We start from the raw sequence: 114,033 nt of genomic DNA, 5'->3' as shown, positions 1-114,033 counted from the left end.
ATCTTCCCGGCGCGGGAGAAAGTCCTGGAGACCGACGCCGAGCTGTATCGCAAGATCAACATGCAGAACAACATCAGCCTGGAGCTGGTTGCACCTGCCGCCGAGACCGAGAGCTACGCTTGAGGCCGTGACGCCATAAAAAACGCCCCGCTCTCGTGATGAGAACGGGGCGTTTTTTTATGTCTCGGATAATCAGCCGCGAGCGTTTTCGATCAGTTCGATGTACTCGTCCGCGTGGCGCTGATCCTTGATCAGATCGACGAAGGTCTGGCCATGCTCATCCTTGCCGTCGAGGTCCAGGCCAGCTTCCTTGAAGAAGCCCAGGAACCGTTCGAAGTCGTCGATACGCAGGCCACGGTAGGCCTTGATCAGTTTGTGCAGGGACGGTGAAGTCGCGTCGACCGGCTCGAAGTCCAGGAACAACTTGATCTGATCGTCACCGATCTCGTCACCAATCACCTGTTTCTTATCTTTACGCATTACCGACTCCAGCCTGCAGACATTTACACGGGGTTTGAAGTCTACCTGTGCGACGCAGGCTTCGAAAGCGCTGGAGATTCAATGTGGGATGGGGCTTGCCCCCCTCCCACACTAGCTTTTCAGTGTTCTTGCTATTGGGTACGCACCGCACCGGTATGCAAATCTGCCCAGATATGCCCATTGGCATAACTGAGGAACTGCACATACACCGTGTCATTGCGCAGCAGGTCGACAATCACCCGGTATTGGGCCAAGGGGTAAGACAGCGTCAGGGTTTTGCTGGAGTCGTCATACACCGGTTTTTTCAGGCTTTTGCTTTCAGCATCAAAATTGAGCACCACTTGGCTGATTGTTGCGCCTTTGTTCAAGGACTTGCCCTTGAGGCGGATCATCAGCGGCGAGGTCACCGGGATCGGTTGCTGGTTGGATTGGCGCTGGTTGCCCACCACCACTGCGTACTCAGTGACTTGCAGCAGTTGCTGCTGGTCAGGGATTTGGGCACGCAGGGTGAGGTCGTCCGCCGGCAGGAATTGGCTGTGCATCGGCGCAGGCGCCGCTGCCAGGGGTAAGCTGAGGGTCAGCGCCAAGGCGGCGCAGGTGCGAATCAACAGGCTCATGGGCCGCTCCGTGCGAGGTAGCCCAGCACTGTAGCTCAACTGAACTGGGCAAGCATCCAGCGTTGATACTCGGCCACGCCGGCCTCGCCTTCCCGGGGCGCCCAGTCGGCCAGCTCACCCTCGCCCACCGGACGATAAGGCCCGGCCTTGCACTCGAACATCACCGTGTCGGGCGCCAGCACCACCAGGCCATGGAATACACCCGGCGGCAGATCAACGCCCGAGCATTCACCACCCGCCTGCATGACGCGCTTGGCGAGCACTTCGCCGGTGTCGCTGAAAACCAGCAAGCCCAAACGGCCCTGCAGCACCAACAAGGTTTCGGCCTTGTCCGCGCTCAGGTGCCGATGGGGCGGGACATAGGTGTCAGGTTGCAGGCCCACGGCCAGGCGATGACAGGGTTCTTCCATCTGGTGGAAGTTGTGGTGGTGCCGGCCACGAGGGCTGGCGCCCGCTTTCTCGGCCAGTTCGGCAAACAGCGTCTGATCAAGAAAACGGGCCATGGCTTACATCCCTTTGACGGCGTAAATGCCATTGGCGTTGCGCCAGTAGCCCTTGTAGTCCATGCCATAGCCGAAGATGTAACGGTCGATGCACGGCAGGCCGACGAAATCGGCTTTGAGCTCAGGGCGGGCCTTGCGGTCGTGGTCTTTGTCGATCAGCACGGCGGTGTGCACTTTGCGCGCACCGGCGTGTTTGAAGAAGTCGATGATCGCGCCCAGGGTGTGACCTTCGTCGAGAATGTCATCGATGATCAGCACGTCGCGATCAATGAAGGAGACTTCCGGCTTGGCTTTCCAGAACAGGTCGCCGCCGCTGGTTTCGTTGCGATAGCGGGTGGCGTGCAGGTAGGACGCTTCAAGCGGAAATTGCAGGTGGGTGAGCAATTTGCCGGCGAAGATCAGGCCACCGTTCATCACGCAGAAGACCACCGGGTTAGTGTCGGCCATCTCGCGGGTGATGTGCGCGCCAACCTTGGCGATCGCCTCTTCGACTTGCGCTTCGGTGTACAGGCAGTCAGCCTCGCGCATGATTTGACGGATATGCTCGAGATCAGCGGACATGGCGCTCTCCAAGGGGGTGCTGTGGCAAGAAAAGCGGGCGAAGGTACGCTTCTCATGCGCTCCGAGCAAGCCTTAATGGACTAACGTACTAGATGTCTATAGGACAACACCCTCGGATAGATTAATCTAGGCCGGTTTTTTTGCCCGCCGCCGGAGCCTTTCCCATGCCCACTCGCGAGATCCGCCACCCGCTGATCCGACACAAGCTCGGCCTTATGCGCCGCGCCGACATTAGCACGAAGAACTTCCGTGAGCTTGCTCAGGAAGTCGGAGCGTTGCTCACTTACGAAGCCACCAAAGATTTACCCCTGGAAACCTACGATATCGAAGGCTGGGCCGGTACCGTCCAAGTCGAGAAGATCGCCGGTAAGAAAATCACCGTGGTGCCGATCCTGCGCGCCGGTATCGGCATGCTCGAAGGCGTACTCAGCCTGATCCCGGGCGCCAAGGTCAGCGCCGTCGGCGTGGCCCGCAATGAAGAAACGCTGCAGGCCCATACCTACCTGGAAAAACTGGTCCCGGAAATCAACGAGCGCCTGGCGATGATCATCGACCCGATGCTCGCCACCGGCAGTTCCATGGTTGCCACTATCGACCTGCTGAAGAAAGCCGGTTGCAAGGACATCCGCGCCATGGTGCTGGTTGCCGCGCCCGAAGGCATCGCTGCCGTCGAGAAGGCCCACCCGGACGTGCAGATCTACACCGCGTCCATCGATGAGCGCCTCAACGAACACGGCTACATCATCCCAGGCCTGGGCGATGCCGGTGACAAGATCTTCGGCACCAAGCAGAAGGACGCGTGAGCATGCAGGATGAATTCAACGACCCGCTTTGGCGCCAGATCCTGTCTGGCGCACAGATGCTCTTCGTAGCATTTGGCGCGCTGGTGTTGATGCCGCTGATCACAGGCCTTGATCCAAACGTCGCACTGTTCACCGCGGGCCTGGGCACCTTGCTGTTCCAGGTGGTGACAGGGCGACAGGTGCCGGTCTTCCTGGCGTCGAGCTTTGCCTTCATCACCCCGATCATTCTCGCCAAGGACCAGTTCGGCCTCGCGGCGACGATGGGCGGGGTGATGGCGGCCGGTTTCGTTTATACCTTCCTGGGCCTGGCGGTGAAGATCAAGGGCACCGGGTTTATCGACCGGTTGCTGCCGCCAGTGGTCATCGGCCCGGTGATCATTTCGATCGGCCTGGCCATGGCGCCGATTGCCGCCAACATGGCGATGGGTAAATCCGGCGACGGTGCCGAGCTGATCCACTACCAGACGGCGATGCTGATCTCGATGCCGGCGCTGCTGACCACCCTGATCGTGGCGGTGTTCGGCAAGGGTATTTTCCGCCTGGTGCCGATCATCTCCGGCGTGCTGGTGGGTTTTGCCATGTCGTTCTACTTTGGCGTGGTCGACACCGCGAAGATCGCCGCCGCCCCCTGGTTCGCCTTGCCCCACTTCACCGCGCCGGAATTCAACTGGCAGGCGATCCTGTTTATCGTCCCGGTGGCCCTGGCCCCGGCGATCGAACATATCGGCGGTGTGATTGCGGTGGGCAGCGTGACCGGTCGCGACTACCTGAAGAAGCCCGGCCTGCACCGTACCTTGCTGGGTGACGGCATTGCCACCACGGCCGCCGGCCTGTTTGGCGGCCCGCCGAACACCACCTACGCCGAAGTGACCGGCGCGGTGATGCTGACCAAGAACTACAATCCGAAGATCATGACCTGGGCGGCGGTGTTTGCCATCAGCCTGGCGTTTATCGGTAAGTTCGGCGCGCTGCTGCAGAGCATCCCGGTGCCGGTGATGGGCGGGATTCTGTGCCTGCTGTTCGGCTCGATTGCTGCGGTGGGGATGAACACACTGATCCGCCACAAGATCGACCTGGGCGAGGCACGCAACCTGGTGATCGTGTCGGTGACGTTGGTGTTCGGGATTGGCGGTGTGCTGGTGGGTACCGGCACCGGCCCGGATGACTTCGGCCTCAAGGGCATCGCCCTGTGCGCGGTGGTGGCGATTGGTTTGAACCTGCTGCTGCCGGGCAATGATGGCTGGAAGAACAAAAAGCCTGACGAGCCACTGATCTAACCAGTACTGCAAAACTGAATGTGGGAGGGGGCTTGCCCCCGATAGCAGTGTGTCAGTCAATGCATTAGCTGACTGATACACCGCAATCGGGGGCAAGCCCCCTCCCACATTTTGCTCTTCAGTGTGGCTTAGAGCTCACCGAGCCCATCGATCAACGCCTGGTTCTGCTCAGGCGTGCCAATGCTGATCCGCAGGAACTGGGCAATCCGCGCCTGCTTGAAGTGCCGTAAGATCACCCCTTGCTCCCGCAACTTGGCCGCCAGGCTGGCAGCGTCGTGCTCAGGGTGGCGGGCAAAGATGAAGTTGGCTGCCGACGGCAACACCTCAAAACCCTTCTCCTCCAATTGAGCGACCAGCTTGTCACGGCTATCGATGACTAACCGGCACGTCCTCTCAAAATACTCACGGTCTTCGAACGCCGCCGCTGCACCGACAATCGCCAGGCGATCCAGTGGATAAGAGTTGAAGCTGTTCTTGACCCGCTCCAGCGCTTCGATCAGGTCCGGGTGGCCCACGGCCAGTCCCACGCGCAGACCGGCGAGTGAGCGCGATTTGGACAGGGTCTGGGTCACCAGCAGGTTCGGGTAGCGGTCTACCAGGCTGATCGCGGTTTCGCCGCCGAAGTCGATATAGGCTTCATCGACCACCACCACCGAATCCGGACTGCCCTTGAGGATCTGCTCCACCGCGTCCAGCGCCAGCACACAGCCAGTAGGCGCGTTCGGGTTGGGGAAGATGATCCCGCCGTTGGGCTTGGCGTAGTCCGCCACGCGGATCTGGAACTGCTCGTCCAGCGGCACCGGGTCGGACTTGATGCCATAAAGACCGCAGTAAACCGGGTAGAAGCTGTAGCTGATGTCCGGGAACAGCAGCGGCAAATCGTGCTGGAACAGACCGTGAAAGATGTGTGCAAGGACTTCATCGGAACCGTTGCCGAGGAAAACTTTACCAGCGTCGATCCCGTAATACTTGGCCACGGCCTGCTTGAGCAGGTCACTGTTGGGGTCCGGGTACAGGCGCAGGCTGTCGTTCAACTCGGCCTGCATCGCCGCCAACGCCTTGGGCGATGGGCCGTAGGGGTTTTCGTTGGTGTTGAGCTTGACCAGCTTGGTCAGCTTGGGTTGTTCGCCGGGTACGTAAGGCACCAAGTCCTTGACGAAAGGGCTCCAGAATTTACTCATGTTTCAGTTCCCCTTCTCTTCAAGGATGCGGTATTCGGCGCTGCGGGCGTGGGCACTCAGGGATTCACCTCGGGCCAGCACGGAAGCGGTCTTGCCCAGCTCCGAGGCGCCTTGCGGCGAGCAGAAGATGATCGACGAACGCTTCTGGAAGTCATACACGCCCAGCGGCGACGAGAAACGCGCGGTGCCGGAGGTCGGCAGCACGTGGTTCGGGCCCGCGCAGTAGTCGCCCAGGGCTTCGCTGGTGTGGCGGCCCATGAAGATCGCACCGGCGTGGCGAATCGACGGCAGCCAGGCTTGTGGGTCGGCTACGGACAACTCCAAGTGCTCCGGCGCGATGCGGTTGGCCACTTCGATGGCCTGCTCCATGTCGCGCACCAGGATCAATGCGCCACGGCCATTGATCGACTTCTCGATGATCTCGGCGCGCTCCATGGTCGGAAGCAGCTTATTGATGCTGGCCGCCACTTGGTCGAGGAACTCGGCGTCCGGGCTGACCAGGATCGCCTGGGCGTCTTCATCGTGCTCGGCCTGGGAGAACAGGTCCATGGCGATCCAGTCCGGATCGGTCTGGCCGTCGCATACCACGAGGATTTCCGAAGGGCCGGCGATCATGTCGATACCGACCTGGCCAAACACGTGGCGCTTGGCAGTGGCGACGTAGATGTTGCCGGGACCGACCACTTTATCGACTTTCGGTACGCTTTCGGTGCCATAGGCCAGGGCGGCGACGGCTTGGGCGCCACCGATGGTGAACACGCGGTCGACACCGGCGATGCAAGCGGCAGCCAGCACCAGCTCGTTGATTTCACCGCGCGGGGTCGGTACCACCATGACCACTTCGGTCACGCCCGCCACTTTGGCCGGGATTGCGTTCATCAACACCGATGACGGATACGACGCCTTACCGCCCGGCACGTACAAACCGGCACGGTCCAGCGGCGTGACCTTCTGGCCCAGCACCGTGCCGTCAGCCTCGGTGTAGCTCCAGGAGTCCTGTTTCTGCTTTTCGTGGTAGCTGCGCACGCGAGACGCCGCCACTTCCAGGGCCTCGCGCTGCGGCGCGGTGATGCGTGTCAGGGCTAGCTCAAGGCGTTCGCGGGGCAGGATCAGGTCAGACATGGACTTGACGTCCAGGCCGTCGAACTGGCGGGTGAAGTCCACCAGCGCCGCATCACCGCGCTCACGCACGGCCTTGATGATGTCGAGCACCCGCTGGTTGACCGAGTCGTCGGACACGCTTTCCCAGCTCAGCAGATGATCCAGATGATGGGCGAAATCCGGGTCGGCAGCGTTGAGTCGGGCAATTGCAGTGGACGTGGTCATAGCGAGGGCCTCAATAGAATTGGCAAAAACTCAGGCGCCCGAAGGTGCGCTGACGTTCAATAACGCGCTTCGTTATTGAACGTCAGCGCACCTTTCCAGCAGTCGTTTCCGCTTGGGCACCTGAGAATTCTGGTATGAGGCGGATAGACGGGCGTAGCTTTTCAGCTACGCAGGTAGGTCAACCGCGGTGTCGCGACTCCACTGCCTTGCGCAGGGTGTCGATCAACGCCTGGATACGGGCGTGCTGCATCTTCATCGATGCTTTGTTGACGATCAGGCGAGAGCTGATATCGGCAATGAAATCCTGCGGCTCCAAACCGTTGGCACGCAGGGTGTTGCCGGTGTCGACCACGTCGATGATCTTGTCGGCCAGGCCGATCAGCGGCGCCAGCTCCATCGAGCCGTACAGCTTGATAATGTCGACCTGACGACCTTGCTCGGCGTAGTAGCGCTTGGCGACGTTGACGAACTTGGTTGCCACGCGCAGGCGGCCCTTGGGCTCGACATCACCGACACGGCCGGCGGTCATCAGCTTGCACAGAGCGATACGCAGGTCCAATGGCTCGTACAAGCCCTGGCCGCCGTATTCCATCAGCACGTCTTTACCCGCGACACCGAGGTCGGCCGCGCCATGTTCAACGTAGGTCGGCACGTCGGTAGCCCGCACGATCAACAGGCGAACGTCGTCCTGGGTCGTGGGGATGATCAGCTTGCGGCTCTTGTCCGGATTCTCGGTCGGCACGATGCCCGCTTCAGCCAGAAGCGGCAACGTGTCGTCAAGGATGCGGCCCTTGGACAGTGCGATGGTCAACATGGGAAACGTCAGTCCTTCATCAGGCTATTGCTGTCCGGTCGCGAACGGCGCCAGACACAGATCGAGGCCATTACAGCCCCGATTTGAAACAAACCATTTAACAACAAACACCTTCCTGTGGCGAGGGAGCTTGCTCCCGCTGGGTCGCGAAGCGGCCCTCAAAAGCGGGACTGCTGCGCAGTCCAACGGGAGCAAGCTCCCTCGCCACGGTTAAGGTGTTTGCAGCGCCGGGGACTAGCCCGGTACGCGGCGGATTTTCGCGCCGAGCATCTGCAGTTTTTCTTCGATGCACTCGTAGCCACGGTCTATGTGGTAGATGCGGTCGATCAGGGTGTCGCCTTCGGCGATCAGCGCAGAGATCACCAGGCTGGCCGAAGCCCGGAGGTCGGTGGCCATGACTGGCGCGCCCTTGAGCTTCTCGGTGCCGGTGACGATGGCGGTGTTGCCTTCAACCTGGATCTTCGCGCCCATGCGGTGCAGTTCGTACACGTGCATGAAACGGTTTTCGAAGATGGTCTCGATCACGGCACCGGTGCCTTCGGCAATGGCGTTCAAGGAAATGAACTGCGCTTGCATGTCGGTCGGGAACGCCGGGTACGGAGCGGTACGCACGTTGACGGCTTTAGGACGCTTGCCGTGCATGTTCAGCTCGATCCAGTCTTCGCCGGTGGTGATTTCGGCACCCGCTTCGCGCAGCTTTTCCAGGACCGCTTCCAGGATCGTCGGATCGGTGTCCTTGACCTTGACGCGGCCACCGGTAACGGCGGCGGCAACCAAGTAGGTACCGGTCTCGATGCGGTCCGGCATCACCTTGTAGGTGGCCGGGTGCAGGCGTTTTACGCCGTCGATGGTGATGGTGTCGGTGCCGGCGCCGGTGATGTTGGCTCCCATGGCGATCAGGAAGTTGGCCAGGTCGACCACTTCCGGCTCGCGCGCGGCGTTTTGCAGGACGCTGCGGCCGTTGGCCAGGGCAGCGGCCATCATGATGTTCTCGGTACCGGTCACGCTGACGGTATCAAAGAAGAAGTTGGCGCCACGCAGGCCGCCCTCCGGCGCCTTGGCCTTGATGTAGCCGCCTTCGACGTCGATGGTCGCGCCCATGGCTTCGAGGCCACGGATGTGCAGGTCCACCGGACGCGAGCCGATGGCGCAACCACCAGGCAGGGCCACTTCGGCTTCACCGAAACGGGCAACCATCGGGCCCAACACCAGGATCGACGCACGCATGGTTTTCACCAGTTCGTACGGAGCGATCAGGGTCTTGATGGTGCGCGGGTCGATTTCAACCGACAATTTCTCGTCGATAACCGGCTCGATACCCATGCGACCGAACAACTCGATCATGGTGGTGATGTCGTGCAGGTGCGGCAAGTTGGCCACGGTGACCGGACCATCGCACAGCAGGGTCGCTGCCAGGATCGGCAAGGCGGAGTTTTTTGCACCGGAGATGCGAATCTCGCCATCAAGGCGGGCACCGCCGGTAATAATCAATTTATCCATAAGAATCTCGACGCCTTGGGGGCTCAGGTGCGCTCGGCCCAGGCCGCGCGGCTGAAAAATTTCATAGTGACCGCATGGATGCTGCCATCGGTGATCCACGGGTTCAAATGGGCATAGATCTGCTGCTGACGCTTGACCGGGCTGAGTGCCGCCAGTTCATCGCTAATCACGTTCAGCTGGAAGTTGCAGCCTTCGCCTTCAACTTCTACGGTCGTTTCCGGCAGCTTTCCTTCAAGAAAGCTCTTAACTTCTAGGGCCTGCATGCTCAACCTCTATCGGCGCCCAGTGCGCGCGGGTCGCACATCATACAAAAAAGCCCCGCGCCTGCGAACCCCGCATAGCAGGACTCTGACGGGGGGCCTCTTTAATAATGTGTATTAGGGGTGCGCCAGCAGCTCGGTCAGACCGGAAACTTCGGCAATTTCGCGCATGTCTTCGGGCAACGCCCGAACGCTGACCGCTTTTTTGGCCGCTTCGGCATCGCGCATGAAGCACAGCAACAGCGATAAGCCGACGCTGCTGGACTTGGTCACGGCCGAACAGTCCAGCACCAACGCAGGCGCAGTGCTGGTCTTGATCAGTGCCTGACCCTGCTTGCGCAGGTCAGGCCCGGTGCGGTAATCCAGCACGCCACTGATGAACAGCTCGCCGGCGTCGCCGAGACGAACAGCCGACTCGATCATTGCGCGGGCTTCCCAGCAGCTTTATCGGTCTCTTCCTTAGCCTTGGCGACTTCACCGGCCCAACCATTGATGGTTTTGTCCAGATCGTTGCCATTGCGCTGCATCGCATCCGCGAACTGGTCACGGAACAGCTTGCCAATGTTGATGCCGTTGATGATCACGTTACGCAGCTTCCACTCGCCGTTGACCTTCTCCAGCGTGTACTGCACAGGGTAGACCGCGCCATTGTTGCCCTTGACGCTCATGTTGACGCTGGTGCGATCACCCGACTCATCCCCGGCAGGAGCGACGGTAATGCCCTGGTTGTTGTATTCAAGAAGAGCGTTGCCGTAGAACTGGAACAGGCCTTTCTTGAAGTTTTCCTGGAAGGTCTGCATCTGCGCCGGCGTAGCCTTGCGCGAATACTTGACCGTCATGATGCTTTTGGAGATGCCTTCAGCATCCACCACCGGCCCCACAATGGTATTGAGCGCGTTGTAGAACTGACTCGGGTCTTGTTTGTACTTTTCTTTGTTGGCCGACAGGTCAGCCAACATCTTGTTGGTCGTGTCCTGCACCAGATCGTGGGCAGAACCCGCTGCGTTGGCCATCAACGGCAGCGCTGCAAGCAGTACCAGAAGGCCACGTCGCAAGGTAGAGATCATGTACAGATTCCTCATTTGGCGTCTTTATTGACCGTATTAAGCAGGAATTTACCGATCAGGTCTTCAAGCACCAGCGACGACTGTGTGTCGTGGATTGTCGAGCCATCCTTGAGCAGGGCTGATTCCCCGCCCACGCTGACACCGATGTACTTCTCGCCCAGCAGCCCCGCAGTGAGGATAGATGCAGTGGAGTCGGTCGGCAGATTATCAACCTTCTTATCCAGCTGCATTGTCACTCGACCGGTGAAGCTGTCGCGGTCCAGATCGATTGCAGTGACCTTGCCGATCGTCACACCGGCCATGGTCACTTTAGCTCTGACAGTCAAACCGGCGATATTGTCGAAGTACGCGTAAAGTTTATAAGTATCGGCGGTGGGGCTGGCCGAAAGACCGCTGACTCGCAGGGCCAACAACAGTAAAGCCAGGATGCCAGCCAGCAAGAAAAGGCCGACACCGATTTCCACAGTGCGGTTTTGCATCAGAAATCTCCAAACATCAAGGCGGTCAAAATGAAGTCAAGGCCCAGTACCGCCAGCGAGGCGTACACAACGGTCTTGGTGGTGGCACGACTGATCCCTTCTGAAGTGGGCTCACAGTCGTAGCCTTGGAATACGGCGATCCAGGTCACTACAAAGGCGAAGACGATGCTCTTTATGATGCCGTTGAGCACGTCGCCCGTGAACGTCACGCTGTTTTGCATGTTGGCCCAGTAAGAGCCGTCGTAGACGCCCAGCCAGTCCACCGCCACCCACGAACCGCCCCAGATACCCACCACGCTGAAGATGATCGTCAGCAGTGGCAGGGAAATGAAACCGGCCCACAGACGCGGGGCAACAATATACTTGAGCGGGTCCACGCCGATCATTTCCAGGCTGGACAGCTGCTCGGTGGACTTCATGTTGCCGATTTCGGCGGTCAGCGCGGAACCCGCACGCCCGGCGAACAGCAAAGCGGTCACCACCGGCCCCAGCTCTCGCAACAACGTCAGGGCGACCATCTGCCCCACCGCCTGCTCCGAACCATAGCTGGACAGAATATTGAAGCCCTGCAGCGCCAGCACCATGCCGATGAACACCCCGGAGACCACGATGATCACCAGGGACATCACACCTACAGCGTGCAACTGCTTGACCAGCAGGCCGAAGCCGCCACCTATGCCGCCGCGGCCGAGCAAGGCGTGAAACAGGAAAATCGTCGAACGGCCCAGCACTTCGACGATGTCGATGCCCGAGCGACCGAAAAGGCGAACCTTTTCGATAAGAGATGTCTTGCGCATCAGCGCTTCCCCAGAAGATCTGAGCGGTAATCCGCTGCCGGAAAGTGAAAAGGCACGGGGCCATCAGGATCGCCGGTCATGAATTGGCGAATGCGCGGGTTATCAGCGTTCATCAGTTCTTCGGGCGTGCCCTGCCCCAGCACCTGGCCATCGCCGACGACATAGAGGTAATCGGCAATGCTCGCGGTTTCTGCAAGGTCATGGGAGACCACGATGCTGGTGATGCCCAGTGCATCGTTGAGCAAGCGGATCAGGCGCACCAACACGCCCATGGCGATAGGGTCCTGACCGACGAAGGGCTCGTCATACATGAGGATCTGCGGGTCGAGGGCAATGGCGCGGGCCAGGGCCACACGACGCTTCATACCGCCCGACAGTTCGTCGGGCATCAGGTCGATGGCACCGCGCAGGCCTACGGCCTGCAGTTTCAGCAACACAATGTCACGAATCATTTCGTCAGACAGTTGGGTATGCACACGCAGCGGAAACGCCACGTTCTCGAACACATCAAGGTCGGTAAACAGCGCACCGCTCTGGAACAGCACACCCATGTGCTTACGCGCGTCGAACAGATCGCTGCGCGACAGCGTCGGCAGGTTCTGGCCGTTTACCCACACTTCGCCGGCACTGGGCCGCAATTGCATGCCCATCAAGCGCAACAGGGTCGTCTTGCCACTACCAGAAGGCCCCATGATGCCCGTGACCTTGCCGCGCGGAATGCGGATATCGACGTTATTGAAGATGCTGCGCGTCCCGCGCTTGAAGGTCAGTCCCTTCAGCTCGACCGCGTAGGCGTTATCGGCACTCATCTAAACTCCTTGGGATGCAGCCTCTCACTCAGACACCACGCTTGCGACAAACGTTTGCATCAGCCGCACAATAGTTGCGCAATCGATGGCCACATGGGCAGAGCGGACCGAACTGGCCGCGAACTATATCACTGCTGGTGCAGGGCGCCCAAGGCCGGAACAGTGCTTGTTCAGATCCGGGACAGGGAAAAAACGTTGCCAGCTATGTTACTAAGGAGGGAATCCCAAGCGCACCGCGAACAAACCCTGACGAACTTGCGTGAGGGAATTGATCATTACCGCTATAATCGCCGACTTTTCGTCAGGCTATACGATTTCAGACATGAGCCAATCCAGCGACCTTATTCAATCCGCACAACGCACCATCCGCCTCGAGCTTGAAGCCGTAGAAGGCTTGCTGGCGCATATCGACGCAGATTTCGTACGCGCCTGCGAGATGATTCTGGCCAGCAAGGGCCGCGTTGTCGTGGTCGGCATGGGCAAGTCAGGCCACGTTGGCAACAAGATCGCCGCCACCCTGGCCAGCACCGGGACCACCGCGTTTTTCGTGCACCCCGCAGAAGCCAGTCACGGCGACATGGGCATGATCACCAAGGATGACATCATCCTGGCGCTGTCCAACTCCGGCAGCACCAACGAAATCGTGACCCTGTTGCCGCTGATTAAGCGCCTGGGCATCCAGATGATCAGCATCACCGGCAACCCGGAATCGACGCTGGCCAAGGCCGCCGAAGTCAACCTCAACGTTCACGTGGACCACGAAGCCTGCCCGCTGAACCTGGCGCCGACTTCCTCCACCACTGCCGCCCTGGTGATGGGTGATGCCCTGGCGGTGGCACTGCTGGAGGCGCGTGGATTTACCGCCGAGGACTTTGCGTTTTCGCACCCCGGGGGCGCCCTGGGCCGCCGCCTGCTGCTGAAAGTGGAAAACGTCATGCACTCGGGTGATGAGTTGCCCCACGTCCAGCGCGGCACCCTGCTGAAGGACGCGCTGATGGAAATGACTCGCAAGGGTTTAGGCATGACGGTGATCCTGGAAACCGATGGCCGCCTGGCCGGGGTGTTCACCGACGGTGACTTGCGCCGCACCCTGGACCGCACCATCGACATCCACACCGCCAGCATCGACGCAGTGATGACACCTCACGGCAAGACCGCGCGCCCCGAAATGCTGGCAGCCGAGGCCTTGAAAATCATGGAAGACCACAAGATCGGCGCACTGGTGGTGGTCGATGGCGACGACCGCCCGATTGGCGCCCTGAACATGCACGACTTGCTGCGTGCGGGAGTGATGTAAATGACCAGCGACCTGTTGCAACGCGGTAAAAACATCAAGCTGGCGATTTTCGACGTTGACGGCGTGCTGACCGATGGCCGTTTGTACTTCCTCGAAGACGGCAGTGAATTCAAGACTTTTAACACCCTCGACGGCCAGGGCATCAAGATGCTGATGGCGTCGGGCGTGCAAACGGCGATTATCAGCGGCAGAAAAACCCCCGTTGTGGAACGTCGCGCACAAAACCTGGGGATTCCTCACCTGTATCAGGGCCGCGAGGATAAACTGGTGGTTCTGGACGAGCTTCTTGGCCAACTCAACCTAAGCTATGAGCAGGTCGCCTACTTGGGCGATGACTTGCCCGACTTGCCGGTGATCCGCCGAGTGGGCCTGGGCATGGCGGTCGCCAACGCGGCAGCCTTTGTTCGAGAGCACGCCCATGGCATCACTACCGCCCGTGGCGGTGAAGGTGCCGCACGCGAGTTCTGCGAGCTGATCCTGCGAGCCCAGGGTAGCCTTGAAGCGGCCCACGCCGCCTACTTATAGAGCGTTTTATGCTGAGCAAAAAGATTCGCAACTTCCTGTTATTCGGGGTCATCGCTGCGCTGTTCCTGGCGGTGGGCTACTGGAATATCAGCCCGGAGCGCTTTCTCGACCAGCCTGCCGCACAGGTTGACGAAGGCGCTATCGACTATTACGCCACCAATGCCAAGAGCGTGCAGTTCCTGCCCGACGGCAAAGTGCAGTACGAGATGACCTCGGACAAGGTCGAACACGTCAAGGCCAGCGAAGTCACCCTGCTGACCAACCCCGACATGAACATTTACCGCGGTACCGAGTTCCCATGGCACGTCACCAGCAAACGTGGCGAGGTCAACCCGGACGGTACCGAGGTGGAACTGATCGACTCGGTGCGCGTTGCGCGCACTGACGATAAAAAACGTGAGACCGTGATTACCAGCAGTCGCATGACCGTATTCCCGCAGAAGCAATATGCGCAGACCGAGCAAGACGTTAGAATCGACGGCGCTGGCGGTGTATCGACTGGCAAGGGAATGAAAGCGTATTTGAAAGAAAGCAGGATACACCTGCTATCGAACGTAAGAGGACAGTATGAGGCTCGTTAAAACTCTCCCTATTTTGCTCGGTCTGGGCGCAGCACTGGGAAGCGTGAGCGCCTGGGCTCTGCCGAACGATAGCCAGCAACCGATCCACATCTCGGCTGACGATGCGCAGTTGGATGATAAACAAGGCGTCGCCACCTATACCGGCGGCGTGATCATCACCCAAGGCTCGATGAAGATCACTGGTAATACCGTGACCCTGACTCGCACCCCGGCTGGCGACATTGATGTGGTGACCTCGGTCGGCAACCTGGCTTACTTCGAACAGAAGCAGTCCGCTGCCGATACCGGTCCGATGAAGGGCTACGGCAAGACCATCCAGTATCACGCCCAGCAGAACCGCATCGTACTGATCGACCAGGCGAAAGTACTCAGCCCGGACGGCAACTCCACGGAAGGTGAAAAGATCACCTATGACACCGTGAAACAGATCGCTAACGCCGGTCGCGCCAATGGCAACAAGGTCACTGCACCTCGTCCACGGATCGACATGGTCATCCAGCCGAAGAAGAAGGCCGAGTAATGGCAACCCTGAAAGCCCAGCATCTGGCCAAGGCCTATAAAAGCCGTCAGGTCGTGCGCGACGTCAGCCTGTCGATCGACAGCGGCCAGATCGTCGGCTTGCTCGGCCCTAACGGCGCCGGCAAGACCACCTGCTTCTACATGATCGTCGGCCTGGTCCAGGCGGATCAGGGCCGCGTGCTGATCGACGACCTGGACGTGAGTCACCAGCCGATGCACGGCCGCGCCCGCGCCGGTATCGGCTATCTCCCGCAGGAAGCGTCGATCTTCCGCAAACTGTCGGTCGCCGATAACATCATGGCCATCCTCGAGACCCGCAAGGAACTCGACCGTGACGGCCGTCGCAAGGAGCTGGAAAGCCTGCTGCAGGAGTTCCACATCAACCATATCCGCGACAACCTCGGCATGAGCCTGTCCGGCGGTGAGCGTCGCCGTGTGGAAATCGCCCGCGCCCTGGCCACTGCGCCCAAGTTCATCCTGCTGGACGAACCGTTTGCGGGCGTCGACCCGATCTCGGTGGGCGACATAAAACAGATCATCCATCACCTCAAGGCCAAGGGCATTGGCGTGCTGATCACCGACCACAACGTCCGTGAGACCCTCGATATCTGCGAAACAGCGTATATCGTCAACGATGGCCAGCTGATCGCCGAAGGTGATTCCGCCACCATCCTGGCCAACGAGCTGGTCAAGGAAGTGTACCTGGGTCACGAGTTCCGCCTGTAAACACCGTGGTGTCACGGCTGTTCGCCAAGGTGCGCGGGAGTCAATGAAAACCTCCGGATTTTTATTGTTACCGCGCTCTAGGCAAAGCCCCCGACATCAGGCATATAATTTGCTTATGTTTGGCGCTCACGCGCCCTGTCGTGGATGGCGCATTGCGCCGGCGAATAAGGTGTTAAGCCCCTGCCATGAAACCATCGCTAGTCCTGAGAATGGGCCAGCAGCTGACGATGACACCGCAGCTGCAACAGGCCATCCGCCTGCTCCAATTGTCGACCCTGGACCTGCAACAGGAAATCCAGGAGGCCCTGGAGTCCAATCCGATGCTCGAACGCCAGGAGGAAGGCGACGACTTCGATAATGCAGACCCGCTGGCCGATAATATCGAGCAAAAACCCAATCCCGACGTGCAGGAACCCTCCTACCAGGAAACCGCCCCTACGGTGGATAACCTTGAGGAAGGCGACTGGAACGAACGCATTCCCAACGAGCTTCCGGTCGACACGGCCTGGGAAGACGTCTACCAGACCAGCGCCAGCAGCCTGCCCAGCAATGACGATGACGAGTGGGACTTCACCACCCGCACCTCCGTTGGCGAGAGCCTGCAGAGCCACCTGCTGTGGCAACTGAACCTTGCGCCGATGTCGGACACCGATCGCTTGATCGCCGTGACCCTGATCGACTGCATCAATAACCAGGGTTACTTGGACGAGACGCTCGAAGAAATTCTTGAAGCCTTCGATCCGGAGCTGGATATCGAGCTGGACGAGATCGAAGCCGTCCTGCACCGCATCCAACAGTTCGAGCCCGCCGGCATCGGCGCACGCACCCTCAGCGAATGCCTGTTGCTGCAATTGCGCCAGTTACCGGCCAAGACCCCCTGGCTCGCCGAAGCCCAGCGCTTGGTGACCGATTACATCGACCTGCTGGGCAGCCGCGACTACAGCCAGTTGATGCGCCGCATGAAGCTCAAGGAAGACGACCTGCGCCAGGTCATCGAGCTGGTACAGAGCCTCAACCCGCGTCCTGGCTCACAAATCGAGTCGAGCGAAGCCGAATACGTGGTTCCCGATGTGATCGTGCGCAAGGACAACGAGCGCTGGCTGGTAGAGCTGAACCAGGAGTCGGTGCCGCGCCTGCGGGTGAACCCGCAATACGCCGGCTTCGTACGTCGCGCCGATACCAGTGCCGACAACACCTTCATGCGCAACCAGTTGCAGGAAGCGCGCTGGTTCATCAAGAGCCTGCAAAGCCGCAACGAAACCCTGATGAAAGTCGCCACCCAGATCGTCGAGCATCAGCGCGGCTTCCTGGAGTACGGCGACGAAGCGATGAAACCGCTGGTGCTGCATGACATCGCCGAAGCGGTCGGCATGCATGAATCGACGATTTCCCGGGTGACCACGCAAAAATTCATGCATACCCCTCGGGGTATTTATGAACTGAAATACTTTTTCTCCAGCCACGTCAGCACCTCCGAAGGCGGTGAATGCTCGTCCACGGCGATCCGCGCGATCATCAAAAAACTGGTTGCTGCTGAAAATCAGAAAAAGCCATTGAGTGACAGTAAGATCGCTGGTTTACTGGAGGCACAAGGCATTCAGGTCGCCCGTCGAACCGTCGCCAAGTACCGCGAATCCCTTGGGATCGCGCCTTCCAGCGAGCGTAAGCGTTTGATGTGACGGGCGGGCCACAGCGTTCCGGGATGCGTTTTAAAACTCGCAGAGCGGCGATCAGCCTGTTTTTAACGCAGCATGATCGACGCGCAGGCAGTTTTAAAATGCATACCAGTGGCGGGTATTCCTACCCGTCGCGTTATGCACTGGCAACGAAGGAGAAGCTGTATGCAAGTCAACATCAGTGGACACCAACTGGAAGTTACCAAGCCCCTGCGTGAGTACACCGAAAGCAAGTTGAACAAGCTTGCGGGGCATTTTGACAAGATCACCAACGTGCAGGTCATCATGGAGGTCGACAAGCTCAAGCAGAAAATCGAGGCCACCCTGCATGTACCGAATGCCAAGCTCGTCGCCAATGCGGAACATGAAGACATGTACGCGGCGATCGACTCGCTCTACGACAAGCTGGACCGCCAACTCATAAAGCATAAGGAAAAGAATCTGCACCTGATGCAAGGTACAGGTCGTTAACTCTCCCCCCATGATCCGACTTGAAACCATCCTGACCCCCGGCCGTTCCCTCGTGAACGTGCCGGGTGGCAGTAAAAAACGCGCCCTCGAACAAATTGCCAACCTGATCGGCCGTGAAGTGCCCGAACTGGATACGCAAGCTGTGTATGAGGCACTGATTGCCCGTGAAAAACTTGGCTCGACCGGTTTTGGCAACGGCATCGCCATTCCCCACTGCCGCCTCAAAGGCTGCGAGACACCTGTCAGCGCCCTGCTGCACCTGGACGCCCCTATCGATTTCGACGCCATCGACGGTGCCCCGGTCGACCTGCTGTTCGTTCTGCTGGTCCCGGAAGCTGCCACCGATGCGCACCTGGAACTGCTCCGGCAGATCGCCAGCATGCTCGACCGCAAGGACGTACGCGACAAACTGCGCAGCGCCAGCAGCAATGAGGCGCTGTACCAGGTTGTCCTGGATGAACAGAACGGGCAGTAACCATGCGCTTGATCATCGTCAGCGGCCGCTCCGGCTCGGGTAAAAGTACCGCCCTCAATGTTCTTGAGGACAACGGTTTCTATTGCATCGACAACCTGCCCGCCGGCCTGCTGCCGGAGTTGGCAGAACGCGCGTTGATCCACACCGAACTGGCTCAACCCCTGGTCGCCGTTTCGATTGATGCCCGCAACCTGCCCAGCCACCTGGAGCGATTCCCGCAATTGCTCGAGGAAGTGCGGGCCAAGCACATTCATTGCGATGTGCTGTACCTGGATGCCGACGAAGAGACACTGCTCAAGCGGTTCTCCGAAACCCGCCGGCGTCACCCCCTCAGCAGCCCTCATCGCTCGCTGGCAGAAGCCATCGAAGATGAAACCAAGCTGCTGGGACCGATCATTGACCTCGCCGACCTCAAGATCAACACGACCAGCCTTAACCTGTACCAGCTGCGCGATGCCATCAAGCTGCGCCTGCTGAACCAACCGGAGCCAGGCACGGCGTTTCTGGTGGAGTCGTTTGGTTTCAAGCGCGGCATGCCGGTCGACGCCGACTTGGTATTCGATGTGCGATGCCTGCCCAACCCTTATTGGAAGCCGGAACTGCGTGATCAGTCCGGACTGGATCAGCCCGTCGCCGATTACCTGGCTGCACAACCGGATGTGGAGGAGATGTTCCAGGACATTTCCAGCTACTTGCTCAAATGGTTACCCCGATTTGCTGCCAGCAATCGGGCCTATGTCACCATTGCCATCGGCTGCACCGGCGGTCACCACCGCTCCGTCTATCTGACCGAGCGCCTGGGCCAGGTGCTGCAAAAAACCCTCAAGAACGTCCAGGTCCGCCACCGTGACCTCAGCTGAAAGGAACACCTGCGCGATGCCCGCTCTGGAAATTGAAATCATCAACAAGCTGGGCTTGCACGCCCGGGCGTCAGCCAAGTTCGTCGGCGTTGCCGGACAGTTCCCTTGCCAGATCCGCGCCGGACGCACGCCAGAGTCCATGGTCGATGGCAAAAGCATCATGGCCATGATGATGTTGGCCGCCGGCAAAGGCACCAAGATTCACTTGAAGACAGAAGGTGAGCAAGAGCAGGAAGCGATGGACGCCCTGGTGGCGCTGATCAATAACTACTTTGATGAGGGTGAGTAAACTCACCCTTTGAGGCGGGATGAAGTCGCAACGACCTCACCCCAGCGCCGTGTCCATCACCATCATCAAACAAAAACCGATGCACAAACCCAGGCTGGCGAGCTTTTCGTGACCATTGCGGCGCGACTCGGGGATCACCTCGTGAGTGACGACCAGCAGCATCGCACCAGCGGCCAGGGCCAGGCCCAACGGTAATAGCACTTCTGCCAGGCTTACCAGCCAGGCACAGAGCACAGCAAACACGGGCTCCACCAGACCTGACGCCGCGCCGATCAGGAACGCCTTGATCCGCGACATGCCGGCCCCGGCCAAGACCAACGCAATCACCAGGCCTTCGGGCACGTCTTGCAGGGCAATCCCCATGGCAAGGCTGTCGGCATCCGGCATACCGCCGCCAGCGGATACACCGACCGCCATGCCTTCGGGAATGTTGTGGGCGATGATGGCAAACACAAACAGCCAGATACGCGGCGGGATCACCGGTTTATCCGGCGTGCCGACCAGCATTTCCGGACTGGCGCCGGAGACCTTGCGGTCAACCAGATACAGCCCGAACGCTCCCAGCATGATGCCGAAGCTGATCAAGCCGCTGGCGCTCCAGGGCGAAAGCCCCAAGCCTTCTGCCGCCGCAATGCCCGGCACGATCAGCGAAAACGCCGTCGCCGCCAACATGACCCCCGCACCAAAGCCCAGCAATGTATCGCTCAACGCGACCGGCATATGGCGAATCACCAGCACCGGGACCGCACCGAGCGCAGTGCCGAGCGCGCAAATGGAGCCGCCCTGCAGGGCGCGTAGAATCCGCGGTTCCAGGTCCAGCCAGGCCAGCCCGTGGGCCACCAGCAATGCAGTACCTGCCAGTAGCAGCAGCGAGCCAAACGCATAACGAAACATTCGCCCGCTGCTGATCGCCAGTGTTTCAGTGCCCATAGTCGGCCTTAGGTCTTGTTATGAAGGTGGATGTCAGGCCACGGCGGCCTGGTAGCGGTCTGCAACTTCTGGCCAGTTGATAACACTGTAGAAGGCGTTGATGTATTCGGGGCGGCGGTTCTGGTACAGCAGGTAATAGGCGTGTTCCCACACGTCCAGGCCTAGGATCGGCGTGTTGCCGTTCATCAGTGGGCTGTCCTGGTTGCCGCTGCTCTCCACCACCAGGGTCTTTTGCGGGGTGACACTCAGCCACGCCCAACCGCTGCCGAAACGCGTCAACGCCGCTTTGGTGAAAGCCTCCTTGAAGCTATCAAAACCGCCAAGCTGTTCATCAATGGCTTTGCCCAATGCACCTTCGGGTTTGCCGCCACCTTTGGGCGACATCACCGCCCAGAACAACGAGTGGTTGGCATGGCCGCCGCCCTGGTTGATCACGGCGGCACGCAGTTTTTCCGGCAGTTGCTGCACGCTGGACACCAGCTTCTCGACCGGCCAGCCGGCGAATTCAGTGCCCTCTACCGCAGCGTTGAGGTTGTTGATGTAAGTCTGGTGATGCTTGCTGTAGTGGATCTCCATGGTTTGCGCATCAATATGCGGCTCCAGGGCGTCGTACGCGTAAGGTAAGGCAGGCAAGGTGTAAGTCATATCAATGTGCTCCGTATTGAGGCGTGGTCGGCTGTGCCGCAGTGCCGCCCAACAAACGATGAGTACGCGGGTACTCGCCGTGATCGCTGATGAAATTCAACAGCTCGACGTAGGTTTTGCTGCTCTGGCGCAGGGCCGCTTCCCGCAATTGCGGGCTGAGTCGCGGGTCCTGCATGGTCTGCAGCAGGCGCTGGTGGATAGCGCAGAGGTATTCCGCGCTCTCCTCCGGTTGGTTCAGGCGCAGGTGCAGGTCCGCCAGGTTGTGATGGGAAATGACGCACGCCGCCACTGCTTCGTCGGCATCCGCCCAGCGTTCGAACAACACTTGGGCCAGGGCCAGGGCTTGCAAATAGGCCTCGCGAGCGTCGACCAGCTCGCCTGCCATAAAGCAGCGATTGGCCCGTTCGATCGTGCGTTTCCAGTGCTCCATGGTGAGCCTCCAAAGCAGGGTCGGTGATTACACGCCGCCGGCCGTGAGCTTTTCCGGATCCAGCAGGATCTCCAGTTGGCTACGCGGCAAGTCGGTGTGCTCGAGAGCGACGTCAATCACCGGACGGCCTTGCTGATAGGCCTTCTTGGCGATTTCAGCAGCTTTTTGATAACCGATGATCGGGTTGAGTGCGGTGACCAGGATCGGGTTGCGCGACAGCGCTTCTTTTAGCTTCGCTTCATTGACCTTGAAACTGGCGATGGCCTTGTCCGCCAGCAGATGGCTGGCGTTGGCCAGCAGCTCAAGGCTGCTCAACAGGTTCTGCGCGATGATCGGCAGCATCACGTTCAGCTCGAAATTGCCCGACTGACCGGCGACGGTGATCACCGTGTCATTCCCGATGACTTGCGCGGCGACCATGGCAGTCGCTTCAGGAATCACCGGATTGACCTTGCCAGGCATGATCGAAGAGCCAGGCTGCAGGCCTTCCAACTCAATTTCACCCAAGCCGGCGAGCGGACCGGAGTTCATCCAGCGCAGGTCGTTGGCGATTTTCATCAGCGACACGGCGGTGGCCTTCAATTGGCCGGACACGGCAACGGCAGTGTCCTGGGAGCCAATCAAGGCGAACAGGTTTTTGCCGGGGGTGAATTTCACGCCGGTCAGGCTGCTCAGTTGCTGGCTGAAACGCGCAGCAAATTCAGGGTGTGCGTTGATCCCGGTACCGACCGCCGTGCCGCCCTGGGCCAGCGCCTGAAGACTCGGCAGAAGGTCCTGCAGATGACCGATATTGGCCTTGAGCTGCTGCGCCCAGCCGTTGAGCACCTGGCTCATGCGCACCGGCATGGCGTCCATCAGGTGCGTGCGGCCGGTCTTGATGAACGGGTGAACCTCTTCAGCCTTCCGCTCGATCACCTGCACCAGGTGCAGCAGGGCCGGCAGCGTTTGTTCGTGCAAGACCAACGCGGCGCTGACGTGGATAGTGGTTGGAATGATGTCGTTGCTGCTTTGGCCGCAATTCACGTGGTCGTTCGGGTTGACCGACTCGCCCAGCACGCGGCTGGCGAGGGTCGCAATCACTTCGTTGGCGTTCATATTGGAGCTGGTGCCGGAGCCGGTCTGGAAGATATCCACCGGGAAGTGCTGCATGAAGTCGCCTTCCAGCAAGCCCTGGGCGGCATCGACAATGGCCTTGCCCTGCCCTTCGCTGATTTGCTTGAGATCGACGTTGACCTTGGCAGCAGCGGCTTTGGCCAGGATCAGGGCGCGGATAAATTGCGCCGGCATGCGTTGGTTGCTGATCGGAAAGTTGTTCACCGCGCGTTGGGTTTGCGCACCATACAGGGCCTCGGCAGGCACTTGCAGTTCGCCCATGCTGTCGCGTTCGATACGGGTGTTACTCATCGTTAGATCCTTGCACCAAGTCAGAAACAGAAATAGACGGCAGCAATTCGCAGGTCGCCAATTGCCAGGCAAAGGTCTGCCAGCGCTTGAGGCGGCAGGCACAGTGGGAGAGTTTTTCCAGGTCACGCAGGGGGCGCCAGGCCTGGTCCAGGCACACGGAGCGCCAGTGCCAGGGCAGTGCGATATCACTGGCGGTGTCGAGCAATAGGCGAAATGAGGTTTCAGCGATCGTCCACGGATGGGTCGCGGTGCAGCACGCCAGGTATCGACCCTCATTGAGGTAATGTTCGATCAGGCGCGGCTCGTTGGGATCGAGGCCGCAGCGAATCTGGCGACTCATCCAGCGCCAGCTTTCAAGGTAAGGATCCTCATGCAGGACAGAACTCATGATCCACACTCATCCGGTAATGATATTTATTATTAAATGATATTGAGAATCAAAACAAGGGCGGCACGTTAATCCCACTGACACGCGGCCACAAAAAAGGCGCGCCATCTTGAAGATGGCGCGCCTTTTTTGTTGAAGCGTGTTGGAAGGATCAGCTACCGGCGACGGTCATCCGCTCGATCAACACCGAACCCGTACGGATATTGCTGCGCAGTTCCAGGTCGTTTCCGACGGCAACGATCTGCTTGAACATATCGCGCATGTTGCCGGCGATTGTCACTTCCTGGACGGCAAACTGAATCTCGCCGTTTTCCACCCAGAAACCTGCCGCGCCACGGGAATAATCGCCCGTGACCATGTTCAGCCCGTGCCCCATCAACTCAGTCACCAGCAGGCCACGCCCCATCCGCCGCAACAGCGCCGCCTGGTCTTCGTCGCCATGGGTGACGAACAGGTTATGCACCCCGCCGGAGTTGGCGGTGCTTGGCAGGCCCAGTTTGCGCCCGGCATAAGTGCCCAGGACGTAGGAGACCAACTCGCCGCTTTCGACGAACGGCTTGGCATAAGTCGCCAAGCCATCGCCATCAAACGACGTGCTCCCCATAGCACGCATCAGGTGGGGACGTTCATCGATGGTCAGCCACTCGGGAAACAGTTTCTGGCCAATCGCCCCCTCCAGGAACGAGGACTTGCGGTACAGGTTGCCACCGGAGATCGCTCCCAGGAAACTGCCAAATAAGCCACCGGCCAGTTCCGCCGAAAACAGCACCGGCACTTCACAGGTCGGCACAGGGCGCGCGCCCAGGCGGCTGGCCGCACGCTGTGCAGCACGCTGGCCGATGCTGACCGGGTCTGCCAGCAAATCACCCTGGCGGTTCACGTCATACCAGTAATCGCGCTGCATCTGGCCGTTGGCCTCGGCGATCATCACGCAGCTCAGGCTATGACGCGTCGACGCATAACCGCCGATAAAACCATGGCTGTTGCCATACACGCGACAGCCCTGATGGGTGCTCAACGTGGTGCCATCAGCGTTCTTGATGCGGGCATCGGCATCGAACGCCGCCGCTTCACACGTCAGCGCCTGCTCGATGGCCTGCTCGGGCGTGATGTCCCAGGCGTGGAACAGATCAAAATCCTTCAAGTCCTTGGCCATCAGTGCCTTGTCGGCCAAACCCGAGCTTTCATCCTCAGAGGTGTGCTTGGCAATCGCCAACGCCGCCGCGACGGTCTCGCGAATCGCTTCCGGGCCACTGGCCGAGGTACTGGCAGAACCTTTGCGCTGTCCGACATACAAGGTGATGCCAAAGCCTTGGTCGCGGTTGAACTCAACCGTCTCCACTTCCCGCTGACGAACCGATGTCGACAACCCCTGCTCCAGCGATACCGCCACTTCACAGGCACTGGCCCCCTGGCGCTTGGCCTCGGCAAGGATCTGCTCGACTTGTTCCTGCAGTGCCGGTAACGCTTGTGGACCGACGCTTTGGGCTGCACTCATGGTTTTCTCCACTCAAATTCTGCTTTCGGTTAAGGCCATCGAGCGACCGGGCCGGACAAGCGGCCCCCGACTGGTTATCATGGCGGCGTTTCTTTGCGGACTGCCACCATGGTTGATTCTTACGACGACTCCCTCGATGGGGAGAAAAGCAAAACCCAGGTCAAACGTGAGCTGCATGCTCTGGTTGACCTGGGCGAGCGCCTTACAACGCTCAAGAAAGACTTGATTGCAAAACTGCCACTGACCGACGAAATGCGCCGGGCTCTTGCGGACGCACCCAAGCACACCGCGAATATCGCGCGTAAACGGCACATCATGTTTATCGGCAAACTCATGCGCGATCAGGACACTGACGCCATTCTGGCTTTGCTTGATCAAACCGATGCCTCCACTCGCCAGTACAACGAACGCTTCCATAACCTGGAGCGTTGGCGTGACCGCCTGATCGCGGGCGATGACGGGGTGCTGGAGAAATTCGTGTTGGACTACCCGGACGCGGACCGCCAGCAACTGCGTTCCCTGATCCGTCAAGCCCAGCACGAGCAGGCGCATAACAAGGCGCCGGCCACCAGCCGTAAAATCTTCAAATACATCCGTGAGCTGGACGAGACTCAACGCGGCCTGCGTTGATGCCCTTCCCCGGGTGGCGGTCTTCGCCACCCGAAGCTCCACCGCTTACGACCCCGTGCCACCCACGGTGATCGCATCAATCTTCAGCGTTGGCTGGCCGACACCCACCGGCACCGACTGCCCATCTTTCCCGCACGTACCCACGCCGCTGTCCAGCGACAGGTCGTTACCCACCATCGACACCTTGCTCATGGCTTCCGGACCATTACCGATCAACGTTGCGCCTTTGACCGGCGCGGTAATCTTGCCGTCTTCGATCAGATACGCCTCGCTGGTGGAAAACACGAACTTGCCGCTGGTGATGTCCACCTGGCCGCCACCGAGGTTGGCGCAGTAGATGCCGCGTTTCACCGAGGCGATGATTTCCGCCGGGTCGCTTTCGCCACCAAGCATGTAGGTGTTGGTCATGCGCGGCATCGGCAGGTGCGCGTAGGATTCACGGCGACCGTTACCGGTGCGTGCCACGCCCATCAGGCGGGCGTTGAGCTTGTCTTGCATGTAGCCCTTGAGCACACCGTTCTCGATCAAGGTGGTGCACTCGGTCGGCGTGCCTTCGTCATCGACGCTCAGCGAACCACGGCGCCCGGCCAGGGTGCCGTCATCCACGATCGTGCAGAGCTTGGACGCAACCATCTCGCCCATGCGCCCGCTGTAGGCCGAACTGCCCTTGCGGTTGAAGTCACCTTCCAGTCCATGGCCGACGGCCTCGTGCAGCAGCACGCCGGACCAGCCCGAACCCAGCACCACCGGCAAGGTACCGGCCGGCGCCGGAATGGCTTCCAGATTGACCAATGCTTGGCGCAACGCTTCACGGGCGTAGCCCATGGCACGGTCGTCGGTGAGGAAATAACGGTAGTCGGTTCGCCCGCCGCCGCCATGACCACCGCGTTCGCGGCGACCGTTCTGTTCGACGATCACACTGACATTGAAACGCACCAACGGACGCACATCGGCCGCCAGGCCACCATCGGTGGACGCCACCAGGATTCGTTCCCACACACCCGCCATGCTGACGGTGACTTGCTGGATACGCGGGTCAAGGGCACGGGTGGCGGCGTCGATACGCTTGAGCAACTCGACCTTTTCCGCGCGGCTGATCACTTCCAGGGGATTATCCGGCGCGTACAACTGTGCCACGTCCTGGGTGCTGAATGCCTGCACCGTGCCATTTTGCCCGGCACGGGAGATCGAACGCGCGGCACGCGCCGCCAGGCCCAAGGCTTCCAGGGTGATTGCGTTACTGTAGGCAAAACCGGTTTTCTCACCGGATTGCGCACGGACACCCACCCCTTGATCCAGGTTGAAGCTGCCTTCCTTGACGATCCCGTCTTCAAGGGCCCAGGACTCGGAGATCTGGCCCTGGAAATACAGGTCGGCCGCGTCGATGCCGGGCCCGGCGAGATCGCCCAGCACGGTTTGCAAACTTTCGATGGTCACGCCACCGGGTGCCAGGAGGTGTTCACTGACTGAGGACAACAACTCGCTCATAGGTAGGGCCTTAAATTCATCGTTCCGAAGCAGGTCGCTGTGCGCCCTGCGAGAAAAAGCGCCGATGGTTGACCACCGGCATGCGCGCCCTTATCGACGCCTGTTCACTGCTATCGCGTTCGGCCAGCAGCACCGCTTCGCCTTGATCCTGTTGTGCCAGCACGCGTCCCCAGGGGTCGACAATCGCTGCATGGCCATAGGTTTCCCGTGGCCCCGGATGCACGCCACCTTGGGCGGCCGCCAGCAGGTAGCACTGGGTCTCGATGGCACGAGCGCGAATTAGCACATCCCAGTGCGCCGCGCCGGTCACTGCCGTAAACGCCGACGGCGCAGTAATCAATTCGGCCCCCGCCGCGCGCAATTCGCTGTACAGCTCAGGGAAGCGCAAGTCGTAACACACCGTCAGGCCCAATCGACCGACGGGCGTATCCGCCACCACCACATTGCCCCCGAAAGCATAGTCGTCGGATTCGCGATAACGACCGCGAGCATCGGCGACATCCACATCGAACAGGTGCAGCTTGTCGTAACGGGCAACGATTTCGCCCTGATCGTCGACCAGCAGCGAGCAAGCGTTGGACTTGGCGTGCGGTTGATCCTTCGGCGGCAGCGGCAAAGTCCCCGCCACTATCCATAAGGTGAGGTCGCGGGCGGTCTGTTTCAACCATGGCAGGATCGGGCCTTCGCCCAGCGCCTCGGCGCGACCGATATCCGCCACGTCGCGGCGGCCCATGGCAGCGAAGTTTTCCGGCAGCACCGCCAGCTTTGCACCGCCTGCCGCAGCCTGCTCCAGCAAGCGACGGGCCTGGGCCAGGTTGGCCAGCACATCGCTCTGGCTGACCATTTGAATTACCGCAAAGGACATGGGCCGACTCTCCGTAAGGGGCGTACGGCCATGCTACTCCACAGGCTCTCAGTTTGGCTTTTCAAATGGCTTGTCGAAGGTGATTTTTGGGTCCTTCCATGGCCCTTCCACTTTGTATTGCACGCTGGCGAAGCGGGAAACCCGATCACCAATCAACTTGTCGATCAGGAACAACGCACCGCCAATCGCGGGCGCGCCAACGATCAACGCCGCGATCGGCAGGTTGTTGGTCACCGGCAGCGTTACCAGCAACTTGGCATCAACGCGGTCAGCCACCAGGTCCAGGGTGCCATTCAGTTCCAGATTAGTGGAAGGCCCGGTCATGGTGATCGGCTCACGGGTCACGAACACACCGTTACTGGCCGCCAACAAGCCTTTTACCCGGTCATAACTCAAGCCTTTGCCGAGCAAGTCCGAGAAGTCCAGGCGCAGCCGGCGCCCGATGGAGTTGAAGTTCAGCAGGCCGAATACCCGCAGGGCCTGGGCACCGCCTTCCACTTCCACAAACTGGCCATTGCGGAATGCCGCATCCAGGCTGCCGGAGAAACGCTTGGGCCCCACATAGGCCGGCGAACCGGGCCAACGTCCGTCCACATCCAGGTGGAAATCCTGGCTGGTGACGGTGGGCGCATAACCCCAGCCCTTGAGCACATCGCCAATGTTCTTGCCGTCCAAGCGGCCCTTGTACCAACTGCTGCTGTCACCCGCCGCACCTTCCCAACCACCGGCGCCCTTGAGCTGCATGCCCTTGAGGCCCAGGTCCAGGTTGTTGAAGGCCAGGCCCTTGGCCGTCGGGCGAATTTTCAGCGACCACGCACCTATCAGGTCCGGGCCTTGGAACAACTGGTCGATGGCGATATCCAGCGCGGGAATATCCTTGGGATCGATACTCGCCAAGGGGTCCGGCGCGTTTTCGTCCGCTTGCACCGTTGGGTCCACCGCCGGCAGCTTCACGTATTGCAGGTTGATCGCAATCGGCGCGCCTTTGGCGTCGGGCACGTTAACCGTGCCCTTGGCCTGCTGGCTGTCGAGTTGCAAACCCCACGCCGCAGGTTTGCGGTCCAGCTGCAAAGTGACCTGATCGAACTGGGTGCCAAGCCCAGTCAGCTTGCCTACCTTGAAGTCGGCACCGCTGAGCAATTGCTTGGCGCTGCCGCCCGGATCGTTGCCGGCATAGCGCTCCACCAGTTTCTTCCAGGGATCGATATCGAGCTCCGACAACACACCGCGAATGCGCAATCCCTTGGCACCCGGTAGCACGGCGTCGCCATCACCGAGGAACAGCTCACCGCGACCGTCATTGAATTTGTCCGGCGGCGCAGCAAAGGTAAAGTTGGCCAACTCGCCGTAATCGAACCAATAACGGCGCTCGGCCCCTTGTAACGTCATGCGGAACACACTGTCACGCCCTTGGCTGGCCGGCATGCCGAACGGCGCCGGCAAGTCCACTGCCACGCCCTTGAGGTTGGAGCTGACCATCAACTGGCTGTCGGCGCCGTCCAGAGTCAGTTGCAACTGGTACGGAATATCGCCGGACACCGGTAACGGCTGGGTAATTTTCAGCCAATCCGTCAGCCGCTTGACCGTCACCTGGCCCTTGGCAACCACGCGTGTGCTGATGTTGCCCGGTTTGCCGTCGGCAAAGATCTGCGCGGTGATTGGCCGGTCGAACGCCTGGGCTGTGATGTTCTGGCCACTGAGGCCCTTGGCGCTGTCGAAACGGAAGTCGCCCTTGAGCTGGGTCAGGTCCAGGGTGGGCTCAGCCAGTTGCAGGCGCGCCTTATCCGTTTTGAAGTCCACCACGATTTTCGGCTCAGTGCCCTTGGCCAGCGGAATGTCCAGGTCAAGGCTGCCTTGCAAGTCGCCCTCACCTTTCCAGCCGGCAAACGTCGATGCCGTGCCGATCGGCGCGTCCTGGAGGATTTTCAGACCATCGCCCAAGCCACCGGCAAACCCACCCGTGAGCAGCAGATGGCTGTCTTTGCCTTCAGGTGCGTGGGGAATATTGACGTAGATGTCCTTGACCTTGGTGTCGAGCAACTGGCCTTTGCTGGCGAGGATACGCACACCACTTTCCTCGACGAAGACCTCGCCCTTGACCTTGCTGACATGAGGCCAGCCCGGCTGGAAGGCCAGTTCGGCATCATGCACCTTGAAGAACAGGCTGATATTGCGCGAGGCCGGCAGCGCATCGTGGTTCAACGAACCTTGATACTGGAAGAAGCCTTCATCCACTGCGCCCTTGAGGATCGCGGTGCGTAGCCACTCATCCAGCGCAGGACTCAACACCGCCGGCAGGTATTTGGGCGTGAAGCGCCCATCGCCATCGACCATGCCGACCCGCAGGTCCATGTAGTCTTCCTGGTTGTGATCAAAATGCAGGCGAATCAGGAAATCGGCGGCGATCTTGCCCTCTTCCCCCAGCACCTTGATATACGGCGCAATCAGGGTGAACCCCTCTTTGTCCAGTTTCCACGTCAGGCGCGCATTCGCCTGCATGTACTGCCAGGGCTTGGCAAAGATCGGATCGAGGTGCAGGGAAAAGTCCTTGCTGTCCATGCGCAACTCGCCATGACCCAGGTCGCCGCTGATGCTGCCGGACACGTTACGCGCAGCCGGCGCGCCGAAGTAGGCATCAAAACCGATGCGCTCGAGGTTAGCGGCGAAGCTGACTTTTTGATCGGTAGTGTCTTGAGGCCGAAAATCCACCAGCACATTGCGTAGCAGGCCTGTGGCCTTGAGGTGCTGGATCGTCTTGGCAAAACCTTCCGGCAGCGGCGCCAGGGCGTTGAGCAATGGTGTGATCGGCGTCAGGTCCAGACGGTCAGCCTGGAGCTTCCAGACTTCCGGGTCCTTGTCGGTGGCCAGGCGCTGTTGCACTTGCAGGCGAGATTCCCAGCGGGTCTCCCCCAGGTTCATCGCCAGCGAGTCGAACAGCACCTTGAGGCCGGTGTCACTGCGTTGCAGGTAAGCGGTGAGCGCGAGATTTTCGATATGGACAGGCTTACGGTCGGCGTAGCTGCCCTTCACCTGCGGCGAGTTAAGGCGCACCACCGCGCTCTGCACAGTGCCCTTGGCCCAGTTCAGCCAGAATTCGCCGCCGGCCTTGAATTGGGTGAGTTTCCACTGTTGGGTCAGCTTGGCCGGAATCCACTTGGCCCAATCGCTTTGCGGCAGGCTCAGGTAGGCCTGGACTTCACCCTCCTTCCACTGGCTGGCGCGAATACGGGTGCGCAGGCTGACGGCAAGGGGCTGGCCGTCGGGCAGGGTCAGGCGCGCGTCCAGGCGCTGGCGGGTGGCGCCGGTGTGCAGGCTCAGGCCGACATAGGTAAGGGTCACCGGTGCATGGTCAAACGGTTGCAACGTCACCTGGCTGTCGAGCAGAGACACGCGCTTGACCACTTGCATGCGCTTGAGCAACTGCTCCGGGTCCAGCGGCTGGTCGTCCTGCACCGGCAGGCCTTGCAGTGCCCAATGCCCGTCCTTGTCTTCCTTGACGCTGAGTTGCAGGCCACTGACCTGCAGATGCGCAATGCGGACTTCGCGGGCCATCAGGCTGGCCCAGATATCCGGCACCACTTCGACCTGGTCCAGGCGCAAGGCACTGCTGCCCTCGCCCACCATCACATCATGGGCCAGCAATACCGGCGCGAAGCCGCTCCAGCGGCCTTCGAGGCTGCCGATGTGCAAAGGCATCTGCACCGCAGCCTGGGCCTTGACCTCGACTTCGGCACGGTACTCGGCCACCAGCGGGGTCAACTCACGACCGAGGCTCACGTACACCGCCGCCAATACCAGCAGCAACGCGCAGAGGCCCAGGCCCCAACGGGTCAAAGCGGCAAAAAAGCGTATCAGACGCTCCATGTCAGGCGACCCTCAAGGCGGTAGTCGGACGGCAGATCAAGGTCTGCCGGTCTCTTGAAAAGTAAACGAATGAGGATCAGAGCAGCACCACGTCGTATTGTTCCTGTGAATACATGGTTTCAACCTGGAAACGAATGGTGCGCCCGATAAACCCCTCCAGTTCGGCCACGTTACCGGACTCTTCGTCCAGCAACCGGTCGACCACCTTCTGGTTGGCGAGCACTCTATAACCTTCGGCCTGGTAGGCACGCGCCTCTCGTAAGATTTCCCGGAAAATCTCGTAGCAAACCGTTTCCGGGGTCTTCAACTTACCGCGCCCCTGGCAACTGCTGCACGGCTCGCACAGCACTTGCTCGAGACTTTCGCGGGTGCGCTTGCGGGTCATCTGCACCAGGCCCAGCTCGGTGATGCCGATGATATTGGTCTTGGCGTGGTCGCGTTCCAGCTGCTTTTCGAGGGTACGCAACACTTGGCGCTGGTGCTCTTCGTCTTCCATGTCAATGAAGTCGATGATGATGATGCCGCCCAGGTTACGCAGGCGCAGCTGGCGGGCAATCGCGGTGGCCGCTTCGAGGTTGGTCTTGAAGATGGTCTCTTCAAGGTTGCGATGGCCGACAAACGCACCGGTGTTGACGTCAATGGTGGTCATGGCTTCCGCCGGGTCGACCACCAGGTAGCCGCCGGATTTGAGCGGCACTTTGCGCTCGAGGGCCTTCTGGATTTCGTCTTCGACGCCATACAGGTCGAAAATCGGTCGCTCGCCAGGGTAATGTTCCAGGCGGTCGGCAATTTCCGGCATCAGCTCGGCAACAAACTGCGTGGTGCGCTGAAAAGTTTCCCGCGAGTCGATGCGAATTTTCTCAATCTTGGGGCTGACCAAATCGCGCAGCGTGCGCAGGGCCAGGCCCAGGTCTTCATAAATAACGCTTGGCGCACTGATGGTCTTGATCTGGGCATCGATCTGGTCCCACAGGCGTCGCAGGTAACGGATGTCCATCAGGATCTCATCGGCACCGGCACCTTCGGCGGCGGTACGCAGGATAAAACCGCCCGCCTCCTTGATGCCTTCGGCCGCCACGCAGTCGCTGACCACCTTCTTCAGGCGCTCGCGCTCGGCTTCGTCTTCGATCTTCAGGGAAATGCCGACATGGGCAGTGCGCGGCATATAAACCAGGTACCGCGACGGAATCGACAGCTGAGTGGTCAGGCGTGCGCCCTTTGAGCCGATGGGGTCCTTGGTGACTTGCACCACCAGGCTTTGCCCTTCATGCACCAGGGCGCTGATGCTTTCTACCGCAGGGCCTTCGCGCAGGGAAATTTCCGAAGCATGGATAAACGCCGCGCGGTCCAGGCCGATGTCGACAAATGCCGCCTGCATGCCCGGCAGTACGCGCACCACCTTGCCTTTGTAGATATTGCCGACAATTCCGCGCTTCTGGGTGCGCTCCACGTGCACTTCTTGCAGAACACCGTTCTCTACCACCGCCACGCGCGATTCCATCGGCGTGATATTGATCAGAATCTCTTCACTCATGGCTGGGTCTCGTTCAGGCGTTTTCACAATAGTGACCGATCGCTTAAGGCTGGGCGCTGGCGTACGGCGTTCAGCGCGCGGTGATGTTTTGCCAACAGGGTATGCCGAATTGATCGAGCAGTTGCGCGGTTTCACACACCGGCAGGCCTACCACAGCGGAATAACTGCCATTGAGCCCGGCGACAAACACCGAACCCAGGCCTTGGATAGCATAGCCGCCCGCTTTGTCATGGGGTTCGCCACTGTGCCAGTAGGTTGTGGCCTCCTCGACGGAAATCCCACGGAAAAGCACTCGACTGCTGACACATCGCGTTTCGCAGTGCTGGCCGTCAGTGAGCGCGATGGCGGTAAGGACTTCATGTTCGCGTCCCGCCAAGGCCGTCAACATGGCCAGGGCATCGGCCTGATCCACCGGTTTGCCGAGGATCTTGCCATCGACAATCACGGCGGTATCGGCGCCCAGCACGCAGGCGCCTGTTGTGTGCTCAAGCGCAGCAAAACCCGCCGTTGCCTTGCCGCGCGCAAGGCGCTCGACGTAGGAAACAGGGGTTTCGTTTGTAAGAGGCGTTTCATCAATGGCGGCGCTGACCACGGTGAAGGGCACACCGATCTGGGTCAGCAGTTCACGCCGCCTCGGAGAGCCCGAGGCCAAGTAAAGCGAATTCATTGCAGACTCTCCCTGTAGGGTTCGATAACCAGGCAGAGCCTCGCAATCCATTCAATTGATTTTATAACGACGACGCAGCCCGCGCAGACCGAAACTGATCCATGGCCACAGCAAGGCACTGACCAGGGCCGGCAGCACCAGCGCCAGGGTTGGCTGGCGATTGCCGGTCAAGGCGCTGAGCCACAGTTGAACAAGCTGCGCCAGGCCGAAGATCACTAGGATCACCAGGCACTGCTGCCACATCGGGAACATGCGCAGGCGCTGCTGCAACGACAGCACCAGGAAGGTGATCAGGGTCAGGATCAACGCGTTCTGGCCCAGCAAGGTGCCATAGAGCACATCCTCGGCCAAGCCCAGGAACATCGCCGTGACCATACCCACTTTGTGCGGCAGGTTCAGCGACCAGAAGGCCAGCAGCAAAGCCAGCCAGAGCGGGCGCAGGATTTCCATGAACTGCGGCAGCGGCGAAACGCTGAGCAGCAAGCCAATGGCGAAGGTCAGCCAGACGATCCAGCCATTGCGCGAATGAGTACCGGCCATTATTCCTCCCTCTGCCGCGTGGTGGTCGGCGCGCTTGCCGGAGGCTTGGCTGCAGGCGTGGTGGCCGGTGGCTTAGTCGTTGTCGGTTTAACCGGGCGTGCGCTGTGGGCTGCCGGTTTGACCGGGGTGGCCACCGGCGCTGCCGGAGCAGCGACAGGCGCGGGCGGCCCCACGAATGCCGGTTTCGGCACGGTTGTGGGAACGATCGGCGCTGTACCGTTTTGCTTGTCTTCCGCCTCCTGGGCCTGGGCGGCGTCGTTGGCGCGCTCTTCCGGGGTGCGGTTGTCGCTGAACACCAGCAGCAGGTAGCGGCTGCGGTTCAAGGCGGCGGTAGGCACGGCACGCACAATGGCGAACGGCTGGCCGGAATCGTGGATCACTTCCTTGACGGTCGCCACCGGGTAACCCGCTGGGAAACGCTGACCCAGGCCGGAACTGACCAACAAGTCGCCTTCCTTGATGTCGGCAGTATCGGCCACATGGCGCAACTCCAGCCGTTCAGGGTTACCGGTGCCGCTGGCGATCGCACGCAGGCCGTTGCGGTTCACCTGCACCGGAATGCTGTGGGTGGTGTCCGTCAGCAGCAACACCCGTGAGGTGTAGGGCATCAGCTCAACCACCTGGCCCATCAGGCCACGGGCATCGAGCACCGGCTGGCCAAGGACCACACCGTCGCGCTCACCCTTGTTGATGATGATGCGATGGGTGAAGGGGTTGGGGTCCATGCCGATCAACTCGGCCACTTCGACCTTTTCGTTGACCAGTGCGGAGGAATTGAGCAACTCGCGCAGCCGAACGTTCTGCTCGGTGAGGGCCGCGAGCTTTTGCATGCGCCCCTGCAACAGCAGGTTTTCGGTCTTGAGTTTTTCGTTCTCGGCGACCAGCTCGGTGCGGCTGCCGAATTGGCTGGCCACGCCCTGGTAGAGACGTTGTGGCAGGTCGGTGATCCAGTAAGTCTGCATCAACACCAGCGACATCTGGCTACGCACGGGCTTGAGCAGTGCAAAGCGGGCATCGACCACCATCAGCGCGACCGAAAGCACGACCAGCACCAACAGGCGCACGCCCAATGAGGGGCCTTTGGCGAAAAGCGGTTTAATAAGCCGCTCCTCCCAGGCAAATGTTCTCTTTATTCATACGGCATCTAACCGGCCTGGATGCAGATTGAAGAAGATAAACGCCAACAGGCAGCACTGCAAAGTGCTGCCTGCGGGCGAAACATGGGCTAATCAGCAAATGCTTATTCGCTGGAAAGCAGGTCCATGGTGTGTTTATCCATCATTTCCAGTGCACGGCCACCGCCACGGGCGACGCAGGTCAGCGGGTCTTCGGCGACAATCACCGGCAAGCCGGTTTCCTGGGCCAGCAGTTTGTCGAGGTCGCGCAGCAAGGCGCCACCACCGGTCAGCACCAGCCCACGCTCGGCGATATCGGAAGCCAGTTCCGGCGGCGATTGCTCCAGGGCGCTCTTCACGGCCTGAACGATAGTGGCCAGGGACTCTTGCAGAGCTTCCAGCACTTCATTGGAGTTCAGGGTGAAGGCACGTGGAACGCCTTCGGCCAGGTTGCGACCGCGAACATCGACTTCGCGCACTTCGCCGCCCGGATAAGCGGTACCGATTTCCTGCTTGATGCGCTCGGCGGTGGATTCGCCGATCAGGCTGCCGTAGTTACGACGCACATAGGTGATGATCGCTTCGTCGAAACGGTCGCCGCCGACGCGTACGGATTCGGCATACACCACACCGTTCAGGGAAATCAGGGCGATTTCAGTGGTACCACCACCGATATCCACCACCATCGAACCGCGGGCTTCTTCTACCGGCAGGCCGGCACCGATCGCAGCAGCCATCGGCTCTTCGATCAGGAACACTTCGCGAGCACCGGCACCAAGGGCCGATTCACGGATGGCACGACGCTCAACCTGGGTGGATTTGCATGGAACGCAGATCAGCACACGAGGGCTGGGCTGCAGGAAACTGTTTTCGTGAACCTTGTTGATGAAGTACTGCAGCATCTTCTCGCAGACACTGAAGTCGGCGATCACGCCGTCTTTCATCGGACGAATGGCAGCAATATTGCCTGGTGTACGGCCGAGCATGCGCTTGGCCTCGGTGCCGACGGCAACGACACTTTTCTGATTACCATGGGTCCGAATGGCCACAACCGATGGCTCATTCAGGACGATACCGCGCTCGCGCACGTAAATAAGGGTGTTGGCAGTGCCCAGGTCAATGGAAAGATCGCTGGAAAACATGCCACGCAGTTTCTTGAACATGGGAAAGGGACCCTAGGCAACGCGTGGGTAAAAAAGTGCGGCAAACTCTAACAACGACAGGGATTTTGGGCAAGGCGCCAATGTGCTAAATTGGCCGACTTTCTGTGCACCAACCCCCACAATCGCGGCCGTAAGACCGTAGAAATGCGGTAGTGTTCCGACAATCTAACACACGGACAGCCTCCGTTCTGTTTTCCACTGGAGATTCCCATGACGCTTGAACGCTCCGATGTGGAAAAAATCGCGCATTTGGCCTCGCTTGGCCTGAATGAAGACGATCTTCCACAGACCACCGCAGCCCTGAACAGTATTCTCGGGCTGGTCGACCAAATGCAGGCCGTGAATACCGACGGCATCGAGCCCCTGGCTCACCCGCTGGAAGCCAGCCAGCGCCTGCGCGCAGACGTCGTGACCGAAAGTAATAATCGCGAGGCCTACCAGTCCATCGCGCCATCGGTCGAAAACGGCCTGTACCTGGTTCCGAAAGTCATCGACTAAAGGGAAAGAGCCTGCAATGCATCACATGACTCTGGCCGAGATCGCCCGCGGTCTCGCCGACAAAAAGTTTTCTTCCGAAGAGCTGACCAAGACCCTGCTGGCGCGTATCGCCGAGCACGATCCGAAGGTCAACAGCTTCATCAGCCTCACCGAAGAGCTGGCCTTGAGCCAGGCCAAGGCTGCCGACGCACGTCGCGCCAACGGTGAACAGGGCGCACTGCTGGGCGCCCCTATCGCCCACAAGGACCTGTTCTGCACCCAGGGCATTCGCACCAGTTGCGGCTCGAAGATGCTCGACAACTTCAAGGCCCCCTACGACGCCACCGTGGTGTCCAAGCTGGCTGCCGCCGGGGCTGTGACCCTGGGCAAGACCAACATGGACGAGTTCGCCATGGGTTCGGCCAACGAGTCGAGCTACTACGGCGCGGTGAAAAACCCGTGGAACCTCGACCACGTGCCCGGTGGTTCGTCCGGTGGTTCGGCCGCCGCCGTTGCCGCGCGTTTCCTGCCGGCTGCCACGGCCACCGACACGGGCGGTTCGATCCGCCAGCCGGCGGCGTTCACCAACCTTACCGGGTTGAAGCCGACCTACGGTCGCGTTTCCCGCTGGGGCATGATCGCCTACGCCTCCAGCCTGGATCAGGGCGGCCCCCTGGCCCGTACTGCTGAAGACTGCGCAATTTTGTTACAAGGTATGGCCGGGTTCGATAAACAGGACTCCACCAGCATCGATGAGCCCGTGCCGGACTACAGCGCCAGCCTGAACACCTCGATCAAGGGCCTGCGCATCGGCGTGCCGAAGGAATACTTCAGCGCCGGTCTCGACCCGCGTATCGCCGAGCTGGTGCACAACAGCGTCAAGACGCTGGAAGGCCTCGGTGCGGTGATCAAGGAAATCAGCCTGCCGAACAACCAGCACGCGATTCCTGCCTACTATGTGATCGCGCCAGCGGAAGCCTCTTCCAACCTGTCGCGTTTCGACGGCGTGCGCTTTGGCTACCGCTGCGAAAACCCGAAAGACCTCACCGACCTGTACAAACGCTCCCGTGGCGAAGGCTTCGGCGCCGAAGTACAACGCCGGATCATGGTCGGGGCCTACGCCCTGTCGGCGGGCTACTACGACGCGTACTACCTCAAGGCGCAGAAAATCCGTCGCCTGATCAAGAACGACTTCATGGCGGCCTTTGAAGAAGTCGACGTGATCCTCGGCCCGACCACGCCGAACCCGGCCTGGAAGATCGGCGCCAAGACAGGCGACCCGATTGCCGAGTACCTGGAAGACCTCTACACCATCACCGCCAACCTCGCGGGCCTGCCGGGCTTGTCCATTCCCGCCGGTTTCGTCGATGGCCTGCCGGTCGGCGTGCAATTGCTCGCCCCATATTTCCAGGAAGGCCGCCTGCTCAATGTGGCGCACCAGTACCAGTTGAACACCGACTGGCACACTCGCACCCCTACCGGCTTCTGAGGAGAACACTATGCAATGGGAAGTTGTGATCGGGCTGGAGATTCATACCCAGCTCGCCACCCAATCGAAGATTTTCTCCGGTAGCGCCACCACGTTCGGCTCCGAGCCCAACACCCAGGCGAGCCTGGTAGACCTGGGCATGCCCGGCGTGCTGCCGGTGCTGAACCAGGAAGCGGTGCGCATGGCGGTGATGTTCGGCCTGGCGATTGACGCCGAGATCGGCCAGCACAACGTGTTCGCGCGCAAGAACTACTTCTACCCGGACCTGCCCAAGGGCTACCAGATCAGCCAGATGGAGTTGCCAATCGTCGGCAAGGGCTACCTGGACATCCCACTGGAAGACGGCACCATCAAGCGCGTCGGCGTAACCCGCGCACATTTGGAAGAAGACGCCGGCAAAAGCCTGCATGAAGAATTCAACGGCGCCACCGGCATCGACCTGAACCGCGCCGGCACACCGCTGCTCGAGATCGTTTCCGAACCGGACATGCGCAGCGCCAAGGAAGCCGTGGCCTACGTCAAGACCATCCACGCGCTGGTGCGTTACCTGGGCATCTGCGACGGCAACATGGCCGAAGGCTCGCTGCGGTGCGACTGCAACGTGTCGGTACGCCCCAAAGGCCAGGCCGAGTACGGCACTCGCTGCGAGATCAAGAACGTCAACTCGTTCCGCTTCATCGAGAAGGCGATCAACACCGAAGTACGTCGCCAGATCGAACTGATCGAGGACGGCGGCAAAGTGATCCAGCAAACCCGCCTGTACGACCCGAACAAAGACGAAACCCGCGCCATGCGCAGCAAAGAGGAAGCCAACGACTACCGTTACTTCCCCGACCCGGACCTGTTGCCGGTGGTGATCGAGGATTCGTTCCTCAATGACATCCGCGCTACCCTGCCGGAACTGCCGCCGCAAAAACGCGAACGCTTCCAGGCGCAGTTCGGCCTGTCGGTCTACGATGCGAGCGTGCTGGCTTCCAGCCGCGAACAAGCCGACTACTTCGAAAAAGTCGTGAGCATCGCCGGTGACGCCAAGCTGGCGGCCAACTGGGTGATGGTCGAGCTGGGCAGCCTGCTGAACAAACAGGGCCTGGAAATCGACGAAGCCCCCGTCACCGCCGAGCAACTGGGCGGCATGCTGCTGCGCATCAAGGACAACACCATCTCCGGCAAAATTGCCAAGACCGTGTTCGAAGCCATGGCCAGCGGTGAAGGCAGTGCCGACGAGATCATCGAGAAGCGTGGCCTCAAGCAAGTCACCGACAGCGGCGCGATTTCGGCCGTGCTGGATGAAATGCTCGCGGCCAATGCCGAGCAGGTCGAGCAATACCGTGCGGCAGACGAAGCCAAGCGCGGCAAGATGTTCGGCTTCTTTGTGGGCCAGGCGATGAAAGCCTCCAAAGGCAAGGCCAACCCGCAACAGGTGAACGAGCTGCTGAAAAGCAAGCTTGAAGGCTGATAGCGATGAAGGGGCCGACTGAGATCTCATGCTCGGCTCGGACCAAGGTGGGAGGGGGCTTGCCCCCCGATTGCAGAGTGTCAGCTGACGAATGCCTGGCTGATACACCGCTATCGGGGGCAAGCCCCCTCCCACATAAGCCCCTTCCACCTTTGATATGGGGATACCTTGAATGAAGCGCCTACTCGGCCTGATGATCCTGTCCTCCCTGCTGGCCGGCTGCGCCAGCGGCGTCATCAACCCCAACGGTTACGACGAAACCGGCACCGCTTCCTATTACGGCGCCAAACACCATGGCAACAAGACTGCCAGCGGTGAACCTTTCAACCAGAACGCCTTGACCGCCGCCCATCGGCGATTGCCCTTCGGCACCCAGGTCAAGGTCACCAACCTCGACAACGACAGATCCGTGGTTGTGCGCATCAACGATCGCGGCCCGCATACCCGTGGGCGCTTGATTGATCTTTCACGCAAGGCCGCCGAGCAGCTGGGTATGATCAGCAGCGGCACCGCACGCGTGCGCGTACAAGCCTTGAGCAACTGACGATGGAGGCCCGGCCATTTTCAGACTAACCGCCCTCTCCCCCTGGAGCCTTCTGGAATTGGTCAGCGGCCTCCTGCTGCTGATCGTCGGCGCCGAAATCCTGGTGCGGGCCGCCGTACGCCTGGCCGCGAGCCTCAAGGTGCGGCCGTTGATCATTGGCCTGACCATCGTCGCCTTCGGCAGCAGCGCGCCACAGATGACCGTGAGCCTGCAGGCCACCCTGGCCGGCAATACGGATATCGCCGTGGGCAGCGTGATCGGCAGCAGCATCTTCAACATCCTTGTAACCCTGGGCCTGTCGGCGCTGATCATTCCGCTGCGGGTCTCCCGGCAACTGGTACGCCTGGATATCCCGGTGATGATCCTGGCCGGCCTGCTGGTGTTTACCCTGGCAGCCAATGAAGAGCTCACACCCATCGACGGCCTGCTGTTGCTCGTGGCCCTGATCGCCTACCTCGGCGTGCTGCATTACCAGACGCGCCACTCCCGCCGCCCGCGCACGCTGGACACCGTGGCCAGGGCGCCATGGCTGAGCAGCGTGCTGTTGATGCTCGGCGGGCTGCTGATTCTGGTGCTGGCCGGGCATCTGTTGCTCGGCGCTGCCGTGGACGTGGCGAGCGACCTGGGCCTGTCGGAACGCATCATCGGCCTGACGCTGATCGGTGTCGGCACCTCGCTGCCGTGCCTGGCCACCTCGCTGATTGCCGCCCTGCGCGGCGAGCGGGAAATTGCCGTGGGCAACGTGATCGGCAGCAACCTGTTCAACCTGCTCGGCGTATTGGGGCTGACCGCCTTGCTCGCGCCCTCGCCGCTGTCGGTTTCGCCGAATGCCTTGGACTTTGACCTGCCGGTGATGCTCGGCGTGGTGGTGCTGTGCCTGCCGGTGTTCTACACCGGTTACCGCGTGACCCGTGCCGAAGGCCTGGTGCTGCTGGGCCTGTACCTGGCGTACGGGCTGCATGTAATGACGTTCACCACCGGCATGCCCCTGGCCAACAAGCTTGAACAACTGATGCTGTATTACGTCTTGCCGGTGCTGGTGGCGTTTCTGTTGTTCAGCACGCTGCGAGCCTGGCGCCGCCAACACAAGAGGGAATCGCAATGACCGATCAAAAAAAGCCTGGGGTTGAAATGCGTCGCCAGGTCATGGGGGATGTATTCGTCGACCGTGCCTTGGGCAATGCCACCGAGTTCACCCAGCCGCTGCAGGACTTCGTCAACGAGCACGCCTGGGGCAGTGTGTGGAACCGCGAGGGGTTGTCGCTGAAAACCCGCAGCCTGATCACCCTCGCCGCCCTGACCGCGCTGAAGTGCCCGCAAGAGCTCAAGGGCCATGTGCGCGGCGCGCTGAACAATGGTTGCAGCGTGGAAGAGATCCGCGAAGCGCTGCTGCATTGCGCGGTGTACGCCGGAGTGCCGGCGGCGATTGATGCGTTTCGTGCGGCGCAGGAAGTGATCGAGGCGTATCAGGCAGATCAGCAGTGACGGTCAGATAGCTATCGGGGGCAAGCCCCTCTCACAATGAAGGTGTTCACCCATCCAAATGTGGGAGGGGGCTTGCCCCCGATTGGCCCTCACAGGCACCCGAGCGTTCAGATCCAACCACCCGCCTGCAACACAAAGATCCCGATATTCGTGGTCACTGCCGCCATCAGGGTGGTGATCACAATAATCGCCGCCGCCAGCTCATGATTGCCCTCGGCCGCCCTGGCCATGACAAAGCTCGCAGCGGCCGTCGGCGCGCCGAAATACAGGAACAGAATCCCCAACTCCGGCCCTCGGAACCCCAGCAGCCAGGCGCCCAGGGTGGCGACCACCGGGAGCCAGACCATTTTCATCAGGCTCGCGCTCAGGGCCATGTTGCCGCTCTTGCGCAATGCGGCCAACGACAAGGTGCCACCAATGCAGATCAGCGCCAGCGGCAACGTGGTGTCTGCCAGGTACCCCAAGGATTTTTCCAGCCAACCCGGCAAGCCGATCTGAAAATAGGCGAACGGGGCGGCGACAATCACGCTGATGATCAGCGGGTTGGCCACCACACTTTTGAAGATGCTCCACGGGTCGGACTTGATGACTGGGCTGTAGACCGCCAGCACGATGGTCGACAACGTGTTGTAGAACAGGATCACCAGTGCGGCGAGGATCGCGCCGAGAGAGATACCGTAGTCGCCGTACATACTGGCCGCGAGTGCCAGGCCGATCACGCCGTTATTGCCGCGAAACGCGCCCTGGGTATAGATGCCACGGTCTTCACGCTTGCAACGGAAAATCGCCCAGCCCCAGGCCAAGGCAAAGCTGAGCAGCGTGGCGACGGCAAAGTAGATCAGCAAACCCGGTTTGAGCGCCGAATGCAGGTCGGCATGCAGGATGCCGAGGAACAACAACGCCGGCATGGTGACATTGAACACCAGGGACGAGGCGGTGTGGATAAAGTTGTCGTTGATCCAGTTGAGGCGCTTGAGCAACACACCGAGAAACAGCATGGCAAACACCGGCGCGGTGATGGTGAGCGTCGCAAGGAAAATGGCGAGCATGCTGTATCAGCCTTAAGTCCTGTTATCAGGGGTTGCGATTATAAAGCAGTCGCGCTGGTTGCTCGCACTTCATTTCGACACATCAATACAAACTAAAAAAACTTGAACTCGGAACTGTGCCTATTTCGTATGAAATAACCACGGGATCTCACCCATCACGTATTCCTCGCACACAACGCTACACAGACTCCTACGCATAAATGGGACTCCACACCTCTTCTTCATAATTGCCGCCCCTGAAAATCCCTCTGTAACGAAATCACAACTCAGCAGCAAACCACCATTATTTCGAGGCGCGAGAGGGGCTCATGCGTAAATCCTTCAACCATTTACACAATGTGTATATCAGAAGTTGGGATGATCAGGACGTTGAGGGTTATACCGAACTCCTCAGCGACCCCGAGGCAATGAAGTTCATTTCGGCCGGCAGCACGCGAGACAGGGCCGCTGCCATAAACGAAATATCAACGTTCAAAAAAGAAATTGCCGAGCAGAACTGGTCGCGCTGGGCTGTAAGCATTGGCCTGGACGGCCCCTTTATTGGTTATGCCGGATTCTCGAAAAAAGAGCATGGCATTAACTTTGGCAATCGTTTCCTCAAAAAATACTGGGGCACACCCTATCCCTTTATTGCCATCCACCTGGCACTTGAGTACGGTTTTTTGCACGTGGGTTTTGACCGCATTTACACACTGACCAACGTCAACCATCACCGTGCGCTGGAAATGAACAAAGCATTCTTGCACATGCCGGAGCTCACAGGAGAGGTGATGGAAACCGCCTTCGGCCCTCACACAAAGATCGACCTTACGTGTGAGCGCTTCAAAGAAATAAGCCCTGCCAACCTGGAGCGAATCAATCGGTTCTCACGCCGAATGAAAACTGCCGAGCAGAAAAAGCTGGCTTGAAAAAAACACTGCTGAGTAAGCCACCATGAACAACAAAGTGCCGCCACTCGACCCCCTTCACTCTATAGCAGGCCTGTGCACCCGGAAAACCTGGGCGTTCCCCAGCGTTCTACGGCAACTTTACCTGCCCTTCGGTTGTGTGCTGGCGTGTGTGCGCCTGGTCTCGATGATCGCAGTGAGCCTGATCGCCTGGCCGCTTCCAGTAGGCGCCAAGCGAATCCTGTATCGAGGCCTTCTCTGGATACTGGGCATTCGCATCAAGTGCGCCCTGTCACCGCGACAAATCTCAACGCTCACCAGCGGTTGTGTGGTGGCCGCCAACCACGTCAGCGTGATTGATCCGTTTGCAATCCTGGCGATGCCTGGAGCAACGCTGGTGGCGTCCAGCGGCTACAACCGGGTTGTCGCCCTCACGGCTTTGCTGCTGATCAAATGCTCGGGTGGGCACTTCTGGAACGGTGCCGATAAGAAGACCTTCTCCCGCAATCTGCAAAAGATGCGAACCAACCCCCAAGGGACCGCTCTCTACACCACCCCCGAAGCGACCATTAACAATGGCCACGGCTTGTATCGCTTTCGGGCTGGGCTGTTGAGCCGCCAGTTACCCGTCGTGCCACTGGCCGGGCGCCTGACTCTCCCGTTCGGCCTGGTCGCAAGCCCGCTTCATGCCTCCGCCCTGGCGAGTTTCCTACGCTTGCTGATGATGCCCTGGATGGTCTGCGAAATGACCTATCTGGAACGCCTGGAACGCGAGGAGCATCAGAGCGGGCAAGCGTTTGCCGACCAGATACAAGCACGCATCGCCCAGCACTTGGGAATTGCCGCGACCCACTGGACCCGAGAGGATAAGCACCGCTATCGCCAGATAGATGCGCAGGCACGCCGATGAAAGCGCCCCCTGCAACGCATGTCATTTTCGACTTCGACCAGACCTTGGTGAACCACGAAAGCACGCTTGAGATCGTCAAATCGGCAATTGCCGACAGCCCGAACGCTCAGGTAACGCTGGAACAACTCAACTTGATTGTGCCCAAAGCCTTGTCAGGCCAAGCCAATATCCGGGAGTTGCTGTACTTGATGAAGACCCTGGCGTGCGTGCGCAAGCATCACGTTCATCGTTATACCCAAGCGATCATTGGCAACCTCGACCCAGCGCTTGTGCAAACGCTGCACAACCTGCAGCAAGAAGGTACACAAGTGCATATCCTTTCCGGCGGATACACAGAGTGGATTGCCCCCATTGCTCACTCACTGAATATCAACGCACAGGACGTTAAAGCCAACCGTCTTTTCTGGGCCGGATCACGCGCCGTGTGCCCGCGACCGTCGCCACTGATAAACCCCAGCAGGGGCAAGAGCAAGATTGTTCGGCAATGGCGCAAGAACGGCCGGCTCCAGGGAAGCGTCCTGATGGTCGGAGACGCTGGCTCCGACCATCAGGTGTATGCCGATGGCTGGGTTGACGGCTTTGTCTGCGCCGACTACTACACGACGCAGCCTATGCCCGAGATGTCCGGGCATATCCTCCGGGCTGACAGCCCGAAACAGGTTTACCCCCATCTCCAGGCCTTGATGAGGGCACTGCCTTGATTCCAGCAAGAAGACCTAGGTGATCGGCGCCGGGTTGAACAACGTAATGTCGTTATGCAACTTGTGATGCTCCGCCCACGTTTGCTTCTTGCCGCTGGCCACATCCAGGTAGAAGTGGAACAACTCCCAGCCCAACTCTTCGATGGTCGCGCGCCCGGTGGCAATGCGCCCGGCGTCGATATCGATGAGGTCCGGCCAGCGCTGCGCCAACTCCGTACGGGTCGAGACCTTCACTACCGGCGCCATGGCCAACCCATAAGGCGTGCCACGCCCAGTGGTGAACACGTGCAGGTTCATCCCCGCCGCCAGTTGCAAGGTGCCGCACACAAAGTCGCTGGCCGGCGTGGCGCAAAAGATCAGGCCCTTGCCCTTGAACCGCTCGCCCGGACCCAGCACGCCGTTGATCGCGCTGCTGCCGGATTTGACGATGGAGCCCAGGGACTTCTCGACAATATTCGACAACCCGCCTTTCTTGTTGCCTGGCGTGGTGTTGGCGCTGCGATCCGCCTCGCCCTTGGCCAGGTAACGGTCGTACCAGTCCATTTCCCGTACCAGCTCCTCGGCAACTTCCTTCGTCTCTGCACGCGAAGTCAGCAGGTAAATGGCATCGCGGACTTCAGTCACTTCGGAGAACATCACCGTCGCCCCGGCCCGTAGCAGCAAATCCGAGGCATAACCCAGCGCCGGGTTGGCGGTGATGCCGGAAAACGCATCACTGCCGCCGCACTGCATGCCCAGGATCAGCTCCGACGCCGGCACGGTTTCCCGGCGGCGCTGGTCGAGCTTCTTCAAGCGCACCTCGGCCAGCGCCATGATCTGCTCGATCATTTCGGTAAACCCGTGGCTGGAATCCTGCAACCGGTACAACCACGGCTCGCTCAGGTCGACGGAGCTGTCGTTGTCGTGCATCACCTGCCCGGCCTGCAATTTCTCGCAGCCCAGGCTGATCACCAAGGCTTCGCCGCCCAGGTTCGGGTTGCGCGCCAGGTTACGCACGGTACGGATCGGGATGTAGGCATCCGTCGCCGTAATCGCCACCCCACAGCCGTAGCTGTGGGTCAGCGCCACCACGTCATCGACGTGGGGGTATTTGGGCAGCAATTCGTCCTTGATGCGCTTGACCGCGTGGTCCAGCACACCGGTAACGCATTGCACCGTGGTGGTGATGCCGAGGATATTGCGCGTGCCCACGGTGCCGTCGGCATTGCGGTAACCCTCGAACGTAAACCCTTCCAGCGGCGCCTGGGTTTCAGGCACCTCGGTGGACAGCGGCAAGCTGTCCAGCGGTGGCGCGGTCGGCATGCGCAGTTGATCTTCCTGGACCCAACTGCCGCGCGGAATCGGCGCCAAGGCGTAACCAATGGTCTGGCCGTAGCGAATAATCTGACCGCCTTCGGGGATATCTTCCAGGGTCACCTTATGGCTCTGGGGGATGAAATCCACGGTCACCAGGCCGTCCGGGAACTCCGTCCCGGCCGGTACGCCCTGGTCATTGACCACGATCACCACGTTGTCGCGCTCGTGCAAACGAATCGAGCGCGGCGAGTCGGCATGTTCAATCAACTGCATCACACGGCCCCTCAGGAATGCGCTTCGGTTAGGTTGTTCAACTCAGGGCCCTTGGCTGGCGGCTCTTTGAGTACTACACGCTTGATCGGGCCAACGATGACCAGATAGCTGAACACTGCCACCAGCGCGTTGGCGCCGACGAACACCAGGGCCCATTTGAACGAACCGGTGGTGCTGATGATGTAGCCGATGACAATCGGCGTAGTGATCGAGGCCAGGTTACCGAAGGTGTTGAACAAGCCGCCACTGAGACCGGCGATTTGTTTCGGCGACGTGTCAGACACCACCGCCCAGCCCAGTGCGCCAACGCCTTTGCCGAAGAAAGCCAAGGCCATGAAGCCCACGACCATCCATTCAACATCGACATAGTTACACGCAATGATGCTGCTGGAGACCAGCAAGCCGGCGATGATCGGCGCCTTGCGGGCGAACGTCAGCGAATGGCCCTTGCGCAGCAGGTAGTCGGAAATCACCCCACCCAGCACGCCGCCGATGAAGCCGCAGATCGCCGGCAACGAGGCGATGAAACCGGCCTTGAGGATGGTCATACCACGGTCCTGCACCAGGTACACCGGGAACCAGGTCAGGAAGAAGTAGGTGATGCCATTGATGCAATACTGGCCCAGGTACACGCCGAGCATCATGCGGTTGGTCAGTAACTGGCGGATGTAATCCCACTTAGGACCGTCGGTTTTCTTACCCTTGCCCTTATCCTGGTCCATATCGACCATCGCGCCATTGGCGGCGATGTGGTTGAGCTCGGCTTCGTTGATCATTGGGTGCTGGCGTGGGCTGTGGATCACTTTCAGCCAGATCAGCGAGAACACGATGCCGATCACGCCCATCACGATAAACACGTGCTGCCAGCCGAAGCGGTAGACGATCCATCCCATCAGCGGTGCAAACAGCACCGTGGCGAAGTACTGCGCCGAGTTGAAGATAGCCGATGCCGTACCGCGCTCGGCCGTCGGGAACCAGGCGGCCACAATGCGTGCGTTACCCGGGAAGGATGGCGCTTCAGCCAGACCCACCATGAAACGCAGCATAAACAGCGCGACAACCGCAGTGGAGACACCGAACTCACCGACATAGCCTTGCAGCACGGTGAACAGCGACCAGGTGAAAATGCTCAGGGCATAGACTTTTTTCGAACCGAAGCGGTCGAGCAGCCAGCCGCCGGGGATTTGCCCGGCCACGTAGGCCCAACCGAATGCGGAGAAGATATAACCGAGGGTGACCGCGTCGATGCCGAGGTCTTTTTGCAGGCTGGAGCCCGCGATGGCGATGGTGGCCCGGTCGGCGTAGTTGATCGTGGTCACCAGGAACAGCATGAGCAGGATCAAATAGCGGACGTGGGTCGGCTTGGTCGCTTGCATCTAGAAGTACTCCCACTAATTATTTTTTTTGCGGGTAATTGTTGTGTGTATTGCTACTGAGGACCGCTTTATGTGGGAGCTGGCTTGCCTGCGATGCAGACAAGCCAGCTCCCACATAAGCGGGTTCCACAGGTGTTGCGTGTTACGAACCGATGTAGCTGGTTTTCACCACGGTGTAGAACTCTTGCGCATAGCGACCTTGCTCACGCGAACCATAGGATGAACCCTTACGGCCACCGAACGGAACGTGATAGTCCACACCGGCGGTTGGCAGGTTGACCATTACCATCCCGGCCTGGGAGTGGCGCTTGAAGTGGTTGGCGTACTTCAGCGACGTCGTGGCAATGCCCGCCGACAAACCGAACTCGGTGTCATTGGCCATGGCCAGCGCCGCCTCGTAGTCCGCGACGCGCACTACGTTGGCCACTGGGCCGAAGATCTCTTCACGGCTGATGCGCATGGCGGCTTCGCTGTCGGCAAACAGCGTCGGCGCCAGGTAATAACCTTCGGTATCGCAGGTCACCAGGCCACCACCGCTGACCAGCCGCGCACCTTCGCTTTGGCCGATGTCGATGTACTTGAGGTCCTGGTCCAACTGGGCCTGGGAAACCACCGGGCCAATGTCGGTGCCGCTTTTGAGGGCGTGGCCGACCTTGATCGACTTCATGCGCTCAGCCATGGCCGCGACGAACTGGTCGTGGATACCGGCGGTGACGATCAGGCGACTGGACGCCGTGCAACGCTGGCCGGTGGAGTAGAACGCGCTCTGTACGGACAGCTCGACGGCCTGCTTGAGGTCGGCGTCGTCCAGAATGATCTGCGGGTTCTTGCCGCCCATTTCCAACTGCACTTTGGCCTGGCGCGACACGCAGCTGACGGCGATCTGGCGACCGACACCCACCGAACCGGTGAAGCTGATGCCATCGACTTTCGGGCTGTTGACCAGCACATCACCGACCACACGGCCGCTGCCCATTACCAGGTTGAATACACCGGCGGGGAAACCGGCACGGGAAATGATCTCTGCCAGGGCCCAGGCGCAGCCCGGTACCAGCTCGGCGGGCTTGATCACCACGCAGTTACCGTAGGCCAAGGCCGGGGCGATTTTCCACGCAGGGATGGCGATCGGGAAGTTCCACGGCGTGATCAAACCGACCACACCCAGGGCTTCGCGGGTGACTTCGACATTGACGCCCGGGCGAACCGATGGCACGTAGTCACCGGACAGGCGCAGGCACTCACCGGCGAAGAACTTGAAGATGTTACCGGCGCGGGTCACTTCGCCAATGGCTTCGGGCAGGGTCTTGCCCTCTTCACGGGCCAGCAGGGTGCCGAGCTCTTCCCGGCGAGCGAGGATTTCGCTGCCGACTTTATCCAAGGCATCGTGGCGAGCCTGGATCCCGGAAGTGGACCAAGCCGGGAACGCGGCGCGGGCAGCATCAATGGCGGTGTTGACTTGAGCAACGTCAGCCTTGGCGTATTCGCCAATGACATCGGACAACTCCGACGGGTTGAGGTTGACGCAATAGTCAGCGCCGGCCACCCACTGGCCATTGATGTAGTTATCAAAACGTTGAGCTTGAGACACGAATCTTCTCCTGACGCAAAAGGCCGCTGATTGCTCAGCGGCCTTGTGGATAATTTATTGCGGACCTTGCTTGTCGATCAGCGCGGCCAGGGCTTCGTATTCTTCCGGCAGCAGATCGGTCAGCGGGGTGCGCACCGGGCCTGCGTCATAGCCGGCGATTTTCGCGCCTGCCTTGACGATGCTCACGGCGTAACCGGCCTTGCGGTTGCGGATGTCCAGGTACGGCAGGAAGAAGTCGTCGATGATCTTGCCGACGGTGGCGTGATCGTCGCGGGCAATGGCGTGGTAGAAGTCCATCGCGGTTTTCGGGATGAAGTTGAACACCGCCGAGGAGTACACCGGCACGCCCAGTGCCTTGTAGGCAGCGGCGTAAACCTCTGCAGTCGGCAAGCCACCGAGGTAGCTGAAACGGTCGCCCAGGCGACGGCGGATCGACACCATCAACTCGATGTCACCCAGGCCGTCTTTGTAGCCGATCAGGTTCGGGCAGCGCTCGGCCAGGCGTTCCAGCAGGGGCGCAGTCAAGCGGCAAACGTTGCGGTTATAGACCACGACACCGATCTTGACCGACTTGCACACGGCTTCAACGTGGGCGGCAACACCGTCCTGGCTGGCTTCGGTGAGGTAATGCGGCAGCAGCAGCAAACCTTTGGCACCCAGGCGCTCGGCCTCTTGGGCGTACTCGATGGCCTGGCGGGTTGCACCGCCGACACCGGCAAGAATCGGCACGCTGGTGGCGCAGGTATCAACGGCGGTTTTCACCACTTGGGAATATTCGCTGGCAGCGAGGGAGAAAAACTCACCGGTACCGCCGGCAGCGAACAGGGCGGTAGCGCCGTAAGGGGCCAGCCATTCCAGGCGCTTGATGTAGCCCGCCTGGTGGAAGTCACCCTGGGCATTGAAATCGGTCACCGGGAAAGACAGCAGACCGTGGGAGAGGATGGACTTCAGTTCTTGTGGATTCATTATTCGAACACCCTGGGCGAAGACTTTCTATTGAAAGGTTGTTGTTGGTTTTGGTGATGTCGTACGTCATCGTACAACTATAAATAATTTCGTCAACAGCAATTCATCGACCGTTCGCAGATGCAGGGGCGGAACACTTCAAAACCGCTGTTCTTGACGTGGGACTTTTTTCCTCTATGCTCGCTAAAGCTGTATATATATACAGCCTTTAAGGAAGATTCCTACGACATAGCAAGGAGCTAACATGTCAGGTCTTGAACTCGCAGCACCCGAAAAAAAACCGCCCACCCTGCGTTTTGAAGGGGGTGAACACACCGCCATCGGCGATGACACCCTGTTGCGCTTCGTCAAAGATGCAGCGCCGATTCCCGCGCGCCAGATCGAACTGCACCTGCCCAACGGACTGGCGCTGACGTATGGCCAAGTCATCGCCCTGGGCGGCGACTTCTATGGCATTCCTGGCCAGCCCATCAGCGATGGCACCTCCCCAGCCGAACGCGTGCAACGCTTTATCGCAGCCTTCAACTCCCTGGCCGTGCTGCCCGCCGCGCGCGAAGAAGCACACAAGATCCTCGCCGTGATGCAAAAGGAGATTTCTGCGGTCCAGCAGGCGGTCAAGGAGGGCAAGCAGGCCCATGAGGCTTACGACGCGCTGGGCGATACGTTGTCTGGAGAATGGAACCGCATCACCGGCGGAGGCAGCGCGGTGTCGGCGCTGATTCCACTGGGGCGCTATTTGAAGTTGGCGGCGGACAATGCCGACCACTTCGGCGAGTGGGCGCTGTCGGCCTACCTGGCGGGGCATACGGCGGCGTTGCAGCAAGCTGTCGTGGCTCACCAGACCGGCACCGATCAGGCGCTGGAACTGGCGTATGCCATGAACGGTTTTGCTGATCACTTTTTGACCGATCTGTTTTCGGCAGGCCATTTGCGTGTGCCGCGCAAACAACTCGCTGCGGTGGTGACACCCGGTGAACTGGGTTCGCTGATCAGCCGTTTCATGCATGACGAAGACAGCAAGTTCGGGCTCAAGGTGCGTAATGCCATGGGCGATCAGTGGCACGCCTATGGGGATAAGCGCTACTTCGACGCGATTGATGCGGACAATCGGGTGCAGGTCAAACGTGCGGTGCAGGCTTCGGCGGATGAGGTCTTCGAGACGTTTATCAGCGGTGTCGCGCCCTCCCCGGCCAACTTCAAGGCGCCGTTGTATGTTCCGGACCTGAATGCGGCGCAGAACCCGACGAATAACTTCTCGCCGCTGTTCAAGATGGAGGGGGATAAGGTGCTGCGCCGCAAGGAGGTGAATGACCTGAACGACAAGCACTGGACGAATGATTGGTGGGGGTGGAGTACGTATTTGTTGTTGAAGGATTACAGGCCGAACAACCCGCAGTCTTGAGGTGATCATAGCTCCACGTGTGCAAACGCGCGCGTGGGGCCGTTCGTCGCCACTGTTAATTCTGACAGTATCGCCAGATCACAGACATCCCTAACGTTGCCACGGACTCCCCAGTGTCCAGCCCGAGAGGACTAAACAGCGTAAGCGTCTGGAGAGGCAAACATTATTTTGGTAATCGATGAGGTGTGAAAATGGCGCACAAACCGATGCTGACTTTTAAAGTCAACGGAACCAACCAGCCCCAAACCCAAGAGGGTTGCGTAGGCGTTAACGAGATTATCGCGGTAGGCGATTTTGTTGTTCAAGACGGCACCAGGTTTCGTGTAATCAGCAAAACGTTCGTCATGGAAGATGATGTGACAGTAGTTATCGAGTACGACATGGAGCCTGCCTGAAGTCATCGCGCTACTGTCGCTGCGCCTCCGCCTCTTCATGGGCATGGCGCAGCCGCTCGCGGCTGTTGGTCAAATGCAACCGCATCGCCGCCCGCGCCGCATCCGAATCCTGACGCGCAATCGCCTCGTAAATCTCTTCATGCTCACGACTCAAGCGCCCCATGTAGTGCTGCTGGTCGTCATGGGCCAAGCGCGCCGAGTTCAGGCGGGTGCGGGGAATGATGCTGGTGCCCAGGTGGGTCATGATGTCGGTGAAGTAGCGGTTGCCGGTGGACAGCGCAATTTCCAGGTGGAACGCAAAGTCGGATGCCACCGCATCGCCGGCGTGCGCCGCGCTTTCATTCAGGGCATCGAGCGCCGCACGCATGGCGGCCAATTGTTCATCGTTGCGGCGCAACGCGGCGAGGCCGGCGGACTCCACTTCCAGGCTGATCCGCAGCTCCAGAATCGCCAGCACATCGCGCAGGGTAACGACCGTGGCCGGATCGATGCGAAAGCCGCTCGGGCTTGGCGTGTCGAGCACAAAAGTGCCGATACCATGGCGGGTTTCTACCTGTCCCGCCGCCTGCAGACGTGAGATAGCCTCCCGCACCACCGTGCGGCTGACCCCATGGGCGTCCATGATCGCCGACTCGGTGGGCAGCTTATCGCCCCGCTTGAGTTGGCCGTCGCGGATCTGCTCGGACAACACCGTGACCAATTCCTGGGCAAGGCTGCGGCGCTTGCGGGGAAGACGAGGGGCGGTGTTGGCGTTTTCCATGATGAATCATCTTTCTCGTTGAGCTTGAACACGCATCATAGCCTATGGTGGTTGTACGATCACCGTCCGGGCACGACTTTCATCCCTATCCTGCGCGCAAAAAAATGCCCCGACACAGGTCGAGGCATTTTTTCGCCCTACCCGAAGGTCAAGCCCATCATTTCACCACCTTCAGGCTCGGCCGGCCGCTAGGGCGCGGTGGCTCGGAATCCGGTGGTGGCAAATCATCACCCGCTTCGCTTTCGATCGCTTCATCCTCCTCGAAAGGCGACTCCAGATCGAACACCATGCCTTGACCATTCTCCCGGGCATAGATGCCGAGGATGGCGCCAATCGGCACGTACAGCGTATGCGGCACACCGCCGAAACGCCCTTCGAAGCTCACCGCTTCATTGTCCATGTGCAGGTGACGCACCGCACTGGGTGATACGTTCAGCACAATCTGCCCGTCACTGGAAAAACCCTCCGGTACCTGAACCGCAGGAAATTCGGAATTGACCAGCATGTGCGGGGTGCAATCGTTGTCCACAATCCACTCATAGAGCGCGCGGACCAGGTAGGGTCGACTGGAGTTCATCAGCGGCTCCTTAAGCCTTAGCGCATATCGCGTTCGACGCCAGACAGACTCGCCTGGAAAGCCTCACGCGCAAACTGGCGCTCCATGTAATCAAGCAGCGGCTTGGCCGGCCGCGGCAGTTCAATACCGAGAATCGGCAAGCGCCAGAGTATCGGTAATAGGCAGCAATCCACCAAGCTTTGTTCCTCACTGAGGAAAAAAGGTTTATCCGCGAACAACGGCGAAACGCCGGTCAGGCTCTCGCGCAATTCCTTACGCGCCTGCACCCGAACAGCTTCTTTTGTACGCGAATCCAGAATCGAATCCACCAACCCGCACCAGTCACGCTGGATCCGATGGATCAGCAGTCGGCTGTTGGCACGCGCCACCGGATAAACCGGCAGCAAAGGCGGATGCGGATAACGCTCATCCAGGTATTCCATCACCACGGTTGACTCCCACAACGCCAGGTCACGATCGACCAGGGTGGGCAAGCTGCCGTAAGGGTTCACTTCGATCAGTTTCGGCGGATGACGACCCACTTCCACACTGATGATCTCGGCGCTGACACCCTTCTCTGCGAGCACGATGCGTACTCGGTGGGAATAGTGGTCGGCGGGGTCGGAGTAACAGGCCAACCGGTTGGTCACGCCCATGGCGGTCCTCCTCGCTTGTTGAAATTATCGAAAGCTCAAAAACGAGCGCGCCCAGGGAGCATCCCTGTAACGCCTGGTAGAACCAGACCGCTACGTATTCAGAGATGCCGCTGGGCGCGCAAGATTAACAGCAATTGCTTACGGTTGGATCAATGCACATCCTTCCAGTATTCGCGTTTGAGCAGATAGGCGAATACGAAGAAGAAGGCCAGGTACAGCAACACATACGTACCGATGCGCTGATGCTGCAGTTTGACCGGGTTGGCGGAGTAGGCCAGGAAGGTCACAAGGTTCTTGACCTTCTCGTCGAACTGCTCGTCCGTCAACGAACCTGGGGTTTCTATCTTCAGTTGATCGCACGCTTCATGAGTCAAAGGTGTGCCGGTCAACGGATCGTATTGCTTCTTGCCGTCTTCAACGACCTGGATCTGCTTGCATCCTACCACTTGCTTGCCTTGCAGGCCGACCAGAACGTTAGGCATGCCGACATTCCGGAACACACGGTTGTTCACGCCATAAGGGCGCGCCGGGTCCTCGTAGAAGGATTTCAGGTAGCCGTAGAGCCAGTCGGTGCCGCGTACACGTGCCACCAGAGTCAAGTCAGGCGGTGCTGCGCCGAACCAGGTCTTGGCGTCGGCAGGCTTCATGCCGATGTTCATGTGGTCGCCGATCTTGGCACCGGTGAACACCAACTTCTCCAGCATCATTTCATGGGGGATACCGAGGTCATCGGCCACCCGCTCGTAACGCTGGAACTTGGCGCTGTGGCAGCCCATGCAATAGTTGGCGAACGTACGCGCGCCGTCTTGCATAGCCGCCTTGTCAGACACGTCGATATCGACTTTTTCCAGTTCCGGGCCGCCGTGCTCGGCAGCGAAGGACAGTAGCGGCAGGGCCGCAAGCATCAATGCAACGAATAACTTTTTCATCAGCCAGTCACCCTTTCCGGAACCGGTTTGGTCTTCTCGAGCCGGGTGTAGAACGGCATCAGAATGAAGTAGGCGAAGTACAGGAAGGTGCAGACCTGCGACAACAACGTACGCTCTGGGGTCGGCGCCAATACGCCCAGCACGCCCAGGATCACGAACGCAATGCAGAACACCAACAGCCAGATCTTGCTCAGCCAGCCTTTGTAGCGCATGGACTTGACCGGGCTGCGGTCGAGCCAAGGCAGCACGAACAGCACCGCAATGGCCGCGCCCATGGCGATCACGCCCATGAGCTTGTCGGGGATTGCGCGCAAGATCGCGTAGAACGGCGTGAAATACCAGACCGGGGCAATGTGCTCAGGCGTCTTGAAGGCGTTGGCTTGTTCGAAGTTCGGCTTCTCGAGGAAATAACCGCCCATCTCCGGGAAAAAGAACACGATCGAGCAGAACACGAACAGGAACACCACCACGCCGACAATGTCTTTCACGGTGTAGTAAGGGTGGAACGGAATGCCATCCAGCGGGATGCCGTTTTCGTCCTTGTGCTTCTTGATGTCGACGCCGTCGGGGTTGTTGGAACCCACTTCGTGCAGGGCCAGAATGTGCAGCACTACCAGGCCGAGGATCACGATTGGCAAGGCCACCACGTGCAGGGCGAAGAAGCGGTTCAGGGTGATGCCGGAGATCAGGTAGTCACCGCGGATCCACTGGGTCAGGTCGTTGCCGATCACCGGGATCGCACCGAACAGCGAGATGATCACCTGGGCGCCCCAGTACGACATCTGGCCCCACGGCAGCAGGTAGCCCATGAAGGCTTCCGCCATCAGCGCCAGGTAGATCAGCATGCCGAACACCCACACCAGCTCGCGGGGCTTCTGGTACGAGCCGTAGAGCAGGCCACGGAACATGTGCAGGTAGACGACGATAAAGAACGCCGACGCGCCGGTGGAGTGCAGCAGGCGCAGGATCGAGCCGTACTCGACGTCACGCATGATGTATTCGACCGAGGCAAACGCCTCTTCCGCCGACGGCGTATAGCTCATCGTCAACCACACCCCGGTGACGATCTGGTTGACCAGCACCAGCAGTGCCAGGGAGCCGAAGAAGTAGAAGAAGTTGAAGTTCTTCGGCGCGTAATATTTGCTGAGATGGTCTTCCCACATTTTAGTGGCGGGGAAGCGCGCATCCACCCAATCCATGAACTTGCTCATCACGCGTTCTCCTTGTCGAGGCCAATGACAATGATGTCGTCAGATTCGTAGTTGTGCGGAGGAACCGGCAAGTTCAACGGAGCAGGCTGGGACTTGTAGACACGGCCGGCGAGGTCGTAGTGGGAGCCGTGGCAGGGGCAGAAGTAACCGCCGACCCAGTCCTTGCCCAGATCGACCGGGGCCACTTCCGGGCGAAAGGTAGGCGAGCAACCCAGGTGGGTACAAAGACCGACCAGCAGCAGGATCTCTGGCTTGATCGAACGCACTTCGTTCTTGGCGTAGGCGGGCTGGTCGGAATTCTCAGATTTGGGGTCAGACAGCTGGCCTTCTATCTTTTTCAGATTCCCCAGGATTTCCTCGGTACGACGAACAATGAAGACCGGCTGGCCGCGCCATTCAGCAATCATCTGCTGCCCTGGCTCGATCTTGCTGATATTCACCTTCACCGGTGCACCTGCGGCTTTCGCCTTGGCACTGGGAAACCATGACCCCACGAACGGGACCGCAGCCCCCACCGCTCCTGCAGCACCCACCACGGATGTGGCTGCTACCAAGAAGCGACGCCGGCCTGCATTCACGCCGTCATTGCTCATTCAGTCCTCTCCCATCAGCTTTTTTGGCCTGTTAAATCAGGCGTCTACTAAGTGTTGAATCTTTACTTATAAAAATTTTGCCGAATGGTAATGAAAAGCCCCACGTATGACAAGGGAATTGCCCTGGGCTCAGCCTCCAGGCCTTGTAGTATAGGGGGTCTACGGATGTGGCAAGTTGTCACGGCGAAATTTGTGTATAAATCGCAGGCAATAAAAAACGCCCAGCTCCGTGAGGAGGCTGGGCGTTTTTGTGGAACGTAAAGCGAATTAACGCTTCGAGTACTGCGGACGCTTACGCGCTTTACGCAGACCGACTTTCTTACGTTCAACTTCACGGGCATCACGAGTCACGAAGCCAGCTTTGCGCAGAGCGCCACGCAGGGTTTCGTCGTACTGCATCAGAGCGCGAGTGATACCGTGGCGGATTGCGCCAGCTTGACCACTTACACCGCCACCGATAACGGTGACGTAGATGTCGAACTTTTCAACTGTCTCGGTCAGTTCCAGCGGCTGACGAACTACCATGCGGGCAGTTTCGCGGCCGAAGAAGTTGTCCAGAGTGCGGTTGTTGATCGAGATGTTACCAGTGCCCGGACGCAGGAAAACGCGTGCGGTTGCGGTTTTGCGACGGCCAGTGCCGTAATTTTGAGTCGCCGACATAATGAACTATTCCGTTAAAACTTCAGTTCTTGGGGCTGCTGAGCAGCATGAGGGTGTACAGCGCCCGCATAGACTTTCAGCTTGCGAAACATATCGCGACCCAGTGGGCCCTTAGGCAGCATGCCTTTGACCGCGATTTCGATCGGGGCTTCAGGCTTCTTGGCAATCAGGCCTTCGAAATTGGAAGACTTGATACCGCCTGGGAAACCGGAGTGACGGTAGTACATTTTGTCGCTTGCTTTGTTGCCGGTTACACGAACCTGCTCAGCGTTGATGATCACGATGTAGTCACCGGTGTCAACGTGAGGGGTGTACTCAGGCTTGTGCTTGCCACGCAGACGGCTGGCGACTTCAGTGGCCAGACGACCCAGGGTCTGACCAGCGGCATCGACGACAAACCAGTCGCGCTGAACTGTTTCCGGTTTTGCAGTAAAAGTTGTCATTCTTTAATAGCCTCAGGGGCCGCCCTGTAAATTAGACGGCGGATCTTACTGAATAGTGCGTACTTTGACAAGTCAAAGGCAGCCGGATACAGACGCTATCGGGGGCTCGGGTCGGCGCGTCCGTTCAACGGCAAGATTCTTCGGCAGGCGGCGCATCACTTCCACTGCAGAAAGAGGTGGGCAATTATGCAGATTGCGAAAAAAAATTCAACCTGCTTTTATGATTGTTTTCCCCGAAGGAGTACCCGATGGATTATCGACAGCTGGGCCGCACCGATCTGAACGTGAGCGCGATCGCCTTGGGCACCATGACCTGGGGCGAGCAGAACAGCGAGGCAGAGGCCTTCGCACAGATCGAACGGGCCAAGGCCGCCGGCATCAACTTCCTCGATACCGCGGAAATGTACCCAGTGCCGCCCAAGGCCGACACCTACGCCACCACCGAACGTTATATCGGCAATTACTTCAAAAGCCGTGGCGACCGCGCCGACTGGATCCTCGCCAGCAAGATCGCCGGCCCCGGCAACACCATCGACTACATCCGCGATGGTCACCTGCGCCACAACCGCAAACACATCGTCGAAGCCCTGGATGCCAGCCTAAAACGCCTGCAAACCGACTGGATCGACCTCTACCAGTTGCACTGGCCGGAGCGCAGCACCAACTTTTTCGGTCAACTGAGCTACAAGCACAAGGACGAAGACGACCTCACTCCGCTGGAGGAAACCCTCGAAGCACTGGATGAGCAAGTGAAGGCCGGCAAGATCCGCCATATCGGCCTGTCCAACGAGACCCCGTGGGGCACCATGAAATTCCTGGCCCTGGCCGAAGCCCGTGGCTGGTCCCGCGCGGTGTCGATCCAGAACCCCTACAACCTGCTCAACCGCAGTTTTGAAGTGGGCCTGGCGGAAATTGCGATTCGTGAGCAATGCGGCCTGCTGGCGTATTCGCCCCTGGCATTCGGCATGCTCAGCGGCAAGTACGAAGGGGGCGCACGCCCGGCCAAGGCACGCCTGACCGAGTACAGCCGTTTCAGCCGCTACTTCAACCCGCAGTCGGAGGCGGCGTGCAGCCGTTACGTGGCACTGGCGCGCGAGCACGGCCTGGACCCGGCGCAGATGGCATTGGCGTTTGTGACACAACAGCCGTTCGTGACCAGCAACATTATTGGCGCAACGTCACTGGAGCAACTGGATAGCAACATCGCCAGTGCTGACCTGAAGCTGTCGAAGGAAGTGCTGGAAGGGATTGAGGCGATTCAGAAGGATCATCCGAATCCTGCGCCTTGATTGACCTCTAGACCGTTATCGGGGTGTAGAACCCTCCCACACTTGGAATGCATGCCAGTGTGGGAGGGGGCTTGCCCCCGATGACGCACTCAAGACCCGCAAAAAATCAAAGCGCCCGCGCAATAATCTCCTTCATGATTTCATTGGTCCCCGCATAAATCCGCTGCACTCGCGCATCCGCCCACGCCCGCGCAATCGGGTATTCCCACATGAAGCCGTAGCCGCCGTGCAACTGCACACACTCGTCGAGCACCTTGCACTGCAGGTCCGTGGCCCAGTACTTGGCCATCGCCGCCGTGGGCACGTCCAGCTTGCCCTCCAGGTGCAACGCCATGCACTTGTCGACGAACACCCGACCGATCTGAATCTCGGTGGCCATCTCCGCCAACTTGAAGCGAGTGTTCTGGAAGTCGGCAATCGCCTTGCCGAACGCCTTGCGCTCGCGGGTGTATTCCAGGGTCCACGCCAGCGCCGCCTCGGCTGATGACAACGCGCCGATCGCCACCGTCAGGCGCTCCTGGGGCAACTCCTGCATCAAATAGGCAAACCCCATCCCCGCCTGGCCCAGCAGGTTTTCCTTGGGCACCCGTACATCCTGAAAGAACAGCTCCGAGGTGTCCTGGGCCTTCATACCCACCTTCTCCAGGCGCTTGCCCTTGTCGAAGCCCGGCGTGTCGGCCTCTACCAGGAACAGGCTGGTGCCCTTGGCGCCCGCCTTGGGATCGGTCTTGGCCACCACGATCACCAACTCGGCCAGGTAGCCGTTGGTGATAAACGTCTTGGAGCCATTGATCACATACTCATCGCCGTCCAGTACCGCCGTGGTCTTGACCCCTTGCAGATCGGAACCGGCTCCCGGCTCGGTCATGGCAATGGCCGTGACCATCTCGCCGGAGATTAGCTTGGGCAGGTATTTGTGCTTCAGCGCCTCACTGCCGTAATGCAGGATGTACGGCGCAACAATGTCCGAGTGCAGGGAAAAACCAATGCCGGTCAGGCCCAGCCGGCTGATCTCTTCGATCACCACCGCGCTGTACAGAAAGTCCGCACCGAGCCCGCCATAGGCTTCCGGCAGGTGGGAGCACAACATGCCCGCCTCCCCCGCCTTGCTCCACAAACTGCGGTCGATATAGCCCTGTTTCTCCCATTGCCCGTGGAACGGCGCGGCGTCTTTTTCCAGGAAAGTGCGCACGCTCTCGCGGAAGAGTTCGTGTTCCGGACTGAACAAGGTTCTGGGAATCATGGGTCACCTGCGTGGATTGTCGGACAAAGACGAGCCCACAGAGACTATGCCCCGAAGGCATCACAGGACACTGGACACATGCGACAAAAAATAAGACGATCCAGCCGTCTGGTGACCACTTTCCCCTATAAGAATAAATGAAATTATGTCTAACCAAATCTCCACGCCGTTGCGGCGCGTCAGCATTTTGGCCATTGATCGGGTATTTGCTTCAACCCTCATGCAAGCCAAGGATTTCTTCCACCTCGCCAGCCTGCGTTACGGCAAGCAACAAGGCCTGGGCCTCACCCCGGCATTCGAAACACGCCTGGTCAGCCCCGACGGGCAATCGGTGTGCAGCTTCAGTGATGTAATCATGCCGGTGGATGGCGGCCTGGAAGACGCCGACATCATCGTGTTGCCGGCCTTCTGGGATGACTTCGACGCCTTGTGCACGCGCTACCCGCAGGTGCTGCCGTGGTTGCGCGAACAGCACGCACGCGGTGCGGTGTTATGCGGCGAAGCCACCGGGGTGTTCTGGCTGGCCGAAGCCGGCCTGCTCGACGGCAAGGAGGCGACCACCTACTGGCGCTTCTTCAACGCCTTCAGCGAACGCTTTCCCCAGGTGCAGCTCAACCAGGACAAGCACCTCACCGACGCCGACAACCTGTATTGCGCCGGCGGCACCACGTCGGCGTGCGACCTCTACATCTACCTGATCGAACGTTTCTGCGGCGCCAACATTGCCCAGGCCGTGGCCCGCGACATTCTCTACGAAGTGCAGCGCAGCTATTCACCTGGACGCATTGGGTTTGGCGGGCAGAAGCTGCATCAGGATGTGATTATCCTGCAGATCCAGCACTGGCTCGAAGAGCACTTCGCCGACAAGTTCCGCTTCGAAGACGTGGCCAGGGAACACGGCATGAGCATCCGCAACTTCATGCGCCGCTTCCAGACCGCCACCGGTGATAAGCCATTGCATTATCTGCAACGCCTGCGCATCGAAACGGCCAAGGGCTTGCTCTCGGGCAGCCGCAAGAGCATCAAGACCATCAGTTATGAGGTGGGGTATGACGATGCGAGCTTCTTTGCGCGGCTGTTCAGGCAGCACACGGAGTTGTCGCCTAACCAGTACCGGCAGCAGTTTCAGCAGGCGGCTTAAGCCAGGTTAAACGCGGTAAAAATGTGGGAGGGGGCTTGCTCCCGATAGCGGCGTGTCAGTGCCAGATGTGCTGACTGACACACTGCTATCGGGAGCAAGCCCCCTCCCACATTTATATCTGTAGCGCTCTTAAGGCTTGTGTCCACGCGACAGGAACTCGTGGGACTGCATCTCCAGCAAACGGCTCAACGTGCGCTGGAACTCGAAGTTCAGGCGGCCGCCGGTGTACAGGTCCTTGAGCTCGACTTCCGCCGAGATGATCAGCTTGACGTTACGGTCGTAGAACTCGTCGACCATGTTGATGAAACGTCGCGCGATGTCGTCGGTGGTAACGCTCATCTGCTCCACGCCGCTCAGGATCACTGCGTGGAAGATCTTGCCCAGTTCGATGTAGTCGTTCTGGCTACGCGGGCCGTCGCACAGTTGGCGGAACTCGAACCAGGCCACGTCATCACAGGTGCGCAGCGCGATGATTTCGCGGTTCTCGATCATCAGCTTGTCGTTTTCCACCGCCTGGGTGCATTCCGGCGTGAGGGCGCGGAAGCTCTTTTTCAGGCTTTCGTGGGCCGCCTCATTCAGCGGAAAGTGGAACAGCTCCGCTTGCTCCAGGTGACGCAGGCGATAGTCGACGCCGCTGTCGACGTTGACGATCTCGGTGTTCTGCTTGATCAGCGCGATGGCCGGCAGGAAGCGCGCGCGTTGCAGGCCGTCCTTGTACAAGCCGTCGGGTACGATGTTCGAGGTGGCGACCAGGGTCACGCCGTTCTTGAACAGTTCTTCCATCAGGGTGCCGAGGATCATGGCATCGGTGATGTCGGAGACGAAGAACTCATCGAAGCAGATCACTCGCGCTTCATCGGAGAAACGCTTGGCGATGATGGTCAGCGGGTTTTTCTCGCCCGGCAGGGTCTTCATCTCTTCGTGCACGCGCTTCATGAAGCGGTGGAAGTGCGTGCGCACCTTTTCCTTGAACGGCAGCGCTTCAAAGAAGGTGTCGACCAGGTAAGTCTTGCCGCGGCCGACGCCGCCCCAGAAGTACAAGCCTTTGACCGGCGTGTGGTCTTTCTTGCCAAACAGCTTGCTGAACATGCCTGGCTTGCTCTGCGAGGCCGCGACCAAGTCGTCGTACAGGCGCTGCAAATGACGCACCGCCGTTTCCTGGGCTGCGTCATGGAAGAATTCAGGGCGTTTCAGATCAGCTTGATATCGTTCTAAGGGCGTCATAATTCGTTAGCAAGGCAACAAAAACGGGCCGTCACTGTAACGACGGCCCTGGATAATGGCAATCAACCCTTGGTCGGGTTAATCCTCAAGGGGGGTCAACGCAACGCGCAAGGCTTCGATGGCGGCATCACGGGATGCTTCGTCGGCGAACTCGGCGCTGTCTGCCACGGCGGAACCGTCCAGCCATACGCTGAAGCCCAGGGCCTCAGTGCGTACGTCCAAAGCGTCACCGCTCTGCAGCTGCTTGGTCACCACGCCCGCCGCCTTGCCATCGGCAAAGTGGCGCGACAGCAGCAGTTGCTCACCATCCGCCGCCAGCAGGCGGAAGCGGAAGCTGCCATCGTCTTCGCGAAAGCTCACGAAACGTGCGGCTTTCGCCGCTTTCTTCTTGGCCGCAACCGGCGCCGCAGCCTGGTTGACGAACGAACGCAGGCCCACCGCTTCACGCAGTTCAGCCAGGAACGGTGCCGCCACGGCACGGGCCTTCTTGGCACCGACCAGCAGCAGGTCTTCCATGTCAGATGGGCGTGACATCAGTTGATGGTAGCGTTCACGGGCTTCGCCCAGTTGGCCATCCAGCAGTTGGAACAGACGGCTTTTCGCCTCGCCCCAACCCAGCCCTTGCAGCAGCTCGGCGCGGAACTCTTCTTCCTGGGCCTTGCTGGCAAACGCCTGGTACAGGGTGAACAGGTGCGAATTGTCCGGGTCCTTGGCTTCGCCAGGCGCGCGGGAGTCGGTAACGATCCGCGAGATGGCGTCCTTCATGTCCTTGGCGCTGGTGAACAACGGGATGGTGTTGTCGTAGCTCTTCGACATCTTGCGGCCATCCAGGCCCGGCAAAGTGGCGACGCTTTCTTCGATCAACGCCTCGGGCATGGTGAAGAATTCTTTGCCGTTGCCGAACAGGTGGTTGAAGCGCTGGCCAATGTCACGGGCCATTTCCACGTGTTGGATCTGGTCGCGACCCACCGGCACTTTGTGCGCGTTGAACATCAGGATGTCCGCCGCCATTAGCACCGGGTAGCTGTACAGGCCCATGGTGATGCCCGCGTCCGGGTCTTCGCCGGTTTCCACGTTCTTGTCCACCGAGGCTTTGTAGGCGTGGGCACGGTTGAGCAGGCCCTTGGCGGCCACGCAGGTCAGCAGCCAGGTCAGCTCGGGGATTTCCGGGATGTCCGACTGCCGATAGAACGTCACCCGGTTCACGTCCAGGCCACCGGCCAGCCAGGTCGCAGCGATTTCCATACGCGAGCGCTGGATACGCTGCGGGTCATCGCATTTGATCAGGGCGTGGTAGTCGGCCAGGAAGTAGAACGAGTCGGCATTCGCGTCCTGGCTGGCCAGGATTGCCGGGCGGATCGCACCGGCGTAGTTGCCCAGGTGCGGCGTGCCGGTGGTGGTGATGCCGGTGAGGATACGGGTACGAGTCGTCATGGGTAATCGCTTATCAGACTGCTATCAATTCGAGAGACGCGGCAGCACCAGATCCTTGAGATCGGTCAGCTTGCCGTGAAAAAAGTGTCCGCATTCTGCCACTTTCAGCAGCTCATGGGGGCGTTTCAGGGCGGCGGACCAGTCGTAGACCACTTGCGGGTCCACCACTTCGTCGGTTTCCGGCTGGATCAAGGTCAGCGGGCAGCCTTGGGGAAGCGTGTCGGTATCGCGCAGGCGCATCACCGCAGCGGCGACCATGAACAGGTGCGCGAGTTTTTCACCCTTGGCTTCCAGGCGCCCGCCAAGGCTGGCAGCCACGTAGCCGCCGAAGGAAAACCCAAGCAGGGTGATCGGCAGATCAGGATGTTTTTCCCGCAGCCACGTGGCGACCGCTTCGGCATCGTCCACTTCACCGGTGCTCATATCGTGCGTGCCGGCACTGGCGCCGACGCCACGGTAATTGAAACGCAAGGTAATCAAACCGGCATCGCGGGCGGTACGTTGCAGGGTCGATACAACTTTATTGAGCATGGTCCCACCCTGCACCGGGTTAGGGTGGCAGATCAGCGCCAGGCCACGTGGCTCGGGGTGATCCAGGTACAGGGCTTCCAATTGGCCTACCGGGCCATCGATCAAAACGGGGGTTTCACGCATGAGCAAGGAATGAACTCCGTGACCTCTCAAAGGGTCGACTCGTCTAGCTAAAAGTCTGTGCATGGCATCATTGCGAGCTTAATCGCGGTATACAGCGCAGGTCCGAGCCGTTAACGTAAAGCAAAGCCGTTTATAGAGGAAGGACTCGTGGAACACTCGCTCTTAGTTTGGTTGTTGCCGACTCTTGCCCTGGTTGCCGGTGTCGCCATTGGATTCCTGGTTGCTCGCTTGCTGCCGAATGCCGCGCCTAACCGCACGCAGCGTCAGCTGGATGACATTCAGGAACGTTTTGACAGTTATCAGAACGAGGTTGTTACCCACTTCAACAGCACCGCGACCCTGGTCAAGAAGCTCACCCAGAGCTACCAGGAAGTACAGGATCACCTCGCCGATGGCGCTAACCGCCTGGCCCTCGACGACATCACCCGTCAGCGTCTGCTGGCCGCGTTGCATTCCGATGCACCGCAAACCCCACGGGAACGCCTGACCCCGCCACGGGAAAACCAGGAGCCACCACGGGACTACGCGCCAAAGACGCCGAACGCCCCAGGCATGCTGGATGAGCATTACGGCTTGAAGAAGTAAGTCCTCTTCAGGCAATTAAAAAGCCCGGTTGATCGATGATCAGCCGGGCTTTTTTGTGCACGCTCGTTCTCCAGAACAGGGTAGATCCACTGTGGACGTGCTCCCACACTGGCTGCACGCGACCTTAAGCCAGTGGTTGCTCCTGCAACCAGCCACCCTCGATCCGCACATGCCTACCATGGAAGCGTTTGAGGCTGCTGCGATGACCCACGCTGACGATGCTCAGACCCGGCAGCTCATCAATCAGCGCCTGGTACAGCGTCGCCTCGTCCTCTTCATCCATCGCTGACGTCGCTTCGTCCATGTACAGCCATTGCGGTGCGAACAACAACGCGCGGGCAAAGGCCAGGCGTTGCTGCTCACCCGGCGAGAGCATGCGCTGCCAGTGATTGGCTTCATCCAGGCGCCCCACCAGGTGCGGCAGGCGGCAAGTTTCCAGGACCTGTGCATAACGTTCTGCCGAGTAGACGCTGTCGTCCTGTGGATAACTCAACACCGCCTTCAACGTGCCAATCGGCAAGTAGGGCTTCTGTGGCAGGAACAGGTAACGCTTGGCCGGTAGGCGAATGCTGCCGTGACCCGCAGGCCAGAGATGGCCCATGGCGCGCAGCAAGGTACTTTTGCCGCTGCCGGAACGGCCGCTGAGCATGACGCGCTGACCGGGCTCGACGATCATGTTAGCGTCGGTGAGCAGGTGGCGGCCATCGGCCAGGTTCATGCCCAACCCTTGCACCACCAGGCGCTCGCCTTCCGCGTGCACCTCAATAGCGGCCGGGCGTTGCTCGTTTTCATCCATGGCCTGCTGAAAGCTCAAGAGACGGTCGCTGGTCGCCCGCCAACCGGCCAGGTCGGCATAAGCGCTGATAAACCAGCTGAAGTTGCCTTGCACGTTGCCAAACGCCGAGTTGATTTGCATCAGCTCACCCAGCTCGATCTTCCCGGCAAAGTAGCGGGGCGCGGCGACCACAAAGGCAAACACGATCGCAATCTGTTCATAGCCGGCGGTAAAGAATGTCAGGCGCTTGGACACCTTCATGATGTCCCAGAAGTTATGCCAGACTTTGCCGAATCGCGTGCTCAAGCGCTGGTTTTCGTTAGCCTCGCCGTTGTACAAGGCGATGCTCTCGGCATTCTCCCGCACCCGCACCATGGAGAAACGCAGGTCCGCTTCGAAACGTTGTTGTTGGTTGCTCAAGCCGATCAACCGGCGACCGATCAGGTGGGTCAACCAACTGCCCACGCCGGCGTAGACCAATGCGCACCAGAACATGTAGCCGGGGATGGTGATACCGAACACGTCAATGCTGCCCGACACGCCCCACAGGATGACGGAAAACGACACCAGGCTGACCACATTGCGCAGCAGCCCAAGACCTAGACTCAGCGTGTTCGAGGTAAAACTATTGAGGTCTTCGGAGATACGTTGGTCCGGGTTATCGGTATAGCCGCCCTGCTCCAACTGATAGTAGTTTTTGTTGCCGAGCCAGCGCGCAAAGTGCTTTTCGGTGAGCCACGCCCGCCAGCGAATGGTCAGCATCTGAGTCAGGTAAAGGCGGTATACCGCGCCGAGAATAGCCACCGCTGCGATCGCGCAAAAATAGCCGATCTGTTGCCAGAAGGCGGCGGTGTCCTTTTTTTCCAGGGCGTTGTAGAAGTCCTTGTACCAGTGGTTGAGCCATACGGAAATTGCCACGCTGAACAGCGACAGGCCGATCACCGCGGCCAACAGCAACCAGGCTTTGCCCTTCTCTTCACTTCGCCAATAAGGCGTGATCATCGCCCAGGTTCGGCGAAAGAATTGCCCACGCACAGCGTCATTGACCGCGGAGTACTCAGCGTTCGGATTCATCGTTCAGGCTCGTAGGGAAGAAGGCAGCCGTTTGAACCGATCATAGGTGATCGGTTCAGCGTTTCGCGCGGCCTGAAGCAGGTTGTTCAGCTTAGGTTCAGCGTCGTACCGGACGTTTCTGCAGCTTGCGTTGCAGGGTGCGACGGTGCATACCCAAGGCCCGCGCGGTGGCGGAGATATTGCCTTCGTGCTCGGTCAGCACGCGCTGGATGTGCTCCCACTGCAGGCGGTCCACCGACATCGGGTTTTCCGGCACCAGGGTGTCAAGGTCGGCATGCTCGGACAGCAACGCGGCCAGCACGTCGTCGGCGTCTGCCGGCTTGCACAGGTAGTTGCAGGCGCCGCGCTTGATCGCCTCGACAGCGGTGGCAATGCTGGAGTAACCGGTGAGGATCACCACGCGCATTTCCGGGTCGAGCTCCAGCAGCTTGGGCAGCAGCACCAGGCCGGAGTCGCCGTCCATTTTCAGGTCGAGCGCAGCGTAGTCCGGCAGATCGGCCTGGGCGATGGTGAGCCCTTCTTCGGCGGAGCCGGCGGTGCTCACGCGAAAACCGCGACGGCTCATGGCGCGCGCCATCACGCGGGTAAAGGTGGCGTCGTCATCTACCAGCAGCAGGTGCGGCAGTTCTTCGCCTTCGACTTGGATCTCGTCACTCATCGATATCTCCTCGTGCGACACGGGGCAGGCGCAGCTCGGTGAGCGTGCCGCCTTCCTCATGACTATAGAGTTTTACTGAGCCACCGGCGCGGGTCACGCTGGCCTTGCTCAAAAAAAGACCGAGGCCGAAGCCTTTGCCCTTGGTGGTAAAGAACGGTTTGCCGATCTGTTCGGCAATGGCCAGCGGCACGCCCGCGCCGTGGTCACGAATACTGATGGTGACGTTTTCCAGGTCCCAGTCCAGTTGAACGCCCAGGCCTTCGGGGCAGGCGTCGGCGGCATTGTTCAGCAAGTTGAGCAGGGCCTGGGTCAAGTCCGGTGGCGGCGCCATGCGCGGCACGGTGCCTTGCCCTAATAGATGAAAACGGTAACTGGCTTCGGGGCGCATCAAGTGCCAGCGGTTCAGGGCTTCATCGAGCCACTGGGTCACGTCCTGCATCTCCACCGCCAGGCGGCGATTGGCTTCGGCGGCGCGCACCAACTGCTGAAGGGTCTGCTTGCACTGCTTGACCTGCTCACGCAACACGCCGAGATCTTCTTGCAATGCCGGGTCGTGATGGTCCTGGGTCATTTCGTTGAGCAGCACGCTCATGGTGGCCAAGGGTGTGCCCAGCTCATGGGCGGCGCCGGCGGCCTGGGTGGCAACGGCCAACAGCTGCTGGTCGCGCAAGCCTTCTTCACGGCGAATGGCGCGCAGTTCTTCCTGGCGGCGCAGTTCTTCGGCCATGCGGGCCGCGAAGAACGTAATGACCGCAGCGGACAGCGCAAAGCTCAACCACATCCCGTAGATCTGCAGGTTTTCCCGCGCGATCGGGAACGTTTGCAGCGGATAGAAGCGCGCCAACAGCAAGGTGTACAGCGTCAACGCGATGCCCGACAGCACCACCGAATAGCGCCACGGCAGGGTCACGGCGGCGATGGTCAGTGGCACCAGGTAATAAGAAACAAACGGATTGGTGGAACCACCGGAGAAATACAACAACACACTGTGGATAAACAGGTCGCACGCCAATTGCAGGGCGTATTCCAGCTCGGTCACCGGCCACGTGGTGCGCAACCGGATGGCGGTAAACACACAGAGCACGATGGAGAAACCCAGGGTCACGCCCAATTGCAGCCACGGCAGCGGCAACAGGTCGAACCAATAGGCGAGCCCGACGGAGCCGGCCTGTGCGGCCAGTACCAGGGTACGGATGAACGTCAGGCGCCAGAGGTTCTGGCGGGTGGCGGAAGTCAGTTTTACGGCGGCGAGCATGAGCTCTCCCGATGAGCGCTGCAGGCGGATCGGCAGGAGTATAAACGAAGCAGGCCGCCTGGCACGGCGCGTGTGGCTCTTTGCCGCAGCCTGGGCAAATGACCGTTCGTCGGCATCGCCACATGTGTAGCTAATGTGTAAACCCGAAGAACCCACTGCCACCGTCTACAGTCATACCCAACACGCACATCCCAAGGAGCTTCCATGTCTCGTTTCACTCGCAGTGCAGCCGTCATCACGCTCAGCGTCGGCGCCCTGGCCAGCCTTCCAGCCCTGGCCGCCGATGAGCTGCATTACAACCAGATTTCCCTGCGCGCCGAGGTCAGCCAGGAGGTGGCCCGCGACAAGATGATCGTGACCCTCTACACCGAATCCCAGAACAGCGACCCGGCCAAGCTTGCCGCCGAAATCACCAACACCCTGAACAAGGCCCTCGGTGAAGCCCGCGAAGTCAAAGGCGTGACACTGCGCCAGGGCAGCCGTAACAGCTACCCGATCTACGACAACAAGAACCAGAAGATCACCGGCTGGCGTGAACGCGCCGAACTGCGCCTGGAAAGCGCAGACTTCCCGGCGCTGTCCAAACTCACCGGCGAACTGTTGAACAGCCTGAAAATGGAAAACATGGACTTCGCCATCGCCGACACCACGCGCAAGTCCAGCGAAGATGCGCTGCTCAAGGACGCCGTCGCCGCGTTTAAAGCACGCGCGCAACTGGCCACCGATGCGTTGGGCGGCAAGGGTTACAAGATCGTGAACCTGAACTTCAACACCAACGGCTACCCGATGCCTTACGCCCGTGGCGGCATGATGATGAAAGCAGCCATGGCAGATTCGGCACCGACGCCTGAAGTCGAGGCCGGCACCAGCCAGGTAAGCATGAGTGCTGATGGCGTGATCGAAGTGCAGATGCAGTGACCCCTACCTGATTGGCCTGAACGGCGTTACCCTCGGTAGCGCCGTTTTCGTTTGGGCAGCTTATATATGCCTGCCATTTCAGGGGTCTCCATGGAAAGAATTGCCTTAAAACCGCTCATCCTCGCCGCAGGCCTGCTGGCCTTTATGCCACTGGCCCAAGCGGCCAGCACCCTGGTCTACTGCTCCGAAGCCAGCCCCGCCGGTTTCGACCCCAGCCAGTACACCAGCGGCACCGACTTTGACGCTTCCGCCGAAACCGTGTTCAACCGCCTGACCCAGTTCAAGCGCGGCGGCACCGAAGTCGAACCTGGCCTGGCGACCCGTTGGGATATCTCCAAAGACGGCCTGACCTACACCTTCCACCTGCGGGATGGCGTCAAGTTCCACACCACTGATTTCTTCACCCCTACTCGCGACTTCAACGCGGATGATGTGCTGTTTACCTTCAACCGTCTGCTGGATGCCGATAGCCCATTCCGCAAGGCCTACCCGTCCGAGTCGCCGTACTTCACCGACATGGGGTTGAACACCACGATCAAAAACGTCGAAAAACTCGACGAGCACACCGTGCGTTTCAACCTGAACAACGTCGACGCTTCGTTCGTGCAGAACCTGGCCATGAGCTTTGCCTCGGTGCAGTCCGCCGAATACGCCGCCCAACTGCTCAAGCAAGGCAACGCTTCCGACATCAATCAAAAACCGGTGGGCACCGGCCCGTTTGTGTTCAAGCGTTACCAGAAGGACTCGCAGATCCGCTACGTGGCCAACAAGCAATATTGGAAACCCGAGGATGTGAAGCTCGACAACTTGGTGTTCGCCATCACCCCGGATGCCGCGTCGCGCCTGCAGAAGCTCAAGGCCGGCGAATGCCAGGTCAGCGGTTACCCGCGCCCTGCCGACATTGAAGTGATGAAACAAGACCCGAACTTGCGCGTGCTGCAGCAAGCCGGGTTCAACCTGGGCTTCCTGGCCTACAACGTGACCCACCCGCCGCTGGACCAGCTCAAGGTGCGCCAGGCGCTGGACATGGCCATCGATAAGCCGGCGATCATCAAGGCGGTGTACCAGAGCGCCGGGCAATTGGCGCAGAACGCGCTGCCGCCTGCCCAGTGGTCTTATGACCCCAGTATCAAGGACGCTCCCCACGACCCGGCAAAGGCCAAGGCGCTACTAAAAGAAGCAGGGGTTGCACCAGGTACCACCATCAACTTGTGGGCGATGACCGTACAGCGTGCTTCCAACCCGAACGCGCGGATGTCGGCACAAATGATCCAGCAGGATTGGGCAAAGATCGGCATCAAGGCCAACATCGTCAGCTATGAGTGGGGCGAATACATCAAGCGCGCCAAAAACGGTGAGCACGACGCGATGATTTATGGCTGGACTGGCGACAACGGCGACCCGGATAACTGGCTCGGCGTGCTCTACAGTTGTGCCGCGGTCAAGGGCAGCAACTACGCCAAATGGTGTAACCCGGCCTACGACAAACTGGTGCAGCAAGCCAAAGTCAGCAACGACCGCGAGCAGCGCATCAAGTGGTATCAACAGGCACAAAAAATCCTTAAGGAACAAGTACCTATAACGCCTATTGCGAACTCGACGGTTTTCCAACCGCTGCGCAAGGAAGTCCAAGACTTCAAGATCAGCCCTTTCGGGCTGACGCCGTTCTATGGCGTGAGTCTAGATAAGTAACAGCCGTGCGCCAACCGAGTGCGCCAGACGCCTCGGTTGGTCTTTTTTGGTGCAGCTCACGCACCGAAAAAACCCTCAAAATATGCGCAAATATGTACAAACTTTCATAATTGCGACATTCCTGTACGTTCGTACCACTGTTTCACCCTTGCAACGGTTCAGCATCTTGCAATGGGTATGGCGCCTGCATAAGTATCCGCAGGCCGACTCACGAGGTCGCCCTCACCACCAAAAATGACAACAAATCATGAGGCCAACATGCTTAAACACGCAGTCCTTCCGTTATTAGTGAGCGCTGGCCTTATGGCCGCCGCCCCCGTAGCCCTTGCGGCAACTAACCTGGTGTTCTGCTCCGAAGGGAGCCCGGCCGGTTTTGATCCAGGCCAGTACACCACCGGAACAGACTTCGATGCCTCGGCCGAAACCATGTTCAACCGCCTGACCCAGTTCGAACGCGGCGGCACCGCTGTGATTCCTGGGCTGGCCACCAGCTGGGACGTGTCCCCGGATGGCTTGACCTACACTTTCCACCTGCGTGATGGCGTCAAGTTCCACACCACCGCGTACTTCAAGCCGACCCGTACCTTCAATGCCGATGACGTGCTGTTCACGTTCAACCGCATGATCAACAAGGACGATCCGTTCCGCAAAGCCTACCCCACCGAGTTCCCGTACTTCACGGACATGGGGATGGACACCAACATCAAGAACATCGAGAAAGTCGATGAGCACACGGTCAAGTTCACCCTTGGCACTGTGGACGCCGCCTTTATCCAGAACCTGGCAATGAGCTTCGCGTCGATCCAGTCGGCTGAATACGCCGCCCAACTGTTGAAAGAAGGCAAGGCCTCGGACATCAACCAGAAACCGGTCGGTACTGGCCCGTTCGTGTTCAAGAGCTACCAGAAAGACTCGAACATCCGTTACACCGGCAACAAGGACTACTGGAAACCTGAAGACGTCAAGATCGATAACCTGATCTTCGCCATCACCACCGACCCGTCGGTGCGTATCCAGAAGCTGAAGAAAAACGAATGCCAGATCACCCTGTTCCCGCGTCCGGCCGACCTCAAGGCGCTGGAAGCCGACAAGGACCTGAAACTGCCGAACCAGGCCGGTTTCAACCTGGGCTACATCGCCTACAATGTCATGGACAAGGTCAAGGGCAGCGACCAGCCCAACCCGCTGGCTGACCTGCGCGTGCGCCAGGCGCTGGACATGTCGGTGAACAAGCAACAGATCATCGACTCCGTGTACCAGGGCGCCGGTCAACTGGCCGTCAACGCCATGCCGCCGACCCAATGGTCGTATGACACCACCATCAAGGACGCCAAGTACGATCCTGAGAAAGCCAAGGCACTGCTCAAGGAAGCTGGCGTCAAGGAAGGGACCGAAATCGTTCTGTGGGCCATGCCAGTTCAGCGTCCGTACAACCCGAACGCCAAGCTGATGGCTGAAATGCTGCAAAACGACTGGAAGAAGATCGGTCTGAACGTGAAAATCACCAGCTACGAGTGGGGCGAGTACATCAAGCGCTCCAAAGGTGGCGAGAACCAGGCCATGATCATTGGCTGGAGCGGTGACAATGGTGACCCGGACAACTGGCTGAACGTGCTGTTCGGCTGCGACTCGCTGTCCGGTAACAACTTCTCCAAATGGTGCGACAAGAAATTCGACGGCATCGTGAAAGAAGCCAAGGCCACATCGGATGTCGCCAAACGCACCGAGCTGTATAAGCAGGCGCAACATATCCTCAAAGATGCAGTCCCGATGACACCTATCGCGCACTCGACGGTGTATCAACCCATGCGCAACACCGTGCAGGACTTCAAGATCAGCCCGTTTGGCTTGAACTCCTTCTACGGCGTGAGCGTAAGCGGCAAGTAAGAAGCCTTGACGGCGACGTTTCATAACGTCGCCGTTATTGCATCCGCCTGGCCAGTAGGCAACAGGCCGTGCTCGCAATCGTTGCGTCCTACAGCAATGAACTGCGAAGCGCGACGCCATTGCCTACAAGGTCAATCCGATTTGGCGCATTTACTGCGAAGTCCGAGACCCATAACGTCGTAGGACAGCAGAAGCTGCTAACACGGAAAGGCACTTGCTGCGTGTGGGATCAGTGATGTTCCCCTGGCCGTACGCCAGGGGGGTTGCTCGCTGATGACAATTACAAACAAGGATCGGGATCGTCATGCGCCATACCACCGTTCTATCCGCAATTTTTGGCACCAGCCTGTTGGCTGCGGCCACGATGGGCTATGCCGCCGACAAAAAGAGCCTGGTGTTCTGCTCGGAAGGCAGCCCGGCAGGCTTTGACACCGCGCAATACACCACCGCCACCGATAACGATGCGGCCGAACCGCTGTACAACCGCCTGGTTGAGTTTGAAAAGGGCGAGACCGGTGTCGTACCTGCGCTGGCAACCAAGTGGGATATTTCGCCAGATGGCCTGACCTACACCTTTCACCTGCGCGAAGGGGTGAAATTCCACAGCAACAAGGAATTCAAACCGACGCGGGACTTCAACGCCGACGATGTGCTGTTCACCTTCAACCGCATGCTTGACGCCGACCATCCGTTTCGCAAGGCCTACCCCACCGAGTTTCCGTACTTCAACGGGATGAGCCTGAACAAGAACATTGCCAAGGTCGAGAAAACCGACCCGCACACCGTGGTGATGACCCTGAACACGGTCGACGCCGCGTTTATCCAGAACATCGCCATGAGCTTCGCCGCGATCCTGTCGGCCGAATATGCCGAGCAACTGCTCAAGACCGGCAGGCCCAGCGACATCAACCAGAAGCCCATCGGCACCGGCCCTTTCGTGTTCCAGCGGTACCAGAAAGATTCGCAGATCCGGTACGTGGCCAACAAACAGTACTGGGACCCGAGCAAGGTCAAGCTGGACCAGTTGATCTTCGCCATCAACACCGACGCGTCGGTGCGGGTGCAAAAGCTCAAGGCGGGCGAATGCCAAGTGACGCTGCATCCGCGCCCGGCTGACGTCGACGCCCTCAAGGCCGACCCAAACCTGCAACTGCTGACCAAGCCGGGTTTCAACCTCGGCTATATCGCCTACAACGTGCGCCACAAGCCGTTCGACCAGCTCGAAGTGCGCCAGGCGCTGGACATGGCGGTGAACAAGCAGAGCATTCTGAACGCCGTGTACCAAGGCGCAGGGCAACTGGCGGTCAACGCCATGCCGCCGACGCAGTGGTCCTACGACGACAGTATCCAGGACGCCGCCTACAACCCGGAAAAGGCCAAGGAACTGCTCAAGGCCGCCGGCGTGAAGGAAGGCACCGAAATCACCCTATGGGCGATGCCGGTACAACGCCCGTACAACCCCAATGCCAAGCTGATGGCCGAGATGCTGCAAAGCGACTGGGCCAAGATCGGCCTCAAGGTCAAGATCGTCAGCTACGAGTGGGGCGAGTACATCAAGCGCACCAAGAACGGTGAGCACGATGTGAGCCTGATCGGCTGGACGGGCGACAACGGTGACCCGGACAACTGGCTGGGCACCCTCTACAGCTGCGACGCCATCGGCGGGAACAACTACTCCATGTGGTGTGACCCGGCGTACGACAAGCTGATCAAGCAAGCCAAGGTCGTGACCGACCGCGAACAAAGGACTGTTCTCTACAAACAGGCGCAGCAACTGCTCAAGCAGCAGGTGCCGATCACGCCAGTCGCCCACTCGACGGTCAACCAGCCGTTAAGCGCCAAAGTCGAAGGTTTCAAGGTCAGCCCCTTCGGCCGCAACGTGTTCTCGGGCGTCAGTATCACCCCATAAGAAAATAACCGGATTGCGCAGGGCGGCCCCCGCGTTGCTGCAAACGCGCGGCCTTTTGTTGGGATTTTTCCTACGCCAAACGTTTGCATGAGCTTGAACGAGTTACACACCCAATAGCCGGATCACCAAAAAAGACCGGCATTAAAAAGAGAACCAAAGGAGCTTCATTCATGAAACTGAGCAGCAAAGCGCTTCTGGCCCTGGCCATCAGCACCATCACGGCTACCGCCTACGCTGAAACCACCAGCCAGGACTTCGTTCCGACCACCCTGGCCGGCACCAGCGCGCAAAGCGAGGCCAAAGGCTTTATCGACGGTCAAAGCCTGGGCGGTACAACCCGTAACTGGTATGCGAACGAAATGAAGTTTCGCAACGACCGCTTCAGCTACCGTAAAGACGGTGTGAAGACGCCGATCTCCCGTCGTATCAACTGGGCCCAAGGCACCATCCTCAACTACACCTCGGGCTTCACCCAAGGCACTGTAGGGGTCAGCACTGAAGTTGCTGCTTACAACTTCATCGCCCTTGATCGCGACCGCAAGGATATCGCCGGCGGCTCCAACCGTACCCTGGCGGATTCCGGCGGTGACGCTGTAGGCCAGTGGAGCAAACTGGGCCTGGCCAACGTCAAGTTCCGTGTGTCCAACACCACCTTGACCGCCGGTCGCCAGAATTTCAGCACCGGTATCGTCGACACCATCGGCAACCGCGCCCTGCCTTCAAGCTTTGAAGGTGTGAGCTTCAACAGCGAAGAGTTCAGCAACCTGTCGTTCCAGGGCGGTATCTTCGACCGCGTTTCGCCGCGTACCGAGCAGAGCCTGTCGAAATTCCGTTCCGAATACGGCAATGGCCAGGAAACCGACAAGGTCAAAACCCTGGGCTTCAACTACCAGCCGTTCAAGAGCCTGAAAACCAGCGTGTTCGCCGCTAACGTCGAAGACTTCTGGAACCAGTACTACTTCGGTGCCACCCACGAATTGGGTGATGCACAGACCCTGGCACTGACCACCGGCCTGAACTACTACAAAACCACCGACACCGGCAGCAAGAAGATGGGCAACATCGACAACGACACCTACTCGTTGTCCCTGGGCCTGACTCACCAAGCCCACAGCCTGACCTTCTCGTACCAGGAAGTGAACGGTGACGAGTACTTCGACTACCTGCACGAAACCAACGGCATCTACCTGGCCAACTCCCTGACTTCGGACTTCAACAGCCCGAACGAGAAGTCCTTCCAGATCGCCTACGGCATCAACATGGCCGAATACGGCGTGCCAGGCCTGAAGTTCAACGTCTACTCGGCTCGCGGTTGGGGCATCGACGGTACTCACTACAAAGGCACCGCCTACGGCGAAGCCGGCGCGTCGCGCAGCGACTTGCGCCTGATGGACGGCGAGAAGCACCAGGAATACGGTGTTGGCTCGTCCTACGCGATCCAGAGCGGCCCACTCAAGGCCACTACCATTCGTGCAACCTACGTGACTCACCGTGCCAGCTCCGAACAAGCTGACGGCAACATCAAAGAGTTCCGCCTGGTCACCACCATCCCATTCAACATTCTTTAATTAGCGCCAGGTAGACGGCGGGCTCAGGACGAGCCCGCCGTCTACGCTTGTCTGGTCCCATCGATTGCAGAGGGCTCTGAATGAAAATGCTCCCGCTACAAGCCGCTATGGCTGCCGCGCTGTTGAGCGTGGCGATCGGCGTTTCGGCCAAACCGCTGGTGGTCTGCACCGAAGCCAGCCCGGAAGGTTTCGACCCGGTCCTGTACACCACGGCCGTGACCGCTGACGCCGCTGCTGAAACCATGTTCAACCGCCTGGTGGACTTCAAGCCCGGCACCACCGAAGTGATCCCCGCGCTGGCCAAAGACTTGCCCGAGATCAGCGCCGATGGCCTGACCTACACCTTCCACCTGCGTGACGACATCAAGTTCCACACCACCGACTACTTCAAACCCACGCGCAACATGAACGCCGACGACGTGCTTTGGAGCTTCCAGCGCCAGCTGGACCCGAATCACCCATGGCATAAACAGTCCCTCGTGGGCTATCCGTACTTCGAAAGTATGGGTTTCAAGGAACTGCTCAAGAGCGTAGAGAAGACCGACGATTACACGGTCGTCTTTACCCTGACCCGTCCTGAAGCACCGTTTTTGGCCGACCTGGGCATGGCGTTCTCTTCCATCCATTCGAAGGAATACGCCGACCAGTTGCTCAAATCCGGCAAGACCGAAGACCTCAACGCCAAGCCCATCGGCACTGGCCCGTTCATCTTCACCCGTTATCAGAAAGACGCCCAGGCGCGATTCAAGGCCAACCCCGACTACTTCCGCGGCAAGCCGGCAGTCGACCCGCTGATCCTGGCGATCAGCACCGATAACAACGTGCGCCTGCAGAAACTCAAGGCCAACGAATGCCAGATCGCGCTGTTCCCCAAGCCGGATGACATTCCAAGCATCAAGAAAGACCCAAACCTGAAAGTCGATGAATTGGCGGCGATGACCACCAGTTACACCGCGCTGAACACCACCCACAAATACATGAGCGATGCGCGGGTCCGTCACGCAATCAACATCGCGTTCGACAAGGCCGGCTATACCGAAGCCCTGTTCGGCAAAGGCAATGCGGTGGTGGGGACCGGCCCTTATCCGCCGACCTTGCTGGGTTTCAGCGACAAACTGAAAAACCCGCCTCGCGACCTGGACAAGGCCCGCGCCCTGCTCAAGGAAGCCGGCGTACCGGAAGGCACCGAATTCACCCTGTTCACCCGTAACGGCGGCGGTCCGACCAACCCCAACCCGATGCTCGGCGCCCAGCGCATGCAAGCGGATCTGGCGCAGATTGGCCTGAAGGTCAATATCAGAGTCATGGAATGGGGCGAGATGCTCAAGCGTGCTAAAAACGGCGAGCACGACATGGTCTCGGCTGGCTGGGTCGGTGATAACGGCGACCCGGACAACTTCCTCACGCCAAACCTGAGTTGCGATGCTGCAAAAAACGGCGAAAACTACGCACGTTGGTGCAACAAAGAGTTTCAAGACTTGATCGACAAGGCGCGCGCCATCGCTGAACCCGGCCAGCGCGCTGCACTCTATGAACAAGCACAGGACGTTTTCGACAAGGACCAACCATGGCTTCCCATGGCTTACCCGAAACTGTTCACCGCCATGCGCAAGAACGTAGAAGGCTTTACCCAAAGCCCTCTAGGTACAAATAACTTCGCCACTACCCAGGTGAAGTAATAAGAGAAACGCTCGGCACCGCCCACCAGGGTGGTGCCGGACCTGCCTAACCGGCTGATTGAGGTACACCACAAGATGTTTAGTTTTATTGCCCGCCGACTGGGGTTATTGATCCCCACGTTTTTCGGCATAACGTTGCTCACGTTTGCGTTGATTCGCATGATCCCTGGCGACCCCGTCGAAGTCATGATGGGCGAGCGGCGCGTCGACCCCGAGATGCACGCACAGGCAATGGAACGCCTTGGCCTTAACAAGCCGTTGTATGCGCAATACCTGGATTACGTCGGCAAGCTCGCCCAGGGCGACCTTGGCGAATCGTTGCGCACCCGCACCAGCGTGTGGACTGAATTCACCGCCCTCTTCCCGGCGACCCTGGAACTGTCCATGGCCGCCCTGTTGTTCGCCGGTATCCTGGGCCTGTTGGCCGGGGTGATCGCGGCCTTGAAGCGAGGATCCCTGTTCGACCATGGGGTGATGGGCATCTCCCTCGCGGGCTATTCGATGCCGATCTTCTGGTGGGGCCTGATCCTGATCATGTTCTTCTCGGTAAGCCTGGGCTGGACCCCGGTTTCCGGGCGTATCGACCTGCTCTACGACATCGAGCCGCGCACCGGCTTCATGCTGATCGACACCCTGCTGGCTGACGAGCCGGACGCGTTTTGGGATGCGCTGCACCACCTGATCCTGCCGGCCATCGTGCTCGGTACCATCCCGTTGGCGGTGATCGCACGGATGACCCGTTCGTCGATGCTCGAAGTGCTGCGCGAAGACTACATCCGTACCGCCAAGGCCAAGGGCCTTTCGCCGGCACGCGTGGTATTCGTGCACGGCCTGCGTAACGCGCTGATCCCGGTATTGACCGTGGTTGGCCTGCAAGTCGGCACCCTGCTGGCCGGTGCGGTATTGACCGAAACCATCTTCTCGTGGCCCGGCATCGGCAAATGGCTGATCGAAGCCATTGGCGCGCGGGACTACCCGGTGGTGCAGAACGGCATCCTGCTGATCGCCTGCCTGGTGATCCTGGTGAACTTCGTGGTGGATATCCTCTACGGCTTCGCCAACCCACGCATCCGTCACCAGCGCTGAGATCATGACCATGACCACACCTACTCAAGTGTCAGCAGTCGATCAAAGCCTGCTGTACCCGTCCCCGTACAAAGAATTCTGGCAAGCCTTCTCCAAGAACAAAGGCGCGGTTGCCGGCCTGCTGTTCATGGTGCTGATCGTGTTCTGCGCGATCTTCGCCCCGTGGGTTGCCCCGCATAACCCGAGCGAGCAATACCGCGACTTCCTGCTGACCCCGCCGTCGTGGCTGGAAGGCGGGCAGATCCAGTTCCTGCTCGGCACCGACGAGCTTGGCCGTGACTTGCTCTCGCGTCTTATCCAAGGCTCGCGCCTGTCGTTGCTGATCGGTTTGTCGTCGGTGGTGATGTCGCTGATCCCGGGCATCCTGTTGGGCCTGTTCGCCGGGTTCTTCCCGCGCTTGCTCGGCCCGACCATCATGCGCCTGATGGACATCATGCTGGCCCTGCCCTCGCTGCTGCTGGCGGTGGCCATTGTCGCGATCCTCGGCCCTGGCCTGATCAACACCGTGATCGCGATCGCCATCGTGTCGCTGCCGTCCTATGTCCGCCTGACCCGCGCTGCAGTGATGGGCGAGCTGAACCGTGACTATGTGACTGCCGCCCGCCTCGCCGGCGCCGGGCTGCCACGCCTGATGTTCATCACCGTGCTGCCTAACTGCATGGCACCGCTGATCGTCCAGGCCACCCTGAGTTTCTCTTCGGCGATCCTCGATGCTGCGGCCCTGGGCTTCCTTGGCCTTGGCGTACAACCGCCGACCCCTGAGTGGGGCACCATGCTGGCTTCGGCCCGTGACTACATCGAACGCGCCTGGTGGGTGGTGAGCCTGCCGGGTTTGACCATTTTGCTCAGCGTGCTGGCAATCAACTTGATGGGCGACGGTCTGCGCGATGCGCTGGACCCGAAACTCAAGAACGCCGCCTGAGGAGATTCCCATGTCACTGTTAGAAATCAAGAATCTCAACGTGCGCTTCGGCGACAAGACCGCCGTGCCGGTGGTCGATGGCCTCGACATTACCGTCGACAAAGGCGAAGTCCTGGCGATTGTTGGCGAGTCGGGCTCGGGTAAATCCGTGACCATGATGGCGCTGATGGGCCTGATCGAGCACCCCGGCATCGTCACCGCCGACGCGCTGAACTTCGACGGCAAGGACATGCTCAAGCTGAGCAACCGCCAGCGTCGCCAGATCGTCGGTAAAGACCTGGCGATGGTATTCCAGGACCCGATGACCGCGCTGAACCCCAGCTACACCGTGGGTTTCCAGATTGAAGAAGTGCTGCGCCTGCACCTGAAGATGTCCGGCAAGCAAGCGCGCAAGCGCGCCATCGAACTGTTGGAAAAGGTTGAAATCCCCGGCGCTGCCAGCCGTATGGACGCCTACCCGCACCAACTGTCCGGCGGTATGAGCCAGCGCGTGGCAATCGCCATGGCGATTGCCGGCGAGCCGAAGCTGCTGATCGCCGACGAACCGACCACCGCGTTGGACGTGACCATCCAGGCGCAGATCATGGAACTGCTGCTGGCCCTGCAGAAAGAACAGAACATGGGCCTGGTGCTGATCACCCACGACCTCGCGGTCGTGGCCGAAACCGCCCAGCGCGTGTGCGTGATGTACGCCGGCCAAGCCGTGGAAGTCGGCCAGGTGCCGCAACTGTTCGACATTCCGGCGCACCCGTACAGCGAAGCCCTGCTCAAGGCGATTCCCGAGCACAGCCTCGGCGCCACGCGCCTGGCCACGCTGCCGGGTATCGTGCCCGGTCGTTATGACCGCCCGCAGGGTTGCCTGCTGTCGCCGCGCTGCCCGTATGTGCAGGAATCCTGCCGTACCCAGCGGCCTGGGCTTGATCCGAAAAGCAACAGCCTTGCGCGCTGCTTCTACCCCTTGAACCAGGAGGTGGCGTAATGGCCGTCGTTCTTACCGCCCGCGACCTCACCCGTCACTACGAAGTGTCCCGTGGCCTGTTCAAGGGCCATGCGTTGGTACGCGCGCTTAATGGCGTGTCGTTTGAACTGGAAGCCGGCAAGACCCTCGCCGTGGTAGGCGAGTCGGGTTGCGGCAAATCCACCCTGGCCCGTGCGCTCACGCTGATTGAAGAGCCGTCTTCGGGCTCCTTGAAAATCGCCGGCCAGGAAGTGGCCGGCGCCGACAAGGCCCAGCGCAAGCAATTGCGCAAAGACGTGCAGATGGTGTTCCAGAGCCCGTATGCCTCGTTGAACCCACGCCAGAAGGTCGGCGATCAACTCGGCGAGCCGTTGCTGATCAATACCAACCTGTCGGCCGCCGAACGCCGCGAGAAAGTCCAGGCGATGATGAAGCAAGTGGGCCTGCGCCCTGAGCATTATCAGCGCTACCCGCACATGTTCTCCGGTGGTCAGCGCCAGCGCATCGCCCTGGCCCGCGCCATGATGCTGCAACCGAAAGTGCTGGTGGCGGATGAACCGACCTCGGCACTCGACGTGTCGATCCAGGCCCAGGTGCTCAACCTGTTCATGGATTTGCAGCAGGAATTCAACACCGCCTACGTGTTCATTTCCCACAACCTCGCGGTGGTGCAACACGTCGCCGATGACGTGATGGTGATGTACCTCGGCCGCCCGGTGGAAGTCGGCCCCAAGGAAGACATCTACGCCCGGCCGCTGCACCCGTACACCCAGGCGCTGCTGTCGGCCACCCCGACCATCCACCCGGACCCGAGCAAGCCGAAGATCAAGATCGTCGGCGAATTGCCCAACCCCCTGAACCCGCCGCCTGGCTGCGCGTTCCACAAACGCTGCCCGTACGCGACCCAGCGGTGCAGCACCGAGGAGCCGCAGCTGCGGCCGTTGGATAACCGCCAAGTGGCTTGCCATTACGCGGAGCAGTTTGTGGCTTAAAGCAACACGCTCCCTCAGGGGAGTTGCTCTTGTGGCGAGGGAGCTTGCTCCCGTTCGACTGCGTAGCAGTCGCCCGCTTTTGCGGGCGCTTCGCACCCCAGCGGGAGCAAGCTCCCTCGCCACAACAGCCCGCGCCCACAGGGATTAAGCAGTGGTAACGCGTTTCACAGCCCTTCCCACCCGGTTGCGCATCAGCCGGGTGGGAGGGGCTTTCTTTTGGTCAAGACCTACGTTTGGCTGTCGCCATCATCGTCGTCCGGGTCGTCACCGTCCGGCTCGTTCGTGGTGGAGTCATCATCGTCCTTGCTGCCACCCTGATCCTGGTCCCCAGGCTCAGCTTCAGACTTGGCCAACTGCAGGCCCTTGTCATGCGACGCCGAAAAGCTCGCCTGACCGCTCTGCACCGGGTTATGTGCCCAGGCCGCCGACATACCCAACGACATCAGCACCAGCATCTTTATCAACAGCACGACTCGTTGAAAAATACTCATGGTCGATTTCCGTCCAGTCAGTAGATGAAACCCGAACGACAGTGATCCACCGTCGCCAGTCCTTGAAGCTAGTTGTGATACTGGGTTTGCGCCAGCTATCAGGTGTCCCCGTCATCATAGGTTTCGCTGTCTTCCCCTTCGTTGTAGGGGTTTTCTGCGTCCTCTTTCGGGGCAGGCTGAGCCTGAGGTTGCCAACTGCCGGAGTTAACCTCCTGCTGCTTTTTCTTGGTGACAGGGCCGGTGTCTTTCCATTGGGGCGTTCCGGCGCCTGCAAGCGCCAATGAGGCGGACAACCCCAAAGCCCCGAGCAGCACCAGTTGAATGGCGCGTTGAGTTATACGCACGGTGGCCTCCTATTCCGTCGATGGGTAAGTGAAATACCTGAAACGCTAGACGGGATGTAAGGTTCTCGCCAATTCCACGCCTGGCCGAAAGCAAAATGTGGGAGGGGCCATGAAAAAGGGCGAAGCCATCACAGCTTCGCCCTGTTCCTTACCGCTCAGACCTTAATGGTGCTCGCGAGTCGCACGGAATTTCACATCCGGCCAGCGCTCTTCCATCAGTGCCAAATTGACTCGGGTCGGCGCCAGGTAGGTCAAATGACCACCACCATCCACCGCGAGGTTTTCCACCGCCTTGTTGGAAAACTCTTCCAACTTCTTCTTATCGCTGCAATCGATCCAACGCGCGGAGTACACGGTGATCGGCTCATACGAGCACTCAACCTTGTATTCCTCTTTCAAGCGGCTCGCGACCACATCGAACTGCAGCACACCGACGGCGCCGAGGATGATGTCGTTGCTGCGCTCAGGGAAGAACACCTGGGTGGCCCCCTCTTCCGCCAATTGCTGCAAGCCTTGGCGCAGTTGCTTGGATTTGAGCGGGTCACGCAGGCGCACGCGGCGGAACAGTTCCGGGGCGAAGTGCGGGATGCCGGTGAAGCTCAGGGACTCGCCTTCGGTGAAGGTGTCGCCGATCTGGATGGTGCCGTGGTTGTGCAGGCCGATGATGTCGCCGGCGAAGGCTTCTTCGAGCTGTTCACGCTCGGAGGAGAAGAACGTCAGGGCGTCGCCGATGCGCACGTCCTTGCCGGTGCGCACGTGGCGCATCTTCATGCCTTTGTCGTATTTGCCGGAGCAGATGCGCATGAAGGCGATGCGGTCGCGGTGTTTAGGGTCCATGTTCGCCTGGATCTTGAACACGAAGCCGGAGAACTTCTCTTCCACCGGCTCCACGGTGCGCTCGTTGGCGACACGGGGCAGCGGGCGCGGGGCCCAGTCCACGACAGCGTCGAGCACGTGATCGACACCGAAGTTGCCCAGGGCGGTCCCGAAGAACACCGGGGTCAGTTGGCCGTCGAGGAATTCCTGCTGGTTGAACGCGTGGCAGGCGCCTTGCACCAGTTCCAGCTGGTCGACAAAACGGTCGTACTCGTCGCCCAGGTGGGCGCGGGCTTCGTCGGAGTCAAGCTTCTCGATGATCTTGACGTCGGTGCGCTCGTGGCCATGGCCGGCGGTGTAGACAATGATGTAGTCGTCGGCCAGGTGGTACACGCCCTTGAAGTCGCGGTAGCAACCGATCGGCCATGTGATCGGCGCGGCCTTGATCTTCAGGACGGCTTCGATTTCATCGAGCAACTCGATCGGGTCGCGGATATCGCGGTCGAGTTTGTTGATGAAGCTGACGATCGGCGTGTCACGCAAGCGGCACACGTCCATCAACGCGATGGTCCGTGGCTCGACGCCTTTACCGCCGTCGAGGACCATCAAGGCCGAGTCCACCGCCGTCAGGGTGCGGTAGGTGTCTTCGGAGAAGTCTTCGTGGCCTGGGGTGTCGAGCAGGTTGACCATGTGGTCGCGATACGGGAACTGCATGACCGACGTGGTAATGGAGATACCCCGTTGTTTTTCCATTTCCATCCAGTCGGAGGTGGCATGGCGGTCGGACTTGCGGGATTTCACCGTGCCGGCCACCGCGATTGCCTTGCCCATCAGCAACAGCTTCTCGGTGATGGTGGTTTTACCGGCATCGGGGTGGGAAATAATGGCGAAAGTGCGGCGTTTCGCGACTTCGGCGGCCTGGTGGGTCATGGGAAATCGCCTGGCAGGTGAGTCAAAAAAGGGCGGCGAGTATAGCGCAAACCCAGGAGGACGGACCACCGTTCAGCCCATTGGGGGTGGCTAAATGCTGCCAAGTGTGGAACCTTTTAAAAGGTAGAGACGTCCACTCCCCTGCTACCGCACTCGGAACAGGGGCTGATAAATCAGCAAGTTAGCCTGACGAGGCTGCGCTCATGGCTCGATCGCATACCGCGTTGCCGGTTTCGGCGAGCTGCATTTCGCGACCACATTCAGAGGCAGCCAGGCATGGCATTGCCGCCGGAGAATGTGGGCGCCGACAGAAGAAAAAAGGAGTCCGCCTGTGGCTATTCGCTATGGCAAAGGGCTGATAGGAGGAGCGGTTGTCGTCGCCCTCTTGGCCCTGCTGGTCCACTGGATCGGCATCAACACGATCGAACTGTACCGCGACGATTTGTTGTTTTACCTGCAAGCTCATTTGATCCTCGTTCTAGTCTCCATGCTGGCCGCCCTGATTGTGGGCATCCCCGCCGGTATCCTGCTCAGCCGACCGAACATGGTCGGGCGCGCAGAACGCTTCATGCAGATCTTCAACATCGGTAACACCGTCCCGCCCCTGGCCGTACTGGCCATCGCCCTCGGCGTTCTTGGCATCGGCAGCGGCCCGGCCATTTTCGCGCTGTTCCTCGCCTCCCTCCTGCCTATCGTGCGCAACACCTACGAAGGCCTGAAAAACGTTCAAGGCTCGCTGAAAGAAGCCGCCACCGGCATCGGCATGACGCCGCGCCAGGTGCTGTTTCGCGTGGAATTGCCCAACGCCGTGCCGATCATCATCGGCGGTGTGCGCGTGGCCCTGGCCATCAACGTCGGCACCGCACCGCTGGCGTTCCTGATTGGTGCCAACAGCCTCGGCAGCCTGATCTTCCCCGGCATCGCCCTGAACAATCAGCCGCAATTGCTGCTCGGCGCCGCGTGCACCGCGTTGCTGGCGTTACTGCTTGACGGTCTGGTGACCATGGCCAGCCGCCTCTGGCTGGAACGTGGGTTGCGTCCGTCTTAAGGCTTGGCAAAGGAAATCACATGAAAAGACTGACTCTGATATTGAGCTGCGTCCTGCTGTTTGCAGGCATTGCGCAAGCCGCTGAAAAACCGTTGATCCGCATCGGCGCCCGGGTGTTCACCGAACAGACCCTGCTGGCCGAAATCACCTCCCAGTACCTGCGCACCAAGGGCTATCAAACCCAGGTGACCGGCGGCCTGGGCAGCAACCTGGCGCGCAGTGCCCAGGAAAGCGGGCAACTGGACCTGCTGTGGGAATACACCGGCGTGTCGCTGGTGGCCTACAACCATGTCGACGAGAAACTCGACAGCGAACAGTCCTACGCTCGGGTTAAAGAACTCGACGCGAAAAAAGGCCTGGTCTGGCTCTCGCCGTCGCGCTTCAGCAACACCTACGCGCTGGCGTTGCCCGAGAACGTGGCCAAGGAATTCCCGCAGATCAATAGCATCAGCGACCTGACCCAAGCCCTGGCGGAAAAAACCAAAGGCACGCGCCTGGTGGCCCTGGACACCGAGTTCGCCAACCGTTCCGACGGCATGGGCGGCATGGTCAAGCTGTACGACATGAACCTGACCCGCAAAAACACCCGGCAGATGGACGCGGGCCTGGTTTACACCGCGCTGCGTAATGGCCAAGTGTTCGCCGGCCTGGTCTACACCACCGACGGTCGCCTGAACGCCTTCAAGCTCAAGCTGCTGGAAGACGACAAGCACTACTTCCCGGACTACACCGCTGCACCGGTGATTCGTCAGCAATACCTCGACCAGCACCCTCAGTTGGCCGCTGAGCTCAAGCCGCTGGCCGATCTGTTCGATGACAAAACCATGCGCGAGCTGAATGCGCGGGTCGACGTCGAGCATGAAAGCCCGTCCGCCGTGGCCGCAGATTTTCTGCGCCAGCATCCGATCAACTAAAGAGGAGAAGACATGGAATTTTTAAACGCCTTTTCCCATCTTGATTGGGCCCAAGTCCTGCATCTGACCTGGCAGCACATCACCCTGGTCGGCATCGCGGTGATCCTGGCAATCGTCGTAGGCGTGCCCCTGGGCGTGCTGATGACCCGCTTCCCCACCTTGGCCGGCCCGCTGCAAGCCAGCGCCACGGTGCTGCTGACCGTGCCGTCGATCGCCTTGTTCGGCCTGCTGCTGCCGTTCTACTCCAAGTTCGGCCAGGGCCTGGGGCCGATGCCGGCGATCACCGCCGTGTTCCTCTACTCCCTGCTGCCGATCATGCGTAACACCTACCTCGCCCTCACCGGCGTGGAACCGGGTATCCGTGAAGCCGCCAAAGGCATCGGCATGACCTTCGGCCAGCGCCTGCGCATGGTCGAGCTGCCCATCGCCGTGCCGGTGATCCTCGCCGGTGTGCGCACCGCCGTGGTGATGAACATTGGTGTGATGACCATCGCCGCCACCATCGGCGCCGGTGGCCTGGGTGTACTTATTCTGGCTTCTATCAGCCGCAGCGACATGTCGATGCTGATCGTCGGCGCCGTGCTGGTCAGTCTCCTGGCCATCTTCGCCGACCTGCTTCTGCAATGGCTGCAACGCTCGCTGACTCCACAAGGACTGCTCAAATGATCGAACTTCAAAACCTGACCAAGACTTTTCAAAGCAACGGCAAGACTGTTTCCGCCGTCAACGACGTAAGCCTGACCGTCAACGAAGGCGAAATTTGCGTATTCCTCGGCCCATCGGGTTGCGGCAAGAGCACCACGCTGAAAATGATCAACCGCCTGATCAAGCCCACTTCGGGCAAGATTCTGATCAACGGCGAAGACACCACCGACCTCGACGAAGTGACCCTGCGTCGCAACATCGGCTATGTGATCCAGCAGATCGGCCTGTTTCCGAACATGACCATCGAGGAAAACATCGTGGTCGTGCCCAAGCTGTTGGGTTGGGACAAACAAAAATGCCACGACCGCGCCCGCGAGTTGATGAGCATGATCAAGCTGGAACCCAAGCAGTACCTGCATCGCTACCCGCGTGAGCTGTCCGGTGGCCAGCAACAGCGCATCGGCGTGATCCGCGCACTGGCGGCCGATGCGCCGTTGCTGCTGATGGATGAGCCGTTCGGCGCGGTCGACCCGATCAACCGCGAGATGATCCAGAACGAATTCTTCGAGATGCAGCGCGCGCTGAACAAGACCGTGATCATGGTCAGCCACGACATCGACGAAGCCATCAAGCTCGGTGACAAGATCGCCATCTTCCGCGCCGGCAAGCTGCTGCAGATCGATCACCCGGACACGCTGCTGGCGCACCCGGCCGACGAATTCGTCAGCAACTTCGTGGGCCAGGACAGCACCCTCAAGCGCCTGCTGCTGGTGAAGGCCGAAGATGCCGCGGACAACGCGCCGTCGGTGAGCCCGGAAACGCCGGTGGCCGAGGCCCTGGAGCAAATGGACGAACTGGACCGTCGCTACGTGGTGGTCACCTGCGCCGAGAACAAAGCGCTGGGTTACGTGCGCCGCCGCGACCTGCACCGTCAGACCGGTACCTGTGGCCAGTATCTGCGTGAGTTCAACGCCACCGCGGCGTATGACGAGCATTTGCGCATCCTGTTGTCGCGCATGTATGAGTTCAACCGTTCGTGGTTGCCGGTGATGGATGCGGAGCGGGTGTTCCTGGGTGAGGTGACGCAGGAGTCGATTGCCGAGTACCTGAGCTCCGGTAAGTCGCGTGGGGGCAAGACCAGTATCGTGTCGCCGGCTGAGACTGCCCTGGCCTGACCTGACATAACACAGGTAAAAATGTGGGAGGGGGCTTGCTCCCGATGGCGGTGTTTCAGTCACTTCATCAGTCACTGATCCACCGCCATCGGGAGCAAGCCCCCTCCCACATTTAGCCTCCGGTGTGTCAGGGAAATGCCCTCAATTTCCCTTCAGCGGGGAACATCATTCCGTCACACCGGTCGGTTACATAAGTAGCTGCACGGCATCGCGCGACGAACGCGTGCAAAAACGCGACATTTTTAGTTGATCTATGGCCCCTCACGTCCTAAAGTTCGCGCCGAACGTCCATGCTGGAAACGATCCATCCGGCTCAAGTACTGACGACGAGACAGCAAGGCCAAGGGACGCAAGTGATCCCATGGCCTTTTTGCTTTCGGCGACATGCCTTGGGAAGTAGGCGAACCAAAGTGGGGATACGGAGGACGTTCATTTGCACCCATTGCTAATTTCAGTTTGCCCTTAGGAGTTCCCAGCATGTCGATCAATGTCGAAGATTATTTCGCGCGCGCCACGTTTGACAAAATGAAGGCGTTCGCCGACAAGCAAGAAACCCCATTCGTGGTGATCGACACCGCGATGATCAGCCAGGCCTACGATGACCTGCGCGCCGGTTTCGAATTCGCCAAGGTCTATTACGCCGTCAAGGCCAACCCGGCCGTCGAGATCATCGACCTGCTCAAGGATAAAGGCTCAAGCTTCGACATCGCGTCGATCTACGAGCTGGACAAAGTGATGGACCGTGGCGTCAGCGCCGACCGTATCAGCTACGGCAACACCATCAAGAAATCCAAGGACATCCGCTACTTCTACGAGAAGGGCGTGCGCCTGTTCTCCACCGACTCCGAAGCCGACCTGCGCAACATCGCCAAGGCCGCGCCGGGTTCGAAAGTGTATGTGCGTATCCTCACCGAAGGCTCGACCACGGCTGACTGGCCTTTGTCGCGCAAATTCGGCTGCCAGACCGACATGGCCATGGACCTGCTGATCCTCGCCCGCGACCTGGGCCTGGTGCCGTACGGCATCTCGTTCCACGTCGGCTCGCAACAGCGTGACATCAGCGTGTGGGACGCGGCGATCGCCAAGGTCAAAGTGATCTTCGAGCGCCTGAAAGAAGAAGACAATATCCACCTCAAGCTGATCAACATGGGCGGCGGCTTCCCGGCCAACTACATCACCCGCACCAACAGCCTGGAAACCTATGCCGAAGAAATCATCCGCTTCCTCAAGGAAGATTTCGGCGACGACCTGCCGGAAATCATCCTGGAACCGGGCCGTTCGTTGATCGCCAACGCCGGCATCCTGGTCAGTGAAGTGGTGCTGGTGGCGCGTAAATCCCGTACCGCCGTCGAGCGTTGGGTGTACACGGATGTGGGCAAGTTCTCCGGCCTGATCGAAACCATGGACGAAGCCATCAAGTTCCCAATCTGGACCGAGAAAAAGGGCGAGATGGAAGAAGTGGTGATCGCCGGTCCTACCTGCGACAGCGCCGACATCATGTACGAGAACTACAAGTACGGCCTGCCGCTGAACCTGGCGATCGGTGACCGTTTGTACTGGCTGTCGACCGGTGCGTACACCACCAGCTACAGCGCGGTTGAGTTCAATGGCTTTCCGCCGCTGAAATCGTTCTACGTGTAAGGCTGCGAAAAAGGGCCCATGACAGGTCATGGGCCCTGTTTTTATACCACTACATCCTTGCGAACAACTTTTCCTTGCACGTCAATGCACATGTCCATCCTGCCATCTCCGGTGGTATCCAGCCGGAAGAACGTTCGCCCAAAGGCACGGTCGTAACTCACCAGCACATCACCCGGCTTGGTAAGAAACGTCGGATTGACTGGATCCTGCGGTTTACTGTGATCAAGTGGCAATTGGGAGACGAAGGTCAGAGTCCCTAATTTCTTGCTCAGCCCTGAAAGATCAATCTTGTCTTTGCCGCTGACAAAATCCATCACCCAGTTCGCTTTTCCGCTGGACGCGCCGTCAAAGACAAATGTGTTCGGCCCCGCACCACCCCACATCTGTGCTCCTCCACTGCCCCCGTACATGACATCCTCGCCAGGTCCGCCTCGGAGCACATTGAAGACTTCATTGCCGATCAGGATATTCCTGCCTTTGCCGCCCCTGGCCTCTTCGATCACGGCCCCCTCAGCGATGCCGACATTACGACTCAAGCCACCGACCGAGGACAGCGAGCCTGCATTGAGGTTAATCACCTGGTTTTGGCTGAACCCTGAGAAATCGAGCGTGTCCCAACCGCCGCCATCCCAGACGGCAAACAGCGGTTTGTCGTCGGAAGAAGTAAGGCTGGAGTGTTCTCGGCCAGAGTTAGAATTGAAACCGTAAGTAGTGTCGCCCGCGCGCGTGGCGTGGTTGGCACCGTAGGTTTTTTGCAGGGCTGCTATGTCATCGATCATCAGGCTGACCGGTCCCCCACTGTCTTCCGCCTCGGAAAATAACGGGGTGTTGTAGCTCATGATTGAGTAATTTTTCCAATTTTCCTGATAATCGGGAAGACCTTCCTCCTCGGAGTCGCCGTGGGGATGACTCAAACCCACAATATGCCCGATCTCGTGAATCAAGTTTTCACGCCAGATGTCATCTCCAAATCCTTCAAGAAAACCGCCGTCTTCTTTTTCGTTGAACCGGCTCGCCTGATCCGTATTGCGCATCCAGACATGCCCTGGGCGCTCAGGACCCTGGGGGTCTGGAAAAAAACCGGACCCCCGGATGGGGCTGACGTTACTGCCAGTGTCATAACCATTGTAAATCAGATGCCCCTCAGCGCCGCCGCCCGCCTTTTCGGTGAACGATATATTGGCAATATCGGCATACTCTTGTTGCGCGGTCCTGACATAGTCTTTTTGACGAGCATTTAACGGAACAAATTTTCGGGCCTTGTTGCGGCTATCGATTTGGTCTTTTTTGAAGCTGTCTGGCTCAACGGTCGAGAACTCATAAGTTAACTCCGTCCTGCCGTTATGGTTGCTATCGTGCCAACTGTGATCTGTTCGAGTAAGCCGATCGGCGACCTGCTTGCCGGTCAGCGAAAGTTCCTCATCTGCAGAGGATGGCTCTTTACCCCGCTCATTACGGCTGAGTTGCCGTTGCACCCATTCGTAACCCGTGCGCGAAACAGGGGGTTGAGTGACAGACGTCATGGACATTGCTCCTTGCTTTGTTAAAGACGGTGCCCGAGTTGTGGCACCTGTTTATCGACTAGCGACAAACAGGAACGTTGTCATCCCGCCTTGCAGCAAAGAATCTGTCTTCTCCTGACAGAGACACGAAAAAGTAAACGCGCTGGGCAAGAAGCCTGAGTCTTTATGCGTAAGAAAAAACCACTTCGCGGGGTTGTTCAGCCACCTGAACAGTGCGCTGGCTGTCTTCGCGCACCAGGCTTTGCGTCCAGAAGAACGCGGCGTAGCGCGCGCCACGGGCGCACGGCGTTGTCGATATGAACAGGGGGTTCTGCCACAAACGCTCCAGCATCGCCGCGCCGATTTTCTTGGCCAGCGGGTGGACTTCGGACAGGCACTGCTGTCCACCCGTTTCCACTTCTAAGCAGCAGCGCCACGCAGCAAAAAGCCCCACGCATCGGATGCGTGGGGCTTTTGCGTGTTAAAAAGAATGTTTCTCGACAAGCCACGGCATAATGCGCGCCGTGCCCTACCCATTCAGACAGACGAGGCGGTTAGACGTGTTGAAGAAAACCCTGTTCCAGTTGCACTGGTTCTTCGGCATTACCGCCGGGCTGGTGCTGGCCTTGATGGGGGTCAGCGGGGCTGCGGTCTCGTTCCAGGATGAAATACTGCAGGCGCTCAACCCCAGCGTACTGACCGTGGAAAAACGCGACGCCGGCGTACTGCCGCCCGCCGAACTGGTGCGCAAGCTGGAGGCCACTGAAGGCCAGACAGTGGCCATGCTGTTCGTGGAAAGTGAAAGCGGCAAGGCTGCGCGCGTGTTCTTCACCCCCCCGCCTGGCGAACGCCGTGGTCAGTTGCGTTATTTCGATCCCTACACCGGCGACTACATGGGCGACGTGGTCGGCCAGGACGTCTTCGGGTTCCTGCTGCAATTCCACCGTTTCCTCGTACTGGGCGACACCGGGCGAAACATCACCGGCGCGTGCACGCTGATCCTGGTGTTCTTCTGCCTCTCTGGCTTGTACCTGCGCTGGCCGCGCCAGGCGGCAAACTGGCGAGCCTGGCTGACGTTGGACTGGCGCAAAAAAGGCCGCGCCTTCAACTGGGACCTGCACTCGGTATTCGGCACCTGGTGCCTGCTGGCCTATCTGTTTTCGGCGCTGACCGGTTTGTATTGGTCCTACGACTGGTACAGCCAGGGCCTGACCCAACTGCTGTCCGACGCCCCGCAACATGAACGGGTTCGCAAGCGCGGCCCGGCGCCCGAAGGTGCCGCGCCGGTGGCCAATTACGCGGCTATGTGGAGCAGCATCTACAGCAACGCCGGCCCCGGCCTGAGCGCTTACAACATCCGTATGCCAGCGGTCGCCGGGCAACCGGCCACCGTCTTCTACTTGCTGAAAGACTCGCCCCATGACCGCGCGTTGAACCAGATCAATCTGGACCCGGCCACTGGCGAGGTCAAATCCCACGATAGGTACGCGAGCAAAAGCCTCGGCTCCAGACTGCTGACCAGCGTCTACGCCTTGCACACCGGCAGTTACTTCGGCCTGGCCGGGCGGATTGTCCTGACCGTCAGCTCACTGCTGATGCCGTTGTTCTTCATCACCGGCTGGCTGCTGTACCTCGACCGTCGCCGCAAAAAGCGCCAGGTGCGTGATGCCCGCAAAGGTCTGAGCGCCAACCACAGCGACGCCCCGGCCTGGCTGATCGGCTTTGCCAGCCAGAGCGGTTTTGCCGAACAGCTTGCATGGCAAACGGCAGGGCAATTGCAGGCGGCCGGTTTGCCGGTGAAGGTGCAGCCGCTGGGCAGCGTCAGCCAGGACGACCTGCGCCAGTCGGAAAATGCACTGTTTGTGGTCAGCACCTTCGGCGACGGCGAAGCCCCCGACAGCGCCCGCGGCTTCGAGCGCAGCGTGCTCGGCCAGGACCTGTCCCTGAGTGGCCTGAACTACTCGGTGCTGGCCCTGGGTGATCGCCAATACGAGCACTTCTGCGGCTTTGCGCGGCGCCTGCACTTCTGGCTGACCAATCAGGGCGGCAATCCCTTGTTCGCCCCGGTCGAAGTGGACAGCGGTGACACCACCGCCCTGCTGCACTGGCAACAACAACTTGGCCAGCTCACCGGCCACGCCCCGGCAGCCGCTTGGCCGACGGCCCAGTACGAAAACTGGACGCTCAGCCAACGCACCCTGCTCAACCCCGACAGCAGCGGCTCGCAGGTCTATTTGCTGGGCCTCACCTCGCCTGCGCCACACACCTGGCAAGCCGGCGACCTGGTTGAAGTGCTGCCCCGCAATGGTCCCCGGGCCATCGAACACTTTCTCGAAGGCCTGGGCCTGGCCGGCAGCGATGCCGTAGTGTTCGAAGGCTTGGCGCAGTCCCTCAACCAAGCCCTGGCCACCCGCCAACTGCCGGACAACCGCGCTCATCTGGTGGGCCTGCATGCCCAGGCGCTGGTGAACGCGCTGGTGCCCCTGGGCATGCGCGAATACTCCATCGCCTCGATTGCCAGCGAGGGCGTGCTGGAGTTGATCGTGCGCCAAGAACGCCACCCCGACGGCAGCCTGGGCCTGGCGAGTGGCTGGCTCACCGAGCACGCCGCCATCGGCTCAAGCATCAGCCTGCGCCTGCGCCGTAACAGCGGTTTTCACCTGCCGGAGATGCCGGTGCCCCTGATCCTGCTGGGCAACGGCACCGGCCTGGCCGGCCTGCGCAGCTTGCTCAAGGCGCGCATTGCCGACGGCCAGCAGCGCAACTGGCTACTCTTTGGCGAGCGCAATATCGCCCACGACTACCTGTGCCAGAACGAGCTGCAAGGCTGGCTGGCCAGTGGTGATCTGGCGTTGCTGGACTTGGCGTTTTCCCGCGATCAGGAAGAGAAAATCTATGTGCAGGATCGCCTGCGTGAATCGGCCGAGGTGCTGCGTAAGTGGCTGGCGGAGGGCGCGGCGATTTATGTGTGCGGGAGTTTGCAGGGGATGGCGGCTGGGGTGGATCAGGCGCTGGCGGACATTCTCGGCAATGAAGCCGTGGAACGGCTGATCGAGCAAGGTCGCTATCGCCGGGACGTCTACTGAATCCCTGAAGTAACAATAATCAAACTGTGGGAGGGGCAAGCCTCCTCCCACAGTCTTGATGGCATTCCAATCAGACCGGTTGGAGTTTCTGTTCGAATACCGAGACGCCATCCAAATCCCGCAGGATCACCGTCAACTCCGCCGTCTGCCCATCAATCTGCACCTCGCCAAAAAACTGAAAACCCGCGAACGGCGAGGTGTTCTGCGCCGGCGGTGCCTTCTCGAACACCACCTCGGGGCCAAAGGTCTTATCCAGCGGATTGGGCCCGAAGCTCCCCGCATTCAACGGCCCGGCGACAAACTCCCAGAACGGTTCGAAATCCTGGAACGCTGCACGGTCCGGGTGATAGTGATGCGCGGCGCAGTAATGCACATCGGCCGTCAGCCACACATGGTTGCGCACCTGTTGCGCCCTTAAAAAGCCCAGTAACTCGGCGATTTCCACTTCGCGACCTTGCGGCGCACCGGGGTCGTTGTTGGCGATGGCCTCCCAACGCGCCACACCGGGGCTGACCTCACCATCAGGCACACCGAGGCCGATGGGCATGTCGGCGGCGATCACTTTCCACTGCGCCTGGGACGCCTTGAGTTCGCGCTTGAGCCAGTCCAATTGTGCGCGGCCGAGGAAGGGCTTTTCAGCGCCCAGGTTGTCATCGTTGGGTCCGCGATAACTGCGCATATCCAGCACGAACACTTCCAGCAGCGGACCATAGCTGAGCTTGCGATAAATCCGCCCGCCCGCGTCCGCGCTCTGCCGGCGCATCGGTGAATACTCCAGCCAGGCCTGGCGCGCACGCCCCACCAAGGTGTTGATGTCCTTGGTCTGGTAACGCTCATCCAACTGCTTGCTTGGCGACCAGTTGTTCACCACTTCGTGGTCGTCCCACTGCCAGATCTGCGGCACCTCGGCGTTGAAGCGGCGCACGTTTTCATCCATCAGGTTGTAGCGGTAATTGCCGCGATACTCATCCAGGGTTTCAGCGACTTTGCTCTTGGCTTCGGTGGTGATATTGCGCCAGATGCGACCGCCTTCGGTGGTCAGCTGCGCCGGCACCGGGCCGTCGGCGTAGATGGTGTCGCCGCTGTGGATAAAGAAGTCCGGCAGGCGCAGGCGCATGGCTTCGTAGATGCGCATGCCGCCAATCTCCGGATTGATACCGAAGCCCTGGCCAACGGTGTCGCCGCTCCACACAAAACGGATGTCGCGGCGTTGTTGCGGCACGCTGCGCAGGTGGCCGAACCAGGGTTCGCTGGCGACGCCGGTCTGGGCGTCTTCAAAATGCACGCGGTAGAAAATCGCCTGGTCGGCGGGCAATCCGGTGAGTTCGACACGGGCGGTGAAGTCGGTGCGATTGTCGGCCAGGGGCGAGACGAATCGACGCGGGTTGCTGAAGACGCTGCGGGTGTCCCACTCCACCACCATGCGGGCCGGGCGATCGCTGCGGCTCCAGATCATGGCGCGATCGCCGAGCAGGTCGCCGGACTGTACGCCGTCGGTGAGTTGCGGGCGATCCTTTACCGAAGCGATCACTGCCGGGGCCAAACCCGGCAACAACAGACCGGCGCCGACGGCTTGCATCACACGGCGACGGCCGAGATCGAAGTGGCTCATGCGGGTGCCCTCTTGAGTATCAAAAGGGCAACTTAACCACGACCGGATGAAGCGGTTATGACACTGATCGTGTGATCAGTGGAGATCAAATGTGGGAGGGGGCTTGCTCCCGATGACAGTGTGACAGGCAATAAAAAATTGACTGATCCACTGCTATCGGGAGCAAGCCCCCTCCTACCGGTTTGAGCCGTGTCAGGCCTTGGCGGGGGCGACGGCCAGCTCGACCACATCCGGACGCTTGATCAGCGCATACACCACACCGGTCAGCACGCTACCGGCGACAATCGCCAGCAGATACAGCAACGCATGGTTCATCGCATTCGGAATCACCAGCACAAACAAGCCACCGTGGGGCGCTGCCAGTTTGCAGCCGAAGTACATCGACAGTGCACCGGTCAAGGCGCCGCCGGCAATGCTGGCCGGGATCACACGCAACGGGTCTTTGGCGGCAAACGGAATCGCGCCCTCAGAGATAAAGCACATGCCGAGAATCATCGCCGCCTTGCCGGCCTCGCGTTCGGTCTGGGCGAACTTGCGGCGCGCCAGGAACGTGGCGATGCCCATGCCAATCGGCGGCACCATACCCGCGGCCATGGTCGCCGCCATCGGCGCACCACTGGACGCCGCCAGTAAACCGACAGAAAACGCATACGCGGCCTTGTTGATCGGCCCGCCGAGGTCGACACACATCATGCCGCCCAACAGGATGCCCAGCAGCACCGCATTGGTGGTGCCCATGGTGCTGAGGAAGTCGGTGAGGCCGGTGAGCAGGCGCGCCACCGGTGGGCCGACCAGGTAGATCATCGCCAGGCCGGTAAACAGGCTCGCCAGCAACGGAATGATCAGGATCGGCTTGAGTGCCTCCAGGCTCTGCGGCAACTTCACCGCACGGGTGATCAGCTTGACGCAGTAGCCGGCCAGGAAACCGGCAAAGATACCGCCGATGAACCCCGCGCCCAAGGTACCCGCCAACAAGCCGCCGATCATGCCGGGCGCAATGCCGGGACGGTCGGCAATCGAGTAGGCGATGTAGCCCGCCAGCAACGGCACCATCAGCATGAAGGCACGGTCGCCGACGGTTTTCAGTGCCGCCGCCAGGGTGCCCTCCTGTTCAAAGGCGTGGATGCCGAACACGAATGACAAGGCAATCAACAACCCGCCCGCCACGACCATCGGCAACATGAACGACACCCCGGTCAGCAGGTGTTTATAGACGCCGGTTTTTTCCTTCTTGGCCACCGCACCGCTGGCTGCGCTTTCCACCGCGCCTTCCGCGAGGGCCTTGTTGAGGGTGGCTTCGGATTGCTTGAGGGCGATGCCGGTGCCGCAACGGTAGATCTTCTTACCCGCGAAGCGCTCGGTGGCGACTTCAATATCGGCGGCCAACAGCACCACATCAGCCTCGGCGATGGCTTGCGGGCTCAACGGTGTGCGGGCACCGACCGAACCTTGGGTCTCCACCTGCAGGTCATAGCCCAAACGCTTGGCCGTCTGCTGCAAAGCTTCGGCCGCCATGAAGGTGTGGGCGACGCCGGTCGGGCAGGCAGTGATCGCAACGATGCGCGGCGCCTGCTTGGCCGCTTGTTCCGTGGCGACAAACACCTGCGCCTCTTGCGCGCCGCGACGCAGTACGGCGTCGACATCCGCCAGCGCCTGGGCCGGCGTGCTCTGGAACACGCGCTTGCCGACAAACCGCTGCATATCCACAGGGGTGCTGCTGACCAGCAACACCCATTCGGCATCGTCGAGGGTGGCCTGGGACAGCTGGCGTTCCGGACGTTGCACATCCACCACTTCCACGCTGGTACTCCAGCCTTGGCGCTGCGCGGCGGCGTCCAACAAGCGGGCGCACAGCACACTGGTGACCATGCCGTTCGGGCAGGCGGTAACAATGGCTAACTTCATCACAAACCCTCTTATTGTTCTGTCAGCGTGCGCACAACAACGCCGCTTTCGAGGCGCGCCAACTGCGCGTCATCGCTGATGCCAAAACCGATTTGCGTCACCGCCATTGCGGCAATCGCCGTGGCGCGGCGCAGGGTCTGCTCCGGCGTATCGCCGCTGAGCAAGCCGTGCAGCATCCCGGCCAGCAACGAGTCGCCGGCGCCGACGGTACTGGCCACCGTCACCTTGGGCGGTGTGGCGTGCAGCGTCGCATTCGAGCTGTACCAGCTCACGCCCGCGGCGCCGTCGGAGACCACCACATGTTCCACGCCCTGCTGGTGAAGCTGGCTGATTGCATCCGGGGCATGACCCAGGGCATCGGCCAGCTCTTCGGTATTGGGTTTGACCAGCCACGGGCCGGCTTTCAGACCGGCGCGCAGCGCCTCGCCGCTGGTGTCCAGGGCGACTTTCAAACCGAGGCTTTTCAGTTCCGTCACCAGGCGTTGAAACCACTGCGCACTGACGCCGCGTGGCAAGCTGCCGGCCACCACCACCGCATCAAAGCCGGGAGCAATCTGCGCCAGTTTTTCCAGCAAGGCGTTCTGCGCCTGCTCCGTCACCTGCGGCCCCGGCGCATTGATGTCAGTGACCCGGCCATCCTGCTCGGCAATCTTGATATTGCTGCGCGTCTCTCCCGGCACGCGGACGAACGCATCGCCAAACCCACGGCTGGCGATCAGTGCATCGAACGCCTCGGGGTTTGCGGCGCCGAGAAAACCGCCCACGCTCACCTCATGGCCCAGATCGGCCAACACCTGCGCCACGTTCACGCCCTTGCCGGCGGCATGGGTCAGCAGGGTGTCGCTGCGGTTGACTTCACCCGGATCCAGGCGCGCCAAACGCACCGTCAGGTCCAACGCCGGGTTCAGCGTCAGGGTCAGAATCCTTGCCATCTACACGGCCTCCACTAGGGCACGCACTTCGGCGGGCGAGCCCACCGCCAGTGCTTTTTGCGCCAGGCCCTGGGCCTCGCTCAGACTGAATTCGCGCACGCGCGCCTTCACTTCGGGAATGCTGCGGGCCGACACGCTCAACTCATCCACCCCCAGGCCGATCAACACCGGCACCGCCAACGGGTCTGCCGCCAACTCGCCGCACACGCCGACCCATTTGCCATGGGCATGGGCGGCGCGCACGGTGATGTCGATCAGCTGCAGCACCGCCGGGTGCAGGCCGTCGGCCTGGGCGGACAGCGTCGGGTGACCACGGTCGATGGCCAGGGTGTACTGGGTCAGGTCGTTGGTGCCGACGCTGAAAAAGTCGACTTCCTTGGCCAGCACCGGCGCAAGCAATGCCGCCGACGGCACTTCGATCATGATGCCCAGTTGCAGGTCCGCCACCGGGATCTCCAGGCGCAGGCGTTCGGTCATGTCACGGGCCGCACGCCATTCATCGACGCTGCCGACCATGGGGAACATGATGCGCAGCGGACGGTTATCCGCAGAACGCAGCAGCGCACGCAATTGCGCTTCCATGATCTGCGGGCGTTGCAAGGTGAGACGAATGCCGCGCACGCCGAGGAAGGGGTTTTCTTCCTGGGCAATCGGCCAATACGGCAGCGGTTTGTCGCCGCCCACATCAAGGGTGCGCACCACCAGCGGGCGACCGCCGAGGCCGTCGAGCACACGCCGGTATTCGGCTTCCTGGGTGGCTTCGTCCGGCGCTTGCGGGTGGGCCATGAAAATCAGCTCGGTGCGCAGCAAGCCGATGCCTTCGGCGCCCTGCTCCACCGCGCTGGCAACACCGGCGCTTTCGCCGATGTTGGCGAACACTTCCACAGCGTGACCGTCACGGGTCAGCGCCGGTTCATGGCGTTGCGCAGAAGCGGCTTGCAGGCGCTGTTCGCGGGTGTCGCGTTCGACCGTGGCGCGTTGCAGGGTGGCGCTGTCGGCGTCCACATGCAGGCGACCGCGCTGGCCGTCGAGCAACAGCGGCGTGCCGGAAGCCAGCAGCAACACCGCCGGGCCGGCGCCGACCAAGGCCGGAATACCCAGGGCACGGGCGACGATAGCGCTGTGCGCCGTCGCGCCGCCACGGGCGGTGAGAATGCCGGCGACGCGCGCTGGATCAAGCCGTGCAACGTCGGACGGACCGACTTCGTCCATCACCAAGATGTAGGGCTCGCTCGGCTCCTGGGCGGTTTCAACACCGCACAGTTGCGCCAGCACACGACGGCCGACATCCCGCAGGTCGGCCGCGCGCTCGGCGAGCAGGGCGTCCTGCAACGACTCCTGCTGCTTGGCGGCGGCTTCAATCACACTCATCCACGCCGCTTCAGCGCTTTCGCCTTGCTTGAGGCGGGTGTCGACTTCGTCGGTGAGTTCCGGGTCGTCGAGCATTTCCTGGTGGGTGATGAAAATCTCGCGGATCGCCTTGGAGGGGTTGCGTTCGATCAGGCCCTGGATATCGGTGCGCACCTCACTCAAGGCGCTGTGCAGGCGCTGGCGCTCGATGGCGCAGGATTCTCCGCGCAGTGGGTAGTCGAACGTTTGCTGAACCTGGATATGCGCAGGGCCGATGGCGATGCCCGGCGCGGCAGCGATGGCCTGAATCTGGCTCCCGGCCAATGGCGCGCTGATCACCGGTTCGATATCGAGGGCTTCGGGCTGGGCGCTCAGGGTCGGCAGTGGCTCGACGTCTTCACCCAAGCCTTCTTCCACCGCCGCCAGCAGCGCGGGCAGTGCGTCGCCGGCAATGGTCGGCTCGGCGACAAACTCCAGCACCTGGCCACGTCGAGCGCCGAGGCTCAACAGTTTGCTCAGGCTTTTCACCGACACGGCGCCCACTGGGCCATCGACGATGCGCACACGCACATCACCGTCAAAATTTTTCGCCAACTGGGCGAGGATCTTCGCCGGCCGCGCGTGCAAACCGTGGGCGTTGGCCAGGGTGATGCGTGCGCTGGGCCAGTCCGGAGGCAGTTCACCGCCGAGCACTTCGAGGACCGCGCGGCTGCTGGTGGCGCGGCCAAGTTCTTGGCCACGCCCTTCGATCAGCAAGGCGCACAAGCGTTCAAGCAAGGCCTGGTGGGCTTCACCGAGGCTGGCCAGGCAGAACAGGCCATTGAGCGGCTGGCCGAGGTAGCGCATGGGTTTGTCCGGGGTGACAAACGCCAGGCCCGGGCGTTTGACCGTCTGCTCGCTGTGCAACCACCACAGGCCATCGCCCAGGGGCAGCGCATCCACCTGCTGCAACACCGCGGCGAAACCATTGCTCACACAATCGGCCTGGCGCAGCAAGCGTGCACCGCGCCAAACCAGCTCTTCGAAGTCATCGGCGGACACGCCCAGGCTGATCATCTGTGCATCCAGCGCCAGTTCCTGCGGCGCGCCTTGCAACAGTTTCAGCAACGCTTCGGCGGTGCCGGCACGGCGCAACGCCTGGCCCAGGTCGGTTTCGCCGAGGGCGCGGGTGAGCAGTTGCAACAGGCGCAGGTGTTCGTCGGATTTGGCGGCAATGCCGATGGCCAGGTATACGATCTGGCCGTCGCCCCAGTCCACCCCTTCGGGGAACTGCAGCAGGCGCACGCCGGTAGAGAACACCTGGTCGCGGGTTTCAGGGGTGCCGTGGGGGATGGCAATACCTTGGCCCAGGAACGTCGAGCCCTGAGCTTCACGGGCTTGCAAACCGCTGAGGTAACCCTCGGCGACCAGGCCATCGGCCACCAGTTTTTCAGCGAGCAGGTGCAAGGCAGCAGATTTATCCACAGCCACCTGGCCCATGGAAATCTGCTCTACAGTGAGCTCAAGCATGCCGTTCTCCTAGTTAGTGCAGTGGCGCACTAGGTATTGTTTTAAACAAACAGTGTAAGGGGTGCTCATAAATAACTGACTGAGCAGTCAATTGGCAGTGGCTACTCAGTCGCGAACGTCGTAAAAATACGCTGGCTGAAACGTTTAATCTAGAGTTTATGGAAGACTACGCGTTAATTGCGCATCCTTGAACAACCACTCGGCACTTGAGCTGAGACATAGGTCCAGTGCTGGAATCGGTTACGATTGGACAAAATGTCGGGGCAAGCTCCAAAAAACAAGGAAATCCCGGTTTGAAACTCAGTGATATCGCACGTCTCGCCGGTGTGTCCGTGACCACCGCCAGCTACGTCATCAATGGCAAGGCTGAACAGCAACGCATCAGCAACGCAACCGTCGAGCGGGTGCGCGCCGTGGTCGAAGCCCATGGCTTTACGCCCAACCCCCAGGCCGCCGGGCTGCGCAGTCGGCACACGCGCACCTTGGGTTTTATCCTGCCCGACCTGGAAAACCCCAGCTACGCACGCATCGCCAAACTCCTGGAGCAAGGCGCTCGGGCGCGTGGCTATCAGTTGCTGATCGCCAGCTCCGACGATGAGGCCGACAGCGAGCGCCAATTGCTGCAACTGTTCCGCGCCCGGCGCTGTGATGCGTTGTTCGTCGCCAGTTGCCTACCGGCCAGCGATGACAGTTACCGCGAGTTGCAAGCCAAGGGGCTGCCAGTGATTGCCATCGACCGGGTGATGGGCGCGGATCAATTCTGCTCGGTGGTCAGCGACGACCACAAGGCTTGCAAGCAATTGACCAGCAGCCTGCTGCAACCGTTGCCCAAACAGATCGCGCTAATCGGCGCACGGCCCGAACTGAGCATCAGCCAGGAGCGTGCCGCCGGTTTCCGTGAGGCCCTCGAAGGGTTCACCGGCGAGGTGATTGTCGAACACGGTGAAGCCTTCAGTCGCGACTGCGGCCGACAGCTGATGGAGCAACTTCTACAGCAACTGGGGCATTTGCCTGACGCGCTGGTGACCACCTCCTATGTGCTGCTGCAAGGTGTGTTCGACGCCCTGCATGACTTCCCGCTCAAGTCGCGCCCGCTGCGCCTGGGCACCTTTGGTGATACGCAGTTGCTGGACTTCCTGCCGTTGCCGGTCAACGCCATGGCCCAGCAACATCAACTGATCGCCGACACCGCCCTGCGCCTGGCGCTGGCCGCTATCGAAGAAGAGCACTACCAACCTGGCGTACACGCCATCGGCCGGACGTTCAAGCAGCGTATTCACGAGGCTTGAGCGTGGAGCTGATCGACACCCACACCCACCTGGATTTCCCGGCGTTCGACAGCGACCGCCGGGACGTCCTCGCCCACAGCCGGACGTTGGGCGTGCGGCGCTTGGTGGTGCTGGGGGTGTATCAGCAGAATTGGCAGCGCCTGTGGGACTTGGCGCAAGCGGATGAAGGAATATTCGCAGCCTTTGGTTTACACCCGGTGTACCTCGATGAGCATCAACCCGCCGACCTTGTGCAATTGGGCGACTGGTTGACGCGCCTGCACGGCCACCGGCAGCTGTGCGCGGTGGGCGAGATCGGCCTGGATTACTTCCTCGAACAGCTGGACCGCGAACGCCAGCAAAGCCTGTTTGAAGCCCAGCTCAAGCTGGCGGCGGACTTCCAATTACCGGCGTTGCTGCATGTACGTCGCAGCCATGCCGTGGTTATCGCTACCCTCAAGCGCATCCGCCTGCCCCGCGGCGGCATCATCCATGCGTTCGCCGGGAGCCGCGAAGAAGCCCGCGAGTACATCAAGCTCGGCTTCAAGCTGGGTTTGGGCGGTGCCGCCACCTGGCCCCAGGCCCTGCGTATGCACAAGGTGTTGGCGCAACTGCCGCTGGACGCGGTGGTGCTGGAAACCGACTCCCCTGATATGGCGCCCGCCATGTTTCCCGGTCAACGCAACAGCCCCGAGCACCTGCCGGACATCTGCACCGCCCTGGCCGAGCGCATGGGCATCAGCCCGCTGTTACTGGCTGAGGCGAGCACACGCAATGCGTGCGAGCTGTTCAATTGGTAGCACCGGCGTGACCACTTGCAGGTCCAGCGTCATTCGCTGCCGGTAGCGGGCGTAGCGCAGCACCAGGAAATGCATCAGCAGCATCACCAGCGAGACGTTGAACTGACCGATCACGCTGATCAGCCCCACCCACTCCGCCACCAGCGCCACAATCAGCACCATGCAGGTGAACACCACCATGCTCGGTTGCACCAGCGCCCAATGGTCCAGCGCCTTGAACTGGCGCAATTGGCGGGGGCAGTTCAACTGCACGATCCGTTGGCAGTACGGGCAGTCGAAAGGCTCTTGGATCGCGATGGCATTCAGTTGCCACGGCTTGAGTTCAAACCTGATATCACAATGGGCACAATGCCCTTTGATGCCGATCGCAGTGGTCATCGTCGTCGCGCTCCGTTGAACCTGAATTTGATTGAAACAAATTCTCCCCCCTTCACGCGGCCAGAAAAGGGACTCCGTGAAATCAGGACAGGCACTACATCAACAAGAGCGAATTCCCACACCACGGTCTTACACGCGAAACGCACCGATCAAGTGCTTCAACTCAATCACCTGCATCGACAGTTGCCGGCTCGCCGCCTCGGTCTGGTGCGCTCCTTCGGCGGCGTATTCGCCAGCCCGATTGATGGCCACGATGTTCTGGTCAATGTCGTGGGCAACGGCGGTCTGTTGTTCCACGGCGGCGGCGATCTGCTGATTCTGATCAACGATCATCCCTACGGCGCCGAGGATATTTTCCAAAGCCTGCTGGACTTTTTCCGACTGACCCACGGTGCCGTTGGCCATCTCATGGCTGCTGCCCATGGCCCTTACTGCCGCCGCCACACCGCCTTGCAAGCGGCTGATCATCTGTTCGATTTCCTCTGTGGAGTGCTGGGTGCGCCGGGCCAGGGTGCGCACCTCGTCGGCCACCACCGCAAAACCACGCCCCTGCTCACCGGCCCGCGCCGCCTCGATGGCGGCATTGAGTGCCAGCAGGTTGGTTTGCTCGGCGATGCTTTTGATCACTTCCAATACGCTACTGATGGACTGGCTGTCGGTGGCCAATTGGTTGATCACCCGCACCGACTGATCGATCTCCGAGGCCAGCCGCGCAATGCTGCCCTGCTGGGATTGCACCAAGCCACGGCCGCTGACGGTTTCGTCGTTGACGCTGTGAGCGCTGCTGACCGCCGTCGCTGCGCTGCGCGCGACCTCCTGGGCAGTGGACGACATCTGGTTCATGGCCGTCGCCACCTGCTCGATCCGGGTACGCTGCCCGGCAACCGCCTGATTGCTCCGGGCCGAGACCGTTTCCACCTGGCCGGCCTGGCGTTCAACCTGGCTGACGGTGTGCCCGACGCGCTCGATCAAGTCATGGATCTTCGCCACAGTGCCGTTGAACAGCTGACCCAGGTCGCCCAGTTCATCGCGGCTCTGGGCGACAAACGTGACGGTCATGTCGCCGGCCGCCACCTTGTCCATCATCGCGCCCAGACGGCGCAGCGTGGTGCGGGTGGAGGCATAGAAGCCTGCGTACAGATAGAAGATCAGCAAGAACACCGCCGTCAGGGCAGAGACCAACACCACCATATGCGTGCGATTCTGCGCCAGGCGCTGCTCCAACTGCTGCTCCAGGAACGTCAACGTGGCGTCGTCAAGCTGGTAGGTCCGGGCCATCAGTTGGCTGACGCTGTCGTAGAATCCCTGCCAGGGCGCGTCGAGGGTTTCGGCCATCACCACCTGCTCCTCAAACAACTCGCTGCCTTGCTTGAGGCTGGCACTGCTGGCCTGGGCCAGGCTGTCTAGCGTCGCGTGGGCGGCGTTGCTGGAGCCCAGGGCATCCTGCAACTTCAGGCCATATTCGGCTTGGAGTTTTTCCAATTGCTGCAGCAGTTCGTCAAAGCGCGTACTGGACGCCGAATTGAGAAAACCCTGGCCCAGGGAGTAAGCGCCCATCGCCCGACCTTCGCCAAGGGTCTGGGTGACCTGCGGGGTGACGCTGGTGATCAGTGCGCTGAGCTGGCGCAGATCACTCTGGGAATCGCGGCTCAAGCCGGATTGACTGGCGATGATCTGGCTGAGCATCTGGGCCTTGTTGAGCAACTTGCCGATCAGTGCACTTTTGCTCAGCAGCGACGTTTCCTGTTGCTGGGCCTTGAAGGCCGCAATCAACTCGTCGCGCTTGGCGTCAAACGCAGCGATTTGCTCAGGCTCGGTGGTCATGGCATTGAGGCCTTGCAGGCGAGTCAGCACGCTGTGCTCCAAGGCGCTGATCTTGCCCTCAAGGTCACCGGCCTTGCCGGATTGACCAAGGGTCGCGTTGATCTGTACTTGGTTGTTGAGGGTTTCCAGGTCGCGGCGCAGGGCCAGGCTGCTGCCGAGCAAGTCGAGGCTTTGCAGCTCCACACGGGTCCCCTGGAATTCACGCCACGAATCACGCACCAGGTAGTAGTTGGTTGCCAGCATCGGCAGCAGGAACAACACACTGATCAAACTGAACTTCATGCCGAAGCTCAGGCGGTTCATCAACGCGACGGCGGGATAGAGCAAGCTCTTCACTGTGAACTCCCCTTCTTTTATTTTTATTGAGGCGCAGGGCGGCAGTTAGCCAGCATCTGTATAGCTCAATTTGAAAGGGAGTTTTGTAACTTAAGGTTAACGAAAGGAGGGGCACCACGGAAACAATGCGGGTTTACTCAGGATTCGGTGGGGCTGCTTCGCAGCCCAGCGCAGGGCAAGCCTGCTCACTACAGCAAGCCTGGCCCCACATTTTCTGATGTGTGTTCGCAGTCAGGGCAACACGGTCCAGATCGCAAACCCGGCATACCACAGCACCGCCGCACGCAGCAGCAGCTCCCATATCCGGTCCAGGCTGTTGATGCCATCGGGACCTACCGCCGGCGGCGGGATTTCGGCAGCGACCAAGCCGACTTTTTCCACCAGTTCAGCAGCGCTGATGTCCCAACTCAGCAGTTCGTGCAGCATCACGCGACCGACTGCGACGAAGTTGCCCACCAGGGCAAAACTGGCCGCCAGCAGGCGTACCGGCAACCAGTCAAATGCATGACGCAGTTGCCCGGCACGCTCAGCCACCAGGGGGTTCTTGCTGTGTTCACTGGCCAATGCGAGCAGGCGGTACGCCAACGCGGCAACCGGGCCCAGCAGGAAATACCAGAAAATCACCGCGAAAAAGCTCTGGTAGGCCTGCCACAACAGATGGCCCTGGACGCGTTCGAGCAATTGCTCGCCACTGTCGGCGCTCAGGTTCAGGTCACGCTCCGCGACATGCTCGGCCGCTTGCAGGTCGCCACGTCGCCAGGCATCGCGGAAGGGCCCGAGCCCGGCGAGCAGATCACCGCGGCCCAGGCTGTAGATCACGACCAGCAAGTGCACCGGCAGTGCCAGCAGTCCGTAGGCCACCGGTTCCAGCACCAGCAGCAACAAGGCCAGTAGCGCGACGGGGAACAACACCAGTAACGCCAGAATCAGCCAGGGTTGCTTGCCCATGCGCGGGCTCGATTCCAGCTTGGCCAGCTCGCGCAGCCAACCGCCATCACGCTGCAATCGCTGGCGCAGCGCCGAGAACTTCTCGATCCATACGGCCAGTACCAACACCAGGAAACTCATCGTGCGTGTCCTCCATCCTGCAGGGCGCTGCGAAAGCGCGTCCAATCAAAAGCGGGGCCGGGATCGGTCTTGCGCCCCGGGGCGATATCGCTGTGACCACACACGCGCTGGGGAGTAATGTCGGGGTAAGCCGCCAGCAACTGGCGGCTCAGATCGATCAGCGATGCGTATTGGGCATCGGTGAACGGCAGATCATCCGTGCCTTCCAGCTCAATCCCCAAAGAAAAGTCATTACAGGTTTCTCGCCCCTCGAACTGCGAGACCCCGGCATGCCAGGCCCGATCGAGGCAGGATACAAACTGCGTCACCGTACCGTCGCGCTCAATCAGAAAATGCGCGGACACCCGTAGGGCGGCAATCCCTTCAAAGTAGGGATGTTCCGTGACATCCAGGCGATTCTGAAAAAATTCCTGCACTTTGCCAGTGGCGAACTGCGCCGGTGGCAGGCTGATGTTATGCACCACCAACAGTGAGATTTCGCCTGTGGGGCGCTCGTTGAAGTTGGGTGAAGGGCAATGACGGATGCCCTCGCACCAACCGCTGGTGGGGTCCAACTGCATACAGGTTCCTTGAATGAGACAAAGTCTGACCAGTATGCCGCGTTCGCCCCTCCGGTTGCGATCACTTGCCGTGATTGAGTTGCCGCAATTTGCCCACTACCGCGGCCAACGCGCGCTCGAACAGCGGTCCGTCATCCAGGGTATGCAGCACGCCACGCTTGAACGCCAAGGCCAACTGGCCGGCGCTTTTCTCCAAGACCTTGAGCCCCGTGCGACTGGTAAAAATATACGTATGGGCTGGCGCCATGATCGCCGTCAACTTGCACCGCAGCGCGTTGGCGCCGTCTTCCTGGAACACCACCCAGCCTCCCACCTTGAGTTGATGGGCCCTGAGCAGGTCGGGGTCGTTGTCCGGCAAATCGGTGACCTGATCGGAGGACGTTGCGCTGAGTACAAACGGCTCGCGCACTTCGATCAACTCATCAACGCCTTCAGGCGCCTGGACATGCAGGGCCTGCAAGCGCACAAAAAACTCTCGCGTGCTGAAGGGGTCGAACGCCGCGCTGGTAAGACCGTCGCGCAACGCCTTGAGCAAACCGGGCAGTTGCTCGAGCAAATGGCGCCCGGCTTCGGTGTCTTGTTGCAGGCTGACGCTCCAGATCAGCTCGTCCATGGTGCGCAGGCCCGCTTGCCATTGCACTGATTGCTCGCCGTGTTTGAGGCTGGCCAGCAACAGCACCTGGCTCCAGGCCTGCTGCAGGAACTGCACGACCGGACGCGGCAGGACCTTGCCTAACAGCCGTTTATTCAGCACATCGGCCACGCGCTGGCGGGCGGCTTCGGTGCGCACGCGCCCGGCTTCGGCATCGCGGGTGTGCTGTTCAATCAAGTCGCTGCGCCGCCGCTCATCGGCGGTAAACGCGCTGAACTCCGCGAGCAATTGGGAAAAAATCGCCGGATCTTCGACGAACTCATTGAGCAAGCGCTGCACCACCTGCTCAATGCGCAGGTAGAGGTGGTCACGCTGGTAGTCATCACGCGGGCTGCTGCCCATGGCGGCCGCCGCGATTTCATTGAGCAGGCGCCGCGCCGGGTGGCTGGGGTGGCTGAAAAAGCTTTTGTCCACCACCGCTACTTTCAGCATCGGGATCTGCAGGCGGCCGATCAGGGCCTTGAAGGCATGGGGTATGGCGCGGTCGTTGAGGATGAATTCGAACAGCAGCGCAATCAGGTTGATCACGTCTTCGTCAGCCGCCTCCACCACCCGCGACTTACCACTCTTGACGCTGACTCGGGTGAGCAACTGCTCAAGCTGGTTACGCAGGTCGAAATCGTCCTCGGCCTCAGGCTCCGGCACGTACTGCTGCAAGTGGGAGAGCAGGCGCAACAGGTCACGGGTGGCAATGGGCAGCGGTTCGGCGCTGGCTTCAAGCGTCGGCGCCACACTGCCGCGTACCGCTGTCAGCAATGGCTGGAGCGCGGCGAACGCTTGCTGGCCATTTTCGTCGACGAGCGGGTCGGCGGCCGACGAGGTTTCTTCAGGCGGGAGTTCACGCCCCGCACGCCCCTCGATGCGGCGGCAAGGTACGGCCTTGAGTTCAGGCAATACACCCGTCACGACCAGCAATTGATTGGCTTCGCCGTAGAGTTGGTCGGCATCGCTGAGCACGTATTTTTCAAACAACTTGAGCATGATCAGTTTGACGCGGATCTCCACGCCCAAGCTGCGCCCCGCGCGCAGGAAAAACTCACACAGCAGTGCCGGCCCCAAAGGGTTCTCACGCTCATCCAGGCGGTTGCCCAGCAAAGCGCTCAAGCGCGCCGTGAGTTGCCCCAGGGCCAGGCCGTCACGGTGCCGCACCCGCCCCAGCATGGCTTCAAGCGCTACGGCTTTCTCCAGGTCATCCTTGGAAGACCCCGGCACCGCGTCATAGGAAACCACGGGCACCAGTTGCAATTCCCCTCGCCCCGCCTGGCCCAGGCTGGCAAAAGCTCCGAACAGTTGCTCCATGAACACGCGTTCGAAATTCTTGCGCTTGAGGCGCAGGTCGCGCATGGCTTCAAAGAAAATATGGTGATCGAGGTTGTTGCGCGCCTTGTCGGCCATTTCGAACAACGTGTCGTCGGCGTTATCGAACAGGTCCTGCAGACCTTGTTGAAGCTGTTGCGCGGCCTTGTCGCGCAGCTGCTGCAACACCACCGGCAGGCGGGCGAGCGGCGATGGCGTAGCGTGTGCCTTGTTGATTGGCACCACCTTTCCGTCATTGTGCATCCTGGCCTCCTGAAACGGCGGTATTGGGGTGGGGAAACATCGGGTACGGGCTCCGTCGGGAACCAGAAATAACCGCTTATCCTCAAGACGTCAAAGCTATGACGCCAATTGCAAGGCGCGAGATTATCTTGCAAATGAGGGGGGTTGCGCCAGCAAACTCTGCCATTACGCGGTAAATGAGTGGTGAGCCTGGGTTCGAACGCACACTGCCCCTATAATCGGGGCACTTTGTCTGTGGAGCCTGTTATGCCGAATCTCCGTCTTGCCGACCTCACCGCCGAAATCGAAGCCAACGTGCGCCGCGCACTGCTGGAAGACATCGGCAGCGGCGACATCACTGCGCAGTTGATCCCGGCCGAACGGCTGGCCACGGCCACCATCATTACCCGTGACGCGGCGGTTATCGCCGGTACCGCCTGGGTTGATGCGGTCTTCCGCCAACTGGACCCGCGGGTCGCCGTGCATTGGCAGGTGGCCGACGGTGAACGCGTCAGCCCCAACCAGGCGCTGTTCCACCTTGAAGGCCCGGCGCGCTCGCTGCTGAGCGGCGAACGCTGCGCACTGAATTTCCTGCAACTGCTGTCCGGCGTCGCCACACGCGCCCAATTCCTGGCGGATTTTGTCGCCAGCACCCAGGTCAAGCTACTGGATACCCGCAAGACTCTGCCGGGCCTGCGTCTGGCGCAGAAGTACGCAGTCACCTGCGGGGGCTGTCACAACCACCGTATCGGTTTATATGACGCGTTCCTGATCAAGGAAAACCATATCGCAGCCTGCGGCGGCATTGCCCAGGCGATCACGGCCGCCCACAAGATCGCACCCGGCAAGCCGGTGGAAATCGAAGTGGAAAGCCTGGAGGAACTGCGCGAAGCCCTGGCGGCAGGCGCCGACATCATCATGCTCGATGAGTTGAGCCTGGACGATATGCGTGAAGCCGTGCGCCTGAACGGCGGCAAGGCCAAGCTGGAGGCCAGCGGCGGGATCAATGAAAGCACCCTGCTGCCGATTGCAGAGACCGGGGTGGACTACATCTCGATCGGTGCGATGACCAAAGATGTGAAGGCAGTGGACTTGTCGATGCGCCTCAGTATCTAGCACCTTCGAAATGCGTGTGTGGTGAGCGGGCTTGCCCCGCGCTGGGGTGCGTAGCAGCCCTAACGAGGCCGCTGCGTTTTGTCAGGTAGAACGGGGTGGTGGGTGTTGGGGCCGCTTCGCAGCCCAGCGCGGGGCAAGCCCGCTCACTACAACGGCGTTTGAGTGACCAGGTCATTCATCTCGCAACGCTATGCACCTTAGTATCCAGCGCGTTCGAAGTGCATGTGTGGTGAGCGGGCTTGCCCCGCGCTGGGGTGCGTAGCAGCCCCAACGAGGCCGCCGCGTTTTGTCAGGTAGAACGGGGTGGCAGGTGTTGGGGCCGCTTCGCAGCCCAGCGCGGGGCAAGCCCGCTCACTACAACAGCGTTTAAATGACCAGGTCATTCATCTCGCAATCCTATGCACCTTAGTATCCAGCGCGTTCGAAGTGCGTGTGTGGTGAGCGGGCTTGCCCCGCGCTGGGCTGTGTAGCAGCCCCAATAAGGCCGCCGCGT

At 60.2% G+C, this 114,033-nt stretch carries 108 protein-coding genes and 1 pseudogene (1 of these 109 only partly in view); 47 read left to right on the top strand and 62 right to left on the bottom strand.

Features of this window, described 5'->3' with window-relative positions:
• Positions 1-123: the end of a malate dehydrogenase (quinone) gene (mqo, locus tag AO064_RS23255; protein WP_012722258.1), read on the top strand. 1,386 nt of this gene lie to the left of the window's left edge; only the last 123 of its 1,509 coding nucleotides appear in the window; its start codon lies off the left edge, out of view; its stop codon occupies positions 121-123.
• Between the two features lie 69 nt (positions 124-192).
• Here mqo and AO064_RS23250 read toward each other — a convergent pair whose 3' ends face one another.
• The 4 genes from AO064_RS23250 to AO064_RS23235 all read right to left on the bottom strand — a co-directional run bounded on the left by AO064_RS23250 (position 193) and on the right by AO064_RS23235 (position 2,161).
• Positions 193-480: a PA4642 family protein gene (locus AO064_RS23250; protein ID WP_012722257.1), complete on the bottom strand. Its 288-nt coding sequence runs from the start codon at positions 478-480 to the stop codon at positions 193-195.
• A 131-nt stretch (positions 481-611) separates the two neighbouring features.
• Positions 612-1,097, bottom strand: coding sequence for a hypothetical protein (locus AO064_RS23245; protein WP_064054773.1), 486 nt, complete (start codon positions 1,095-1,097; stop codon positions 612-614).
• 35 nt (positions 1,098-1,132) lie between these two features.
• A complete protein-coding gene (locus AO064_RS23240) occupies positions 1,133-1,600 on the bottom strand; it encodes a WbuC family cupin fold metalloprotein (protein ID WP_012722255.1) in 468 nt (155 codons plus the stop codon).
• Between the two features lie 3 nt (positions 1,601-1,603).
• Positions 1,604-2,161, bottom strand: coding sequence for a hypoxanthine-guanine phosphoribosyltransferase (locus AO064_RS23235; protein ID WP_064054772.1), 558 nt, complete (start codon positions 2,159-2,161; stop codon positions 1,604-1,606).
• A 164-nt stretch (positions 2,162-2,325) separates the two neighbouring features.
• Between AO064_RS23235 and upp the strand changes: the two genes are divergently transcribed.
• Both upp and AO064_RS23225 read left to right on the top strand, forming a co-directional pair.
• A complete protein-coding gene (upp, locus tag AO064_RS23230; RefSeq protein ID WP_012722253.1) occupies positions 2,326-2,964 on the top strand; it encodes a uracil phosphoribosyltransferase in 639 nt (212 codons plus the stop codon).
• A 2-nt stretch (positions 2,965-2,966) separates the two neighbouring features.
• Complete coding sequence (locus tag AO064_RS23225) at positions 2,967-4,241, top strand: uracil-xanthine permease family protein (protein ID WP_064054771.1); 1,275 nt, start codon at positions 2,967-2,969, stop codon at positions 4,239-4,241.
• A gap of 128 nt (positions 4,242-4,369) precedes the next feature.
• Here AO064_RS23225 and hisC read toward each other — a convergent pair whose 3' ends face one another.
• The 10 genes from hisC to AO064_RS23175 form a co-directional block, all read right to left on the bottom strand.
• On the bottom strand, positions 4,370-5,422 hold the full coding sequence (gene hisC, locus AO064_RS23220; RefSeq protein ID WP_064054770.1) for a histidinol-phosphate transaminase: 1,053 nt from the start codon (positions 5,420-5,422) through the stop codon (positions 4,370-4,372).
• 3 nt (positions 5,423-5,425) lie between these two features.
• Positions 5,426-6,748 (bottom strand): histidinol dehydrogenase, encoded by a 1,323-nt coding sequence (gene hisD / locus AO064_RS23215; protein WP_064054769.1) that lies wholly within the window; start codon positions 6,746-6,748, stop codon positions 5,426-5,428.
• 178 nt (positions 6,749-6,926) lie between these two features.
• Positions 6,927-7,562 carry an ATP phosphoribosyltransferase gene (hisG, locus tag AO064_RS23210; RefSeq protein ID WP_003188599.1) on the bottom strand — a complete coding sequence of 212 codons (636 nt, stop codon included), beginning with the start codon at positions 7,560-7,562 and terminating at the stop codon, positions 6,927-6,929.
• Between the two features lie 234 nt (positions 7,563-7,796).
• Positions 7,797-9,062 (bottom strand): UDP-N-acetylglucosamine 1-carboxyvinyltransferase, encoded by a 1,266-nt coding sequence (murA, locus tag AO064_RS23205; RefSeq protein WP_024073479.1) that lies wholly within the window; start codon positions 9,060-9,062, stop codon positions 7,797-7,799.
• A gap of 23 nt (positions 9,063-9,085) precedes the next feature.
• The gene (locus AO064_RS23200; RefSeq protein WP_003188597.1) at positions 9,086-9,325 is read right to left on the bottom strand and encodes a BolA family protein; all 240 of its coding nucleotides are present in this window, start codon (positions 9,323-9,325) and stop codon (positions 9,086-9,088) included.
• Positions 9,326-9,439: 114 nt separating this feature from the next.
• Positions 9,440-9,745, bottom strand: coding sequence for an STAS domain-containing protein (locus AO064_RS23195; RefSeq protein WP_012722248.1), 306 nt, complete (start codon positions 9,743-9,745; stop codon positions 9,440-9,442).
• Complete coding sequence (locus AO064_RS23190) at positions 9,742-10,389, bottom strand: MlaC/ttg2D family ABC transporter substrate-binding protein (protein WP_012722247.1); 648 nt, start codon at positions 10,387-10,389, stop codon at positions 9,742-9,744. The genes AO064_RS23195 and AO064_RS23190 overlap by 4 nt, the downstream gene beginning before the upstream one ends.
• Positions 10,390-10,400: 11 nt before the next feature.
• Positions 10,401-10,868, bottom strand: coding sequence for an outer membrane lipid asymmetry maintenance protein MlaD (gene mlaD / locus AO064_RS23185; protein WP_012722246.1), 468 nt, complete (start codon positions 10,866-10,868; stop codon positions 10,401-10,403).
• Positions 10,868-11,665 carry a lipid asymmetry maintenance ABC transporter permease subunit MlaE gene (mlaE, locus tag AO064_RS23180; protein WP_012722245.1) on the bottom strand — a complete coding sequence of 266 codons (798 nt, stop codon included), beginning with the start codon at positions 11,663-11,665 and terminating at the stop codon, positions 10,868-10,870. The genes mlaD and mlaE overlap by 1 nt, the downstream gene beginning before the upstream one ends.
• Positions 11,665-12,474, bottom strand: a complete 810-nt coding sequence (locus AO064_RS23175) for an ATP-binding cassette domain-containing protein (RefSeq protein ID WP_012722244.1) — start codon at positions 12,472-12,474, stop codon at positions 11,665-11,667. The genes mlaE and AO064_RS23175 overlap by 1 nt, the downstream gene beginning before the upstream one ends.
• Positions 12,475-12,796: 322 nt before the next feature.
• Here AO064_RS23175 and AO064_RS23170 point away from each other — a divergent pair, with 322 nt between their 5' ends.
• From AO064_RS23170 to AO064_RS23125, 10 genes are all read left to right on the top strand, one after another.
• Entirely contained in the window at positions 12,797-13,771 is a 975-nt protein-coding gene (locus tag AO064_RS23170; protein WP_064054768.1) for a KpsF/GutQ family sugar-phosphate isomerase, read from the top strand.
• Positions 13,772-14,296: a KdsC family phosphatase gene (locus tag AO064_RS23165; protein WP_010213109.1), complete on the top strand. Its 525-nt coding sequence runs from the start codon at positions 13,772-13,774 to the stop codon at positions 14,294-14,296.
• An 8-nt stretch (positions 14,297-14,304) separates the two neighbouring features.
• The gene (gene lptC, locus AO064_RS23160; protein ID WP_012722242.1) at positions 14,305-14,877 is read left to right on the top strand and encodes an LPS export ABC transporter periplasmic protein LptC; all 573 of its coding nucleotides are present in this window, start codon (positions 14,305-14,307) and stop codon (positions 14,875-14,877) included.
• Positions 14,864-15,397: a lipopolysaccharide transport periplasmic protein LptA gene (lptA, locus tag AO064_RS23155; protein ID WP_012722241.1), complete on the top strand. Its 534-nt coding sequence runs from the start codon at positions 14,864-14,866 to the stop codon at positions 15,395-15,397. Before lptC ends, lptA begins: the two co-directional genes overlap by 14 nt.
• Positions 15,397-16,122: an LPS export ABC transporter ATP-binding protein gene (gene lptB, locus AO064_RS23150; protein ID WP_003171806.1), complete on the top strand. Its 726-nt coding sequence runs from the start codon at positions 15,397-15,399 to the stop codon at positions 16,120-16,122. The genes lptA and lptB overlap by 1 nt, the downstream gene beginning before the upstream one ends.
• 185 nt (positions 16,123-16,307) lie before the next feature.
• The gene (locus AO064_RS23145) at positions 16,308-17,801 is read left to right on the top strand and encodes an RNA polymerase factor sigma-54 (RefSeq protein ID WP_064054767.1); all 1,494 of its coding nucleotides are present in this window, start codon (positions 16,308-16,310) and stop codon (positions 17,799-17,801) included.
• 162 nt (positions 17,802-17,963) lie between these two features.
• Positions 17,964-18,269 carry a ribosome hibernation-promoting factor, HPF/YfiA family gene (hpf, locus tag AO064_RS23140; protein WP_003171804.1) on the top strand — a complete coding sequence of 102 codons (306 nt, stop codon included), beginning with the start codon at positions 17,964-17,966 and terminating at the stop codon, positions 18,267-18,269.
• A gap of 10 nt (positions 18,270-18,279) precedes the next feature.
• Positions 18,280-18,744, top strand: a complete 465-nt coding sequence (ptsN, locus tag AO064_RS23135; protein ID WP_012722239.1) for a PTS IIA-like nitrogen regulatory protein PtsN — start codon at positions 18,280-18,282, stop codon at positions 18,742-18,744.
• Between the two features lie 2 nt (positions 18,745-18,746).
• Positions 18,747-19,604: an RNase adapter RapZ gene (rapZ, locus tag AO064_RS23130; RefSeq protein WP_012722238.1), complete on the top strand. Its 858-nt coding sequence runs from the start codon at positions 18,747-18,749 to the stop codon at positions 19,602-19,604.
• Between the two features lie 16 nt (positions 19,605-19,620).
• Positions 19,621-19,893: an HPr family phosphocarrier protein gene (locus tag AO064_RS23125; RefSeq protein WP_012722237.1), complete on the top strand. Its 273-nt coding sequence runs from the start codon at positions 19,621-19,623 to the stop codon at positions 19,891-19,893.
• 36 nt (positions 19,894-19,929) lie between these two features.
• Here AO064_RS23125 and AO064_RS23120 read toward each other — a convergent pair whose 3' ends face one another.
• The 6 genes from AO064_RS23120 to pmbA all read right to left on the bottom strand — a co-directional run bounded on the left by AO064_RS23120 (position 19,930) and on the right by pmbA (position 25,188).
• The gene (locus tag AO064_RS23120; RefSeq protein ID WP_064054766.1) at positions 19,930-20,823 is read right to left on the bottom strand and encodes a ZIP family metal transporter; all 894 of its coding nucleotides are present in this window, start codon (positions 20,821-20,823) and stop codon (positions 19,930-19,932) included.
• A 33-nt stretch (positions 20,824-20,856) separates the two neighbouring features.
• Positions 20,857-21,468, bottom strand: a complete 612-nt coding sequence (locus AO064_RS23115) for a superoxide dismutase (RefSeq protein ID WP_064054765.1) — start codon at positions 21,466-21,468, stop codon at positions 20,857-20,859.
• A 1-nt stretch (position 21,469) separates the two neighbouring features.
• Positions 21,470-21,898 (bottom strand): hypothetical protein, encoded by a 429-nt coding sequence (locus AO064_RS23110; RefSeq protein WP_012722234.1) that lies wholly within the window; start codon positions 21,896-21,898, stop codon positions 21,470-21,472.
• A 27-nt stretch (positions 21,899-21,925) separates the two neighbouring features.
• Complete coding sequence (locus AO064_RS23105) at positions 21,926-23,302, bottom strand: class II fumarate hydratase (RefSeq protein WP_012722233.1); 1,377 nt, start codon at positions 23,300-23,302, stop codon at positions 21,926-21,928.
• Positions 23,295-23,690 carry a hypothetical protein gene (locus AO064_RS23100; protein ID WP_012722232.1) on the bottom strand — a complete coding sequence of 132 codons (396 nt, stop codon included), beginning with the start codon at positions 23,688-23,690 and terminating at the stop codon, positions 23,295-23,297. Before AO064_RS23100 ends, AO064_RS23105 begins: the two co-directional genes overlap by 8 nt.
• Positions 23,691-23,841: 151 nt before the next feature.
• The gene (pmbA, locus tag AO064_RS23095) at positions 23,842-25,188 is read right to left on the bottom strand and encodes a metalloprotease PmbA (RefSeq protein ID WP_043204787.1); all 1,347 of its coding nucleotides are present in this window, start codon (positions 25,186-25,188) and stop codon (positions 23,842-23,844) included.
• A 108-nt stretch (positions 25,189-25,296) separates the two neighbouring features.
• On the opposite strand from pmbA, the gene yjgA reads away from it, so the two are divergent.
• Positions 25,297-25,818 carry a ribosome biogenesis factor YjgA gene (gene yjgA / locus AO064_RS23090; protein WP_043204785.1) on the top strand — a complete coding sequence of 174 codons (522 nt, stop codon included), beginning with the start codon at positions 25,297-25,299 and terminating at the stop codon, positions 25,816-25,818.
• Positions 25,819-25,863: 45 nt separating this feature from the next.
• Here the strand turns inward: yjgA and tldD are convergent, their stop codons facing one another.
• From tldD to mreB, 8 genes are all read right to left on the bottom strand, one after another.
• Positions 25,864-27,306 carry a metalloprotease TldD gene (gene tldD / locus AO064_RS23085; RefSeq protein ID WP_012722229.1) on the bottom strand — a complete coding sequence of 481 codons (1,443 nt, stop codon included), beginning with the start codon at positions 27,304-27,306 and terminating at the stop codon, positions 25,864-25,866.
• A 16-nt stretch (positions 27,307-27,322) separates the two neighbouring features.
• Complete coding sequence (locus tag AO064_RS23080) at positions 27,323-28,171, bottom strand: carbon-nitrogen hydrolase family protein (RefSeq protein ID WP_012722228.1); 849 nt, start codon at positions 28,169-28,171, stop codon at positions 27,323-27,325.
• Between the two features lie 48 nt (positions 28,172-28,219).
• On the bottom strand, positions 28,220-32,035 hold the full coding sequence (locus AO064_RS23075; RefSeq protein ID WP_064054764.1) for a YhdP family protein: 3,816 nt from the start codon (positions 32,033-32,035) through the stop codon (positions 28,220-28,222).
• Between the two features lie 76 nt (positions 32,036-32,111).
• Positions 32,112-33,569, bottom strand: coding sequence for a ribonuclease G (rng, locus tag AO064_RS23070; RefSeq protein WP_012722226.1), 1,458 nt, complete (start codon positions 33,567-33,569; stop codon positions 32,112-32,114).
• Between the two features lie 70 nt (positions 33,570-33,639).
• Positions 33,640-34,236, bottom strand: coding sequence for a Maf family protein (locus tag AO064_RS23065; RefSeq protein ID WP_064054763.1), 597 nt, complete (start codon positions 34,234-34,236; stop codon positions 33,640-33,642).
• Positions 34,237-34,287: 51 nt separating this feature from the next.
• Complete coding sequence (gene mreD / locus AO064_RS23060) at positions 34,288-34,776, bottom strand: rod shape-determining protein MreD (protein ID WP_003171788.1); 489 nt, start codon at positions 34,774-34,776, stop codon at positions 34,288-34,290.
• Positions 34,776-35,876, bottom strand: coding sequence for a rod shape-determining protein MreC (gene mreC / locus AO064_RS23055; protein WP_082893973.1), 1,101 nt, complete (start codon positions 35,874-35,876; stop codon positions 34,776-34,778). The genes mreD and mreC overlap by 1 nt, the downstream gene beginning before the upstream one ends.
• A gap of 140 nt (positions 35,877-36,016) precedes the next feature.
• Complete coding sequence (gene mreB, locus AO064_RS23050; protein WP_002555108.1) at positions 36,017-37,054, bottom strand: rod shape-determining protein MreB; 1,038 nt, start codon at positions 37,052-37,054, stop codon at positions 36,017-36,019.
• A gap of 210 nt (positions 37,055-37,264) precedes the next feature.
• Between mreB and gatC the strand changes: the two genes are divergently transcribed.
• The 6 genes from gatC to AO064_RS23020 all read left to right on the top strand — a co-directional run bounded on the left by gatC (position 37,265) and on the right by AO064_RS23020 (position 42,505).
• Positions 37,265-37,552 carry an Asp-tRNA(Asn)/Glu-tRNA(Gln) amidotransferase subunit GatC gene (gatC, locus tag AO064_RS23045; protein WP_064054761.1) on the top strand — a complete coding sequence of 96 codons (288 nt, stop codon included), beginning with the start codon at positions 37,265-37,267 and terminating at the stop codon, positions 37,550-37,552.
• A gap of 16 nt (positions 37,553-37,568) precedes the next feature.
• Entirely contained in the window at positions 37,569-39,020 is a 1,452-nt protein-coding gene (gatA, locus tag AO064_RS23040) for an Asp-tRNA(Asn)/Glu-tRNA(Gln) amidotransferase subunit GatA (RefSeq protein ID WP_064054760.1), read from the top strand.
• A 10-nt stretch (positions 39,021-39,030) separates the two neighbouring features.
• The gene (gene gatB, locus AO064_RS23035; RefSeq protein ID WP_046034322.1) at positions 39,031-40,476 is read left to right on the top strand and encodes an Asp-tRNA(Asn)/Glu-tRNA(Gln) amidotransferase subunit GatB; all 1,446 of its coding nucleotides are present in this window, start codon (positions 39,031-39,033) and stop codon (positions 40,474-40,476) included.
• Between the two features lie 172 nt (positions 40,477-40,648).
• Positions 40,649-41,020, top strand: a complete 372-nt coding sequence (locus AO064_RS23030; protein ID WP_012722220.1) for a septal ring lytic transglycosylase RlpA family protein — start codon at positions 40,649-40,651, stop codon at positions 41,018-41,020.
• Positions 41,021-41,078: 58 nt separating this feature from the next.
• Entirely contained in the window at positions 41,079-42,125 is a 1,047-nt protein-coding gene (locus AO064_RS23025) for a calcium/sodium antiporter (protein ID WP_064054759.1), read from the top strand.
• Complete coding sequence (locus tag AO064_RS23020; RefSeq protein ID WP_012722218.1) at positions 42,122-42,505, top strand: carboxymuconolactone decarboxylase family protein; 384 nt, start codon at positions 42,122-42,124, stop codon at positions 42,503-42,505. Before AO064_RS23025 ends, AO064_RS23020 begins: the two co-directional genes overlap by 4 nt.
• A gap of 107 nt (positions 42,506-42,612) precedes the next feature.
• Here AO064_RS23020 and AO064_RS23015 read toward each other — a convergent pair whose 3' ends face one another.
• Positions 42,613-43,554, bottom strand: coding sequence for an AEC family transporter (locus tag AO064_RS23015; protein WP_012722217.1), 942 nt, complete (start codon positions 43,552-43,554; stop codon positions 42,613-42,615).
• A gap of 308 nt (positions 43,555-43,862) precedes the next feature.
• On the opposite strand from AO064_RS23015, the gene AO064_RS23010 reads away from it, so the two are divergent.
• From AO064_RS23010 to AO064_RS23000, 3 genes are read left to right on the top strand one after another with little or no spacing between them, the layout of a single operon-like run.
• Positions 43,863-44,462 carry a GNAT family N-acetyltransferase gene (locus AO064_RS23010; RefSeq protein ID WP_012722216.1) on the top strand — a complete coding sequence of 200 codons (600 nt, stop codon included), beginning with the start codon at positions 43,863-43,865 and terminating at the stop codon, positions 44,460-44,462.
• Positions 44,463-44,487: 25 nt separating this feature from the next.
• On the top strand, positions 44,488-45,351 hold the full coding sequence (locus tag AO064_RS23005; RefSeq protein ID WP_064054758.1) for a 1-acyl-sn-glycerol-3-phosphate acyltransferase: 864 nt from the start codon (positions 44,488-44,490) through the stop codon (positions 45,349-45,351).
• Positions 45,348-46,052 carry an HAD-IB family phosphatase gene (locus tag AO064_RS23000; RefSeq protein ID WP_064054757.1) on the top strand — a complete coding sequence of 235 codons (705 nt, stop codon included), beginning with the start codon at positions 45,348-45,350 and terminating at the stop codon, positions 46,050-46,052. The genes AO064_RS23005 and AO064_RS23000 overlap by 4 nt, the downstream gene beginning before the upstream one ends.
• 15 nt (positions 46,053-46,067) lie before the next feature.
• Here AO064_RS23000 and garD read toward each other — a convergent pair whose 3' ends face one another.
• From garD to kdgD, 4 genes are all read right to left on the bottom strand, one after another.
• On the bottom strand, positions 46,068-47,621 hold the full coding sequence (gene garD / locus AO064_RS22995) for a galactarate dehydratase (RefSeq protein WP_043204782.1): 1,554 nt from the start codon (positions 47,619-47,621) through the stop codon (positions 46,068-46,070).
• 11 nt (positions 47,622-47,632) lie between these two features.
• Complete coding sequence (locus AO064_RS22990) at positions 47,633-48,997, bottom strand: MFS transporter (RefSeq protein ID WP_012722212.1); 1,365 nt, start codon at positions 48,995-48,997, stop codon at positions 47,633-47,635.
• Positions 48,998-49,139: 142 nt separating this feature from the next.
• Positions 49,140-50,585: an aldehyde dehydrogenase family protein gene (locus AO064_RS22985; protein ID WP_012722211.1), complete on the bottom strand. Its 1,446-nt coding sequence runs from the start codon at positions 50,583-50,585 to the stop codon at positions 49,140-49,142.
• A gap of 54 nt (positions 50,586-50,639) precedes the next feature.
• Positions 50,640-51,551, bottom strand: coding sequence for a 5-dehydro-4-deoxyglucarate dehydratase (gene kdgD / locus AO064_RS22980; protein WP_012722210.1), 912 nt, complete (start codon positions 51,549-51,551; stop codon positions 50,640-50,642).
• Positions 51,552-51,795: 244 nt separating this feature from the next.
• Here kdgD and AO064_RS22975 point away from each other — a divergent pair, with 244 nt between their 5' ends.
• Both AO064_RS22975 and AO064_RS22970 read left to right on the top strand, forming a co-directional pair.
• A complete protein-coding gene (locus AO064_RS22975) occupies positions 51,796-52,953 on the top strand; it encodes a hypothetical protein (protein WP_064054756.1) in 1,158 nt (385 codons plus the stop codon).
• A 191-nt stretch (positions 52,954-53,144) separates the two neighbouring features.
• Complete coding sequence (locus AO064_RS22970; protein WP_064054755.1) at positions 53,145-53,348, top strand: hypothetical protein; 204 nt, start codon at positions 53,145-53,147, stop codon at positions 53,346-53,348.
• A 10-nt stretch (positions 53,349-53,358) separates the two neighbouring features.
• Here AO064_RS22970 and AO064_RS22965 read toward each other — a convergent pair whose 3' ends face one another.
• From AO064_RS22965 to rplM, 8 genes are all read right to left on the bottom strand, one after another.
• Positions 53,359-54,108 carry a FadR/GntR family transcriptional regulator gene (locus tag AO064_RS22965; RefSeq protein ID WP_064054754.1) on the bottom strand — a complete coding sequence of 250 codons (750 nt, stop codon included), beginning with the start codon at positions 54,106-54,108 and terminating at the stop codon, positions 53,359-53,361.
• Between the two features lie 157 nt (positions 54,109-54,265).
• Positions 54,266-54,685: a ClpXP protease specificity-enhancing factor gene (locus AO064_RS22960; protein WP_012722207.1), complete on the bottom strand. Its 420-nt coding sequence runs from the start codon at positions 54,683-54,685 to the stop codon at positions 54,266-54,268.
• Positions 54,686-54,702: 17 nt separating this feature from the next.
• Entirely contained in the window at positions 54,703-55,320 is a 618-nt protein-coding gene (locus tag AO064_RS22955) for a glutathione S-transferase N-terminal domain-containing protein (RefSeq protein WP_012722206.1), read from the bottom strand.
• Between the two features lie 149 nt (positions 55,321-55,469).
• Positions 55,470-56,249, bottom strand: coding sequence for a cytochrome c1 (locus AO064_RS22950; RefSeq protein WP_064054753.1), 780 nt, complete (start codon positions 56,247-56,249; stop codon positions 55,470-55,472).
• Entirely contained in the window at positions 56,249-57,460 is a 1,212-nt protein-coding gene (locus AO064_RS22945; protein ID WP_064054752.1) for a cytochrome b, read from the bottom strand. The genes AO064_RS22950 and AO064_RS22945 overlap by 1 nt, the downstream gene beginning before the upstream one ends.
• Positions 57,460-58,053 carry a ubiquinol-cytochrome c reductase iron-sulfur subunit gene (petA, locus tag AO064_RS22940; RefSeq protein WP_012722203.1) on the bottom strand — a complete coding sequence of 198 codons (594 nt, stop codon included), beginning with the start codon at positions 58,051-58,053 and terminating at the stop codon, positions 57,460-57,462. The genes AO064_RS22945 and petA overlap by 1 nt, the downstream gene beginning before the upstream one ends.
• A gap of 267 nt (positions 58,054-58,320) precedes the next feature.
• Complete coding sequence (rpsI, locus tag AO064_RS22935; protein WP_003171743.1) at positions 58,321-58,713, bottom strand: 30S ribosomal protein S9; 393 nt, start codon at positions 58,711-58,713, stop codon at positions 58,321-58,323.
• A gap of 14 nt (positions 58,714-58,727) precedes the next feature.
• Positions 58,728-59,156, bottom strand: a complete 429-nt coding sequence (rplM, locus tag AO064_RS22930) for a 50S ribosomal protein L13 (RefSeq protein WP_003188508.1) — start codon at positions 59,154-59,156, stop codon at positions 58,728-58,730.
• Positions 59,157-59,404: 248 nt separating this feature from the next.
• Here rplM and AO064_RS22925 point away from each other — a divergent pair, with 248 nt between their 5' ends.
• Positions 59,405-60,445, top strand: coding sequence for an NADP(H)-dependent aldo-keto reductase (locus tag AO064_RS22925; protein WP_064054751.1), 1,041 nt, complete (start codon positions 59,405-59,407; stop codon positions 60,443-60,445).
• 106 nt (positions 60,446-60,551) lie between these two features.
• On the opposite strand, the gene AO064_RS22920 is transcribed toward AO064_RS22925, so the two are convergent.
• Positions 60,552-61,688, bottom strand: coding sequence for an acyl-CoA dehydrogenase family protein (locus AO064_RS22920; protein ID WP_012722201.1), 1,137 nt, complete (start codon positions 61,686-61,688; stop codon positions 60,552-60,554).
• A 220-nt stretch (positions 61,689-61,908) separates the two neighbouring features.
• On the opposite strand from AO064_RS22920, the gene AO064_RS22915 reads away from it, so the two are divergent.
• Entirely contained in the window at positions 61,909-62,829 is a 921-nt protein-coding gene (locus AO064_RS22915; RefSeq protein ID WP_183143933.1) for a GlxA family transcriptional regulator, read from the top strand.
• Positions 62,830-62,958: 129 nt separating this feature from the next.
• Here the strand turns inward: AO064_RS22915 and zapE are convergent, their stop codons facing one another.
• The 3 genes from zapE to AO064_RS22900 all read right to left on the bottom strand — a co-directional run bounded on the left by zapE (position 62,959) and on the right by AO064_RS22900 (position 66,141).
• A complete protein-coding gene (zapE, locus tag AO064_RS22910) occupies positions 62,959-64,053 on the bottom strand; it encodes a cell division protein ZapE (RefSeq protein WP_012722199.1) in 1,095 nt (364 codons plus the stop codon).
• A gap of 78 nt (positions 64,054-64,131) precedes the next feature.
• Positions 64,132-65,487 (bottom strand): tryptophan--tRNA ligase, encoded by a 1,356-nt coding sequence (locus AO064_RS22905; protein ID WP_012722198.1) that lies wholly within the window; start codon positions 65,485-65,487, stop codon positions 64,132-64,134.
• 24 nt (positions 65,488-65,511) lie between these two features.
• Positions 65,512-66,141 carry an alpha/beta hydrolase gene (locus tag AO064_RS22900; RefSeq protein ID WP_064054749.1) on the bottom strand — a complete coding sequence of 210 codons (630 nt, stop codon included), beginning with the start codon at positions 66,139-66,141 and terminating at the stop codon, positions 65,512-65,514.
• Positions 66,142-66,288: 147 nt separating this feature from the next.
• Between AO064_RS22900 and AO064_RS22895 the strand changes: the two genes are divergently transcribed.
• On the top strand, positions 66,289-66,726 hold the full coding sequence (locus tag AO064_RS22895) for a Z-ring associated ZapG family protein (RefSeq protein ID WP_003171734.1): 438 nt from the start codon (positions 66,289-66,291) through the stop codon (positions 66,724-66,726).
• Between the two features lie 124 nt (positions 66,727-66,850).
• Here the strand turns inward: AO064_RS22895 and AO064_RS22890 are convergent, their stop codons facing one another.
• The 3 genes from AO064_RS22890 to AO064_RS22880 all read right to left on the bottom strand — a co-directional run bounded on the left by AO064_RS22890 (position 66,851) and on the right by AO064_RS22880 (position 70,488).
• A complete protein-coding gene (locus AO064_RS22890) occupies positions 66,851-68,575 on the bottom strand; it encodes an ABC transporter ATP-binding protein/permease (protein ID WP_064054748.1) in 1,725 nt (574 codons plus the stop codon).
• Positions 68,576-68,672: 97 nt separating this feature from the next.
• Entirely contained in the window at positions 68,673-69,233 is a 561-nt protein-coding gene (locus tag AO064_RS22885; protein ID WP_003171731.1) for a response regulator transcription factor, read from the bottom strand.
• On the bottom strand, positions 69,226-70,488 hold the full coding sequence (locus AO064_RS22880) for an ATP-binding protein (protein ID WP_012722195.1): 1,263 nt from the start codon (positions 70,486-70,488) through the stop codon (positions 69,226-69,228). Before AO064_RS22880 ends, AO064_RS22885 begins: the two co-directional genes overlap by 8 nt.
• A gap of 204 nt (positions 70,489-70,692) precedes the next feature.
• Here AO064_RS22880 and AO064_RS22875 point away from each other — a divergent pair, with 204 nt between their 5' ends.
• The 10 genes from AO064_RS22875 to AO064_RS22830 all read left to right on the top strand — a co-directional run bounded on the left by AO064_RS22875 (position 70,693) and on the right by AO064_RS22830 (position 84,099).
• A complete protein-coding gene (locus tag AO064_RS22875; protein ID WP_064054747.1) occupies positions 70,693-71,406 on the top strand; it encodes an SIMPL domain-containing protein in 714 nt (237 codons plus the stop codon).
• A gap of 90 nt (positions 71,407-71,496) precedes the next feature.
• Positions 71,497-73,098 (top strand): ABC transporter substrate-binding protein, encoded by a 1,602-nt coding sequence (locus AO064_RS22870; protein WP_064054746.1) that lies wholly within the window; start codon positions 71,497-71,499, stop codon positions 73,096-73,098.
• A gap of 258 nt (positions 73,099-73,356) precedes the next feature.
• Positions 73,357-74,985 carry an ABC transporter substrate-binding protein gene (locus tag AO064_RS22865; protein WP_064054745.1) on the top strand — a complete coding sequence of 543 codons (1,629 nt, stop codon included), beginning with the start codon at positions 73,357-73,359 and terminating at the stop codon, positions 74,983-74,985.
• Positions 74,986-75,289: 304 nt separating this feature from the next.
• Entirely contained in the window at positions 75,290-76,894 is a 1,605-nt protein-coding gene (locus AO064_RS22860) for an ABC transporter substrate-binding protein (RefSeq protein WP_064054744.1), read from the top strand.
• Between the two features lie 170 nt (positions 76,895-77,064).
• Positions 77,065-78,462 carry an OprD family outer membrane porin gene (locus tag AO064_RS22855; RefSeq protein ID WP_012722190.1) on the top strand — a complete coding sequence of 466 codons (1,398 nt, stop codon included), beginning with the start codon at positions 77,065-77,067 and terminating at the stop codon, positions 78,460-78,462.
• 80 nt (positions 78,463-78,542) lie between these two features.
• Complete coding sequence (locus AO064_RS22850) at positions 78,543-80,141, top strand: ABC transporter substrate-binding protein (protein ID WP_064054743.1); 1,599 nt, start codon at positions 78,543-78,545, stop codon at positions 80,139-80,141.
• A gap of 75 nt (positions 80,142-80,216) precedes the next feature.
• Entirely contained in the window at positions 80,217-81,227 is a 1,011-nt protein-coding gene (locus tag AO064_RS22845) for an ABC transporter permease subunit (protein WP_003171721.1), read from the top strand.
• A gap of 10 nt (positions 81,228-81,237) precedes the next feature.
• Positions 81,238-82,149, top strand: a complete 912-nt coding sequence (locus AO064_RS22840; protein ID WP_043204774.1) for an ABC transporter permease subunit — start codon at positions 81,238-81,240, stop codon at positions 82,147-82,149.
• A gap of 10 nt (positions 82,150-82,159) precedes the next feature.
• Positions 82,160-83,128, top strand: coding sequence for an ABC transporter ATP-binding protein (locus AO064_RS22835; protein WP_012722187.1), 969 nt, complete (start codon positions 82,160-82,162; stop codon positions 83,126-83,128).
• Entirely contained in the window at positions 83,128-84,099 is a 972-nt protein-coding gene (locus tag AO064_RS22830; protein ID WP_012722186.1) for a peptide ABC transporter ATP-binding protein, read from the top strand. Before AO064_RS22835 ends, AO064_RS22830 begins: the two co-directional genes overlap by 1 nt.
• A 227-nt stretch (positions 84,100-84,326) precedes the next feature.
• Here AO064_RS22830 and AO064_RS22825 read toward each other — a convergent pair whose 3' ends face one another.
• The 3 genes from AO064_RS22825 to AO064_RS22815 form a co-directional block, all read right to left on the bottom strand.
• Positions 84,327-84,590, bottom strand: coding sequence for a hypothetical protein (locus tag AO064_RS22825; protein WP_064054742.1), 264 nt, complete (start codon positions 84,588-84,590; stop codon positions 84,327-84,329).
• 98 nt (positions 84,591-84,688) lie between these two features.
• A complete protein-coding gene (locus AO064_RS22820; RefSeq protein ID WP_012722184.1) occupies positions 84,689-84,934 on the bottom strand; it encodes a hypothetical protein in 246 nt (81 codons plus the stop codon).
• A gap of 162 nt (positions 84,935-85,096) precedes the next feature.
• A complete protein-coding gene (locus AO064_RS22815) occupies positions 85,097-86,680 on the bottom strand; it encodes a peptide chain release factor 3 (RefSeq protein WP_012722183.1) in 1,584 nt (527 codons plus the stop codon).
• Between the two features lie 295 nt (positions 86,681-86,975).
• Here AO064_RS22815 and AO064_RS22810 point away from each other — a divergent pair, with 295 nt between their 5' ends.
• The 5 genes from AO064_RS22810 to AO064_RS22790 all read left to right on the top strand — a co-directional run bounded on the left by AO064_RS22810 (position 86,976) and on the right by AO064_RS22790 (position 92,103).
• Positions 86,976-87,728, top strand: a complete 753-nt coding sequence (locus tag AO064_RS22810) for an ABC transporter permease (protein ID WP_252120892.1) — start codon at positions 86,976-86,978, stop codon at positions 87,726-87,728.
• 20 nt (positions 87,729-87,748) lie between these two features.
• Complete coding sequence (locus AO064_RS22805; RefSeq protein ID WP_012722182.1) at positions 87,749-88,642, top strand: glycine betaine ABC transporter substrate-binding protein; 894 nt, start codon at positions 87,749-87,751, stop codon at positions 88,640-88,642.
• Positions 88,643-88,654: 12 nt separating this feature from the next.
• Positions 88,655-89,308 carry an ABC transporter permease gene (locus AO064_RS22800; protein ID WP_064054741.1) on the top strand — a complete coding sequence of 218 codons (654 nt, stop codon included), beginning with the start codon at positions 88,655-88,657 and terminating at the stop codon, positions 89,306-89,308.
• Positions 89,305-90,462 carry an osmoprotectant ABC transporter ATP-binding protein OsmV gene (locus AO064_RS22795; RefSeq protein WP_012722180.1) on the top strand — a complete coding sequence of 386 codons (1,158 nt, stop codon included), beginning with the start codon at positions 89,305-89,307 and terminating at the stop codon, positions 90,460-90,462. The genes AO064_RS22800 and AO064_RS22795 overlap by 4 nt, the downstream gene beginning before the upstream one ends.
• A 477-nt stretch (positions 90,463-90,939) precedes the next feature.
• On the top strand, positions 90,940-92,103 hold the full coding sequence (locus AO064_RS22790; protein ID WP_032886216.1) for a type III PLP-dependent enzyme: 1,164 nt from the start codon (positions 90,940-90,942) through the stop codon (positions 92,101-92,103).
• A 41-nt stretch (positions 92,104-92,144) separates the two neighbouring features.
• Here AO064_RS22790 and AO064_RS22785 read toward each other — a convergent pair whose 3' ends face one another.
• Together AO064_RS22785 and AO064_RS30775 are read right to left on the bottom strand one after the other, a co-directional pair.
• Positions 92,145-93,626, bottom strand: coding sequence for a M10 family metallopeptidase C-terminal domain-containing protein (locus AO064_RS22785; RefSeq protein ID WP_064054740.1), 1,482 nt, complete (start codon positions 93,624-93,626; stop codon positions 92,145-92,147).
• A 208-nt stretch (positions 93,627-93,834) separates the two neighbouring features.
• Positions 93,835-93,912: pseudogene (locus AO064_RS30775) on the bottom strand (PKHD-type hydroxylase); the annotation flags it as partial.
• Positions 93,913-94,165: 253 nt separating this feature from the next.
• Here AO064_RS30775 and AO064_RS22775 point away from each other — a divergent pair.
• Positions 94,166-96,691, top strand: a complete 2,526-nt coding sequence (locus tag AO064_RS22775) for a PepSY domain-containing protein (RefSeq protein ID WP_064054738.1) — start codon at positions 94,166-94,168, stop codon at positions 96,689-96,691.
• Positions 96,692-96,761: 70 nt separating this feature from the next.
• Here AO064_RS22775 and AO064_RS22770 read toward each other — a convergent pair whose 3' ends face one another.
• The 4 genes from AO064_RS22770 to ptsP form a co-directional block, all read right to left on the bottom strand.
• Positions 96,762-98,303, bottom strand: coding sequence for an alkaline phosphatase D family protein (locus AO064_RS22770; RefSeq protein ID WP_064054737.1), 1,542 nt, complete (start codon positions 98,301-98,303; stop codon positions 96,762-96,764).
• A gap of 192 nt (positions 98,304-98,495) precedes the next feature.
• Entirely contained in the window at positions 98,496-100,208 is a 1,713-nt protein-coding gene (locus tag AO064_RS22765) for a PTS fructose-like transporter subunit IIB (protein ID WP_064054736.1), read from the bottom strand.
• A gap of 11 nt (positions 100,209-100,219) precedes the next feature.
• The gene (gene pfkB, locus AO064_RS22760; protein WP_064054735.1) at positions 100,220-101,140 is read right to left on the bottom strand and encodes a 1-phosphofructokinase; all 921 of its coding nucleotides are present in this window, start codon (positions 101,138-101,140) and stop codon (positions 100,220-100,222) included.
• A complete protein-coding gene (gene ptsP / locus AO064_RS22755; protein ID WP_064054734.1) occupies positions 101,141-103,999 on the bottom strand; it encodes a phosphoenolpyruvate--protein phosphotransferase in 2,859 nt (952 codons plus the stop codon).
• A gap of 293 nt (positions 104,000-104,292) precedes the next feature.
• Here ptsP and cra point away from each other — a divergent pair, with 293 nt between their 5' ends.
• Complete coding sequence (gene cra, locus AO064_RS22750) at positions 104,293-105,288, top strand: catabolite repressor/activator (RefSeq protein WP_064054733.1); 996 nt, start codon at positions 104,293-104,295, stop codon at positions 105,286-105,288.
• A gap of 2 nt (positions 105,289-105,290) precedes the next feature.
• Positions 105,291-106,067, top strand: coding sequence for a TatD family hydrolase (locus AO064_RS22745; RefSeq protein ID WP_064054732.1), 777 nt, complete (start codon positions 105,291-105,293; stop codon positions 106,065-106,067).
• Here AO064_RS22745 and AO064_RS22740 read toward each other — a convergent pair.
• From AO064_RS22740 to AO064_RS22720, 5 genes are all read right to left on the bottom strand, one after another.
• Positions 106,017-106,445, bottom strand: coding sequence for a hypothetical protein (locus AO064_RS22740; RefSeq protein ID WP_012722169.1), 429 nt, complete (start codon positions 106,443-106,445; stop codon positions 106,017-106,019). The two genes, AO064_RS22745 and AO064_RS22740, sit on opposite strands and share 51 nt — an antisense overlap.
• Positions 106,446-106,574: 129 nt before the next feature.
• Positions 106,575-107,279 carry a methyl-accepting chemotaxis protein gene (locus AO064_RS31915; protein ID WP_371916688.1) on the bottom strand — a complete coding sequence of 235 codons (705 nt, stop codon included), beginning with the start codon at positions 107,277-107,279 and terminating at the stop codon, positions 106,575-106,577.
• A 1,557-nt stretch (positions 107,280-108,836) separates the two neighbouring features.
• Positions 108,837-109,673: a regulatory signaling modulator protein AmpE gene (gene ampE / locus AO064_RS22730; RefSeq protein ID WP_012722167.1), complete on the bottom strand. Its 837-nt coding sequence runs from the start codon at positions 109,671-109,673 to the stop codon at positions 108,837-108,839.
• On the bottom strand, positions 109,670-110,233 hold the full coding sequence (gene ampD, locus AO064_RS22725; RefSeq protein WP_012722166.1) for a 1,6-anhydro-N-acetylmuramyl-L-alanine amidase AmpD: 564 nt from the start codon (positions 110,231-110,233) through the stop codon (positions 109,670-109,672). The genes ampE and ampD overlap by 4 nt, the downstream gene beginning before the upstream one ends.
• Positions 110,234-110,294: 61 nt before the next feature.
• Entirely contained in the window at positions 110,295-112,445 is a 2,151-nt protein-coding gene (locus AO064_RS22720) for a DUF1631 domain-containing protein (RefSeq protein WP_064054730.1), read from the bottom strand.
• Positions 112,446-112,691: 246 nt separating this feature from the next.
• On the opposite strand from AO064_RS22720, the gene nadC reads away from it, so the two are divergent.
• Positions 112,692-113,540, top strand: coding sequence for a carboxylating nicotinate-nucleotide diphosphorylase (nadC, locus tag AO064_RS22715; RefSeq protein WP_012722164.1), 849 nt, complete (start codon positions 112,692-112,694; stop codon positions 113,538-113,540).
• Positions 113,541-114,033 lie beyond the last annotated feature (493 nt).

Source organism: Pseudomonas marginalis (assembly GCF_001645105.1).
Taxonomy (GTDB): domain Bacteria; phylum Pseudomonadota; class Gammaproteobacteria; order Pseudomonadales; family Pseudomonadaceae; genus Aquipseudomonas; species Aquipseudomonas petroselini.
Note: the sequence above shows the minus strand (reverse complement) of the source record. Positions and strands in the feature narration are given on the sequence as shown.

Bases quoted from the DNA above. Each gene is read 5' to 3' on its own strand.
- AO064_RS23030 (WP_012722220.1), top strand. From the start codon at position 40,649: ATGAAGCGCCTACTCGGCCTGATGATCCTGTCCTCCCTGCTGGCCGGC.
- AO064_RS22970 (WP_064054755.1), top strand. From the start codon at position 53,145: ATGGCGCACAAACCGATGCTGACTTTTAAAGTCAACGGAACCAACCAG.
- hisC (WP_064054770.1), bottom strand. From the start codon at position 5,422: ATGAGTAAATTCTGGAGCCCTTTCGTCAAGGACTTGGTGCCTTACGTA.
- mreD (WP_003171788.1), bottom strand. From the start codon at position 34,776: ATGGCCGGTACTCATTCGCGCAATGGCTGGATCGTCTGGCTGACCTTC.
- upp (WP_012722253.1), top strand. From the start codon at position 2,326: ATGCCCACTCGCGAGATCCGCCACCCGCTGATCCGACACAAGCTCGGC.
- AO064_RS22765 (WP_064054736.1), bottom strand. From the start codon at position 100,208: ATGAAGTTAGCCATTGTTACCGCCTGCCCGAACGGCATGGTCACCAGT.
- zapE (WP_012722199.1), bottom strand. From the start codon at position 64,053: ATGACGCCCTTAGAACGATATCAAGCTGATCTGAAACGCCCTGAATTC.
- AO064_RS22805 (WP_012722182.1), top strand. From the start codon at position 87,749: ATGAAAAGACTGACTCTGATATTGAGCTGCGTCCTGCTGTTTGCAGGC.
- AO064_RS23020 (WP_012722218.1), top strand. From the start codon at position 42,122: ATGACCGATCAAAAAAAGCCTGGGGTTGAAATGCGTCGCCAGGTCATG.
- AO064_RS22875 (WP_064054747.1), top strand. From the start codon at position 70,693: ATGTCTCGTTTCACTCGCAGTGCAGCCGTCATCACGCTCAGCGTCGGC.
- AO064_RS22945 (WP_064054752.1), bottom strand. From the start codon at position 57,460: ATGAGCAAGTTCATGGATTGGGTGGATGCGCGCTTCCCCGCCACTAAA.
- rplM (WP_003188508.1), bottom strand. From the start codon at position 59,156: ATGACAACTTTTACTGCAAAACCGGAAACAGTTCAGCGCGACTGGTTT.
- hisD (WP_064054769.1), bottom strand. From the start codon at position 6,748: ATGACCACGTCCACTGCAATTGCCCGACTCAACGCTGCCGACCCGGAT.
- AO064_RS23000 (WP_064054757.1), top strand. From the start codon at position 45,348: ATGAAAGCGCCCCCTGCAACGCATGTCATTTTCGACTTCGACCAGACC.
- AO064_RS22865 (WP_064054745.1), top strand. From the start codon at position 73,357: ATGCTTAAACACGCAGTCCTTCCGTTATTAGTGAGCGCTGGCCTTATG.
- AO064_RS23195 (WP_012722248.1), bottom strand. From the start codon at position 9,745: ATGATCGAGTCGGCTGTTCGTCTCGGCGACGCCGGCGAGCTGTTCATC.
- AO064_RS23005 (WP_064054758.1), top strand. From the start codon at position 44,488: ATGAACAACAAAGTGCCGCCACTCGACCCCCTTCACTCTATAGCAGGC.
- pmbA (WP_043204787.1), bottom strand. From the start codon at position 25,188: ATGAGTGCAGCCCAAAGCGTCGGTCCACAAGCGTTACCGGCACTGCAG.
- kdgD (WP_012722210.1), bottom strand. From the start codon at position 51,551: ATGAATCCACAAGAACTGAAGTCCATCCTCTCCCACGGTCTGCTGTCT.
- AO064_RS22850 (WP_064054743.1), top strand. From the start codon at position 78,543: ATGAAAATGCTCCCGCTACAAGCCGCTATGGCTGCCGCGCTGTTGAGC.
- AO064_RS23115 (WP_064054765.1), bottom strand. From the start codon at position 21,468: ATGACTTACACCTTGCCTGCCTTACCTTACGCGTACGACGCCCTGGAG.
- AO064_RS23200 (WP_003188597.1), bottom strand. From the start codon at position 9,325: ATGCAGGCCCTAGAAGTTAAGAGCTTTCTTGAAGGAAAGCTGCCGGAA.
- AO064_RS22925 (WP_064054751.1), top strand. From the start codon at position 59,405: ATGGATTATCGACAGCTGGGCCGCACCGATCTGAACGTGAGCGCGATC.
- AO064_RS23165 (WP_010213109.1), top strand. From the start codon at position 13,772: ATGACCAGCGACCTGTTGCAACGCGGTAAAAACATCAAGCTGGCGATT.
- AO064_RS22845 (WP_003171721.1), top strand. From the start codon at position 80,217: ATGTTTAGTTTTATTGCCCGCCGACTGGGGTTATTGATCCCCACGTTT.
- nadC (WP_012722164.1), top strand. From the start codon at position 112,692: ATGCCGAATCTCCGTCTTGCCGACCTCACCGCCGAAATCGAAGCCAAC.
- AO064_RS22810 (WP_252120892.1), top strand. From the start codon at position 86,976: ATGTGGGCGCCGACAGAAGAAAAAAGGAGTCCGCCTGTGGCTATTCGC.
- AO064_RS23065 (WP_064054763.1), bottom strand. From the start codon at position 34,236: ATGAATTCGCTTTACTTGGCCTCGGGCTCTCCGAGGCGGCGTGAACTG.
- mlaE (WP_012722245.1), bottom strand. From the start codon at position 11,665: ATGCGCAAGACATCTCTTATCGAAAAGGTTCGCCTTTTCGGTCGCTCG.
- gatB (WP_046034322.1), top strand. From the start codon at position 39,031: ATGCAATGGGAAGTTGTGATCGGGCTGGAGATTCATACCCAGCTCGCC.
- lptB (WP_003171806.1), top strand. From the start codon at position 15,397: ATGGCAACCCTGAAAGCCCAGCATCTGGCCAAGGCCTATAAAAGCCGT.
- AO064_RS22790 (WP_032886216.1), top strand. From the start codon at position 90,940: ATGTCGATCAATGTCGAAGATTATTTCGCGCGCGCCACGTTTGACAAA.
- ampD (WP_012722166.1), bottom strand. From the start codon at position 110,233: ATGCAGTTGGACCCCACCAGCGGTTGGTGCGAGGGCATCCGTCATTGC.
- rng (WP_012722226.1), bottom strand. From the start codon at position 33,569: ATGAGTGAAGAGATTCTGATCAATATCACGCCGATGGAATCGCGCGTG.
- AO064_RS23240 (WP_012722255.1), bottom strand. From the start codon at position 1,600: ATGGCCCGTTTTCTTGATCAGACGCTGTTTGCCGAACTGGCCGAGAAA.
- hpf (WP_003171804.1), top strand. From the start codon at position 17,964: ATGCAAGTCAACATCAGTGGACACCAACTGGAAGTTACCAAGCCCCTG.
- AO064_RS31915 (WP_371916688.1), bottom strand. From the start codon at position 107,279: ATGTCGTCCACTGCCCAGGAGGTCGCGCGCAGCGCAGCGACGGCGGTC.
- AO064_RS22880 (WP_012722195.1), bottom strand. From the start codon at position 70,488: ATGCTCGCCGCCGTAAAACTGACTTCCGCCACCCGCCAGAACCTCTGG.
- AO064_RS22835 (WP_012722187.1), top strand. From the start codon at position 82,160: ATGTCACTGTTAGAAATCAAGAATCTCAACGTGCGCTTCGGCGACAAG.
- AO064_RS22990 (WP_012722212.1), bottom strand. From the start codon at position 48,997: ATGCAAGCGACCAAGCCGACCCACGTCCGCTATTTGATCCTGCTCATG.
- pfkB (WP_064054735.1), bottom strand. From the start codon at position 101,140: ATGGCAAGGATTCTGACCCTGACGCTGAACCCGGCGTTGGACCTGACG.
- AO064_RS22905 (WP_012722198.1), bottom strand. From the start codon at position 65,487: ATGACGACTCGTACCCGTATCCTCACCGGCATCACCACCACCGGCACG.
- ptsP (WP_064054734.1), bottom strand. From the start codon at position 103,999: ATGCTTGAGCTCACTGTAGAGCAGATTTCCATGGGCCAGGTGGCTGTG.
- AO064_RS23170 (WP_064054768.1), top strand. From the start codon at position 12,797: ATGAGCCAATCCAGCGACCTTATTCAATCCGCACAACGCACCATCCGC.
- AO064_RS22950 (WP_064054753.1), bottom strand. From the start codon at position 56,249: ATGAAAAAGTTATTCGTTGCATTGATGCTTGCGGCCCTGCCGCTACTG.
- AO064_RS22795 (WP_012722180.1), top strand. From the start codon at position 89,305: ATGATCGAACTTCAAAACCTGACCAAGACTTTTCAAAGCAACGGCAAG.
- murA (WP_024073479.1), bottom strand. From the start codon at position 9,062: ATGGATAAATTGATTATTACCGGCGGTGCCCGCCTTGATGGCGAGATT.
- AO064_RS22815 (WP_012722183.1), bottom strand. From the start codon at position 86,680: ATGACCCACCAGGCCGCCGAAGTCGCGAAACGCCGCACTTTCGCCATT.
- tldD (WP_012722229.1), bottom strand. From the start codon at position 27,306: ATGAGCGAGTTGTTGTCCTCAGTCAGTGAACACCTCCTGGCACCCGGT.
- rapZ (WP_012722238.1), top strand. From the start codon at position 18,747: ATGCGCTTGATCATCGTCAGCGGCCGCTCCGGCTCGGGTAAAAGTACC.
- AO064_RS23250 (WP_012722257.1), bottom strand. From the start codon at position 480: ATGCGTAAAGATAAGAAACAGGTGATTGGTGACGAGATCGGTGACGAT.
- mreB (WP_002555108.1), bottom strand. From the start codon at position 37,054: ATGTTCAAGAAACTGCGTGGCATGTTTTCCAGCGATCTTTCCATTGAC.
- AO064_RS23110 (WP_012722234.1), bottom strand. From the start codon at position 21,898: ATGGAGCACTGGAAACGCACGATCGAACGGGCCAATCGCTGCTTTATG.
- AO064_RS22920 (WP_012722201.1), bottom strand. From the start codon at position 61,688: ATGATTCCCAGAACCTTGTTCAGTCCGGAACACGAACTCTTCCGCGAG.
- AO064_RS23245 (WP_064054773.1), bottom strand. From the start codon at position 1,097: ATGAGCCTGTTGATTCGCACCTGCGCCGCCTTGGCGCTGACCCTCAGC.
- mlaD (WP_012722246.1), bottom strand. From the start codon at position 10,868: ATGCAAAACCGCACTGTGGAAATCGGTGTCGGCCTTTTCTTGCTGGCT.
- AO064_RS22840 (WP_043204774.1), top strand. From the start codon at position 81,238: ATGACCACACCTACTCAAGTGTCAGCAGTCGATCAAAGCCTGCTGTAC.
- AO064_RS22955 (WP_012722206.1), bottom strand. From the start codon at position 55,320: ATGGGCGTGACCAACCGGTTGGCCTGTTACTCCGACCCCGCCGACCAC.
- ptsN (WP_012722239.1), top strand. From the start codon at position 18,280: ATGATCCGACTTGAAACCATCCTGACCCCCGGCCGTTCCCTCGTGAAC.
- AO064_RS22830 (WP_012722186.1), top strand. From the start codon at position 83,128: ATGGCCGTCGTTCTTACCGCCCGCGACCTCACCCGTCACTACGAAGTG.
- AO064_RS22870 (WP_064054746.1), top strand. From the start codon at position 71,497: ATGGAAAGAATTGCCTTAAAACCGCTCATCCTCGCCGCAGGCCTGCTG.
- AO064_RS23015 (WP_012722217.1), bottom strand. From the start codon at position 43,554: ATGCTCGCCATTTTCCTTGCGACGCTCACCATCACCGCGCCGGTGTTT.
- gatC (WP_064054761.1), top strand. From the start codon at position 37,265: ATGACGCTTGAACGCTCCGATGTGGAAAAAATCGCGCATTTGGCCTCG.
- ampE (WP_012722167.1), bottom strand. From the start codon at position 109,673: ATGAGTTTCCTGGTGTTGGTACTGGCCGTATGGATCGAGAAGTTCTCG.
- yjgA (WP_043204785.1), top strand. From the start codon at position 25,297: ATGGTTGATTCTTACGACGACTCCCTCGATGGGGAGAAAAGCAAAACC.
- AO064_RS23105 (WP_012722233.1), bottom strand. From the start codon at position 23,302: ATGAGTAACACCCGTATCGAACGCGACAGCATGGGCGAACTGCAAGTG.
- AO064_RS22825 (WP_064054742.1), bottom strand. From the start codon at position 84,590: ATGAGTATTTTTCAACGAGTCGTGCTGTTGATAAAGATGCTGGTGCTG.
- AO064_RS22770 (WP_064054737.1), bottom strand. From the start codon at position 98,303: ATGAGCCACTTCGATCTCGGCCGTCGCCGTGTGATGCAAGCCGTCGGC.
- AO064_RS22965 (WP_064054754.1), bottom strand. From the start codon at position 54,108: ATGGAAAACGCCAACACCGCCCCTCGTCTTCCCCGCAAGCGCCGCAGC.
- AO064_RS22740 (WP_012722169.1), bottom strand. From the start codon at position 106,445: ATGACCACTGCGATCGGCATCAAAGGGCATTGTGCCCATTGTGATATC.
- garD (WP_043204782.1), bottom strand. From the start codon at position 47,621: ATGCAGTTGATTGAACATGCCGACTCGCCGCGCTCGATTCGTTTGCAC.
- lptC (WP_012722242.1), top strand. From the start codon at position 14,305: ATGCTGAGCAAAAAGATTCGCAACTTCCTGTTATTCGGGGTCATCGCT.
- AO064_RS23175 (WP_012722244.1), bottom strand. From the start codon at position 12,474: ATGAGTGCCGATAACGCCTACGCGGTCGAGCTGAAGGGACTGACCTTC.
- AO064_RS23235 (WP_064054772.1), bottom strand. From the start codon at position 2,161: ATGTCCGCTGATCTCGAGCATATCCGTCAAATCATGCGCGAGGCTGAC.
- AO064_RS22900 (WP_064054749.1), bottom strand. From the start codon at position 66,141: ATGCGTGAAACCCCCGTTTTGATCGATGGCCCGGTAGGCCAATTGGAA.
- AO064_RS23190 (WP_012722247.1), bottom strand. From the start codon at position 10,389: ATGATCTCTACCTTGCGACGTGGCCTTCTGGTACTGCTTGCAGCGCTG.
- AO064_RS23080 (WP_012722228.1), bottom strand. From the start codon at position 28,171: ATGTCCTTTGCGGTAATTCAAATGGTCAGCCAGAGCGATGTGCTGGCC.
- AO064_RS22975 (WP_064054756.1), top strand. From the start codon at position 51,796: ATGTCAGGTCTTGAACTCGCAGCACCCGAAAAAAAACCGCCCACCCTG.
- AO064_RS23120 (WP_064054766.1), bottom strand. From the start codon at position 20,823: ATGGGCACTGAAACACTGGCGATCAGCAGCGGGCGAATGTTTCGTTAT.
- lptA (WP_012722241.1), top strand. From the start codon at position 14,864: ATGAGGCTCGTTAAAACTCTCCCTATTTTGCTCGGTCTGGGCGCAGCA.
- AO064_RS22915 (WP_183143933.1), top strand. From the start codon at position 61,909: ATGCAAGCCAAGGATTTCTTCCACCTCGCCAGCCTGCGTTACGGCAAG.
- petA (WP_012722203.1), bottom strand. From the start codon at position 58,053: ATGAGCAATGACGGCGTGAATGCAGGCCGGCGTCGCTTCTTGGTAGCA.
- AO064_RS22860 (WP_064054744.1), top strand. From the start codon at position 75,290: ATGCGCCATACCACCGTTCTATCCGCAATTTTTGGCACCAGCCTGTTG.
- AO064_RS23145 (WP_064054767.1), top strand. From the start codon at position 16,308: ATGAAACCATCGCTAGTCCTGAGAATGGGCCAGCAGCTGACGATGACA.
- AO064_RS22855 (WP_012722190.1), top strand. From the start codon at position 77,065: ATGAAACTGAGCAGCAAAGCGCTTCTGGCCCTGGCCATCAGCACCATC.
- gatA (WP_064054760.1), top strand. From the start codon at position 37,569: ATGCATCACATGACTCTGGCCGAGATCGCCCGCGGTCTCGCCGACAAA.
- AO064_RS23075 (WP_064054764.1), bottom strand. From the start codon at position 32,035: ATGGAGCGTCTGATACGCTTTTTTGCCGCTTTGACCCGTTGGGGCCTG.
- AO064_RS23100 (WP_012722232.1), bottom strand. From the start codon at position 23,690: ATGAGTTCTGTCCTGCATGAGGATCCTTACCTTGAAAGCTGGCGCTGG.
- AO064_RS22885 (WP_003171731.1), bottom strand. From the start codon at position 69,233: ATGAGTGACGAGATCCAAGTCGAAGGCGAAGAACTGCCGCACCTGCTG.
- AO064_RS22785 (WP_064054740.1), bottom strand. From the start codon at position 93,626: ATGACGTCTGTCACTCAACCCCCTGTTTCGCGCACGGGTTACGAATGG.
- AO064_RS23225 (WP_064054771.1), top strand. From the start codon at position 2,967: ATGCAGGATGAATTCAACGACCCGCTTTGGCGCCAGATCCTGTCTGGC.
- AO064_RS22960 (WP_012722207.1), bottom strand. From the start codon at position 54,685: ATGAACTCCAGTCGACCCTACCTGGTCCGCGCGCTCTATGAGTGGATT.
- AO064_RS22890 (WP_064054748.1), bottom strand. From the start codon at position 68,575: ATGAATCCGAACGCTGAGTACTCCGCGGTCAATGACGCTGTGCGTGGG.
- AO064_RS23010 (WP_012722216.1), top strand. From the start codon at position 43,863: ATGCGTAAATCCTTCAACCATTTACACAATGTGTATATCAGAAGTTGG.
- AO064_RS23125 (WP_012722237.1), top strand. From the start codon at position 19,621: ATGCCCGCTCTGGAAATTGAAATCATCAACAAGCTGGGCTTGCACGCC.
- rpsI (WP_003171743.1), bottom strand. From the start codon at position 58,713: ATGTCGGCGACTCAAAATTACGGCACTGGCCGTCGCAAAACCGCAACC.
- hisG (WP_003188599.1), bottom strand. From the start codon at position 7,562: ATGTTGACCATCGCACTGTCCAAGGGCCGCATCCTTGACGACACGTTG.
- AO064_RS22720 (WP_064054730.1), bottom strand. From the start codon at position 112,445: ATGCACAATGACGGAAAGGTGGTGCCAATCAACAAGGCACACGCTACG.
- AO064_RS22800 (WP_064054741.1), top strand. From the start codon at position 88,655: ATGGAATTTTTAAACGCCTTTTCCCATCTTGATTGGGCCCAAGTCCTG.